The organism is Rhizobium sp. BK196 (assembly GCF_014193255.1).
Lineage (GTDB): Bacteria > Pseudomonadota > Alphaproteobacteria > Rhizobiales > Rhizobiaceae > Rhizobium.
The window spans coordinates 280,757-393,733 of record NZ_JACHZB010000003.1 but is presented as its reverse complement, the minus strand read 5'-3'; the positions used below and the strand labels follow the sequence as shown (position 1 = coordinate 393,733).

General features: G+C 59.8%; 109 protein-coding genes, 1 tRNA gene and 1 pseudogene (1 of these 111 running past the window's edge). 52 read left to right on the top strand and 59 right to left on the bottom strand.

What is annotated here, in order from left to right:
• From rplI to FHT78_RS13055, 5 genes are all read right to left on the bottom strand, one after another.
• Positions 1–360 carry the 5' portion of a 50S ribosomal protein L9 gene (gene rplI / locus FHT78_RS13075; protein WP_183744264.1) on the bottom strand. The gene continues 219 nt to the left of window position 1, outside the view, so the window shows 360 of its 579 coding nt (coding positions 1–360); its start codon is at positions 358–360; the stop codon falls past the left edge of the window.
• Between the two features lie 21 nt (positions 361–381).
• A complete protein-coding gene (locus FHT78_RS13070) occupies positions 382–1,362 on the bottom strand; it encodes a DUF2232 domain-containing protein (protein WP_183744261.1) in 981 nt (326 codons plus the stop codon).
• 141 nt (positions 1,363–1,503) lie between these two features.
• Entirely contained in the window at positions 1,504–1,752 is a 249-nt protein-coding gene (gene rpsR / locus FHT78_RS13065; RefSeq protein ID WP_007531286.1) for a 30S ribosomal protein S18, read from the bottom strand.
• A gap of 12 nt (positions 1,753–1,764) precedes the next feature.
• A complete protein-coding gene (rpsF, locus tag FHT78_RS13060) occupies positions 1,765–2,223 on the bottom strand; it encodes a 30S ribosomal protein S6 (protein ID WP_183744258.1) in 459 nt (152 codons plus the stop codon).
• 330 nt (positions 2,224–2,553) lie between these two features.
• On the bottom strand, positions 2,554–3,597 hold the full coding sequence (locus FHT78_RS13055) for an aldo/keto reductase (protein ID WP_183744256.1): 1,044 nt from the start codon (positions 3,595–3,597) through the stop codon (positions 2,554–2,556).
• Positions 3,598–3,803: 206 nt separating this feature from the next.
• On the opposite strand from FHT78_RS13055, the gene fabD reads away from it, so the two are divergent.
• From fabD to gmk, 7 genes are all read left to right on the top strand, one after another.
• Complete coding sequence (gene fabD, locus FHT78_RS13050) at positions 3,804–4,748, top strand: ACP S-malonyltransferase (protein ID WP_183744254.1); 945 nt, start codon at positions 3,804–3,806, stop codon at positions 4,746–4,748.
• Between the two features lie 29 nt (positions 4,749–4,777).
• Positions 4,778–5,515, top strand: coding sequence for a 3-oxoacyl-[acyl-carrier-protein] reductase (fabG, locus tag FHT78_RS13045; protein WP_183744252.1), 738 nt, complete (start codon positions 4,778–4,780; stop codon positions 5,513–5,515).
• Between the two features lie 286 nt (positions 5,516–5,801).
• On the top strand, positions 5,802–6,038 hold the full coding sequence (locus FHT78_RS13040; protein WP_003547058.1) for an acyl carrier protein: 237 nt from the start codon (positions 5,802–5,804) through the stop codon (positions 6,036–6,038).
• A 93-nt stretch (positions 6,039–6,131) separates the two neighbouring features.
• The gene (gene fabF, locus FHT78_RS13035) at positions 6,132–7,394 is read left to right on the top strand and encodes a beta-ketoacyl-ACP synthase II (RefSeq protein WP_183744250.1); all 1,263 of its coding nucleotides are present in this window, start codon (positions 6,132–6,134) and stop codon (positions 7,392–7,394) included.
• Positions 7,395–7,511: 117 nt separating this feature from the next.
• Complete coding sequence (mltG, locus tag FHT78_RS13030; protein ID WP_183744248.1) at positions 7,512–8,741, top strand: endolytic transglycosylase MltG; 1,230 nt, start codon at positions 7,512–7,514, stop codon at positions 8,739–8,741.
• Between the two features lie 15 nt (positions 8,742–8,756).
• Complete coding sequence (locus FHT78_RS13025) at positions 8,757–9,644, top strand: YicC/YloC family endoribonuclease (RefSeq protein ID WP_183744246.1); 888 nt, start codon at positions 8,757–8,759, stop codon at positions 9,642–9,644.
• 3 nt (positions 9,645–9,647) lie between these two features.
• Positions 9,648–10,310 carry a guanylate kinase gene (gene gmk, locus FHT78_RS13020; protein ID WP_183744243.1) on the top strand — a complete coding sequence of 221 codons (663 nt, stop codon included), beginning with the start codon at positions 9,648–9,650 and terminating at the stop codon, positions 10,308–10,310.
• 98 nt (positions 10,311–10,408) lie between these two features.
• Here the strand turns inward: gmk and rsmA are convergent, their stop codons facing one another.
• The 7 genes from rsmA to FHT78_RS12985 form a co-directional block, all read right to left on the bottom strand.
• Complete coding sequence (gene rsmA / locus FHT78_RS13015) at positions 10,409–11,236, bottom strand: 16S rRNA (adenine(1518)-N(6)/adenine(1519)-N(6))-dimethyltransferase RsmA (protein WP_183744240.1); 828 nt, start codon at positions 11,234–11,236, stop codon at positions 10,409–10,411.
• Positions 11,236–12,264, bottom strand: coding sequence for a 4-hydroxythreonine-4-phosphate dehydrogenase PdxA (gene pdxA, locus FHT78_RS13010; RefSeq protein ID WP_183744238.1), 1,029 nt, complete (start codon positions 12,262–12,264; stop codon positions 11,236–11,238). Before pdxA ends, rsmA begins: the two co-directional genes overlap by 1 nt.
• Positions 12,265–12,271: 7 nt before the next feature.
• A complete protein-coding gene (locus FHT78_RS13005; protein ID WP_183744235.1) occupies positions 12,272–13,213 on the bottom strand; it encodes a peptidylprolyl isomerase in 942 nt (313 codons plus the stop codon).
• 182 nt (positions 13,214–13,395) lie between these two features.
• Positions 13,396–15,750, bottom strand: a complete 2,355-nt coding sequence (locus tag FHT78_RS13000; protein ID WP_183744232.1) for an LPS-assembly protein LptD — start codon at positions 15,748–15,750, stop codon at positions 13,396–13,398.
• A complete protein-coding gene (gene lptG, locus FHT78_RS12995) occupies positions 15,750–16,838 on the bottom strand; it encodes an LPS export ABC transporter permease LptG (protein WP_183744229.1) in 1,089 nt (362 codons plus the stop codon). The genes FHT78_RS13000 and lptG overlap by 1 nt, the downstream gene beginning before the upstream one ends.
• Complete coding sequence (locus tag FHT78_RS12990) at positions 16,835–18,016, bottom strand: LptF/LptG family permease (protein ID WP_183744226.1); 1,182 nt, start codon at positions 18,014–18,016, stop codon at positions 16,835–16,837. The genes lptG and FHT78_RS12990 overlap by 4 nt, the downstream gene beginning before the upstream one ends.
• A 99-nt stretch (positions 18,017–18,115) precedes the next feature.
• Positions 18,116–18,889 carry a phosphatase PAP2 family protein gene (locus FHT78_RS12985; RefSeq protein WP_183744223.1) on the bottom strand — a complete coding sequence of 258 codons (774 nt, stop codon included), beginning with the start codon at positions 18,887–18,889 and terminating at the stop codon, positions 18,116–18,118.
• A 142-nt stretch (positions 18,890–19,031) separates the two neighbouring features.
• Here FHT78_RS12985 and FHT78_RS12980 point away from each other — a divergent pair, with 142 nt between their 5' ends.
• The gene (locus tag FHT78_RS12980) at positions 19,032–20,525 is read left to right on the top strand and encodes a leucyl aminopeptidase (RefSeq protein ID WP_183744220.1); all 1,494 of its coding nucleotides are present in this window, start codon (positions 19,032–19,034) and stop codon (positions 20,523–20,525) included.
• Positions 20,522–20,971, top strand: a complete 450-nt coding sequence (locus FHT78_RS12975; RefSeq protein ID WP_183744217.1) for a DNA polymerase III subunit chi — start codon at positions 20,522–20,524, stop codon at positions 20,969–20,971. The genes FHT78_RS12980 and FHT78_RS12975 overlap by 4 nt, the downstream gene beginning before the upstream one ends.
• Before the next feature lie 8 nt (positions 20,972–20,979).
• Here FHT78_RS12975 and FHT78_RS12970 read toward each other — a convergent pair whose 3' ends face one another.
• From FHT78_RS12970 to FHT78_RS12955, 4 genes are all read right to left on the bottom strand, one after another.
• Positions 20,980–21,531 carry a GrpB family protein gene (locus FHT78_RS12970; protein ID WP_183744214.1) on the bottom strand — a complete coding sequence of 184 codons (552 nt, stop codon included), beginning with the start codon at positions 21,529–21,531 and terminating at the stop codon, positions 20,980–20,982.
• 74 nt (positions 21,532–21,605) lie between these two features.
• Positions 21,606–22,532, bottom strand: coding sequence for a Gfo/Idh/MocA family oxidoreductase (locus tag FHT78_RS12965; RefSeq protein WP_183744211.1), 927 nt, complete (start codon positions 22,530–22,532; stop codon positions 21,606–21,608).
• A gap of 150 nt (positions 22,533–22,682) precedes the next feature.
• Entirely contained in the window at positions 22,683–24,569 is a 1,887-nt protein-coding gene (locus FHT78_RS12960; RefSeq protein ID WP_183744208.1) for an ABC-F family ATP-binding cassette domain-containing protein, read from the bottom strand.
• Positions 24,570–24,662: 93 nt separating this feature from the next.
• The gene (locus FHT78_RS12955; RefSeq protein WP_183744206.1) at positions 24,663–25,715 is read right to left on the bottom strand and encodes a GGDEF domain-containing protein; all 1,053 of its coding nucleotides are present in this window, start codon (positions 25,713–25,715) and stop codon (positions 24,663–24,665) included.
• Between the two features lie 264 nt (positions 25,716–25,979).
• Between FHT78_RS12955 and FHT78_RS12950 the strand changes: the two genes are divergently transcribed.
• Both FHT78_RS12950 and ndk read left to right on the top strand, forming a co-directional pair.
• Positions 25,980–26,669: a glutathione S-transferase family protein gene (locus tag FHT78_RS12950; RefSeq protein WP_183744203.1), complete on the top strand. Its 690-nt coding sequence runs from the start codon at positions 25,980–25,982 to the stop codon at positions 26,667–26,669.
• Between the two features lie 79 nt (positions 26,670–26,748).
• Positions 26,749–27,171, top strand: a complete 423-nt coding sequence (gene ndk / locus FHT78_RS12945; protein WP_007820064.1) for a nucleoside-diphosphate kinase — start codon at positions 26,749–26,751, stop codon at positions 27,169–27,171.
• A gap of 65 nt (positions 27,172–27,236) precedes the next feature.
• Here the strand turns inward: ndk and FHT78_RS12940 are convergent, their stop codons facing one another.
• The gene (locus FHT78_RS12940) at positions 27,237–27,743 is read right to left on the bottom strand and encodes a hypothetical protein (protein WP_183744200.1); all 507 of its coding nucleotides are present in this window, start codon (positions 27,741–27,743) and stop codon (positions 27,237–27,239) included.
• A complete protein-coding gene (locus tag FHT78_RS12935) occupies positions 27,740–28,288 on the bottom strand; it encodes a CGNR zinc finger domain-containing protein (protein ID WP_183744197.1) in 549 nt (182 codons plus the stop codon). The genes FHT78_RS12940 and FHT78_RS12935 overlap by 4 nt, the downstream gene beginning before the upstream one ends.
• Before the next feature lie 67 nt (positions 28,289–28,355).
• Here FHT78_RS12935 and FHT78_RS12930 point away from each other — a divergent pair, with 67 nt between their 5' ends.
• On the top strand, positions 28,356–29,252 hold the full coding sequence (locus tag FHT78_RS12930) for a branched-chain amino acid ABC transporter permease (RefSeq protein ID WP_183744194.1): 897 nt from the start codon (positions 28,356–28,358) through the stop codon (positions 29,250–29,252).
• On the opposite strand, the gene FHT78_RS12925 is transcribed toward FHT78_RS12930, so the two are convergent.
• From FHT78_RS12925 to FHT78_RS12905, 5 genes are all read right to left on the bottom strand, one after another.
• A complete protein-coding gene (locus FHT78_RS12925; protein ID WP_183744191.1) occupies positions 29,253–29,714 on the bottom strand; it encodes a molybdenum cofactor biosynthesis protein MoaE in 462 nt (153 codons plus the stop codon).
• A gap of 34 nt (positions 29,715–29,748) precedes the next feature.
• Complete coding sequence (gene moaD / locus FHT78_RS12920; RefSeq protein WP_183744188.1) at positions 29,749–30,003, bottom strand: molybdopterin converting factor subunit 1; 255 nt, start codon at positions 30,001–30,003, stop codon at positions 29,749–29,751.
• Entirely contained in the window at positions 30,000–30,590 is a 591-nt protein-coding gene (gene pgsA / locus FHT78_RS12915) for a CDP-diacylglycerol--glycerol-3-phosphate 3-phosphatidyltransferase (RefSeq protein WP_183744185.1), read from the bottom strand. The genes moaD and pgsA overlap by 4 nt, the downstream gene beginning before the upstream one ends.
• Before the next feature lie 109 nt (positions 30,591–30,699).
• Positions 30,700–32,742 carry an excinuclease ABC subunit UvrC gene (gene uvrC / locus FHT78_RS12910; protein WP_183744183.1) on the bottom strand — a complete coding sequence of 681 codons (2,043 nt, stop codon included), beginning with the start codon at positions 32,740–32,742 and terminating at the stop codon, positions 30,700–30,702.
• Positions 32,739–33,506 (bottom strand): SDR family oxidoreductase, encoded by a 768-nt coding sequence (locus FHT78_RS12905; RefSeq protein WP_183744180.1) that lies wholly within the window; start codon positions 33,504–33,506, stop codon positions 32,739–32,741. The genes uvrC and FHT78_RS12905 overlap by 4 nt, the downstream gene beginning before the upstream one ends.
• 363 nt (positions 33,507–33,869) lie before the next feature.
• On the opposite strand from FHT78_RS12905, the gene FHT78_RS12900 reads away from it, so the two are divergent.
• On the top strand, positions 33,870–34,502 hold the full coding sequence (locus FHT78_RS12900; RefSeq protein WP_183744177.1) for an outer membrane protein: 633 nt from the start codon (positions 33,870–33,872) through the stop codon (positions 34,500–34,502).
• Between the two features lie 65 nt (positions 34,503–34,567).
• On the opposite strand, the gene FHT78_RS12895 is transcribed toward FHT78_RS12900, so the two are convergent.
• Positions 34,568–35,164 carry a glutathione S-transferase gene (locus FHT78_RS12895; RefSeq protein ID WP_183744174.1) on the bottom strand — a complete coding sequence of 199 codons (597 nt, stop codon included), beginning with the start codon at positions 35,162–35,164 and terminating at the stop codon, positions 34,568–34,570.
• A gap of 57 nt (positions 35,165–35,221) precedes the next feature.
• Positions 35,222–36,091 carry a 23S rRNA (adenine(2030)-N(6))-methyltransferase RlmJ gene (locus tag FHT78_RS12890; RefSeq protein WP_183744171.1) on the bottom strand — a complete coding sequence of 290 codons (870 nt, stop codon included), beginning with the start codon at positions 36,089–36,091 and terminating at the stop codon, positions 35,222–35,224.
• A 17-nt stretch (positions 36,092–36,108) separates the two neighbouring features.
• Between FHT78_RS12890 and FHT78_RS12885 the strand changes: the two genes are divergently transcribed.
• Positions 36,109–38,310 carry a molybdopterin oxidoreductase family protein gene (locus FHT78_RS12885; protein ID WP_183744168.1) on the top strand — a complete coding sequence of 734 codons (2,202 nt, stop codon included), beginning with the start codon at positions 36,109–36,111 and terminating at the stop codon, positions 38,308–38,310.
• Positions 38,307–38,897: an NUDIX domain-containing protein gene (locus tag FHT78_RS12880; RefSeq protein ID WP_183744164.1), complete on the top strand. Its 591-nt coding sequence runs from the start codon at positions 38,307–38,309 to the stop codon at positions 38,895–38,897. The genes FHT78_RS12885 and FHT78_RS12880 overlap by 4 nt, the downstream gene beginning before the upstream one ends.
• A 46-nt stretch (positions 38,898–38,943) precedes the next feature.
• Here the strand turns inward: FHT78_RS12880 and FHT78_RS12875 are convergent, their stop codons facing one another.
• The 4 genes from FHT78_RS12875 to purM all read right to left on the bottom strand — a co-directional run bounded on the left by FHT78_RS12875 (position 38,944) and on the right by purM (position 43,014).
• Positions 38,944–40,242, bottom strand: coding sequence for an NAD(P)/FAD-dependent oxidoreductase (locus tag FHT78_RS12875; protein ID WP_183744161.1), 1,299 nt, complete (start codon positions 40,240–40,242; stop codon positions 38,944–38,946).
• Positions 40,243–40,246: 4 nt separating this feature from the next.
• Positions 40,247–40,867, bottom strand: coding sequence for a PadR family transcriptional regulator (locus FHT78_RS12870; RefSeq protein WP_183745331.1), 621 nt, complete (start codon positions 40,865–40,867; stop codon positions 40,247–40,249).
• 411 nt (positions 40,868–41,278) lie between these two features.
• Positions 41,279–41,944, bottom strand: a complete 666-nt coding sequence (gene purN, locus FHT78_RS12865) for a phosphoribosylglycinamide formyltransferase (RefSeq protein ID WP_183744158.1) — start codon at positions 41,942–41,944, stop codon at positions 41,279–41,281.
• Entirely contained in the window at positions 41,941–43,014 is a 1,074-nt protein-coding gene (purM, locus tag FHT78_RS12860) for a phosphoribosylformylglycinamidine cyclo-ligase (protein WP_183744155.1), read from the bottom strand. Before purM ends, purN begins: the two co-directional genes overlap by 4 nt.
• Before the next feature lie 245 nt (positions 43,015–43,259).
• Here purM and FHT78_RS12855 point away from each other — a divergent pair, with 245 nt between their 5' ends.
• From FHT78_RS12855 to ppx, 4 genes are all read left to right on the top strand, one after another.
• Complete coding sequence (locus tag FHT78_RS12855; RefSeq protein WP_183744152.1) at positions 43,260–44,384, top strand: AI-2E family transporter; 1,125 nt, start codon at positions 43,260–43,262, stop codon at positions 44,382–44,384.
• Positions 44,377–45,090, top strand: a complete 714-nt coding sequence (gene hdaA, locus FHT78_RS12850) for a DnaA regulatory inactivator HdaA (protein ID WP_183744149.1) — start codon at positions 44,377–44,379, stop codon at positions 45,088–45,090. Before FHT78_RS12855 ends, hdaA begins: the two co-directional genes overlap by 8 nt.
• A 64-nt stretch (positions 45,091–45,154) precedes the next feature.
• Positions 45,155–47,359 carry an RNA degradosome polyphosphate kinase gene (locus tag FHT78_RS12845; RefSeq protein ID WP_183744146.1) on the top strand — a complete coding sequence of 735 codons (2,205 nt, stop codon included), beginning with the start codon at positions 45,155–45,157 and terminating at the stop codon, positions 47,357–47,359.
• Positions 47,360–47,369: 10 nt separating this feature from the next.
• The gene (gene ppx / locus FHT78_RS12840; RefSeq protein WP_183744143.1) at positions 47,370–48,890 is read left to right on the top strand and encodes an exopolyphosphatase; all 1,521 of its coding nucleotides are present in this window, start codon (positions 47,370–47,372) and stop codon (positions 48,888–48,890) included.
• Positions 48,891–48,961: 71 nt separating this feature from the next.
• Here the strand turns inward: ppx and FHT78_RS12835 are convergent, their stop codons facing one another.
• The 4 genes from FHT78_RS12835 to FHT78_RS12820 form a co-directional block, all read right to left on the bottom strand.
• Positions 48,962–50,317, bottom strand: a complete 1,356-nt coding sequence (locus FHT78_RS12835) for an esterase-like activity of phytase family protein (protein WP_183744140.1) — start codon at positions 50,315–50,317, stop codon at positions 48,962–48,964.
• Between the two features lie 109 nt (positions 50,318–50,426).
• Positions 50,427–51,488, bottom strand: coding sequence for an adenylate/guanylate cyclase domain-containing protein (locus tag FHT78_RS12830; RefSeq protein ID WP_183744137.1), 1,062 nt, complete (start codon positions 51,486–51,488; stop codon positions 50,427–50,429).
• A gap of 72 nt (positions 51,489–51,560) precedes the next feature.
• A complete protein-coding gene (rnd, locus tag FHT78_RS12825; RefSeq protein WP_183744134.1) occupies positions 51,561–52,712 on the bottom strand; it encodes a ribonuclease D in 1,152 nt (383 codons plus the stop codon).
• Between the two features lie 162 nt (positions 52,713–52,874).
• Positions 52,875–54,266: a multicopper oxidase family protein gene (locus FHT78_RS12820; protein ID WP_183744131.1), complete on the bottom strand. Its 1,392-nt coding sequence runs from the start codon at positions 54,264–54,266 to the stop codon at positions 52,875–52,877.
• A 251-nt stretch (positions 54,267–54,517) separates the two neighbouring features.
• Here FHT78_RS12820 and aspS point away from each other — a divergent pair, with 251 nt between their 5' ends.
• The gene (aspS, locus tag FHT78_RS12815) at positions 54,518–56,308 is read left to right on the top strand and encodes an aspartate--tRNA ligase (protein WP_183744128.1); all 1,791 of its coding nucleotides are present in this window, start codon (positions 54,518–54,520) and stop codon (positions 56,306–56,308) included.
• A gap of 70 nt (positions 56,309–56,378) precedes the next feature.
• Here aspS and FHT78_RS12810 read toward each other — a convergent pair whose 3' ends face one another.
• Positions 56,379–57,569, bottom strand: coding sequence for a hypothetical protein (locus FHT78_RS12810; RefSeq protein ID WP_183744126.1), 1,191 nt, complete (start codon positions 57,567–57,569; stop codon positions 56,379–56,381).
• A 229-nt stretch (positions 57,570–57,798) separates the two neighbouring features.
• On the opposite strand from FHT78_RS12810, the gene parC reads away from it, so the two are divergent.
• Together parC and FHT78_RS12800 are read left to right on the top strand one after the other, a co-directional pair.
• A complete protein-coding gene (gene parC, locus FHT78_RS12805) occupies positions 57,799–60,054 on the top strand; it encodes a DNA topoisomerase IV subunit A (RefSeq protein ID WP_183744124.1) in 2,256 nt (751 codons plus the stop codon).
• Positions 60,055–60,235: 181 nt separating this feature from the next.
• A complete protein-coding gene (locus FHT78_RS12800) occupies positions 60,236–60,730 on the top strand; it encodes an SRPBCC domain-containing protein (RefSeq protein WP_183744121.1) in 495 nt (164 codons plus the stop codon).
• Here the strand turns inward: FHT78_RS12800 and FHT78_RS12795 are convergent.
• From FHT78_RS12795 to hemB, 6 genes are all read right to left on the bottom strand, one after another.
• A complete protein-coding gene (locus FHT78_RS12795) occupies positions 60,720–61,109 on the bottom strand; it encodes a type II toxin-antitoxin system death-on-curing family toxin (RefSeq protein ID WP_183744116.1) in 390 nt (129 codons plus the stop codon). The genes FHT78_RS12800 and FHT78_RS12795 overlap by 11 nt on opposite strands.
• The gene (locus tag FHT78_RS12790; protein WP_183744113.1) at positions 61,109–61,330 is read right to left on the bottom strand and encodes an AbrB/MazE/SpoVT family DNA-binding domain-containing protein; all 222 of its coding nucleotides are present in this window, start codon (positions 61,328–61,330) and stop codon (positions 61,109–61,111) included. The genes FHT78_RS12795 and FHT78_RS12790 overlap by 1 nt, the downstream gene beginning before the upstream one ends.
• Positions 61,331–61,387: 57 nt before the next feature.
• A complete protein-coding gene (locus FHT78_RS12785; protein WP_183744110.1) occupies positions 61,388–62,266 on the bottom strand; it encodes a DMT family transporter in 879 nt (292 codons plus the stop codon).
• Positions 62,266–63,042 carry an arginyltransferase gene (locus FHT78_RS12780; protein ID WP_183744107.1) on the bottom strand — a complete coding sequence of 259 codons (777 nt, stop codon included), beginning with the start codon at positions 63,040–63,042 and terminating at the stop codon, positions 62,266–62,268. The genes FHT78_RS12785 and FHT78_RS12780 overlap by 1 nt, the downstream gene beginning before the upstream one ends.
• A 180-nt stretch (positions 63,043–63,222) precedes the next feature.
• Positions 63,223–63,681: an RDD family protein gene (locus tag FHT78_RS12775; RefSeq protein ID WP_183744103.1), complete on the bottom strand. Its 459-nt coding sequence runs from the start codon at positions 63,679–63,681 to the stop codon at positions 63,223–63,225.
• Between the two features lie 73 nt (positions 63,682–63,754).
• A complete protein-coding gene (hemB, locus tag FHT78_RS12770) occupies positions 63,755–64,768 on the bottom strand; it encodes a porphobilinogen synthase (RefSeq protein ID WP_183744100.1) in 1,014 nt (337 codons plus the stop codon).
• Between the two features lie 134 nt (positions 64,769–64,902).
• On the opposite strand from hemB, the gene FHT78_RS12765 reads away from it, so the two are divergent.
• Complete coding sequence (locus tag FHT78_RS12765) at positions 64,903–65,340, top strand: DUF6163 family protein (RefSeq protein WP_183744097.1); 438 nt, start codon at positions 64,903–64,905, stop codon at positions 65,338–65,340.
• Positions 65,341–65,468: 128 nt separating this feature from the next.
• Entirely contained in the window at positions 65,469–65,981 is a 513-nt protein-coding gene (locus FHT78_RS12760) for a MarR family winged helix-turn-helix transcriptional regulator (RefSeq protein ID WP_112544669.1), read from the top strand.
• Positions 65,982–66,245: 264 nt separating this feature from the next.
• Here the strand turns inward: FHT78_RS12760 and FHT78_RS12755 are convergent, their stop codons facing one another.
• Positions 66,246–66,701 carry a hypothetical protein gene (locus FHT78_RS12755; RefSeq protein WP_183744094.1) on the bottom strand — a complete coding sequence of 152 codons (456 nt, stop codon included), beginning with the start codon at positions 66,699–66,701 and terminating at the stop codon, positions 66,246–66,248.
• Between the two features lie 14 nt (positions 66,702–66,715).
• The gene (locus tag FHT78_RS12750) at positions 66,716–68,377 is read right to left on the bottom strand and encodes a hypothetical protein (RefSeq protein ID WP_183744091.1); all 1,662 of its coding nucleotides are present in this window, start codon (positions 68,375–68,377) and stop codon (positions 66,716–66,718) included.
• Between the two features lie 475 nt (positions 68,378–68,852).
• Between FHT78_RS12750 and FHT78_RS12745 the strand changes: the two genes are divergently transcribed.
• The 5 genes from FHT78_RS12745 (at position 68,853) to FHT78_RS12725 (ending at position 73,966) form a co-directional block, all read left to right on the top strand.
• Positions 68,853–70,154 carry a L,D-transpeptidase family protein gene (locus FHT78_RS12745; RefSeq protein WP_183744089.1) on the top strand — a complete coding sequence of 434 codons (1,302 nt, stop codon included), beginning with the start codon at positions 68,853–68,855 and terminating at the stop codon, positions 70,152–70,154.
• Between the two features lie 182 nt (positions 70,155–70,336).
• Positions 70,337–71,635, top strand: a complete 1,299-nt coding sequence (gene glyA / locus FHT78_RS12740) for a serine hydroxymethyltransferase (protein ID WP_183744086.1) — start codon at positions 70,337–70,339, stop codon at positions 71,633–71,635.
• Between the two features lie 92 nt (positions 71,636–71,727).
• Positions 71,728–72,204, top strand: a complete 477-nt coding sequence (nrdR, locus tag FHT78_RS12735; protein WP_183744083.1) for a transcriptional regulator NrdR — start codon at positions 71,728–71,730, stop codon at positions 72,202–72,204.
• 2 nt (positions 72,205–72,206) lie between these two features.
• Complete coding sequence (ribD, locus tag FHT78_RS12730) at positions 72,207–73,346, top strand: bifunctional diaminohydroxyphosphoribosylaminopyrimidine deaminase/5-amino-6-(5-phosphoribosylamino)uracil reductase RibD (protein ID WP_183744080.1); 1,140 nt, start codon at positions 72,207–72,209, stop codon at positions 73,344–73,346.
• Positions 73,346–73,966, top strand: a complete 621-nt coding sequence (locus FHT78_RS12725; RefSeq protein WP_183744078.1) for a riboflavin synthase — start codon at positions 73,346–73,348, stop codon at positions 73,964–73,966. The genes ribD and FHT78_RS12725 overlap by 1 nt, the downstream gene beginning before the upstream one ends.
• On the opposite strand, the gene FHT78_RS12720 is transcribed toward FHT78_RS12725, so the two are convergent.
• The 3 genes from FHT78_RS12720 to FHT78_RS12710 form a co-directional block, all read right to left on the bottom strand.
• On the bottom strand, positions 73,947–74,462 hold the full coding sequence (locus tag FHT78_RS12720) for a GNAT family N-acetyltransferase (protein WP_183744075.1): 516 nt from the start codon (positions 74,460–74,462) through the stop codon (positions 73,947–73,949). The two genes, FHT78_RS12725 and FHT78_RS12720, sit on opposite strands and share 20 nt — an antisense overlap.
• Before the next feature lie 42 nt (positions 74,463–74,504).
• On the bottom strand, positions 74,505–74,999 hold the full coding sequence (locus FHT78_RS12715) for a cupin domain-containing protein (RefSeq protein WP_183744072.1): 495 nt from the start codon (positions 74,997–74,999) through the stop codon (positions 74,505–74,507).
• A gap of 124 nt (positions 75,000–75,123) precedes the next feature.
• Complete coding sequence (locus FHT78_RS12710; protein WP_183744070.1) at positions 75,124–75,480, bottom strand: hypothetical protein; 357 nt, start codon at positions 75,478–75,480, stop codon at positions 75,124–75,126.
• 346 nt (positions 75,481–75,826) lie between these two features.
• Between FHT78_RS12710 and ribH the strand changes: the two genes are divergently transcribed.
• The 3 genes from ribH (at position 75,827) to FHT78_RS12695 (ending at position 79,102) form a co-directional block, all read left to right on the top strand.
• Complete coding sequence (ribH, locus tag FHT78_RS12705) at positions 75,827–76,282, top strand: 6,7-dimethyl-8-ribityllumazine synthase (RefSeq protein WP_183744067.1); 456 nt, start codon at positions 75,827–75,829, stop codon at positions 76,280–76,282.
• A gap of 3 nt (positions 76,283–76,285) precedes the next feature.
• Positions 76,286–76,768 (top strand): transcription antitermination factor NusB, encoded by a 483-nt coding sequence (nusB, locus tag FHT78_RS12700; RefSeq protein WP_183744064.1) that lies wholly within the window; start codon positions 76,286–76,288, stop codon positions 76,766–76,768.
• A 195-nt stretch (positions 76,769–76,963) separates the two neighbouring features.
• On the top strand, positions 76,964–79,102 hold the full coding sequence (locus FHT78_RS12695) for a sodium-translocating pyrophosphatase (RefSeq protein WP_183744061.1): 2,139 nt from the start codon (positions 76,964–76,966) through the stop codon (positions 79,100–79,102).
• Positions 79,103–79,174: 72 nt separating this feature from the next.
• Here the strand turns inward: FHT78_RS12695 and FHT78_RS12690 are convergent, their stop codons facing one another.
• On the bottom strand, positions 79,175–79,708 hold the full coding sequence (locus tag FHT78_RS12690) for an outer membrane protein assembly factor BamE (protein WP_183744058.1): 534 nt from the start codon (positions 79,706–79,708) through the stop codon (positions 79,175–79,177).
• Between the two features lie 188 nt (positions 79,709–79,896).
• Here FHT78_RS12690 and FHT78_RS12685 point away from each other — a divergent pair.
• The 6 genes and pseudogenes from FHT78_RS12685 to FHT78_RS12660 all read left to right on the top strand — a co-directional run bounded on the left by FHT78_RS12685 (position 79,897) and on the right by FHT78_RS12660 (position 84,331).
• Positions 79,897–80,488 (top strand): annotated as a pseudogene (locus tag FHT78_RS12685) (ubiquinol-cytochrome C chaperone family protein).
• 11 nt (positions 80,489–80,499) lie between these two features.
• Positions 80,500–81,054, top strand: coding sequence for a DUF177 domain-containing protein (locus FHT78_RS12680; protein ID WP_183744052.1), 555 nt, complete (start codon positions 80,500–80,502; stop codon positions 81,052–81,054).
• A gap of 101 nt (positions 81,055–81,155) precedes the next feature.
• A complete protein-coding gene (gene plsX, locus FHT78_RS12675; RefSeq protein WP_183744049.1) occupies positions 81,156–82,202 on the top strand; it encodes a phosphate acyltransferase PlsX in 1,047 nt (348 codons plus the stop codon).
• Positions 82,203–82,222: 20 nt separating this feature from the next.
• On the top strand, positions 82,223–83,194 hold the full coding sequence (locus FHT78_RS12670; protein ID WP_183744046.1) for a beta-ketoacyl-ACP synthase III: 972 nt from the start codon (positions 82,223–82,225) through the stop codon (positions 83,192–83,194).
• A gap of 105 nt (positions 83,195–83,299) precedes the next feature.
• On the top strand, positions 83,300–83,638 hold the full coding sequence (locus tag FHT78_RS12665) for an integration host factor subunit alpha (RefSeq protein ID WP_112566104.1): 339 nt from the start codon (positions 83,300–83,302) through the stop codon (positions 83,636–83,638).
• A gap of 150 nt (positions 83,639–83,788) precedes the next feature.
• On the top strand, positions 83,789–84,331 hold the full coding sequence (locus FHT78_RS12660; protein WP_183744043.1) for a MerR family transcriptional regulator: 543 nt from the start codon (positions 83,789–83,791) through the stop codon (positions 84,329–84,331).
• Between the two features lie 96 nt (positions 84,332–84,427).
• On the opposite strand, the gene FHT78_RS12655 is transcribed toward FHT78_RS12660, so the two are convergent.
• Positions 84,428–84,769 (bottom strand): response regulator, encoded by a 342-nt coding sequence (locus FHT78_RS12655; RefSeq protein ID WP_183744040.1) that lies wholly within the window; start codon positions 84,767–84,769, stop codon positions 84,428–84,430.
• Positions 84,770–84,960: 191 nt separating this feature from the next.
• Here FHT78_RS12655 and FHT78_RS12650 point away from each other — a divergent pair, with 191 nt between their 5' ends.
• Entirely contained in the window at positions 84,961–86,598 is a 1,638-nt protein-coding gene (locus FHT78_RS12650; protein WP_183744037.1) for a response regulator, read from the top strand.
• A gap of 33 nt (positions 86,599–86,631) precedes the next feature.
• On the opposite strand, the gene FHT78_RS12645 is transcribed toward FHT78_RS12650, so the two are convergent.
• Positions 86,632–86,952 carry a DUF1236 domain-containing protein gene (locus FHT78_RS12645; protein WP_183744035.1) on the bottom strand — a complete coding sequence of 107 codons (321 nt, stop codon included), beginning with the start codon at positions 86,950–86,952 and terminating at the stop codon, positions 86,632–86,634.
• Between the two features lie 415 nt (positions 86,953–87,367).
• Here FHT78_RS12645 and bcsN point away from each other — a divergent pair, with 415 nt between their 5' ends.
• The 6 genes from bcsN to FHT78_RS12615 all read left to right on the top strand — a co-directional run bounded on the left by bcsN (position 87,368) and on the right by FHT78_RS12615 (position 97,365).
• Entirely contained in the window at positions 87,368–88,348 is a 981-nt protein-coding gene (gene bcsN, locus FHT78_RS12640; protein ID WP_183744032.1) for a cellulose biosynthesis protein BcsN, read from the top strand.
• Between the two features lie 54 nt (positions 88,349–88,402).
• On the top strand, positions 88,403–90,601 hold the full coding sequence (gene bcsA, locus FHT78_RS12635) for a UDP-forming cellulose synthase catalytic subunit (RefSeq protein ID WP_183744029.1): 2,199 nt from the start codon (positions 88,403–88,405) through the stop codon (positions 90,599–90,601).
• Entirely contained in the window at positions 90,598–93,084 is a 2,487-nt protein-coding gene (locus tag FHT78_RS12630) for a cellulose biosynthesis cyclic di-GMP-binding regulatory protein BcsB (RefSeq protein ID WP_183744026.1), read from the top strand. The genes bcsA and FHT78_RS12630 overlap by 4 nt, the downstream gene beginning before the upstream one ends.
• Positions 93,081–94,127, top strand: coding sequence for a glycosyl hydrolase family 8 (locus FHT78_RS12625; protein ID WP_183744024.1), 1,047 nt, complete (start codon positions 93,081–93,083; stop codon positions 94,125–94,127). The genes FHT78_RS12630 and FHT78_RS12625 overlap by 4 nt, the downstream gene beginning before the upstream one ends.
• A complete protein-coding gene (locus FHT78_RS12620) occupies positions 94,124–96,595 on the top strand; it encodes a cellulose synthase (RefSeq protein WP_183744021.1) in 2,472 nt (823 codons plus the stop codon). The genes FHT78_RS12625 and FHT78_RS12620 overlap by 4 nt, the downstream gene beginning before the upstream one ends.
• Before the next feature lie 101 nt (positions 96,596–96,696).
• The gene (locus tag FHT78_RS12615) at positions 96,697–97,365 is read left to right on the top strand and encodes an HAD-IA family hydrolase (RefSeq protein WP_183744019.1); all 669 of its coding nucleotides are present in this window, start codon (positions 96,697–96,699) and stop codon (positions 97,363–97,365) included.
• A 33-nt stretch (positions 97,366–97,398) separates the two neighbouring features.
• Here FHT78_RS12615 and FHT78_RS12610 read toward each other — a convergent pair whose 3' ends face one another.
• Positions 97,399–98,031 (bottom strand): outer membrane protein, encoded by a 633-nt coding sequence (locus tag FHT78_RS12610; RefSeq protein WP_183744017.1) that lies wholly within the window; start codon positions 98,029–98,031, stop codon positions 97,399–97,401.
• A gap of 205 nt (positions 98,032–98,236) precedes the next feature.
• Complete coding sequence (locus tag FHT78_RS12605) at positions 98,237–98,491, bottom strand: hypothetical protein (protein WP_246715298.1); 255 nt, start codon at positions 98,489–98,491, stop codon at positions 98,237–98,239.
• 79 nt (positions 98,492–98,570) lie between these two features.
• On the opposite strand from FHT78_RS12605, the gene FHT78_RS12600 reads away from it, so the two are divergent.
• Positions 98,571–98,837, top strand: coding sequence for a hypothetical protein (locus FHT78_RS12600; RefSeq protein WP_183744011.1), 267 nt, complete (start codon positions 98,571–98,573; stop codon positions 98,835–98,837).
• Positions 98,838–98,901: 64 nt separating this feature from the next.
• On the opposite strand, the gene FHT78_RS12595 is transcribed toward FHT78_RS12600, so the two are convergent.
• Complete coding sequence (locus tag FHT78_RS12595) at positions 98,902–100,875, bottom strand: protein-L-isoaspartate(D-aspartate) O-methyltransferase (protein WP_183744008.1); 1,974 nt, start codon at positions 100,873–100,875, stop codon at positions 98,902–98,904.
• 404 nt (positions 100,876–101,279) lie between these two features.
• On the opposite strand from FHT78_RS12595, the gene FHT78_RS12590 reads away from it, so the two are divergent.
• The 3 genes from FHT78_RS12590 to FHT78_RS12580 all read left to right on the top strand — a co-directional run bounded on the left by FHT78_RS12590 (position 101,280) and on the right by FHT78_RS12580 (position 102,555).
• Positions 101,280–101,744 carry a YbhB/YbcL family Raf kinase inhibitor-like protein gene (locus tag FHT78_RS12590; protein ID WP_183744005.1) on the top strand — a complete coding sequence of 155 codons (465 nt, stop codon included), beginning with the start codon at positions 101,280–101,282 and terminating at the stop codon, positions 101,742–101,744.
• A 97-nt stretch (positions 101,745–101,841) separates the two neighbouring features.
• A complete protein-coding gene (locus FHT78_RS12585) occupies positions 101,842–102,057 on the top strand; it encodes a hypothetical protein (RefSeq protein ID WP_223216504.1) in 216 nt (71 codons plus the stop codon).
• A 180-nt stretch (positions 102,058–102,237) separates the two neighbouring features.
• Positions 102,238–102,555 carry a hypothetical protein gene (locus FHT78_RS12580; RefSeq protein WP_183743999.1) on the top strand — a complete coding sequence of 106 codons (318 nt, stop codon included), beginning with the start codon at positions 102,238–102,240 and terminating at the stop codon, positions 102,553–102,555.
• Between the two features lie 171 nt (positions 102,556–102,726).
• Here FHT78_RS12580 and FHT78_RS12575 read toward each other — a convergent pair.
• A tRNA-Pro gene (locus tag FHT78_RS12575) sits at positions 102,727–102,803 on the bottom strand.
• Between the two features lie 502 nt (positions 102,804–103,305).
• Here FHT78_RS12575 and FHT78_RS12570 point away from each other — a divergent pair.
• Positions 103,306–103,539 carry a hypothetical protein gene (locus FHT78_RS12570; protein ID WP_183743997.1) on the top strand — a complete coding sequence of 78 codons (234 nt, stop codon included), beginning with the start codon at positions 103,306–103,308 and terminating at the stop codon, positions 103,537–103,539.
• 15 nt (positions 103,540–103,554) lie between these two features.
• Here FHT78_RS12570 and FHT78_RS12565 read toward each other — a convergent pair whose 3' ends face one another.
• Positions 103,555–103,788, bottom strand: a complete 234-nt coding sequence (locus tag FHT78_RS12565; RefSeq protein ID WP_183743994.1) for a DUF982 domain-containing protein — start codon at positions 103,786–103,788, stop codon at positions 103,555–103,557.
• 183 nt (positions 103,789–103,971) lie between these two features.
• On the opposite strand from FHT78_RS12565, the gene FHT78_RS12560 reads away from it, so the two are divergent.
• On the top strand, positions 103,972–104,184 hold the full coding sequence (locus FHT78_RS12560) for a hypothetical protein (protein ID WP_183743991.1): 213 nt from the start codon (positions 103,972–103,974) through the stop codon (positions 104,182–104,184).
• Positions 104,185–104,351: 167 nt separating this feature from the next.
• Here the strand turns inward: FHT78_RS12560 and FHT78_RS12555 are convergent, their stop codons facing one another.
• Genes FHT78_RS12555 through FHT78_RS12535 form a run of 5 tightly spaced genes read right to left on the bottom strand, consistent with a single transcriptional unit; the run spans position 104,352 to position 109,279 of the window.
• Positions 104,352–104,645, bottom strand: coding sequence for a helix-turn-helix domain-containing protein (locus FHT78_RS12555; protein WP_183743988.1), 294 nt, complete (start codon positions 104,643–104,645; stop codon positions 104,352–104,354).
• A complete protein-coding gene (locus tag FHT78_RS12550) occupies positions 104,642–105,916 on the bottom strand; it encodes an O-antigen ligase family protein (protein ID WP_183743985.1) in 1,275 nt (424 codons plus the stop codon). Before FHT78_RS12550 ends, FHT78_RS12555 begins: the two co-directional genes overlap by 4 nt.
• Positions 105,913–107,475, bottom strand: a complete 1,563-nt coding sequence (locus tag FHT78_RS12545; protein ID WP_183743981.1) for an undecaprenyl-phosphate glucose phosphotransferase — start codon at positions 107,473–107,475, stop codon at positions 105,913–105,915. Before FHT78_RS12545 ends, FHT78_RS12550 begins: the two co-directional genes overlap by 4 nt.
• Positions 107,476–107,530: 55 nt before the next feature.
• Positions 107,531–108,700 (bottom strand): glycosyltransferase, encoded by a 1,170-nt coding sequence (locus FHT78_RS12540; protein WP_183743969.1) that lies wholly within the window; start codon positions 108,698–108,700, stop codon positions 107,531–107,533.
• A gap of 3 nt (positions 108,701–108,703) precedes the next feature.
• Positions 108,704–109,279 (bottom strand): polysaccharide biosynthesis/export family protein, encoded by a 576-nt coding sequence (locus tag FHT78_RS12535; RefSeq protein WP_183743967.1) that lies wholly within the window; start codon positions 109,277–109,279, stop codon positions 108,704–108,706.
• 187 nt (positions 109,280–109,466) lie between these two features.
• Here FHT78_RS12535 and FHT78_RS12530 point away from each other — a divergent pair, with 187 nt between their 5' ends.
• Positions 109,467–111,632 carry a Wzz/FepE/Etk N-terminal domain-containing protein gene (locus FHT78_RS12530; RefSeq protein WP_183743965.1) on the top strand — a complete coding sequence of 722 codons (2,166 nt, stop codon included), beginning with the start codon at positions 109,467–109,469 and terminating at the stop codon, positions 111,630–111,632.
• Positions 111,633–111,697: 65 nt separating this feature from the next.
• On the opposite strand, the gene FHT78_RS12525 is transcribed toward FHT78_RS12530, so the two are convergent.
• Positions 111,698–112,933 (bottom strand): GNAT family N-acetyltransferase, encoded by a 1,236-nt coding sequence (locus FHT78_RS12525; RefSeq protein WP_183743963.1) that lies wholly within the window; start codon positions 112,931–112,933, stop codon positions 111,698–111,700.
• Between the last annotated feature and the right edge of the window lie 44 nt (positions 112,934–112,977).

The following is a 112,977-nucleotide window of genomic DNA, read 5'->3' as shown; positions in this document are numbered from 1 at the left end:
GATCGGCGTGTTGAGGTGAACCTGGTTCCGGGCGATGTTGAAGCCTTCGGCGGCCAGGATGTCGACGACGTCACGGGCAGCGACCGAGCCGTAGAGCTGGCCGGTTTCGCCGGCAGAGCGGACGACGATGAAGGACTTGCCGTCGAGAACGTCGGCGACCTTCTGGGCTTCGGTCTTGCGCTCGAGGTTGCGGGCTTCGAGCGTTGCGCGCTCGGCTTCGAAACGGGCCTTATTGGCAGCGTTGGCGCGCAGTGCCTTGCCGAGCGGCAGGAGGTAGTTGCGCGCAAAGCCGTCGCGAACCTTTACGGTTTCGCCCATCTGGCCGAGCTTGGAGATGCGTTCGAGGAGAATGACGTCCATGGTGTTTTTCCTTTCTTGTTCTCAGATTTCGGTATCGTTTTGTTTGGGGGCATGGGCATCCTTGGCCGGGGTCAGGGCGATCGCCTTGCGGGTATCGGCGAGACCAAGCACGAGGATGAAAAGAGCTGGCAGCATCATGGTGGACGCCAGGTAGCTCAGGATAAGGGCCGGCAAGCGCCAGTCCTTGCCGCGCGTGCGGAAATGCAGCGCGGCGAAGCCGGACATCAGGAAGCCGGCGCCGAAGGCTCCGACGACCGTGGCGCCGATCATCGCAGGAACTCCGCCTATGAAAGTGGCGGCAAGACCGGCGAGGAAGATGAAGATCGAATTGCGGTTCATGCGCAGCGACGAAGGGATATCCTCGCGCGGACGCAAGCTCCTGCCGGAAGCGGCAACGATGCGTGTTGCGATGTAATAGGCGGCAAACAGCATCACCACCCAGATGCCACCCTGCAGCGCGGGCAGCATGAGGACGACGAGCGACTTCGTCTGCGCAGTCGCGGCCGGATCGGGGACGAATGTCGGCTGCTGCTCCTGCAGCGAGGCCATCAGCACATCGACCATCTGGTCGGTGATTTCAGGCCCGTAGCCGATCATGATGCCGGTCACGATGACGGCGAAGGTGACGAGACCGCAGAGATGCAGCAGGATATCCGAAAGCGGATACCAGGCGAGCAGATTGTCGGGGCCGCCGAGTTCGGAGGCCGGGCGCGCAAGGTTCGCAAGGTGGCTCAGCCACCCCGCCGGCAGCAGCGTCACCAGCGTCATGACGAGCGCGAAGGACGGGGAAATAGCGATCGCGCCGAGCACAGCAGCGGTGACGACGGCGGAAATGGCGGCGAGATTGCCCCAGCCGAGGCCGACGAGCAGGATCGGAAGTGCTGAAGCGGCATAGAGCACGGCACTGAAAGACGGCTGCATGCTCGCGCCAAGCACCAGCAAGGCGGCGGTCAATCCGGCGAGTGCGCCGATCGCAAGCGTTTTCGGGTCAGGTCGTGTCACTTCGCTGTCCTGCTTAACAAGCAGTTAGAGGATTTCCCTGAAAGAGTTCGGGAGATGCCTCAACATGGGTTTTAAGGTTCCGATCCGCGCCCATCGCGGAAGGGGGAAGCCCCGGATCGAAATCCGGAGCTTCAAGCTTCATTAGGCGACGACGTACGGCAGCAGGCCGAGGAAGCGGGCGCGCTTGATCGCCTGGGCGAGTTCGCGCTGCTTCTTCTGGGAAACGGCCGTGATGCGGGACGGAACGATCTTGCCGCGCTCGGAAATGTAGCGCTGCAGCAGACGGACGTCCTTGTAGTCGATGCGCGGAGCGTTTGCACCGGAGAACGGGCAGGTCTTGCGACGACGATGGAACGGACGGCGGACCGGAGCGGAGGAAGATTCAGACATTCTTATTTCTCCTTATGCACGGTCTTCGCGGGGAGCGCGATCAGGACGCGGGCCACGCTGGAACTCGCCGTCACGGCGCGGCGGACGGTCGCCGAATTCGCGGCGCGGGCCACGGTCGCCGCCTTCACGCGGGCCGCGGTCGTCGCGGTCGCGCTTCTGCATCATGGCAGACGGGCCGTCTTCGTGCTTTTCGACAGCAATCGTCATGTAGCGAAGAACGTCTTCGCTGATGCGCATCTGACGTTCCATTTCCTGGATCGCAGCGGCCGGTGCATCAATGTCCATCAGGGCGTAGTGAGCCTTGCGGTTCTTCTTGATGCGGTAGGTGAGGGACTTGAGGCCCCAGTTTTCGATACGCCCGACTTTACCGCCGTTTGCTTCGATCACGCCCTTGTACTGTTCTACGAGGGCATCGACCTGCTGCGACGTGATATCCTGTCGGGCAAGGAATACATGTTCATAAAGAGCCATGACAGCTTTGCCTTTCTTGCGTTGATCAGAACCCGGCATTCGGCGGCTAAGCCTCAACGACTGCTCCTGAGAGGCGGCTAGCACCAAGCAAGAAAAGCGTTTCCGAGACGGTCGAGAGCGGAGACACGGGAGGCTGGAACGCTTCCGTTCCGAACGGTTTGCAAAATGCAAACCGGCCCTCCGTTCAGCCACCAGCCAGAAGACCGGGTTAACGAACAGGCGCGCTTATACGGGTTTTTGCGCGAAAGGCAAGCGCATATGGCCGAAAAGCCTGTCGTGTGCTTGCAAGCCAGAAGCGGCAGGACACAAAGCGCCCGCTTGATGAGGCCCTTAAAGCGGCATCGGATACTGCCGATGAACCTTCTCGATATCAGCAAGCACATCGCTGCTGAGCTCCACGTTCGCCGAGCCGATATCCGTCTTCAACTGCGCCATCGTGGTCGCGCCGATAATGACTGATGTCATGAAGCGGCGGGTTAGGCAGAAGGCGAGCGCCATCTGCGCCGGGTCGAGACCATGGCGGGCGGCGATACCGAAATATGCCTTCGTCGGCGCCTCCTGCAGCGGCTGCAAGCGGCCGCCAAGGTCGCCGTTGATCGCAGCGCGGCTGCCGACGGGCTTCTCGCCATTGACGTATTTACCGGTGAGAATGCCTGCCGCAAGGGGAGAGTAGGCGAGCAGGCCGACATCCTCGTGGTGCGAAAGTTCTGCCATGTCGAGATCGAAGTGGCGGTAGAGAAGATTGTATTCGTTCTGGACGCTGGCGACGCGCGGCAGGTTCAGCTGCTCGGACAGCGTCACATACTTCTGGATACCCCAGGTCGTTTCATTGGAGAGGCCGAAGGCACGGATCTTGCCTTCCTTTACCAGTTCGCCCGCCGTTTCCAGGATATCGGTCATGTTGGCGATGGCTTTGGCGCGATCCTGCTTGAAGGGATCGTAGTGCCAGCTCTGGCGGAAATGGAAATGGCCGCGGTTCGGCCAATGGATCTGGTAGAGGTCGATATAATCCGTCTTCAGCCGCTTCAGGCTGGCCTCGAGCGCAAGGCGGATATTCTTGGCATCGGCACCTTCGCCGTTGCGGATATAAGAGCGACCCGTGCCGGCAACCTTGGTGGCAAGGATGATATCCTTGCGCTTGCCGGTCTTTTCGAACCAGCTGCCGATATACTCTTCCGTGCGGCCCTGCGTTTCGGCAGAAACCGGCGTAGTCGGGTAAAGCTCGGCAGTATCGAAGAAATTGATACCTTCCCTTACGGCGTAGTCCATCTGTTCGTGGGCTTCCGCCTCGCTGTTCTGTGTGCCCCAGGTCATCGTGCCAAGGCAAATCTCGGAAACGGAAATATCTGTGCGGCCTAATTTATTGTATTTCATCGGAAACCTTGGACGTGGTCTGGGAAAGAAAGAGCTTGGGAAGAGCCGCGCAAATCTAGGCCGGATTTGCGCAAGCGCAAGGGGAAAAACCGGGTGTTCCCGCTGGGGCGAAAGGCTTTGGAGAGAATCTCCCGCCACTTGACTCTGAAAGAAAGAATGTCAATTGGAGGCGAAATGGCCCGATGGGCACTATCGAGGGACTGAATATGACCATTGCTTTCACTTTTCCCGGCCAGGGCAGCCAGGCCGTCGGCATGGGCAAGGATCTCGCAGAGAATTTTGCGGAGGCCCGCGCCGTTTTCGAAGAGGTCGATGAAGCGCTCGGTGAAAAGCTTTCGGATGTCATGTTCAACGGTCCCGAGGACAAGCTGACGCTGACGGCGAACGCCCAGCCGGCGCTGATGGCCGTTTCCATGGCCGTCATTCGCGTTCTGGAAGCCAAGGGCCTCGACCTGAAGTCCAAGGTTGCCTATGTCGCCGGTCATTCACTCGGCGAATATTCCGCCCTCTGTGCCGCCGGCACCTTCTCCATCGCCGACACAGCCCGTCTCCTGCGCATCCGCGGCAATGCCATGCAGGCCGCAGTTCCGGTCGGTGTCGGCGCCATGGCCGCCATTATCGGCCTCGAACATGCCGATGTGCAGGCGGTATGCGAAGAAGCTGCAGCCACCGGCTCCTGCCAGATCGCCAATGATAATGGCGGCGGCCAGCTCGTCATTTCAGGCGAGAAGTCGGCCGTCGAGAAGGCCGCTGGCCTTGCGACCGACAAGGGTGCTAAGCGTGCCATCCTGCTGCCGGTTTCCGCTCCCTTCCATTCAAAGCTGATGGCGCCGGCCGCGGACGCGATGCGCGAGGCACTCGCCGGCGTGAAGAAGGCCAATCCGGTCGTCCCCGTCATCGCCAATGTCCGCGCCGCACCCGTCACGGATGCCGAAGAAATCGCCAGGCTTCTCGTCGAACAGGTCATCGGACAGGTGCGCTGGCGCGAGACGGTGGAATGGTTTGCAGCAAATGGCGTGACCACGCTTTACGAACTCGGCGCCGGCAAGGTACTGACCGGTCTTGCACGCCGCATCGACAAGAATATCAATGGTATCGCGGTCAACGGTCCGGCCGATATCGACGCTGCCATTGCCGCTCTCACGGCCTGATTGCCCCACGTTATATAAGGAACGCTCTCATGTTCGATCTTTCCGGCCGCAAGGCTCTCGTCACCGGCGCATCGGGCGGTATCGGCGAGGAAATCGCCCACCTTCTCCACAAGCAGGGCGCCATCGTCGGCCTGCACGGCACCCGTGTCGAAAAGCTCGAAGCCCTGGCAAATGAGCTCGGCGACCGCGTGAAGATCTTCCCGGCGAACCTGTCGGATCGCGATGAGGTGAAGGCTCTCGGCCAGAAGGCGGAAGCCGATCTCGAAGGCGTCGATATCCTGGTCAACAACGCCGGCATCACCAAGGACGGTCTCTTCGTGCGCATGAGCGACGAGGACTGGGATGCCGTTCTCGAAGTGAACCTGACGGCGACCTTCCGCCTGACGCGAGAGCTCACCCATCCGATGATGCGCCGCCGTTATGGCCGCATCATCAACATCACCTCGATTGTCGGCGTGACCGGCAATCCGGGACAGGCCAACTACTGCGCCTCCAAGGCCGGCATGATCGGCTTCTCGAAATCGCTTGCGCAGGAAATCGCCACCCGCAACGTGACGGTCAACTGCATCGCTCCGGGCTTCATCGAAAGCGCCATGACCGGCAAGCTGAACGAAAAGCAGAAGGAAACGATCATGGGCGCGATCCCCATGAAGCGCATGGGCACCGGCGCCGAAGTGGCCTCTGCCGTCGTCTATCTGGCCTCCTCGGAAGCGGCCTATATGACGGGTCAGACCCTGCACGTAAACGGCGGCATGGCCATGATCTGAAACGATTAGCTGCCGCGGCCGCCAATTTCACTCAATAGCGTGTTGAGCAATCACGAACGGTTGATTTTCTGGCTTTGCGGCAGACTTAAAGCATGTTAAGCGGGCCATGACTGTCAACAGTCGTCCCGAAAAAAGCAGACGGACCGGCGGGCTTTTCGCAAGCCTGGGACTTCTCTAAAGCCGGGTAAACGAGTTTGCCGAGGATGTCTGAAAGCATCGCAGGCTGAAACAGGGTAGGGGTGTCAGAAGGACATTCCGATCAGGACATAAGGTCGAGGAAACCGACATGAGCGATATCGCAGAACGCGTAAAGAAAATTGTTATTGATCATCTTGGCGTCGATGCCGACAAGGTCGTCGAGAGCGCCAGCTTTATCGACGATCTGGGCGCCGACTCGCTCGACACGGTCGAACTGGTCATGGCTTTCGAAGAAGAATTCGGCGTTGAAATCCCCGACGATGCCGCTGACTCGATCCTGACGGTTGGCGATGCCGTGAAGTTCATTGAAAAGGCTCAGGCCTGATTCTGCGCATTCGAGAAAGGGCGGGCCAAGAGTCCGCCCTTTTCTTTTGAGCATGTTTCTCCATAAAACATAACAGACGGGGGAAAGCAGTCGATGAGAAGGGTCGTCATTACAGGTACCGGCATGGTATCGCCGTTGGGATGCGGAACGGAAATTACCTGGTCTCGGCTGCTTGCGGGAGCAAACGGCGCCCGCCTCGTGACTGAATTCGAGGTCGACGATCTCCCTGCCAAGATCGCTTGCCGCATCCCCGTCGGCGATGGTTCGGACGGCACCTTCAATCCGGACGACTGGATGGAGCCGAAGGAACAGCGCAAGGTAGATCCCTTCATCATCTATGGCATGGCCGCCGCCGATATGGCGCTCGAGGATGCCGACTGGCATCCCGAGACCGATGAGGATCAGATCGCGACAGGCGTTCTGATCGGCTCCGGCATTGGCGGTATCGAGGGCATTGTCGAGGCCGGCTATACGCTGCGCGACAAAGGCCCGCGCCGCATCTCTCCTTTCTTCATTCCCGGCCGCTTGATCAATCTCGTCTCCGGCCAGGTCTCCATTCGCCACAAGCTGCGCGGCCCGAACCATTCGGTCGTCACCGCCTGCTCCACCGGTGCGCACGCCATTGGCGATGCTGCCCGCCTCATCGCGCTCGGCGATGCCGATGTCATGGTTGCCGGCGGCACGGAATCCCCGGTCAGCCGCATTTCGCTCGCCGGCTTTGCCGCCTGCAAGGCGTTGTCGACGCAGCATAACGACGATCCTCAAAAGGCCTCGCGCCCTTATGACAGGGACCGAGATGGTTTCGTCATGGGCGAGGGCGCCGGCATCGTGGTTCTCGAAGAACTGGACCATGCGCTGGCACGCGGTGCGAAGATCTATGCGGAAGTGGTCGGTTACGGCCTCTCCGGCGACGCCTTCCACATCACCGCTCCGTCCGAAGACGGCGACGGCGCGTTCCGCTGCATGACCATGGCGCTGAAGCGCGCCGGCCTGACGTCTGCCGATGTCGACTACATCAACGCTCATGGCACGTCGACCATGGCCGACACGATCGAGCTCGGTGCCGTCGAGCGCCTCGTCGGCAATGCGGCGTCGAAGATTTCCATGTCGTCGACCAAATCCGCGACCGGTCACCTGCTGGGTGCTGCCGGCGCCATCGAGGCGATCTTCACGACCCTCGCGATCCGCGACAACGTCGCCCCTCCAACGCTCAATCTCGATAACCCTGAGCGGGAAACCGCAATCGATCTTGTTCCGCACAAGGCTCGTGAGCGAGAAATCAATGTGGCGCTATCCAACTCGTTCGGATTCGGCGGCACGAATGCATCGCTCGTGCTGCGCCGTTACGTCGCGTAACAGGCGGTTTCCGAGGGCGGGCGAACGTCAAACGGCGCCATGATGCGCGGCAGAACCTGTTTTTTGCCGCATTACTTCGCGAAATAGCGAAGCGGGCTTAGTTTTAAAGGATTGCCGGTGAGCGACACGACCAACCAGAGCAGCGATAACGGCCAGAACGGTCAGCCGGCGCAGAAGGGACCGATCATCCCGAAATCGCCGAGCGAAGCCCTGCGTCCGGAACGTGTTCCCGAGCCGCCGAAGCGCTCCAGGAATGCCCGCAGCCAGGTGGTCCTCTTCCTGAATTTCGTTATGACCATGGCGGTGGTCGTCTGCATCGCCGGTCTCATCGGCTTCTACTACGCTATCACCGCCTACCAAAACCCCGGCCCGCTGCAGACGAACACCAATTTCATCGTCCGCAATGGTGCAGGCCTTGCGGAAATAGCGACGAACCTCGAGCGCAATCTCATCATCTCGGATGCCCGCGTCTTCCGCTATCTGACCGCGACGCATCTGAGCGCAGGCGAAAGCCTCAAGGCAGGTGAATACGAGATCAAGGCGCATGCCTCCATGAACGAGATCATGGAACTCCTGAAATCCGGCAAGTCCATCCTCTATTCCGTCTCCTTCCCCGAAGGGCTGACGGTGCGGCAGATGTTCGACCGTTTGCTGGACGATCCGGTTCTTGAGGGCGACCTGCCGGCCGCTCTGCCAGCGGAAGGCAGCCTGCGGCCGGATACCTACAAGTTCTCGCGTGGCACCAAGCGGTCTGAGATCATCGACCAGATGGCTGCCGCCCAGCAGAAGCTGGTCGACCAGATCTGGGAACGGCGTGATCCTTCGCTGCTCTTGAAGAGCAAGGAAGAGTTCGTCACCCTCGCCTCAATCGTCGAGAAGGAGACGGGCGTGCCGGATGAGCGCGCTCATGTCGCCTCAGTCTTCCTGAACCGTCTCGGCAAAGGTATGCGCCTGCAGTCCGATCCGACCATCATCTACGGTCTCTTCGGCGGCGAGGGCAAACCAGCCGACCGGCCGATCTACCAGTCGGACCTGAAGAAAGAGACGCCCTTCAACACCTACGTCGTCAAGGGCCTGCCGCCCACGCCGATCGCCAATCCCGGCAAGGACGCGCTGGAAGCTGTCGCCAATCCCTGGAAGACGCAGGACCTCTATTTCGTCGCCGATGGCACCGGCGGCCACGTCTTTGCGGCAACGCTCGAGGAGCACAACGCTAACGTCAAGCGCTGGCGCAAGCTGGAAGCCGACAAGGGCGCGGATCCCGAAATTGCCGTCGACGGACAGCCGGAAGATCAGCCTGCGGACAATACATCCGCGGTTCCGCCGAAGAAAAAGAAGATCAACTGATATCGGAGGCCTTTGATGGCATTGCAGTCCATGACTGGTTTTGCGCGGCGCGAAGGAACGACCGGCCGCTGGCGCTGGGCATGGGAACTGCGTTCGGTCAACGGCAAGGGCCTCGATCTTCGCCTCCGTCTGCCACCCGGTCTGGAGCGCCTCGAAACGGATGTTCGCCGCATTGCCGGCGAGAATTTCAGTCGTGGCAATCTGCAGGCCACACTGGCGCTGACGACAGGCGAAAGCCAGCTTGAAGCTGTGCTCAATCAGGATGCCTTTGCTGCCGTCCTCACCATGCGCGACAAGCTGGAAGGTCTTATCGATCCGGCGCCGCTAAGGCTTGATACCCTGCTTTCCATCCGAGGCCTCGTCGACTTCCGCGAGACGCAGGACAGCGAAGAGACTGTCGCCGCGCGCGATGCCGATATCCTGTCGGGACTGACGGCGGCACTGTCCGATCTCAAGGCCATGCGTGAACAGGAGGGTGCCGCACTGGCGCGTGTGCTTCTCGGCCATGTTGCTGCGATCGAAGCTCTGACAGGTGCGATCGAGTCCGATCCCTCGCGCTCCCCGCAGGAGATTGCAGCGAAGCTCTCCGCGCAGGTCTCGCTCCTCATGGAAGGAGCCGGTGCGCTCGACCGTGATCGGCTGCACGCGGAAGCCGCACTGCTGGCCACCAAGGCGGATATGCGCGAAGAGATCGACCGGCTGAAGGCCCATGTCGCCGCCGCCCGCGATCTCGTGACAAAAGGTGGACCGGTTGGCCGAAAGCTCGATTTTCTTGCACAGGAATTTAACCGGGAATCGAATACAATCTGCTCGAAATCGAACGCTTCGGCCGTCACCGCAGCCGGCATCGAGCTGAAGGTGGTGATCGATCAGTTCCGTGAGCAGGTCCAGAATTTGGAGTAGGACATGAGCCCGGCGAAAATCTTGCCCGTCCAGATCGCCCGTCGCGGTCTGATGCTGGTTATCTCGTCGCCCTCTGGCGCCGGTAAATCCACCATCGCGCGTACGCTTTTGGAAACGGACAAACACATCGGCCTTTCCGTCAGCGTCACGACGCGCCAGCGCCGACCGAGCGAAGTGGAGGGCGTACACTATCATTTCAAGACGGTCCGGGAATTCGAGCGGCTGCGCGATTCCGATGCCCTGCTGGAATGGGCAGAGGTTCACGGCAATTTTTACGGCACACCTCGCGAACCGGTTGAGCAGGCCATGTCCGAAGGCCGCGACATGCTGTTCGATATCGACTGGCAGGGCGCCCAGCAATTGCAGCAAAAGATGCAGGCCGATGTGGTTTCGATCTTTGTTCTGCCGCCGACCATGACCGAGCTGCAGTCCCGTCTTCACCGCCGTGCCGAGGATTCTGAGGAAGTCATCCAGACGCGCCTCGCCAATTCCCGCGCCGAGATCGCGCACTGGCGCGAGTACGATTACGTCATCATCAATGATGACCTGAACGCCGCCTTTGATGCGGTGCAGTCGATCGTCAAGGCCGAGCGCCTGCGCCGCGACCGCCGCCACGGCATGTTCGATTTCGTCCGGGAATTGCTCGAAGAAACGCCGGTTCTTTAAAGCAATTCCAGCAAAAGCGTTCAGCGGTTTTGCGTGCGGAATTGCGTGGAAACAAAACGATAAAGCATTTCCGTGATTCGAAGAAAACGGAAATGCTTTTAGAGGCTGTTCGCCAGCCGGCAGAATTCCTCTACCGACAGGGTCTCCGCACGTCTGGCCGGATCAATGCCGGCTTTGACGAGCAGGTTCTCGCCGCCGATTGGCTTCAGGCTCTGGCGCAGCATCTTGCGGCGCTGGCCGAACGCAGCCTGCGTGACCCTTTCCAGATTGGCGACAGAGCAGGGGATCGGGGTTTCGTTCGGCGTCAGGTGGACTACTGTCGAGGTGACCTTCGGCGGCGGCGTGAAAGCCTGCGGCGAAATATCGAATGCCATGCGGGAATGTGTGCGCCATCCCGCCAGCACGCCGAGGCGGCCATAGTGATCGTCGTCTTCGGAGGCGACGATCCGCTCGCCGACTTCCTTCTGGAACATCAGCGTCAGCGATTGCCAGAAGGGCGGCCATGCCTTCGGCAGCAGCCAGTTCACGAGAAGCTGAGTGCCGACATTATAGGGCAGGTTGGCGATGATCTTGACGGGGCGGCCCGACGCCAGCGCCTCGAAATCGGTCTTCAGCGCATCGCCCTCGATGACGTCCAGCCGTCCGGGATAATGGTCGGCGATCTCGGCAAGAGCCGGCAGACAGCGTGCATCGCGTTCGACGGCGATGACCTTCCTCGCACCGAGGGCGAGGATCGCTCGCGTCAAGCCGCCGGGACCTGGACCGACTTCAAAGACCGTCACGTCGTCAAGCGCGCCGGCCGTGCGGGCAACCTTCTGCGTCAGGTTGAGATCGAGAAGGAAGTTCTGCCCGAGGGCCTTGCGCGCATCGAGCCCGTGACGCTGGATAACCTCGCGAAGCGGCGGCAGACCGTCGAGTGCAGCCATTAACGATGACTTTCCGCAGTCCGGCCAAGCTGCGCGCCGAGCTTCAGCGCGGCAACGAGGCTCGTCTCGCGGGCAAGTCCCTTGCCGGCAATGCCGAAGGCGGTGCCGTGATCGGGGGAGGTGCGTACGAAAGGAAGACCAAGCGTCACATTGACGGAATCGTCGAAGCCGAGCGCCTTGGCCGGGATCAGCGCCTGATCGTGATACATGCAGACGGCAACGTCATAACGGGCGCGCGCTTCGTCATGAAACATCGTATCGGCGGGAAGGGGACCGATCGCATCGATACCCTCGTCACGAAGGATCTGGACCGCCGGATGGATGATACTCTCGTCCTCCTCGCCGATCGCGCCGCCTTCGCCCGCATGCGGATTGAGCCCTGCAATGGCGAGCCGAGGAGAGGCGATCCCGAACCGCTGCTTCAGATCCCTGTCTGCGATCCGGCAGGTTTCGATGATCAGACCGAGCGTCAGCGCCTGCGGCACATCCTTGAGCGGAATGTGAATGGTGACGGGGATGGCGCGCAGCTTCGGTCCCGCGAGCATCATGACGGGCATGACAGTCTGACCGGTCGCATGCATTGCGAGGTCGGCCAGGAATTCCGTATGACCTGGAAACTTGAACCCCGCCTCGTAGAGCACCGACTTGGCGATCGGGTTGGTGACGACCGCAAGCGCTTCGCCTTGCATGACGAGCGCTACTGCCGCCTCGATTGAGGCGATCGTACCTTTTGCTGTCGCGATATGCGGCTCTCCTGCCGCAACATCGATGCCGGCCGGTATCGACATGATCGGCAGCGCGTCCGCAAATACACCGGGACTTTCGGCTGCATTGCCGATGGTGTGAAGGGGAATATCCAGGCCGAGCTTTCGTGCCCGCACAGCGAGCACATCGGGATCGCCGATCAGGAAGAATGGCGGCAGTCCAAGCTCGCGCCTGCGAAGCCAGGCCATCAGGGTGATATCTGGCCCAACGCCGGCCGGGTCGCCCTGGGTCAGTGCAAGCGGTCTCGAAAACGGTGTCCCCATGGAGAAATCAGCGATAGACGATCTGCGCACGCTTGCGCAGTTCATCCAGATATTTGGTGCTGTTTTCGTTTTCCGGCGCTGCCGATTTATTTGCCTTGTTCTTGTCCAGGTCCTCCTGACGGAACACCATTTCGGCCGCCTGGTCATCCGAGACCTGGCGCTGGCTGCAGATCGCAAGATACTCTACGCCCTTGTCGGTCACGCGCGTGGCCGTGGTATTGCCCTTGGCCCCTATGACCAGATCCTTCCAGTCCGCCGGAATTTCCGGGGCCAGCATGCGGCCGAGATCGCGGATCGAAACGTCCCGCATTGTGGCGGCGAAAGTCTTGGCCTGATCGCAGCCCGGATATTTGGAGCGCGATGCCTCAGCCTCGCTCTTGCGCTTGCCGGTGATCGCGTTGCGCTTGGATGCCGGAACAACGAAGATGACCTGCTGCAACATATATTCTGTCGTCACCGGCTTCTGCTTGTTGTTCTGCATCATGCGGTTGACCAGATCGTAATTCGATATTCGCGCGGTGGAACCGTAACGCGCATTGACGACACGCGGCCAGCTCATCTGCACGGCAATGAAGTTCTTGAAGTGGTCGACACCGACGCCGGCGCGATCGAGGATCTGTCCCATCTGCTCGACGGAAAGCTTGTTGCTGGCGGCAAACCGGGCGAAGGAGGCGTTGACGTCCTCCTGCGAGACCGACATACGCACGCGGGAAACCTCCTGCCGCTTCAGCGCCTCGTCGATAAGCTGCTCTTCGGCGGCTTTCGGATCACCCTTCTGGCGCTGCAGCCGCATGAAGGCCTGTCGCTTGGCGACATCCCCGCTCGTAATCGCGGTACCGTTTACCACGGCCTTGACCTCGCTCGCAGCGAAGACAGGGCTGCTGAAGGCGGCAAGCATGAAGGCTGCGCCTGCAACAAGCGTGGTTACGGTTTTCTTCGCGTCAATCATCTGTTGACCTCCCGATAGCGCCGCACGATCCAGCGCGCGGCGTTCCTTACCATAGACTGAGACGAGCGGAAATCGCATCTCCGCGATACCCCATGCCTCACATAACGACTGCTCGCAATGTCCTGCACAGGCTTACGGCGAAAGAATGGCCCGGCCGGAGATTTCCGGCCGTCCATTTGTCATCAGAGATTATTCGCGGCGTCACCCGTGCCCAGCCTGATGTCGCCGAGCGTGCGGAAGGTCAGGCGGGCAGCAATCGTCCAGTCGCTTGCCGTTTGGTCCGTCGTATCGCGGGCATCCGTATAGGCGATGGTGAAAATCGTGCACTCGTCTTCATAGGAAATGCCGAGCGTGCGCCTGGTGACGACACTATTGTTCAGATCCCAGGCAATGCCGCCGAAGATCGACCAATAGTCCTTGAACTTGATTCTGCTACTCGTCTGAATCTCGTCTTGGTCTTCGGCAAAGCCGTATTCCGGCTGGGCGGTAACGTGCGTATAGGTGACCTGGCCCGAGAAGGTATCGTTCTGATAGGCCGTGGTCAGATCGCCGCGATTGAAGGCGAAATCCTGTTCGTCCAGACGGTAGGAAGCCGCAACGGAAAGACCGAAAGGCATTTCGATACCGCCGAGGCCAACATAGTCGGATCGGTCGGTCTCAAGGCCCGAATCGGCGCCGACATTCACGAGGTCGTCGGTCGCAAACGAGTTCTGACCCGCGAGCTGATAGGACTGTCCGAAGATGCCGTGCAGCTTGTAGCCGCTGTCGAAGGTGCCGGTGTACTGGAAGCCAACGTTTGCGCGCGTCCCGCCTTCGATGCGGTCGTAGCCGGAGAACCGGTCGCGGTCGAAAAGGTTGGTCGCATCGAAAACGAAGCTCTGCGCATCTTCATTCGGCAGGCGACCGGCGAGCGGTTCATCCGGTCGCGCATAGATCTGGGCGATCGGCTCCAGAACATGCGTGCTATTGCTGGTCGTGAATAGGATCGGATAGCGCATTTCCAGCCCAGCCGTGACCATTCCGCGCGTTGCCGCACTATCGTCGAGATAGTTGCCGGCATACGGAACGCCGTTGGCGTTGACAGGACTGTCCATGTTGAGCGCGAAGGCATCGCCGCGCGCTGCGAGCAACGGTGTAATCACCAGGCCGGTCGGCGTCACGTAGGTGCGCTTCCACTGCACTTCCGTGGTCAAACGGGTCGTTTGACCCTCCAGGCCGCGGAAGCGGTCGAAACCTGCGACATTGTAAAAGTCGTCGTGGGTGCGCGAAATATTGGTGAGATTGACATCTGCAGAAAGCTCGCCGCCTGCAAGAGGCTGCGGCGCGACATAGTGATAGTCAAGCGTCGGGTAGACGATCGCCTGCTGCTTTTCCGCCGTGTCATGGCGGTCGGCATCCTGGACGTCGAAGTAGAAGGCGCGCAGGTCGAAGTAATTCCGCTTGCCAAGACCCGTGAGGTAAACGTTGTTCGCGTAGGGTGTCCCGGAATAACCCTGGATCTTGTAGGTGCGCGAGAAGTTGTTGTCGCTCTGCACCATCACATCCCAGCCGAATGTCCAGCGGGGATTGATCCTGAAGTTTGCTCTCGAGGCGACCATGCCGCGCTGTTCGACTTCGGCATCACTTGTGCCGGTGCTGAAGTTGCCGGGGTTCATCTGGTCGATGCCGGCAATGTGCATGGTCAGCGTGCCGTTTTCAAAGCGGCGGCGATATTCCCCTTCGAGCATGAAGCCCTGGGACGTATAGCCGGTGCCCGTAACGGTGAAATCCGAGCTTGGAGAAATGACGTAATAGTAGGGAACGGAAAGACCGTAGCCGAGATTTTGCGACACGCTCATCGACGGGAACAAAAAGCCCGACTTGCGCTTGACGGTATTGTCGGGGACCGTGATCCACGGAACGTAGGCGATCGGCTGGCCAAGCAGCTCGAAACGGGCGTGCTCCAGCCGGATCGTGTGTTTTTGGCCGTCTTGAATGACGCGTTGTGCCTTGACCTGCCAGAAGGGCGCGCGATCGGGTTTTTCGGCGCAAGGCAAACAGGCGGTATAGACCCCTTTGTTCAGAATCATCTGCGTGCCGCCGACCCTCTGGCCGGTCTCGGCAACGAGGCGAGTATTGTCGCTCGTCTCGATTCGCAGCGCGTTCATGAAGCCGTCTGCGAAATTGTCGGTCACATCGAGGCTGTCGGCATAAATACGGTTGCCGTCAGGAGTCGCCAGTTCGATGTTGCCGGTCGCCATCATGCGACCGGTCTTCTGGTTATAGTCGACCTTCTGGGCGACCATCCTGTAGCCGCCGTAATTGATCTGCACGCCGCCGATCACGGAGACGATCTCCTGGTCCTTGTCATAGACCAGTTCGTTTGCCGACAGCATCAGTTTTGCGTCCGGCGAGATATTCTGGCCGATCGCAGGCATGCCTGTAGTGTTCTCCTGGGCATACGCCAGAGGAGCGCTCTCAAAATAGGAACACAGAGCCGCACCTAGGAGCAGGGCAACCAACTGTTTACTAAAATTCTTGCGGTCGCCTACCGCCACTAGCCATCCTCCTGATGAAGCAGAATCGTTGCGCCTAAAGCGAGCGCCACGACCACGGGTATCCAAGTCGCCACAAACGGCGGCACGACACCGCTGCTTCCGAATGCTTTTACAAGCACGGTGACGACATAAAGCATGAAGCCTGAAAGGATTCCACCCAGAATCACAGAGCGTGATTGGTTGAACCGGCTAAATTTTAGAGACACTGTTGCAGCAATGAGAGTCATGGCCACCAAGAGCAGCGGCTGCGACAGCAGAGAGTTGAATTGAGTCTCAAGCGCCTTCGTGGAGATTCCGAAGGACTTGGCGGCAGCGATACGGTTGGAAAGGTCAAAGAAACCAATTGTTTCCGGCGCTGTCAGCCGCTCCTTGATGAAGTCTTGCTTCAGATTGGTACGAAGCTGTTCCGTAGCCTTACGCACTGGGATTTCCCCAGGCTTGCGTTCGACGACGTTGTTAAGCTGCCAGTAACCATCTTCCAATTTGGCCGATGAGGCATCCTGCCTCAGAATGACCTGACCGGCGGAATCGAAGTGGACAAGCACGGCGTCCATGAGCAACGTGCCGTTCTCCAGCACGGTCTTGGCGCCGATGATGACATCGTCCCGGCCACTGATCTGACGCAGCCACGGAACCTGCAGCGCCCGGATCATGGCATTGTCCTGACCGCGCCAGGCCGTTTCGAATTGCGTTGCCTGCCTCTGGCCCCAGGCGGCGAGCGGATTGAGCGCCACCACCGTCAGCACGCCGAGAATCAGAGACCCGGCGATAAAAGGCAGCATGAACTGCCAGACCGAGATGCCTGCGGCACGGGTGACAACGAGTTCATATTTCCGATTGAGGCCGATCAGCACGGTGATGCCGACGAACAGCGCCACGAAGGGAATGGTCTGCTGCAGGATCAATGGCAGGCGAACGGCGGTGAGAAGCACAGCGCCACCCAGTGTATAGCCGGGGAAATTGGAGATACGGCTTGCCGTCTCGCTGAAGTCGAGCAGAAAGGTGATAGCGCTCATGCCGATCAGGAACCACATGGTGGTCACGACATATCGGCGAAAAAAATACCGCGACAATGTCCCGAAAATCATCGTGCTGCGCCTCCGCCGCTCCGGTCCGTTGCGGCAAGGACTCGGTCCTGCGCGCGCTTCCAAACCGTTGAGGTTCGATTGCGGAGCGCAAGCGGCACGGAAAGCCGTTTATGCAGATTGAGGAAGATGATCGACGCGATGCCGGTGACGACAGGGATCGCGTAAAGGATGGGGATATAAATCGGATCGTTGTCGATCTGGTTGGCAACGTAAAATGCCGCCCAGCGCAATGTGAAAGCGAGGCCGAGTGCGCCGATCATCGGATGCATGCGCGCCTCGCGGTGTGAGCGTGCGTCACCTGCGATGGCAAGGGAAAAGAGTGCGAAAACGAAGGGAAGCGCCCAGTCCGTCAGGCGGCGATGCAGTTCGGCGGTATAGGTGCCGGGCTTGGCGATATAATCAGGATCTTTCGGATCGGGATGGAGCAGAAAGCCAAGATCGCGGTCGCTCGCGCGCAGCGTCGCCTGTCCGTTATTTTCCGTCATGTCGGAAAGGTCGAAGGAATAGGAATCGAACTTGATGACCGAGACGTTTCCATCGGGCGTTTTGCGATGGACTTCGCCGTCATGCATGATCAGCGACGTGCCGACGTCATCCACTGCGCCCTCACGAGCATAATAGATGAGCTCGTTATTCGGCTCGCGCTCGTCGGCGACGAAGAGGCCCTTCAGCATGCGACCGGCGAGCCGCTGCGAGATCTGCACATAGAGGCCTTCGTCGATCTTGCGGAAGGTCTTTTCCTCGATCACCGACGAAAGAAGGTCGGCATAGGTGGCGGCGATCATCTGCCGCACGACCGTCTTCGCACGCGGCTCGACGACATTGTCGACGAAGAACGAGAAAACGCTGACAAGGATCGCAAGCAGCAGGATCGGCCGAGCCAGGATGGTGCGACGGGCGCCGGCAGCATCGATCACGGTCAGTTCGGAATCGTTGTTCATCGTCGTCAGCGTCTGGGTAATGCCGATGACGAGTGCAAAGGGCAGCACGACAGGAATGATCGACGGCAGGATCAGCGTCGCAAGCATGGCGAAGGAGCCGATCGACTGGCCGCTGTCGGTCACCAGGTTGATGCGCTGCAGGACCTGGGTGGTCCAGATGATCGCGAGCACCGGGAGCAAGGCCACGAGAAACATCTGGCCAACACGCCGCAATATATATGTCTCGAGTAGTTTCATGCTCGCCCTTGAACGCGCCTGCAGGTCGATATGATCAGCAGGAGATTCCCTCTACGCTCTTTGTCTCGGTTTTGCGACAAGTCAGTGTCAAAAATTCATTCAAATTTCAGAATTTTTTTGTTGCCGTGGCGACTCAGCAAGTGCCATCAGCGCCGCGAATATGACGACCGAAGACAGCCATCCCAGCACAACGTCGGATAGATAATGTGCACCGAAGGAAAGCCGCATCGCGGGCGTCAGGATGGAGACGGCGGCAACGGGTCCAACAAGCGCATAGCGTAGCGACTTCGGAACGAAGATCAGCAGGCAGAACAGCCAGCCCGCGCTCGCCGCCTCTCCGGAAATGAAGGAGCAGTTGGAAACGCACTTGCCGGCCAATGAACCGGCCTCGGCGAAATGCAGCGTGCCGCCGAAGAGATCCGTCTGGATCGGCCGCGGCCGACCCCAATGTTCCTTGAGGATTACATTGACGAGAAGAACAGGACCGATCAGCAGCGTGCCGAGCGCAACCTTCAGATCGCGGGCGCGCGGCGCGTTGAATGTCGCGCCATGCTGCTGATAACATTGGGCGAGCTTCCACAACATGACCGCGGTCACGACATAGGGAACGTAGAAGAAGAGCGTGCGTAAGAGACCGAGGATCGCCTCGCTCCGATAGGGGAAGGAGCCGCAGATCTCAGTTGCCGCGGTCGACGCATCGCAGGCCGTCTGCACGAAAAAAAGCTGGGAGAAATAAATGTCTATCTCAGGAAAGGCGCGGAAGAGCGCAAGCAGTAGCCACCACATCCAGAAGAGCAGCACGAACACGCCGAATGCCGTTTGCGGCAGGCGAATTGCCGGACCCCGCCATCGATTTTTCAAAAAAACTGTCAACGCAAACATCTACGAAACTGACAAAAACTCTATTGGCCGGGCGGCCGCGCGGAACATAACAACAGTCGCCGGCCATTGACAGACCTGTCGAACGCGAAATTATCCCCCTGGCACGGATTTCATGAATCCCATCGGAGAAGACATGTCTGCAAAATTCGAAATTTCATTCTCAAAATCGGCAAAGCTCAGCGGCGGCCTTGCGATCCTTCTGAAGACATCCGGGGCCGACACCGCGGCTGGGGCCGACATTGCCGATCCGGCGGGGGTGATCGCCAAGGCGTCGAAGATTGCGCGCTTCTCGGCAAAGTCGTTGGCTGTTCTCGACCTGGTGGCGCCGGAAGGCGCGCCTGCGGAGCGCATCATCGTCCTTGGCCTCGGCAAGCCGGCAGACCTGACCGTCCACGACTGGCTGAAGGCCGGCGGCAGCGCTGCCTCGCGGATCAAGAATACTGAGAAAGCGACGATCTTCATCGATGCGCCGGGCGCAGATGTCAGCGCCAAGGCTGCGGCCGATTTCGCTCTCGGCATGCTGCTGCGCGCTTACAGCTTCGATACCTATAAGACGAAGAAGAATGACGACGAGGAGAAACAGGCGAAGTCGGTCAAGGTGACGATCGTCACGGCCGATGCGGCCGCTGCCAAGAAAGCCTTTGCCGATGCCGAAGCGGTTGCCGACGGCGTCAATCTCGCCCGTGATCTCGTCAACGAGCCGCCGAATGTGCTCGGCCCGGTGGAATTTGCCGCCAAGGCCAAAGAACTGGAAAAGCTGGGCGTTGAGGTGGAAATCCTCACCGAGCGCGAGATGCGACGCCTTGGCATGGGCGCGTTGCTCGGCGTTGCCCAAGGCTCCGTTCGTCCGCCGCGCCTTGCGGTTATGCAGTGGAAGGGTGGCAAGAGCAAGGACCGGCCCATCGCCTTCGTCGGCAAAGGTGTGGTCTTCGATACCGGCGGCATCTCGATCAAGCCGGCTGCCAACATGGAGGACATGAAGGGCGACATGGGCGGTGCGGCAGCCGTCACCGGCCTCATGCACACGCTCGCCGCGCGTAAGGCGGAGGTCAATGCCGTGGGTATCATCGGCCTTGTGGAAAACATGCCTGATGGCAACGCCCAGCGTCCGGGCGACATCGTCACCTCCATGTCCGGCCAGACGATCGAGATCATCAATACGGACGCGGAAGGCCGCCTCGTGCTCTGCGATGCGCTCTGGTATTGCAACGACCGCTTCAAGCCGCGGTTCATGATCAATCTTGCAACACTGACAGGCGCCATCATGGTCGCGCTCGGCAATAGTCATGCCGGTCTCTTCTCGAATGACGATCCCCTGTCTGCGCAGCTGACGACCGCCGGTCTCGTCACGAACGAGAAACTGTGGCGCATGCCGCTCGGCAAGGAATATGACAAGATGATCGACAGCAAGTTCGCCGACATGAAGAATACCGGCGGCCGCCTCGCCGGTTCCATCACTGCGGCCCATTTCCTCAAGCGCTTCGTGCAGGATACGCCCTGGGCGCATCTCGATATCGCTGGCACGGCCATGGGCTCGGTGCAGGACGAGATCAACCAATCTTGGGGCTCCGGTTTCGGCGTGCGCCTGCTCGATGAGCTGGTCCGCTCGAATTACGAAACACGATGACGGAAATCCTCTTCTACCACCTGACGGAATCGAAGCTGGAAGACGCGCTTCCGCCGTTGCTCGACAAGAGTATTGAGCGTGGCTGGCGCGTCGCCGTCCAGATGAAGGAGGCTGCGCGGCGCGATGCGCTGGATCAGCATCTGTGGACCTATCGAGAGGACAGCTTTCTGCCGCATGGCACGGATGAGGGAGATTTCGCAGCGGATCAGCCCGTTCTCCTGACGGTTTCGGCTGACAATGCCAATGCTGCGACCGTCCGCTTCATCGTCGATGGCGCCGAGCCGCCGACCGTCGCGGATTATGAGCGGATCGTCTTCATGTTCGACGGTTACGATCAGGAGCAGCTTGAAGGCGCGCGCGCCCAATGGAAGAAGCTGAAAGGCGAGGGGCACAGCCTCACCTATTGGCAGCAGACGCCGGAGGGACGGTGGGAGAAGAAGGCCTGACGGGAACGTCAGGCCAGACCGGCCTCGGCCAGAACCCTGTCGATGAAATCCTTCTTCGCGCCGGTATAGGCCGCACGACTCTCGGCATATTTTTCCGCGAGGCCGATCTTCAGTCCCTCATAGGCGATTGCAAGAGCCGGATCGTTTCGCAGCCTGTCGCGGAAAAAGATATCCCGCCTCCAGTTGAAGCCCTGATATTCAACGACATGAGCGAGATGCGTGCGCGTCTCCCCCATGACACCGCGGCCGAAGAGATGATCGTCGGGCACGATGTCGGCACCGGCATAGTCGTAGCCGATCGCCTCCATAGGCTTGATGCAGGCAAGTCCGTCATCAAGGCGGCGGACGCCGATCAGGATATCGATGATCGGTTTCGCCTTAATGCCTGGAATGGCGGTGCTACCGAAGTGCTGTATGTCGATTGCAAGAGGGCCAAGCGCGTTGCGGATCCTGGCCTCTTCCAGCAGATAGGCCTCCCGCCACTTGGCATTTGGGTTGGCGAGCCTCACCGCCAGATGTGGGACGCCCAATCCAAACGATTCATCCTGCTCCTGCTGCATGGAAAACGTCCCTCACGTTTCGTTTTCCTATTCTAGCATTCTGCAGGCACAATGGCATCTGCACGCAAGGCCGATCAGTCGTAGAACGCCTCGACGAATTTGCGCTTGCCGAGCATGAAGGCGTCGGCGACATGGCGCAGGGGCGCCAGATCGACATCCGACTTGCCGGCCTTGATGAGTTCGGCAAAGCGGCGATAAAGGGACGGATATTCGGCTTCCGGCGCAGAGAACTTCAGTTCGCCATCGACCGAGAGCTTCGAACCGCCTTCGGACAGAACCATCTGCCCGGCTGCCGTCTCAGCGATGATGTCCCAGCTCTGCTTGCCCGTCTGGCGCCAGTCGAATTCTGCGTGAACGGGAACGTAGTCGACATTGCGGAAATGCAGGTCGGCAGCAATTGGGGAGTCACGGTTTTCAGGGAACTCCAGCGTGCCGGCGCTGAGGAACATCGCCTTCGGCAGGATATGCGTGACGATCGAAAGCGCGTTGATACCCGGATCGAAAACGCCGAGACCGCCGGCCTGCCAGATCCATTCCTGGTTCGGATGCCAGTGGCGCACGTCTTCCTTCCAGATGACGTGCATGCTCTTCATTTCGGTCGAGGAAAGAAACGATTTGGCGGCTTCGACTGCTGCCGCATAACGCGAATGCCAGCTTGCAAACAGGGTCGCACCCTGCTTGTTGGCGAGATCTTCCAGATCTTCCACTTCGCTCAGCGTCGCACCCGGCGGTTTTTCAAGGAAAACGTGCTTGCCGGCGGCCAGCGCCTTGTAAGCCGCTTCATAGCGATACTGCGGCGGCATGCAGAGCGAAACGGCATCGATCGAAGGTTCGGCGTCGAGCATATCGTCGATCGACGTATAGGCGGTTACGCCATCGACTGTGCCGTGGCGGCTTGCCGTCGCCACCAGCTTAAAATCGGTATTGGCGGCGATGGAGGGAAGGTGCTGGTCGCGGACGATCTTGCCGACGCCGACGATGGCGAGGTTGATGGCTGACATTGTAAAGCTCGCGTTCGGTGTTTCGCTAAAAGTATGACTTATTGCGCGCCGTTTTATCAGAAAGCGGTCCGCGGGCAAGTCTGGTCTTTGGGAACAGACGACGCGATTTTTGAGCAATTGTCTAGCTCTTGAAGAGCGCGATGGTTCGCCTCAACTCGCCATGGCTCCTTCATATTCAGCGGAGAGTTCCAGCCATTGCTCTTCGGCGGCAGCGAGTTTGGCGGCTGCTTCGCCACGCTGCTTGGCTTTGTCAGCGGCTTTGGCGGGCGCCTTTTCATAGAGCGCAGGATCCGCAAGTTCCGCATCAAGTGCCTGAATCAGTTTCTCCAGCTTGCCCGTCAAGGATTCGATTTCATTGATCTTTTTCTTGAGAGGGGCGAGCGAGGCGCGCTTGTCGGCGTTCAGCTTGCGTTGATCGGCCTTCGATGCCTGGTCTTCAGACTGCTTCTGCTTTTCGTCGTCTTTTTTTTTGCCGGAAGCAACGATCAGGTCGCGATATTCATCCATATCGCCTTCGAAGCTCGTTACCGTACCATTGTTGACGAGCCAGAGGCGATCGACCGTCGCTTCGATCAGGTGCCGGTCGTGCGAAATCAGGATGACGGCACCGTCATAATCGTTCAGCGCCTCGATCAGGGCGCGGCGGCTGTCGATGTCGAGATGGTTCGTCGGCTCATCAAGGATCAAGAGGTTCGGTGCATGAAAGGCGGCAAGCCCCATCAGCAGGCGTGCCTTTTCGCCACCCGAGAGGTCTTTGGCCGCCGTCGCCATCTTTTCGGTCGCAAGGCCCATCTGCGCCACGCGGGAACGCACCTTGGCTTCCGACTCGGTCGGCATCAGCCGGCGCACATGCTCGACGGGTGTCTCGTTCGGCACGAGATCGTCGAGTTGATGCTGGGCGAAAAAGCCGATCTTCAGGCTGGGCGCCAGGCGCAGATCGCCGCTTTCCGGCGCCAGCCGCCCCGAAATGAACTTCGCGAAGGTCGATTTGCCGTTGCCGTTCGAGCCGAGCAGCGCGATGCGGTCGTCATTGTCGATGCGCAGATTGAGCCCCTTGAGGATCGGCTTGCCTGGCTCGTAGCCGACGGCGCCGCCGCTGATTGCGACGATCGGCGAGGCCGGCTGTTTTTCAGGCTCCGGGAAGGTGATCGGCTGAACGTGATCCTCGATCACGGCCGCGACCGTGCCCATACGCTCCAGCGCCTTGACGCGCGATTGGGCCTGCTTGGCCTTGGAGGCCTTGGCCTTGAAGCGGTCGATGAAGCTCTGCAGATGCTTGCGCGCCGCATCGTTCTTCGCTTTGGCCTTCATCTGCAGTTCGTCGGCTTCCGCTTTCTGCCGCTCGAACTGGTCGTAATTGCCGCGGTAGAAGGTGAGCTTCTTTTGATCAAGATGAACGATGGAATTGACTGCGTTGTTCAGCAGATCGCGATCATGGCTGATGATGATGACCGTGTGCGGATAGCGGCGGATATAATCCTCCAGCCACATCGTGCCTTCGAGGTCGAGATAGTTGGTCGGCTCGTCGAGCAAGAGCAGGTCCGGCTCGGTAAAGAGCACGGATGCGAGCGCCACGCGCATACGCCAGCCGCCCGAAAAGGAAGATGCGGGCCGGGCCTGCGCTTCCTGATTGAAGCCGAGGCCCGAGAGGATGCTGGCGGCGCGGGCTTCGGCCGAATGGGCGTCGATATCGACGAGGCGCATCTGGATTTCGGCGATACGATGCGGATCGGTTGCGGTTTCCGCCTCGGCAAGCAGCGCCGCGCGCTCCTTGTCGGCGGAAAGCACGATCGTGATCAGCGAATCCTCGGTGCCCGGCGCTTCCTGCTTCACCTGGCCCATGCGCGCATTCTTGGGGATCGATATTGTCCCGCTTTCGGCTCCCAGATCACCGGTTATAACGCGGAAGAGGGTGGATTTGCCGGCGCCGTTGCGTCCCACGAGCCCGGCCTTCGTGCCTGACGGCAGCGAGACGCTGGCATGGTCGAGAAGCAGACGACCGGCAATGCGGGCGGAAATATCTGATATCGTGATCATGCGCGCGGTTTTGGCCGAAAGCCGCCGCCAAGGCAAGATGGCTCAGCGGCGTGTTTGCCACTGTTTGCCATCAATAGCTCATAGCCGAAGGCCTCAGCGGCCGAAGGCTTGCACCGGCAAGCGCGGATTGGATTTGGCGGCAAGCAGCGCTACGCGGGCATTGGCCTGAAGCTGACCCGACGTGGCCGCATGGCCGCTCAGTGCCACGCCGACAGAAATCGTCAGGCCGCTTGCTTCAGATGTATCGGAGGCGGCGAAAACGAGATTGTCCTCGACGGAACTGCGCAGCCGCTCGGCGATCGCCAGCGCGTCCTGCATGCCGACATTGGCAAAGAGGAGGGCGAATTCGTCGCCTTCCAGGCGCGCAACGAAATCGTTCTTCTTCACCGTCTTGCGGAAGAGGCCGGCAAGCTTCTTCAGGAGCTTGTTGCCGGTCTGCGCGCCGTATCGGGCGGTAAGCTCCTTGAAATCATCGATGTCGATCATGATCAGCGCGCTGCCGGCCGCACCCTCTTCCTGATGGTACAGATCGTCGAGCGCACGATTGAGCCCGATACGGTTGGGCAGGCCGGTGATCTTGTCGGTGACAGCAGCCGCCTGCACGGCGGAAACGCCCCGCTCCAGCACCGTCAACCGCTCGATTTCCTCTTCCAGCCTCGTGCCGATCGTCCGGTCCGCTGCGAGAACGGCTGAAAGGGAAGCGGCGAGATACTCGACCTCCGCCATGAAATCGGCAAGGCTCTGCTGGTCCTGCTGGCCCGAGACGGATTTGAGGATTGTCTCGCAAGCGCGTGTGAATGCCTGGTGATGCAGGCGACCTTCGGCGAGCCGCTCCGCCGTCTCCTTAAGCACGCGGCTCGTTTCGTTGCGCGAGCGGTCGTCCGCCAGCCCATAATGGCCGACGAGCCTGTAGCGCAGGCCGAGCTCGTCCAGAGCTTCCTGATGCGGATGCGGGCCGAGGGCCGCTATATCCTGTGCCAGCCCGGCATTCAGGCCGATCAGTGCCTCATGGAACAGTTCATAGTTGCGTGGCAGGCCTGCCACGTTCAGCCGCATCATGTGCTGAGCGACTTTCTGCACGTCGGTTGCCGGCGCCGGCCGGGTCGCCTCGCGCGTATTCAATGCATTTGCAGCGGCAGTCGGCATGACGATCCCCTCATTGCCATTGGTTCTCTTGGGCCATCGACTCTTCTGCTTCCGCTATGCAGGCAAGCTTTTAAGAGACATTGAATTTGCAAGGTTTGCGGGGCGGGAAGCCGCAAAACCGGTTAATGCACCCTTGCCGCGTCCCGATCGGGAATGGCAGCATCCGTCTCAGCAGCAGACGCGATGGGCCCATGAAAATTCCTGATTTGATCGCACCGGCTTTCTGGCGTGGAATGAACCCGTTGCGATTGCGAAAGGATGGCCATGACCAGAGCTCTCTACTCCCTGTGCGGCGCCGACGAGCGTCACCTTTTTTCGCCGCATTGCTGGAAAGCGGTGATGGCGCTCGCCCATAAGGGGCTCGACTTCGAAGAGGTTCCGACGACCTACAGCCGCATTGTTGATATCGGCGGCGGCTTTTCCAAGACCGTGCCTGTCCTGGACGACAATGGCCGGCTGATATCGGACAGTTTCGAGATCGCTCTTTACCTGGAAGATACCTATCCGGACCGTCCGTCGCTGTTTGGTGGCGAGGGCGGCAAGGCCCTGTCGCGCATGGTCGAGGGTTATTCGCAGATGATCATCCATCCGGCGATCATGCGGATCGCGCTTCTCGATATTCATTCCATTCTCGATGAGGGCGACAAGGCCTATTTCCGTGCCAGCCGCGAAAGCCGTCTCGGCAAGCCGCTGGAGGATTTCGCCGCCGGACGTGAGGCGGAGAGGGAAGCCTTTGCCGCCAAGCTGGAGCCGATGCGCCACATGCTGCGCTTCCAGCCCTTCATCGGCGGCGAAAGCCCGCTTTTTGCAGACTACATCGTCTTTGGTGCCCTGCAATGGCTGCGCATCGCCGCCGGCCTCGCCATGCTGGCCCCGGATGACCCCGTCATGGCCTGGTTCGAACGCTGCCTCGATCTTCATGAAAGCCGGGGCCGGACTGTGACAGCAGCGTGAAATTGCCGGAGCCCCCTTGTTTTCGGGCGGTGAGGCGGGTAAAGACCGCCCACTTTTCCCTGAGTATGAGGATCCGAATATGGCGATTGAACGCACCTTCTCGATGATCAAGCCGGATGCAACGAAGCGCAACCTGACGGGCGCTATCACCAAGATGCTCGAAGATGCCGGCCTGCGCGTCGTCGCCTCCAAGCGCGTCTGGATGAGCAAGCGCGAAGCAGAAGGCTTCTACGCCGTTCACAAGGAACGTCCGTTCTTCGGCGAACTCGTCGAAGGCATGACCTCCGGCCCGACCATCGTTCAGGTTTTGGAAGGCGAAGGCGCCATCCTGAAGAACCGCGAAATCATGGGCGCAACCAACCCGGCAAACGCTGCCGAAGGCACGATCCGCAAGGTTCACGCTCTGTCGATCGGCGAAAACTCGGTTCATGGTTCCGACGCTCCGGAAACGGCTGCCCAGGAAATCAAGTACTGGTTCTCCGATACCGAGATCGTCGGCTGATCAGCGCGGATGCATTGAATTGACTGAGAAAAGCCGGGCTCGTCCCGGCTTTTTTGCTTTACGGCTCAGGCCGGACACTTGTCCGTATTGGAAAAATCCGTCGTCCCATCCGGCTTGAAAACCTCGGGGTTCTTCTCGTATAACGCGCCGACCACCAGCGGTTTACTCGGCAGCACCGTCTGGTCGAGATTGGATTTGAACTGTGCCTTCAGCTCCTGCAAGATCTTGCCATCCTTATCGACCAGCTTGACGGTCACTGAATAAGGCCGGTCCTTAACCACGCAGTGCAGGTTTTCGCTCTGGACCGAAATCTTGTCATCCATCGGAAAAACCTTCTGGTTCAGCACCAGCGGCGCACCGCCCTGCGGGTTTTCGAATTCGGCAACGATGGCGGAGCCATCGGGGATGGGGGCCGTCTTCTTCATTGTTAGCAGATAGGTGGCGCTGGCGTTTCGATAGTTGAAGACGAAGAGATGCCCCGTCACTTCCAGCATGCTTTCGGCCTGGCGCTGGCAGGCGGCAAGCAAGAGTGCCGCTGCCGCAAGAGCCGTGATGATTGAGCGCCGTTTCATGGCGTCTCCTCCTTCTTTTTCCTCCGGTAATGCCTGATCGCCTTGGCGCGGTTGCCGCAGACGGCCATATCGCACCAGGTGCGGCTTTTGTTCTTGCTGCGGTCGATGAACAGCCAGCCGCAATTGCCGCAGATCTTCATCCGCTCAGGATCGGGCATGGCGATCAGTCGCAGGACCGAATGCGCCGTCGCGGTATCGAGACCCTTCTCCGCTGCCCCGCGCAGCGTGCGCGCCAGCGCCTCCAGCAATTCGGCAAGCAGCCGGTCGTCATTTCCCTCAAGCACGCGCTGCCGGAAATATCTGTCCGTTGCCTCGCGCAGCTCGATGAAGTTCGCTCTATTCTGCGCTCCTACCGGCGCTATGTCGCCAAAAAGCGCCCGTTCGGCGCAGAATTCCTGCGCTGCCTCGGGGAAACGCTCCAGTTGTCCCTCAGCCTCGAAGCGATCGATACGGCGCGCCGTGTCGTGGCGAAGGATGACGCTGTTGGCGACATCGAGCGCCAGCGCGCCGCCCGAAAAGCGGTGAGGGGTCCAGGAAAAGCTCATGAGAAAAATATAACTGGTAAAACACATTTTGCCAGTTATTATTTTAAAGCGATCCGGAGTTTCGGGAATGGCCTATCTTCTGCAGCAACTGGCGAATGCGGTGCCGCTCGCGGCACTCTACGCCACGCTTGCCTTCGGTTATTCGATCGCCTTCGGTGTCACAAAGCGCGCCGACATCACCTATGGGGCGATCATCGCCTTTGCCGGTCAGATCCTGCTGCTCTTCACAGACATGGCCTACAATCGCCTGTGGCTGGTGCTGCCGGCGGCGATATCGATCGGCGTCTGCGCCTCGCTGATCTATTCAGTGGGGGCGGGGATCTGGATCGGCCGATCCATCATGCAGCCGCTCGTCAGCAAGTCGCCAAACACGGTCATGGTTGCGGCACTCGGCATGATGATCGTGCTGATGGAGACGGCGCGTCTTGCGGCCAATACCCGCGCTATCTGGCTGCCGCCGCTGCTGAACGATAACGTCACCTTCTGGAGCGACGGTGTTTTCCGGGTAACGCTCACCTATATCCAGCTTCTGGATACGGTCCTGATGTGCGCGATCATTGTAATAGGTACGTTGATTCTGAAGTGTACCGCCTGGGGCCGTCTATGGCGGGCCGTTATTGATGATCCGCTTGCTGCCGAACTCTGCGGCACCAGCGCCAGCCGTGTCTTCCTGGTGTCCTATGGGGCCGCAGCGCTGGTCGCCACCTGTTGCGGCATTCTTGCGACCTTCTATTATGGATCGATGGATTTCGGCGCAGGGCTGATGTTCGGCCTCAAGGTGCTGCTGATCGCAGCCGTCGGCGGCTATTCCGATCCGCTACGCTCGGCGGCCGGTGCGGCCGGCCTCGCACTGGTCGAGACGCTTTGGGGCGCCTACGGCTCCTTCATCTGGCGCGATCTCGCCATTTTCTCGCTGCTGGTACTCCTGCTGGTGATGAGTCGCCGCGAACGCGTCGTACTCTGATTATTTCCAGCGGTCTCGCGCCTTGTTGTCGGCGTCCCTTGCCGAGACCCATTCGCCCGAATGTCCATCCTTGCCGTGCTCCTTCTTCCAGAAGGGTGCAGATGTTTTCAGGAAATCCATGACGAAGCTCGCGCCGTCGAAGGCGGCCTGCCGGTGCGGTGCCGACGCGACGACCAGCACGATATTCTCGCCGGCCGCAATCTTGCCGAAGCGGTGGATGGCGGTGAGGCCGTTGAGCCCGAACCGCTCGATGGCAAGCTCCCCTATGCGGGTCATCTCCGCTTCGGCCATACCGGGATAGTGTTCGAGTTCGAGTGCGGAGAGTGTGCCGCCTTCATCGCGGCAGAGGCCGGAGAAGGTGACGACTGCGCCGATGCCGGGCTTGCCTTTGGAAAGCCGGTCGACTTCCGCCTGCAGGTCGAAATCCTCGCGCTGGACGCGGATGGTGGGAGTAATGGTCACAGCACGCTCCTCGGCCCCGGCGGCACGGCCGTTCTCACCCGCCCGTCATCGGCGGGAAAATACCGATCTCTTTCGCCCCGGCGATCGGCTCGTCATGCTCCACATGTTCCTGGTCGATCGCCACCCGGATTACATCAGGATATTGAAGAGCCATTTGATATTCTTCGCCCAAGCCTTTCAAATGATTCAGAAGATCCGCAACGCTGACGACGGAGGAAGGAAGTTCGATCTCCTCTTCTCCCTTGCCGATGCGTTCGCGCACCCAGGCGAAATAAATAAGCCGCGTCATTCTTCGTCATCCACGATATGTTTGAGCCCCGCCCGGAAATAGTCGTAGCCGGTATAGATGGTCAGCAGCGCGGCGATCCATAGAAGCCCGATGCCGGCCTGTGTCGTATAAGGGAAAATCTCGTCTCCGGCGGGGCCGGCCAGCAGGAAAGCGATAGCGACAAGCTGCAGAGTCGTTTTCCATTTGGCGATGCGGGTCACCGGCACGCTCACCTTCAACGCAGCCAGATATTCCCGCAGGCCCGAAACCAGGATTTCGCGGCAGAGAATGGTGATCGCCGCCCAGATCGACCAGCCGGCAATGGTCTGGTCGGCCGCGACCAGGAGAAGGATCGAGGCGACCAGCAGCTTGTCGGCGATCGGATCCAGCATGCGGCCGATATTCGATGTCTGGTTCCAGATGCGCGCGAGGTAACCGTCAAGGAAATCGGTGATCGAGGCGGTGATGAATATCCAGAGCGCCACCCAACGCGCGGTGTTGCTGATCGAAAGTTTGCCCTCGATGAAGAAGCAGAGAACGATCAGCGGCACAGCGAGGATGCGGCCGTATGTCAGGAGATTGGGAATGTTATACGCACGCGATGCCATGAGCGGTTCTCTTTGATAATGCGGCGGTAGATGACGGCTTTGGCCCTCGACCGTCAACATTCTTTCTGTTTTTTCGCTGCCTTTGCGTGGAATTTGCGACCGGCGCCGCTTATTTCGCGGCGTCGTCGTGAAAATGATTGTAGACCTGCTTTGCGACGGTCTCGGAAATTCCTTCCACCGCCATGAGATCGGAAAGGGCGGCGCGCGACACCGCCTTTGCAGTGCCGAAGTGTTGCAGCAGTGCCCTCTTGCGCGAAGGCCCGATGCCGCCGATCTCGTCGAGCGGGTTCTTGACCATCTCCTTCTTGCGCCTTGCACGGTGGGAACCGATTGCGAAACGGTGCGCCTCGTCGCGCATGCGCTGGATGAAGTAGAGTACCGGATCGCGCGGCGGCAGCGTGAAGCTTCCCTTGCCGGGGGCAAAGAAGCGCTCGCGTCCGGCTTCACGATCCACACCCTTGGCGACGCCGATGGCGATCACGCTGTCGGTAATGCCGAGCTCTTCGAGGATCGCGCGCACCGCCGTCATCTGCCCCTGACCGCCGTCGATGAGGATGACATCGGGCCAGGCGGGGAAGGGCAAGTCGGCCGCATCGGCTGCGGAAACCTGCGCGCTGCGATCGGGAATGCCCTCTTCCTTGAGCAGGCGGGAGAAGCGCCGCGTCATCACCTCCCGCATCATGCCGAAGTCGTCGCCGGGGGTGATCTCGGTCGATTTGATGTTGAACTTGCGATACTGGCTCTTCACGAAGCCTTCCGGTCCGGCGACCACCATGCCGCCGACCGCATTCGTTCCCATGATATGCGAGTTGTCGTAGATCTCGACGCGCTGCGGCACGTAGGGCAGCCCGAAGGTTTCCTTGAAGCCTTCCAGCAGCCGCGATTGCGAGGCCGTTTCGGCAAGCTTTCGCCCGTGCGCCTCGCGGGCATTGGCAATGACATGCTCGACGAGATCGCGCTTTTCGCCGCGCTGCGGAACGAGGATCGAGACCTTGTGCCCGGCCTTTTCGCTGAGTGCGGCGGCCAGCAATTCCAGTTCCTCCACTGTTTCCGACAGCATGATCTGCCGCGGCACCGGCTTGTCATCGTAGAACTGCGCGAGGAACGCGTTCAATACCTCGGCGCCTGACAGTTGCGGGTCGGCCTTCGGGAAATAGGCGCGGTTGCCCCAGTTCTGCCCGGTGCGGAAGAAGAACACCTGGATACAGGAAATCCCGCCTTCGTGATGGATGGCGAATACGTCAGCCTCCTCGACGCCGGCAGGATTGATGCCCTGGTGGCTCTGCACATGCGAGAGTGCTGCAAGACGGTCACGATAAATGGCAGCCCGCTCGAAATCGAGATCCTCGGCCGCGGCATTCATCGCCTCCGCTATATGCTCTTTCACCTTCTGGCTCTTGCCGGATAGGAAGTCCTTGGCTTCCTGCACCAGCTCCGCATAGCCCTCGTCGCTGACCTCACGGGTGCAGGGACCGGAACAGCGTTTGATCTGGTAAAGCAGACAGGGCCGGGTGCGCGTCTCGAAGACGCTGTCCGTACAGGTGCGGATCAGGAAGGCGCGCTGCAGTGAATTGATCGTGCGGCCGACGGCGCCTGCCGAGGCGAAGGGGCCGAAATAGTCGCCCTTGCGGGCGCGGGCGCCACGATGCTTAAAGATGGCGGGCGCGCGGTGATCGCCGGTTATCAGGATATAGGGAAACGACTTGTCATCACGCAGCAGCACGTTAAAGCGCGGCCGCAGGCGCTTGATCAGATTCGCTTCCAGCAGCAGGGCCTCGGTCTCCGTCCGCGTCGTGACGAATTCCATATTGGCAGTCTGGCGCACCATCTGGGCGATGCGGTTGGAATGCACGCGCCCCATCGCGTAGTTGCCGACGCGCTTCTTCAGGCTGCGGGCCTTGCCGACATAGAGTACGTCGCCCGCCTCGTTGAACATGCGGTAGACGCCGGGACTGTTCGGCAGGCGCTTGACGAATTCGGCGATCAGATCGGCGCCGAGAAGGCCGGTTTCGTTGATGCTGCCAGCATTCCAGTCGATCGACGCCGAAATCGGCGAGGCAGAGGCGTCGCCTTCCACCTCGATGATGTCGTCGTCGTTTTCATCGGTTTCGTCGTAAAGAACACCGCCATCGGGCAGCTTCTTGGCATTCATTCCTTGATCTCCAGCACGTCAGGCGTCTGCCATGCGAGATGCTGGCCGCCGTCGAGTGCAATCATCTGACCCGTGATCGAGGGGGTCTCGAACAGAAAACGAATCGTTCGGCCGAATTCCGCAAGCTCAGGTCCACGCTTCAAGATAAGGGCTGAAACCTGCGCTTGGAAGTCTTCCTGCAATTGCCGCTCGCTCGGTATCGACGGGCCGGGACCGATCGCATTGACGCGGATGCGCGGCGCGAGCGCCTGCGCCATGGTCTGCGTCGCCGTCCACAGCGCCGATTTCGACAGCGTATAGGAGTAGAAGCTTGGCCGCAGTGCCCAGACACGCTGATCGATAACGTTGACGATCAACCCCTCATGCGCCTCCGGCAGCTGCTCGGCGAATTTGGCAGCAAGGATCGACGGTGCGCGAACATGCAGGGCGAAGTGCTCGTCCCACACCTGCGCATCGAATTTGCGGAGCGAATCCTCAAGAAAAATCGATGCATTGTTGACGAGAAGATCGATCGGCCCGAGCGCCTCGCATGCCTTCTCGACAAGACCTGCGGTCTCACTGATTTGGGCAAGATCGGCCTGGATCGCAACCGCCCGGCGCCCTCTTTGCCGCAATTCCGCCGCAAACTCCTCGGCCTCGTCGAGCGAGCCATTCGCATGGATTGCGATCGAAAATCCATCAGCAACAAGGTCTTCGGCGATTGCCCGGCCTATTCTCTTGGCAGCACCCGTCACCAGCGCCGCGCGAAGTCTTTTCTTGGTCAAGATGCTGCCTTCTGGTCCTGCGAGTCCGTTCGCTGACTATATAAGGGCAGCCTTTGATTATATAAATAGGCGGAAACGATTGCCTGTGTGGACCGGATATTCTATGTATTATTTGCGGTCGCGATTTGTTAAAATAAGTATTGTAAGTTTAACTGTTTATTATCCTTAATAAACGGTATGTTGCAACCAAGCAACATCGAATTTCTGCCGCCGCGGAGCCACAATGATATCACAATTTGGCTCTTTCAAATCCGCATTTGCATTCCAATTTCACTCTCGATCCGGAAGGGACATTTAGTAATCCCCCGTGAATGCTTCGCCGAGTTTAAGTTGACGAGCGCGCGGGACTGAAAGGAGACAAGTATGCGTATACTCTTTGCTGGCCTCATGGCTTCCGCTCTTGCCGTTGGCGGTTTCTCGGTCGCACAGGCAGCCGACGCCGTGGATCAGGTTCCACAGGCTCCGGTCGCTGAGGAAACCCCGGCTCCGGTCAACAACTGGCAGGGCTTCTATCTCGGTGGTGCCGCCACCTACAACATGGGCAGCTTCGGTCACGATCGTGACACCTATGATTGGGGCGGCCAGCTCTTCACCGGCTACAATTTCCAGCAGGGCCAGATCGTTTACGGCGCTGAAGCCGATCTTGGTTATGGCAATGCAGACGTTACCGAAGGCGGCATCAAGAACAAGACCGGCTGGAACGGCTCCGTCCGCGGCCGCGTCGGCTACGATCTGAACCCCTTCCTGCTCTACGGTACCGCAGGTCTGGCGCTCGCCGACACCAAGGTCTCCGACGGCACGTCTTCCGACAGCAAGACCGCCTATGGTTACACGGTCGGCGCTGGTGTCGAAGCTTTCGTGACCAACAACGTCACGACGCGTCTTGAATACCGCTACACCGACTACCAGAGCAAGGATTACAACCTCGACTCCGGCAGTGTCTCGCGCGGGTTCGACGAAAACAGCGTCAAGGTCGGTATCGGCGTCAAGTTCTGATCCTGATTGCATATGACATAAAAAAGCCGGACCTTGTGCCCGGCTTTTTATTGTCTTCTTGCGTCTCAGGCCTGCGGCTTCAGTTGCTCGTAGCCGTCGAACTTTTTCTCGAATACTCTGAGCCAGCCGATCAGCTCGGCATGGTCTTCTTCCCACTGGCCCTTGAAGCGCAGGTCGAGGTAGCCGATCGTGGCGGCGAGTGCGAAATGCCCGCCATGCAGCCTCTTGCCGAGCTTAGGCGTATTGGCGGCCAGATAGTTCAGCGCGGTCTCGACCTTCTTCCACTGCCGGTCGATCCAGGGCTGATGCACCTTTTCTTCGTCCCGGAAGCGGCGCTCGTAGACGATCGCGAGCAGGCAGTCGCAGACGCCGTCGCACAGCGCTTCCAGCACTTCGGCATCGGTGCGCTTGCTCTTCTTGGAAGGATAGAGAGCGCCCTTCGTCTGCCGGTCGAAATAATGCATGATGGCAACGCTGTCGAAGATGGAAACGCCGCCATTCGTCAGCAGCGTCGGGATCTTGCCGAGTGGGTTGTTGTCCACGAGGATCGCCGGCCCCGCATTCGTATCGACCCGGATTTCCGTGATCTCCAGGCCGAGATGGTGGGCAGCCATGCTCACCTTGCTGGAGAAAGGGGAGGTCGGGGAGCAGAGAAGCTTCATGGGGCACCTTTTGGATATGCTGTTGGTGCCGGACTATTCCCGAGCACCGAGAGTCGGTCAATCGGCCTTGGCTGGCTTCGTTTCTGCGCGCAGCCAGAAGGCCCGTTGCGAGGCGAACCGGTCCTGCGCCAGATGGTCCTTCAGGGCCGGCAGCAGCTGATGCAGTTCGTCCTTCAGCGTAAAGGGCGGATTGACGATGATGAGACCTGAACCCGTCAGCCCCGTCGTCTCGCGGTCGCTGCGCACGGCAAGTTCGGCGCAGAGCATCTTCGGAATATCGGTTGCCTGCAGCGCCTCATGGAATTCCTTGATCGGTGCGCCTTTCTTCAACGGATACCAGAGGCAGTAGGTACCACCAGGAAAACGCCTGTAAGCCTTGGCGAGGCCATCCACCAGCCGTTCATATTCGCCGTCCTCTTCGAAAGGCGGATCGACGAGCACGATGCCACGCTTTTCCTTCGGCGGCAGATGCGCGCCGAGTGCCAGCCAGCCGTCGAGCTCGGTGATGCGCGCATGATGGTCGCCTTCGAAGACGCGATGCAGGCGGACAAAATCCTCCGGATGCAGTTCCATCGCCGAAAGCCGGTCCTGCGGGCGGAAGAGCATGCGGGCTAATTTGGGCGAGCCGGGATAGAAGCGCAAGCCGCCCTGCGGGTTCAGTTCGCGGATGGGTGAGATATAGGGCTCCAGCAGTTCGGAAACCTGTTGTCCGAGATCGGTGTCGAGCAGTTTGCCGATGCCGTCTTGCCATTCCCCGGTCTTCTGGGCTTCCTCGGAGGAAAGATCGTAGAGGCCGATGCCGGCATGCGTGTCGAGCACGCGGAAACCGGCGTCCTTCTTCTGCATATAACGGATCAGCCGCGCCAGCACCGCATGCTTCAGGACATCGGCGAAATTGCCTGCATGATAGATGTGGCGATAGTTCATTTTCGCTGATGCCTGTTATGAATTCGGATCATTGGGCGTTTTTGTGCCTTTTGAGCGGTCGAGCCTTGGCATATAGAAATCGCATGAACATTGCGACCCCCATCCACGCCAAATCCCGGATCGGCCATACGGCCTGCCCACATGACTGTCCCTCCACCTGCGCGCTGGAGGTGGATATTACGGAAGACGGCCGCATCGGCCGTATCAGGGGTGCGAACGACCATTCCTACACGTCGGGCGTCATCTGCGCCAAGGTCGCCCGCTATGCCGAGCGCCTCTATCATCCGGACCGTCTCATGCACCCGCTGCGCCGCACCGGCGCCAAGGGGGCAGGGCAGTGGCAGCAGATTTCGTGGGATGACGCGCTGGACGAGATTGCCGAAGCCTTCGTGAAGGCCGAGGCCAAGGATGGCAGTGAGGCCATCTGGCCTTATTTCTACGCTGGCACCATGGGCTGGGTGCAGCGCGACTCGATCGAGCGCCTGCGCCATGCCAAGCGTTATTCGGGCTTCTTCTCCTCGATCTGCACCAATCCTGCCTGGACCGGCTTCACCATGGCAACCGGCATGCTGCGCGGGCCCGATCCGCGCGAGATGGCGCGCACAGACTGCGTTGTCATCTGGGGCACCAATGCGGTCGCCACGCAGGTCAATGTGATGACCCACGCGATCAAGTCGCGCAAGGAACGCGGCGCCAAGATCGTCGTCGTCGACATCTACGACAATCCGACGATGAAACAGGCCGACATGGCGCTCATCGTCAAGCCCGGCACCGATGCGGCCCTTGCCTGCGCCGTCATGCATATCGCCTTCCGCGACGGTTATGCCGACCGCGACTACATGGCGAAATATGCCGACGACCCCGCCGGTCTCGAAGCGCATCTGAAGGCAAAGACGCCGGAATGGGCCGCCGCAATCACCGGCCTTTCGGTCGAGGAGATCGAAGCCTTCGGCAAACTCGTCGGCACGACGAAAAAGACATTCTTCCGCCTCGGCTACGGCTTCACCCGCCAGCGCAATGGCGCGGTCGCAATGCATGCGGCGGCTTCGGTCGCCACCGTGCTCGGCTCCTGGCAATATGAGGGCGGCGGTGCCTTCCATTCCAACAGCGATATCTTCCGCATGAACAATGCGGAGCTGACCGGCAAGTCGATGAAGGATGATGGCATCCGCATGATCGACCAGTCGCAGATCGGCCGAGCGCTGACCGGCGATGCCGTGGCGTTGCGCGATCGCGGCCCTGTTACGGCCATGCTGATCCAGAACACCAATCCGGTGAATATCGCCCCGGAACAGAGGCTGGTGAAACAAGGCTTTGCGCGAGACGACCTCTTCGTTGCCGTGCATGAACAGTTCATGACCGAGACGGCCGAAATGGCCGATATCGTCATTCCCGCCACCATGTTCGTCGAGCACGAGGATATCTATCGCGCCGGCGGCCAGAACCACATTCTGCTTGGCCCCAAGCTCGTCGAGCCGCCGGAGACCGTACGCACCAACCTCTTCGTCATCGAGGAACTGGCAAAACGCCTCGGTGTCTCCGACCGCCCCGGCTTCGGCTTCACGGCCCGCGAAATGGTCGATCGCGTTCTGGCGGCGAGCAATCTGCCGGACTACGACCATTTCCTCGAGCACAAATGGTTCGACCGCCAGCCGGCTTTTGAGGACGCGCACTATCTCAATGGTTTCGCCCATGCCGACGGCAAGTTCCACTTTCGGCCGGACTGGATAAACGGCGCCTCACCGAACAAACCGCCAGCTTCCGTCGGCACGCTCGGCCCCTATGCCGAACTGCCGCCATTCCCGGATCAGGTCGACGTCATCGAACTTGCCGACCCTGAACATCCGTTCCGCCTGGCGACTTCGCCGGCGCGTAACTTCCTGAATTCGAGCTTCACGGAAACCAGAACTTCGCGCCAAAAGGAAGGCCGTCCGGAAGTGATGATCAACCCTGTTGATGCCGAGGCCAATGGCGTCGGCGATGGCGATCTCGTCCGCATCGGCAATGTACGCGGTGACCTGCGCATCCACGCCCGCGTGACGATCGAGGTCAAGCCAGGCGTTCTGATTGCCGAAGGTCTCTGGCCCAACAAGGCGCATGTTGACGGCGAAGGCATCAACGTACTCACCGGCGCCGATCCCGTGGCGCCCTATGGCGGCGCCGCCGTCCATGACAATAAGGTCTGGCTCCGCAAGGATGCCGCCAAGGAAGCCTTATGACGCAATCGAAAGCAAAAGTGGAAATCGTCGGCAAGGCAACCCTGTCCGACGGATGGACGAAGCTGGTCGGTTATCAGCTCGATTATACCGACCGAAAGGGCGAGACCCATCGCCTGCCACGCGAGGTCTACCACCGCACCCCGGCCGCCTGCATCCTGCTTTACGATCCCAAGCGCGATGTCGTCGTACTGGTGAAGCAGTTCCGCCTGCCGGTGTATCTGAACGGCGACCCCGCCTGGATGATCGAAGTCCCGGCTGGCCTGCTCGACGGCGACGAACCCGAAGCCGCCATCCGTCGCGAGGCGATGGAGGAAACGGGTTATACGGTCCGCGACGTCCGTTTCCTCTTCAAGTCCTATACGGCGCCCGGCTCCATTACCGAAGTCGTACATTTCTTTGCCGCAACGATCGACGCCGACGATCGCATATCCGACGGCGGCGGCCTTGCAGAAGAGCACGAGGATATCGAGGTGCTGGAAGTCCCGCTGCAGGAAGCCTTCGTGATGGTCGAAAGGGGAGAGATCATCGATCTCAAGACGATCACGCTGCTGCAGTGGGTATTGTTGAACAAAGGCGAAGTTCGATAACGGGCAAGCCGATCGATGGGGCGGATCGAGATGATCCGCGACAAGGTCAGTTTTCCCCGCGAACGCGCATCATTTGCCGAAAGGTGCGCCGCCTAAGCGCAGGTATTGCGTTGACGGTGCGCATGACGCCACGCGCGACACCGAGCTGAAGCCTGCCGATAATCGGCCGATGAGCCAGATCGCCGGCATCCATCTGCTTTTTCGATTCTCGGACAGCTTCGGTACTATAGCGAAGCATCTCGATCTCGTAGGCTCGTATGGCTTCGAGGAGCGACTTTCGTCCCTGGTCAGCTTCGATCAGCATGCGTCCAAGCAGAGCGGCATCGCGAAGCGCCGTATTGGCACCTGCGCCTCGCCCGGGTGTCATCGTGTGGACGGCGTCGCCGACCAGGGTGACATTTGAACTCGTCCAGGGCCTCAGCGGTACCGAGGTCCTCATCTTCACATCATGGATCGTCGCGGGTTCCGTCATACGGATGATCGTCCGCAAGTGCGGATGCCAGTCCCAAGCGATCTCCAAGCCAAGCTCTCGCAATTGTTCGCCGCTCAGGCCGGCGGGATCCTGCGGGAAGTTCTGCCGAGCGCCCCATATGCCCCAGCCGATACTATCTTCGTCGAGGGCTTCGACGAAATCCGGCCAACGGGCAGCAAAGCCAGGGTCGTTTCTGCTATGGGCGAACTCGAGCGAGTGAATGATGGCGCCAAAGCCCATCGGCGCCATAATCAGCGACATGCCCTTGAACATTTTGTCCGACAGCAGAGCCTTCGTTTCGGCCGTCATGGGAATTTTACCCCCGAGCGACACGATCCCCGTGTCTTCGAGGCGCGCTTCCGGCAGACGTTGCTTACGCAAAGTCGAACTCGTGCCGTCCGCCCCCACAAGGACATCACCTGTCGCGAGGCTTCCATCCTGAAAACGAGCAGTGACTGATCCGTCGGCGTTATTTGTGTAGGCTTGAAACGTCTTCTCGAAGAATACCTCTGCTTCAAGTCCCCTGAGCAGAACCCGCCTCAGCGTCTTTCGAATGACGTTCCGTTCGCCATCCAGAGCATTCGGGCCTGCATCTTCGATATCGAAGCTCAGCACTTCGCCAAGCTGTTCGGTCAGCATGTTGAAATAGCGCGGTGACCTGGCGCAGGTGGCGACATAGAGGTCGTAGAGTTCGTCGGGGACACAGGCTTTCAGCGCGCGGCTTCCAGCTGGGCTGATTCCGACGCGATACCCGCCGATGTCGGCGTTCGGCGCGCGGTCGCGCTCATACACCGCAACGCTGATGCCGGCCCCCTTGAGCAGATGAGCGAGCGCCAGACCGCCAGTCCCGGCGCCGATAATCAAAACCTTCATGGTTCTAGTCCTGGTCGAGTTTAGGTTCGATGGTGAATTGGGTGGCGATCTGCCTCAGCCACTCTTCCGTCCAGGTGATGCGCTGGGCGCGCAGGTTCGCGACAACGCTGGTGACCCAGGACAATTCGGTTGCGTGAAGCGCTCGGAGATATTCCATCTCGAGCAGGAAGAGCCTTGGGACGGCCTGCGCTTCGTGCAGAGTCTCGTCGATCCGGCGAAGCTCCGCCTCCATGGCTTTTGCTCTGAGCTCAAGCTGGCTTGCCACATCATCAGGCGAAAGCAGCGGAAGAAACGATATGGCTGCGGGGAATTCCGGATATTCCCGCGTTGGGGTCGACAATATGGCCCGCATCCAGTCCAGCGCGACGTCGCGGCCTTTCCTGGTTATCTCGTACACCGTCCGCTCGGGACGCTTGTCATCCCGGATTGTTTTCCGTGGGGTGATCAAAGCCTCGCGTTCAAGCCGCTGGATCGTCTGATAAAGGCTCGCCCTCTGCGTGACATTGATCACCTCGTCCTTGCCCCGCTCCTTGATGAGCTGCTGCATTCGGTAAGGGTGCAGCGGCTCTTCCATGAGCATTGCAAGGACGGCGAGAGCGATTGGAGAGCGTTTGATCGATGTCATAGTCATATTATTACTAGTAAGATTATAACTAGTCAATACGATGGCCGCCTCCGGCTCCGACGCAAATACTGGGCAGGATCGGTGACCACAAATCTGTCGGCGAGGCAGATGGGCGAAGGTTCTGTGCGGATTGAGAACGGCTAGGTTGTCGGAAATGGTGGGGAGCGTCTCCCGCTGCCGGAGCGATGGCCACGTCGAACGCCGTCCGTTCTGCCGGGCGATGTGCATCGAATCCGCGCCACCTGCGGCGGCGGCCAGTTCGTCTATAGCCATGCACGCTGCATCCGCTTCAGACCCTTGTGGCTGAAGGCAGAGCACTTCCGTTTCTCTTCGAACGACGGAACTGCCCTGGCTACGGGTTTTCACGCAATTGCGGACGCAAAACCGCTTAGCGCTTTTGCTGGAATTGCTTCAGTCGCCGATCAACGAAATAAGCTGGGATTTCGGGGCGGTGGCGGAAGCTGTCGCCCCGACCGCTTTACCGCCTTCCATCTTCACCTTGCCTTCCGCAAAGAGACGGAGAGCTTGCGGATAAAGCTGGTGCTCGATGGCCAGCACACGTCCTGCCAGCGCATCGGCGGTGTCGCCTGAAAGCACAGGCACGGCGGCCTGGCCGATAACAGGGCCTTCATCCATGCCTTCGGTGACGAAATGAACCGTGCAGCCGGCGATCCGCATGCCGGCGTCGATCGCCCGCTGATGCGTGTGCAGCCCTGGAAAGAGCGGCAGCAGGGAAGGGTGGATGTTGAGGATCCGGCCTTCATGGCGCTGGATGAAGGCGCCCGAGAGCAGCCGCATATAGCCCGCAAGGCAGATAATATCAGGCGAAAGCTCATCAAGCGCGGCAAGGATCGCCGCCTCGTGAGCGTCCTTGCTGACATAGTCTTTGCGCACGAACGCGAAAGTCGGAATGCCCTCGGCCGCCGCCTTGGCAAGCCCGCCTGCATCGGCCTTGTCGGAAATCACGCCGACGATCTCGGCCGGATAATCCTCAGCCTTTGCCGCCTGCACCAACGCCATCATGTTGGAGCCGCCGCCGGAAATGAAGACGACAGTGCGTTTACGCGGCGAATTCATAGAGCAAGCGTGCCCTTGTAGATAACGCCGGCATCGCCCTCGGCGCGGGCGACCATGCGGCCGAGCGTCACGACCTTCTCACCTTCGGCTTCAAGCGCTTGGGAGACTGCTGCGACATTCTCCTCGGCGACGACGACAATCATGCCGATGCCGCAGTTGAAGGTGCGCAGCATTTCCTTGGCTTCGACGCCGCCCGTCTTGGCAAGCCACGAGAAAACGGCTGGCGCCTCGACGGCGGCAAGATCGATCTCGGCGGCGAGATGCTTGGGCAGTACCCGCGGAATATTTTCAGGGAAACCGCCGCCGGTGATATGGGCGAGCGCCTTCAGCGCGCTCGTCTCGCGGATCGCCTTCAGAAGCGGTTTCACATAGATACGTGTTGGCGTCAGCAGCGCCTCGCCGAGCTTCTTGCCCTCGGCAAAGGGTGCCGGCGCATCCCAGTCGAGGCCGGAAAGCGAGACGATCTTGCGCACCAACGAGAAGCCGTTGGAGTGGACGCCGGACGAGGAGAGGCCGAGAATGACATCGCCTTCGGCAATATCGCCCGATGGCAGCAGCTTGCCACGTTCGGCTGCACCCACCGCAAAACCGGCGAGATCGTAATCGCCAGAGGAATACATGCCTGGCATTTCCGCGGTTTCACCGCCGATCAGCGCGCAACCCGCCTCGCGGCAGCCTGCAGCGATACCGCCGACGATCGCTGCACCCTGATCCGGATCGAGCTTGCCGGTCGCGAAATAGTCGAGGAAGAACAGGGGCTCTGCGCCCTGGACCACCAGGTCGTTGACGCACATGGCGACGAGGTCGATGCCAACGGTGTCATGATAGTCGGCATCGATCGCGATCTTCAGCTTGGTGCCGACGCCATCATTGGCGGCGACGAGCACGGGATCCGTGAAGCCGGCGGCCTTGAGATCGAAGAGGCCGCCGAAGCCGCCGATCTCGCCGTCGGCACCCGGACGGCGCGTCGAGCGCACGACCGGCTTGATCTTCTCCACCATCAGGTTACCGGCATCGATGTCGACGCCTGCATCGCTATAGGTCAGGCCGTTTTTTCCAGACTGGCTCATGCTGATCTCCGGAGGATTTAAAGCTGCGGACAAGGGACCGCGTCACATGCCGGTCGCAATTGCATGAGAGTGCGCTTTATGCAAGCGTTGCAAGGGAAAAGCCCCCATTTTCCAGCTAATCCCTGTGCGCTTTCCGGATTCGGTGCAACTGGGTTGACCATCTTTGCGCCTCCATCCTATGTGCTGGAGCGGCCAGGGTCGTTCTAAAGCGGCGTGGGCAGGGGCGAGCGATCAGCGGGGAAGCGATGCTACAACAGGTCAGCGGAACGATTTTGAAGCGCCAGGTCATCTTCTGGGCGACGGTTCTGCTCGTCTTCGTCGCTTTCCTTTACATCTTCAGTTCAATCCTGCTGCCCTTCATTGCCGGCATGACGATCGCCTATTTTCTCGATCCGGTGGCCGACAGGCTGGAGCGGCTGGGCTTGAGCCGCCTGATGGCGACCATCGTCATCCTGGTGGCCTTCGTCATCGTCTTCGCCCTGGCGCTGGTGATCCTGATCCCAGTTCTCATCAACCAGTTCAACGATTTTGCCCAGCGCGTGCCGGGCTATATTACCCTGCTGCAGCAATTCATCGCCGACTACCAGGATTCCGTGCTGCCTGGCTGGATCAAAAGCCAGCTCGGCACCATCAAGAGTAATTTCTCCAGCATCCTGTCGGAAGGCATGGGTTTCCTGACGGGGCTCTTTGCCCAGATCTGGAACTCCGGCAAGGCGATTGTCGACGTCATCTCGCTGCTCGTCATCACCCCGGTTGTCGCCTTCTATATTCTGCTCGACTGGGACCGCATGGTTGCCAAGGTCGATCAGTGGGTGCCGCGCGATTACGTGGACGACGTCCGCCAGATTGCCAGAGAGATGGATCAGGCAATTGCCGGCTTTATCAGAGGGCAGGGTTCGCTTTGCCTCATCCTCGGCATTTATTATGCTGTTGGCCTCTCGATCGTAGGCCTGAATTTCGGCCTGCTCATCGGGCTTTTCGCCGGCATGATCAGCTTCATCCCCTATGTCGGCTCGATGGTCGGGCTTGTGCTTGCAATCGGTGTGGCGATCGTCCAGTTCTGGCCCGATTATATATGGATCGTCACTGTTCTTGCCGTCTTCTTCAGCGGCCAGTTTCTCGAAGGCAACATCCTGCAGCCGAAGCTCGTTGGCTCCAGCGTCGGCCTGCATCCCGTCTGGCTGATGTTCGCGCTCTTTGCCTTCGGCGCACTCTTTGGTTTCGTCGGTCTGCTGATCGCGGTGCCGGCCGCTGCTGCGGTCGGCGTCCTTGTCCGCTTCGCGCTTTCGCGCTACCTTCAGAGCGATCTCTACTATGGCGGGTCGCCGGGCGGCCGGGCCGGGAAGACGAAATCTGTTTCCGATGAATGACGTGAAGAACGCTGATCCGAAGCGCAAGGCCGGAGAACAGCTTCCCCTGGCCTTTTCGCATGACGCCGCGACCGGGCGCGATGACCTCCTGGTCTCGGAGCGGCTGGCCGCTGCCGTTTCGATCGTCGATGCCTGGCCGAGCTGGCCGTCGCCGGTCGTCATCCTTGCCGGTCCCGTTGGATCCGGCAAATCGCATCTCGCGGGCATCTGGAAGGAATTGAGCGGAGCGAAGGTCATCCATCCCCTCGCCGGTTCCGATGCTGCGATTACGGCTGCGAATGGTCCCGTCCTTTTTGAAGATGTGGACCGCGCGGGCTTCGATGACGTCAAGCTCTTTCATGTCATCAACAGCGTGCGGGAAAATGGCACCAGCCTGCTGATGACGAGCCGTCTCTGGCCCATGTCCTGGCCGGTCACGCTCCCTGATCTGCGTTCGCGCCTGAAGGCCGCGACGATCGTCGAGATCGGCGAACCCGATGAGGGATTGCTGTCGCAGGTCATCGTCAAGCTCTTTGCCGACCGGCAGCTTTATATAGATGACAAACTCGTCCTTTATATCGTTAATCGCATGGAACGGTCGCTGAGCGCCGCCCAGACGATTGTCGAAAGGCTCGATCGGCTGGCGCTTTCCAGAAGTACAGGGATTACCCGTTCGCTTGCCGCCGAAGTATTGAATGAATTGGGCAATTCCGGCTCGGGCGATTGACTGTCACAGTTCCGTCGTGAAACTGATATATTCGCCGAGCGGGTAAAAGCAGGGTGAGTGGACCATGGATAGTGCTTATCAGGAACATCAGGAAGCCACCCCGGACAACAATGTCGATCTGCCGCCGCTGGAGCAGCTGCTGTCGAGCCCTGAGCGTTTCATAAACCGTGAATTCTCCTGGCTGCAATTCAATCGCCGTGTCCTTGAGGAGACGCTGAACACCGAGCATCCGCTCTTGGAGCGCGTGCGCTTCCTGTCGATCTCGGCTGCCAACCTCGACGAATTCTTCATGGTGCGTGTCGCCGGCCTCGAAGGCCAGGTGCGCCAAAGCATCGTGATCAAGAGCCCGGATGGCCGCACACCCGCCGAACAGCTCGATTCGATCCTGAGCGAGATCGATCATCTGCAGATGGAACAGCAGGCGTCGCTTGCCGTCCTGCAGCAGTACCTCGCCAAGGAAGACATCCTGATCGTGCGTCCGGGTGCGCTGAGCGATGCCGATCGCCAATGGCTGGCAAACGAGTTCGAGCAGGCGATCTTCCCTGTGCTGACGCCGCTGTCCATCGATCCTGCCCATCCGTTCCCGTTCATTCCGAACCTCGGTTTCTCCATTGGCCTGCAGCTCGTTAGCCGCAATGGCCGCGAGCCGATGACGGCCTTGCTGCGCCTGCCGCCGGCGCTCGACCGCTTCATTCGCCTGCCTGACGACCGCAATACGATCCGTTACATCACTCTGGAAGACGTCGCCAACATCTTCATTCACCGGCTTTATCCCGGCTACGAGGTGCAGGGTTCAGGCACCTTCCGTGTCATCAGAGACAGCGATATCGAAGTCGAGGAAGAGGCCGAGGATCTCGTGCGCTTCTTCGAAACCGCGCTGAAGCGGCGGCGCCGCGGCAAGGTTATCCGTATCGAGACGGATTCCGAAATGCCGGTTTCGCTGCGCCAATTTGTGGTCCAGGCACTCAGCATTCCGGACAATCGCGTTGCGGTTTTGCCAGGCCTTCTGGCGCTCAACACGCTCTCCGAAATTACCAAGGCGCCGCGCGACGACCTGCGCTTTCCGCCCTACAATGCGCGATTTCCGGAACGTGTCCGTGAACACGCCGGTGATTGCTTCGCCGCCATCAGAGAAAAGGACATGGTGGTCCACCACCCTTACGAGTCTTTCGACGTGGTGGTGCAGTTCCTTCTCCAGGCTGCGCACGATCCTGATGTTCTGGCGATAAAGCAGACGCTCTACCGTACATCGAACGACAGCCCGATCGTACGTGCTCTGGTCGATGCCGCCGAGGCCGGCAAGTCGGTGACGGCGCTGGTCGAGCTCAAGGCCCGCTTCGACGAAGAAGCCAATATCCGCTGGGCGCGCGATCTGGAACGCGCCGGCGTGCAGGTCGTCTTCGGTTTCATCGAGCTCAAGACCCACGCCAAGATGTCGCTCGTCGTCCGTCGTGAGGAAGGCAAGCTGCGCACCTACTGCCATCTCGGCACCGGCAACTACCATCCGATCACAGCGAAGATCTATACGGACCTGTCCTTCTTCACCTGCAACCCTGTGATCGCCCACGACATGGCGAACATCTTCAACTTCATCACAGGTTACGGTGAGCCGGAAGAAGGGATGCAGCTTGCCGTTTCGCCGTACACACTGCGCCCCCGCATCCTTCGCCACATCAACGAAGAGATCGAGCATGCCCGCGCAGGCCGCCCGGCGGCGATCTGGATGAAGATGAACTCGCTGGTCGACCCCGACATCATCGACGCGCTCTATACGGCGAGCCGTGCCGGCGTCGAGATCGATCTCGTCGTGCGTGGCATCTGCTGCCTGCGTCCGCAGGTGCCGGGCCTGTCCGATAATATCCGCGTCAAATCGATCGTCGGCCGTTTCCTCGAACACAGCCGCATCTTCTGCTTCGGCAATGGTTATGGCTTGCCGTCCGACAAGGCCCTTGTCTATATCGGCTCGGCCGACATGATGCCGAGAAACCTCGATCGCCGCGTCGAAACGCTCGTTCCGCTGACAAATCCGACCGTTCACGAGCAGGTTTTGTCACAGATTATGCTCGGCAACGTGATTGACAATCAACAAAGCTACGAGATATTGCCCGATGGTACGTCACGGCGCATGGAAGTGCGTAAGGGCGAGGAACCGTTTAATGCGCAGCATTATTTCATGACCAATCCCAGCCTGTCGGGCCGCGGTGAAGCTCTGAAATCGAGTGCGCCGAAGCTGATCGCCGGTCTGCTTGCCGGCCGGAACAACAAGTAAACTGGACCTAATGGTTGAATCTGAAGCCCAGGGGCGACTTCCGGGTATCGCCCCGGTCTCCGTTGTCGATATCGGATCGAATTCCATCCGTCTGGTCGTCTACGAAGGCTTGTCGCGTTCGCCCACCATCCTCTTCAACGAAAAGGTTCTCTGCGGCCTCGGCAAGGGCATAGCCCTGACCGGCAAGATGGATGAGGAAAGCGTCGCACGCGCGCTTCAGGCCCTTCATCGCTTCAAGGCGCTCTCCGATCAGGCGCGCGCCGCCACCATGTATGTGCTGGCGACGGCGGCCGCGCGTGAGGCAAGCAACGGCCCCGATTTCATCCATCAGGCCGAGACGATCCTGCAGCGCCATGTCCGCATACTCTCGGGCGAGGAAGAGGCGCGCTTCGCATCGCTCGGCATCATCAGCGGCTTTTACAATCCTGATGGCATCGCCGGCGATCTTGGCGGTGGTTCTCTGGAACTGATCGATATCAGGGGCAAGGATGTCAGTGGCGGTATTACCCTGCCGCTCGGCGGTCTGCGTCTCTCCGAATATGCTGGCGGCTCGCTCGCCAAAGCGCGTGCCTTTGCCCGCAAGCAGGTCAAGACCGCCAAGCTTCTCTCCAGGGGGCAGGGGCGCACCTTCTACGCCGTCGGCGGCACCTGGCGAAACATTGCCAAGCTGCACATGGAGATCACCCGTTATCCACTGCACATGATGCAGGGTTACGAGGTGTCTCTCGAAGGCATGATGCAGTTCCTCGATCAGGTCGTTACGGCCAAGGATTCCAAAGAGCCGGCTCTGCAGGCGGTATCCAAGCACCGTCGTTCTCTGCTGCCCTTTGGTGCTATCGCCATGAAGGAAGTGCTGAACGCCATGAAGCCTTCAGTGATTTCTTTTTCCGCCCAGGGTGTGCGCGAAGGTTATCTCTACTCGCTGCTGTCTGAATCCGAGCGCCGGTCGGACCCGCTGCTTGCCGCTGCTGGCGAACTTGCCATCCTGCGAGCCCGTTCGCCGGAACACGCGCGCGAGTTGGCCGATTGGACCGGCCGAATGATGCCCTTCTTCGGCATTCAGGAAACCGACGAGGAAAGCCGTTATCGTCAGGCAGCCTGCCTGCTGGCCGATATCAGTTGGCGCGCCCATCCCGACTATCGCGGTGCCCAGGCGCTGAACGTCATTGCTCACTCGTCCTTCGTCGGCATCAGCCACCCCGGCCGTGCCTTCATTGCCCTGACCAATTACTACCGCTTCGAAGGCCTGCACGACGACGGCTCCACGGCGCCGCTCTCTTCGATCGCCGGTCCGCAATTCGTCGATCGCGCCAAGCTGCTCGGCGGCATACTGCGCGTCGTCTACCTGTTCTCGGCCTCCATGCCGGGGATCGTGCGCAACCTGACTTTCCGCAAGTCCGCGTCCCCCGATCTCGATCTGGAATTCGTCGTGCCGCACGAATATCACGACTTCGCCGGCGAGCGGCTGGATGGCCGCCTCCAGCAATTGTCGCGGCTTACGAACAAGCGGTTGGCATTCCGCTTCGAATAGACGACTCAATAGGATCAAACAACAAGGGCGGCGCTCTCGCACCGCCCTCTCGATCTCACACCAAGCCCGAATTACTTCGCGTTCAGGAACTCGCCGACTTCGAGGATGCTGAACTCGTTATTGTCGGCCTTGTCGACAGCACGGCCGGCCGAGAAAGGCAGGTTGTTGTCATTGCCGACGATGATGTGGGTCGCGTCGACGCGGTCGACGTTTTCGATCGTCACGAAGGGCATGTTGTAGACGCCGGGGATATCGCCGGCTTTCTTCTTGTTATCAGGATCCTGGATGTTCAGAAGATCGATATAGCCGATCTTGCGGACAGCCTTGCCGACGTTGGCATCGTTGAACTCGATCTTGTAAACGCGCTTCAGCTCGGCCGGAGCTTCGAAGCAGTCCCGCTTCGGCTGCTTGGGGTCGGCGCAAGCCTTGTCCTTCGTGCCGGCGCCATTGTCGCGCTCGATGACGAGAGCGGTGGTCTCGTCAAGCATGTTGAAGTCGCCAATCGAAGCGCCCTTGTCTTCGAACGGATAGAGCCAGCTGCGGCCGGTCCACTTCTTGGAAGCGACGTCGAATTCGATGACGCGGATGGCGGTGTGGCCGTCAACCGTTTCTATCTGACCATCATTGTAGATCGCGCCTTCCAGCAGCCCGTAGAGCTTTGAGCCGTCCTTCGACATGGCGAGGCCCTCGAAGCCGCCGGAGCGCTTCAGATTGAAGGCCGGCATCTTGGCGGCAGGGTTGGCTGGCAGCTGGATCAGCGGGTTGTCAGGGGACAGGACCGGCTTGCCGTCGAGTGTCGTCGGGATGACGTCCGTCAGGCGGCCTTCGGTGTCGATTTTCAGGAGGTAAGGACCGAATTCGTCGCCGAGCCAGAAGCCGTCGGCAACCGGCTGCACGGATTCGATGTCGAAGTCGGCGCCGGTGAGATAACGGGTGTCGGAGGCTTCCGTAACGATCGGGAACGGAGCGATCTTGTTCGGGTCGGACAGGAAGAGGTTCCTGACGACGTCAACCTTGTTGGCGTTCCAGTCGAACTTCAGCTGATGCAGGAACAGCATGGAGTCGGACGAGGTGAACTTCGAGCCGAAGCCGTTGTCGGAGAGCGTCCAGAAGGTGCCGTCGGGCATGGTCTTGATGCCGGAAAAACCCTGGATCGGCTGGCCGTCGAGCGGCAGCTTAAGGTCGGTGACGCGGGCGCCATCCTTGCCGTCGATGGTGCCGAGCTGCTCAGTGCGCTTGCGGTCAGGGGTCGTGAACTTGCCCGAGGTCTTGAGAAAAGCCGGCGCATCGGCCGGAGCCGGGGTCAACGTGTTGGCAGGCAGAATGGCCTGGCCGGCGAGCTTCGCCGGGAAGAGCTGCTGGTCGGCGGAGACGGAGCCTGCGACGAGCATGAAAATGGATACGGAAGCGAAAAGAACGTTCTTCATGATGTCCCCATAGAACGGAGTGCAAAAGCGCCATCCGCTTAGCAGGGCATTCATGTCGGCACATTGACGATTGGGTGAAGCTTTGGTGACGGGTGGATAAAGCCTCGTTTCAACCGCGCCTGAGAGTCGCTGGTTGATTGAGGACAGTCACGGCGCGTGAAGAAAGTGCGATGACATCGAGCCCCTGGCCACGGCCGCGCACGGCGTGATTGCCAAGATTTTCGCCGATAATCTCCTCCGGCAGCGTGATGCGCTGGGCAAGCTCGGCGGACATCAGCACCGGCCGGTTGAGTGTCCGGCAGAGCGACTCCAGCCGCGAGGTAGTGTTCACCGTATCGCCGAAGAAGCTGATCTTGTGATGGTCTACGCCGACCTCGGCCGTAATGACGCTGCCTCCGTGAAGGGCGGCCCTGAGCTTCGGCACATGGCCGTAGCTTTTCTTCCAGCTCGCGGCATTGGCGTCGATATCGGCGAGGATATCGAAGAGGCAGCGTACGCAGCGCGCATCTTTGACGCCGCGCGCCAGAGGCCATGTGATGATCGCCGCATCGCCGACATAGTCGTTGATCAGGCCCTTGTGACGCCGTACCGGCTCTGCGAAGGCGGCAAACAGCGAACTCAGAAGCTGCTGTGCACGCAGGTCACCATGCTTTTCGGCAAAGGCGGTAGATTCGGCGAGATCGATGAACAGAAAGACCCGCTCTTCTTTGATCGGGTTTCGATAGCGGCTGATCAGCATGCTGATGAAAACTTCGCGCCCCAGCAGTTCGCGCACCCTGAGCAGGAAGATCAACGTAGCGCAGACCGCGAGTGCATAGAGAAAGACGTCGAACGGCATGATCAGCACGTCGATCATCTTCGGTGGCGTCAGAGCGCCCAGCAGCGCGAGGAGGAAGCCGGCTGCCGCAAAGCCGATGCTCATCAGGATTTCGTAGATGACGAGCTCGGAGATGATAAAGAGCAGGGTTGGTAGTTTCTGAATGCGCCGGTAGAGGCTGCGCAGAAATACCTTCCGCTCGAAGGCGAGGATCGGCATGCCAATGAAGAGCGCGAAGATCGCGCCGATGACCGGCGTTTGGCCGGCAAAGAAGTATAGGTCGTAGACCACGCCGCTGAGTGCCAGGACGAGCGCAATCAGGATCCAGTTCTGCGTCGGGGATATCTCTCTCATGCCGCCCTTTCGCCGAAGCACTTCATTCGGCTATTGTTTCCTGCGTTTGGCGGTGGTCAAGCGATTTTGAATTTACTCAGGTAGAACGACTGTCTCGACCTTGCGGCCGGCGAAGCGCAAGGCGATCTCGCCGCGGATGAGCTGCAGCGCCGGCTCGCCGAAAAGATCGCGCCGCCAGCCATGCATGGCCGCGACATCGGCCGTTTCGCCCTCAGCCGCTATCCTGTCCAGGTCGTCGCTATTGGCGATCACCTTGGGCGCCACGCCGTGCTTTTCGGAAATCAGCTTGAGCAACACCTTCAGAAGCTCGACGGCTGCTGCCGCACCTTCCGGCGGCTGCGCCTGGCGCGGCACATGCGGCATTTCGGAGCGTGGCAGCGCAAGCGCAGTATTGACCGCTTCGAGCACCGCGGCCCCCGTGGCCGAGCGCTCCCAGCCCTTCGGAATCGTGCGCAGGCGGCCGAGAGCTTCGGCGTCCTTCGGCTGCTGCTGCGCGATTTCGTAGATCGCGTCGTCCTTCAGCACGCGCGACCGCGGCACGTTACGCGACCGCGCCTCGCGCTCGCGCCAGGCGGCGACATATTTCAGAATGGCCAGTTCCTGCGGCTTGCGCAGGCGCAGCTTCAGCCGCTGCCAGGCGTCATCGGGATGGATATCGTAAGTCTCGCGCGATTCCAGAATGTCCATTTCCTCGCGCAGCCAGGAAGCGCGGCCTTCGCGCTCCAGTTCGGCCTTCAGGTAGAGATAGGCGTCGCGCAGATGCGTGACGTCGGCCAGCGCATATTCAAGCTGCTTGTCGGACAGCGGCCGTCGGCTCCAGTCAGTAAAGCGCGAGGACTTGTCGATATGAACATTCTTGGTGCGGCTGATGAGCTGGTCGTAGGAAACACTGTCGCCAAAGCCGCAGACCATGGCGGCGACCTGTGTATCAAAGATAGGGTGAGGGATCAGGTTGCCACGATTGAAAATGATTTCAATATCCTGCCGCGCCGCATGAAATACCTTCAGCACGTTTGGATTGGCCATCAACTCGAAGAAGGGCGAAAGATCGATGCCTTTCGCCAGAGGATCGACCAGCACCTCGACCGTCGGGCTCGCCATCTGGATCAGGCACAGTTCAGGCCAGAATGTCGTCTCACGCAGAAATTCGGTATCGATGGTAATGAAATCGGACTTGGCCAGCTCTTTGCAGGCGGCCGCCAGATCGGCGGTGGTTTCGATCATATCAATTCATTCACAAGGAAGAGGTCAGTTGAACCTTCCTTCCCCTTTCGAAGAGATATGTCAATACGGGGAGCGGGCTTCACCTTCGCGAAGTCTTATTCGCCGGGATATAGGCGATATTTTCTGCCGTTGAGTCACCAGGACGACAACCGAGGCATAATATCAAACCACGCGAAGATAGCTTGTCATGCCCGTCTTCTGATGCTCGATGATATGGCAATGCAGCACCCAGTCGCCGGGGCTGTCTGCGACAAAAGCAAGCTGCACCTTCTCATCCGGCTGCACGAGGTAGGTATCGGAGATGAGTGGTATCACCTCGCGCGTCGAGGATGAGATGACGGTAAAGCTCATGCCGTGCAGGTGGATCGGGTGAGTGTGCGGCGTGACATTTTCCAGATTGAAGATGTAGCTCTTGCCAAGCTTCAGCTCGGCGAGCGGCGCGGTCGGATCGGACGTGTCGCCCGGCCACGGGACCTTGTTGATGGCCCAGAAGCTGTAGCCGAGCGTGCCGCAAATACTGTCGACGGCGGCGTTCTCTGCGGTTGCGGACAGCACGAGCGGAATCGTTTCCGCCGAAGAGAGATCGGCCTTCGGCACCGGATTTTCTGCGAGCGCGCCGAGATCGCCGATATCGCGCTTCAACGATTGCCCGGTGGCGCGCAGTCTCGCGATCACCTTGGGTGTCGTGCCGCGAATATCTTCCAGCGCTGCAACCGTACCTTCGCTGTCGGGCATGCGAACGGCAAGGTCGAGCCGTTGCCCCGGTCCGACCTGCAGCAGGTCTAGCAGGAAACGCTTCGGCACCGTATTGCCATCGATGGCAATGACCGTCGCATCGGCACCTTCCATCTTCAGCGAGAAGATGCGGGTCACGTCGGTGACGGCGATACGCAGGCGGATCAGCCCGCCGGCGGGCGCATCATATGTTGGCTCCTGATGCCAGTTTGCGGTGCGGATCGTGCCATAAGTGCCGGCCTTGGCTGCATCGCGCGGGCGGAAGGGCGCGATGAACTGTCCGTCACCGCCGAGCCGCCAGTCGCGCAAGTTGAGCACGACTTCCGCGTCGAAGGCAGGATCGGACGGATCTTCCACCACGAGCACGCCCGTCATGCCATGACCCATCTGGGTCAGTGTGTTGCAGTGGGGATGATACCAGAAGGTGCCGGCATCCGGCGGTGTGAAGAGATAGTCGAAATTGTCCCCCGTATAGACATAGGGCTGCGTGATGAAGGGCACGCCGTCCATCTTGTTGTCGATACGCAGCCCATGCCAATGGATCGTCGTCGGCTCGTCGAGGTTGTTGCTCAGCCGCGCGGCGTAGGGTTTCCCCCGCGACATCCTGAGAACGGGCGGCAAGCCCTCGTCACCCCATGTCATGATGTCTCGCGTCGGTGAACCATCGATGATTTGCGCTTCGGTCTTTCGCGCCGTCAGCACACGCGGCTCGGGTGCGGCTTCCGCCAGCCCGAACCGTCCCGCAATGGCCATGCCCGCACCATAGGCGCCGGCGACGGCGGAAGCCTTGATGAGGTTGCGGCGTGTGAGCAGGGGCATCGGAAACTCCGTCTTTGACGATGCTTCCTTTTAAAGTTGACTGCCGCCTTCATCAATATGCTGGCTTCGGCCAAACTGCCGCAGCGCGAGCACCGCAACTCCCTCGGAAACGCTGACGTAAACGGCTCGTTTGCCCCGCCAAGCCTTGACAAATCAGAGCGTCCATGCGCTTGTCCGCCCGATTTTCTTGTCGGCGCTGCAGGTCTGCGGACCATGCCGCCGTCTTAAGCCAAATACCAGGAATTGAGATCATGCACCGCTACCGCAGCCACACATGCGCCGCTCTTCGTAAATCGGACGTCGGCTCGACTGTCCGTATTTCCGGCTGGGTCCATCGTGTCCGAGATCATGGCGGCGTGCTGTTCATCGACCTTCGCGATCATTACGGCACGACGCAGATCGTTGCCGACCCGGATTCGCCTGCCTTCAAGCAGGCGGAAACCGTTCGCGGCGAATGGGTCATCCGCGTCGACGGCCTCGTCAAGGCCCGTACCGAAGATACCGTCAACAAGAACATGCCGACCGGCGAGATCGAACTCTACGCGCAGGAGATCGAAGTGCTCTCTGCTGCCAAGGAGCTGCCGCTGCCGGTCTTCGGCGAGCCGGACTATCCGGAAGACGTTCGCCTGAAATACCGCTTCCTCGACCTGCGCCGCGAGACGCTGCACAAGAACATCGTCAAGCGCACGCAGGTGATCTCCGCCATGCGCCGTGAAATGGGCAATGTCGGCTTCACCGAATATACGACGCCGATCCTAACCGCCTCCTCGCCGGAAGGCGCGCGCGACTTCCTCGTGCCGAGCCGCATCCATCCCGGCACCTTTTACGCACTTCCGCAGGCCCCTCAGCAGTACAAGCAGCTCTTGATGGTTGCAGGTTTCGACCGTTACTTCCAGATCGCGCCCTGCTTCCGCGACGAAGACCCGCGCGCCGACCGCCTGCCGGGCGAATTCTACCAGCTCGACCTCGAAATGAGCTTCGTGACCCAGGAAGACGTCTGGAACACGATGGGTCCGCTAATGACCAAGATCTTCGAGGAGTTCGCCGAAGGCAAGCCGGTCACCAAGGAATGGCCGCGTATCCCTTATGACGAAGCGATCCGCAAATACGGCTCCGACAAGCCGGACCTGCGCAACCCGATCGTCATGGAAGCGGTGACCGACCATTTCGCCGGCTCCGGCTTCAAGGTCTTCGCCAATATGATCGCCTCTAACCCGAAGGTTCAGGTCTGGGCGATCCCGGCCAAGACCGGCGGCTCCAGAGCCTTCTGCGACCGCATGAACGCCTGGGCGCAGTCGACCGGCCAGCCGGGCCTCGGCTACATCTTCTGGCGCAAGGAAGGCGAAAAGCTCGAGGGCGCAGGTCCGCTTGCCAAGAACATTGGCGAGGAGCGCACCGACGCGATCCGCACGCAGCTCGGCCTCGGTGACGGCGACGCCTGCTTCTTCGTCGCCGGTGACCCCGCCAAGTTCTACAAGTTTGCCGGCGAAGCCCGCACCAAGGCGGGTGAGGAACTGAACCTTGTCGACCGCGACCGCTTCGAACTGTGCTGGATCGTCGACTTCCCGTTCTTCGAATGGAACGAAGAAGAAAAGAAGGTCGATTTCGCCCATAATCCGTTCTCGATGCCGCAGGGCGGCCTCGATGCACTGACCAACCAGGACCCGTTGACGATTAAGGCGTTCCAATACGACGCCGTCTGCAACGGCTTCGAAATCGCGTCGGGTTCGATCCGTAACCAGTCACCGGAAACCATGGTCGCCGCCTTCGAAAAGGTGGGCTTGAGCCAGCAGGATGTCGAGGATCGTTTCGGCGGCCTCTATCGCGCCTTCCAGTACGGCGCGCCTCCGCATGGTGGTGCTGCTTTCGGTATCGACCGCATCGTCATGCTGCTCGTCGGCGCCAAGAACCTGCGCGAAATCTCGCTCTTCCCGATGAACCAGCAGGCTCAGGACCTCTTGATGGGCGCGCCGACCCCGGCAACGCCCACCCAGCTCCGCGAACTGGCGATCCGCCCGATCCCGCCGCAAAAGAAAGACTGAGACGCAAGCTCTTCAACAAAAAAGCCTGGCGAGATCATCGCCGGGATTTTTTGTTGGGCCCAGAACAGGCTCAGTCGTTCGCCGAAACCTTCACGCCGAGCATCTGCGGCACTGTGTTCGGCGCACCCATGGCGGCACCGATGATCATTGGGAAGGCGACCGGCTTATCAGGCGTGGCCTTCACGGTGAGGCTCTTCGGATTGTCGAGGAAGGTGCTGACCGCAGCCGAGATGGCATTCTGCAGTTCCGGAATGTTGAGCTGCGCGAGCATGATCGGCGTCATGGCCTTCAGCGAATTCGCCATCTGCTGTCCGGAGACGTTCTGCTTCGAGCCAGCATATTCCAGTGCACGCTTGGTGATCGATGCATCCTCAAAGCGGATCTGCGCGGCTTCGAAGTTAAGTTGCTGGGCAAGGCCGAGCATGGCGAAACCAAACGCCTGCTGCGCTTCTTCCTTGTTCGGGTTGGCTTCCGACTGGGTAATCGCGTCCTGCATCGACTTGATGAAGGCCAGCGTGTAGCCGGAGATTTTGAAGCCGAAATTCAGCTTGCCAATATTGGTAAAGTCGAAGGAAATCTCGGAAAGATCGACTGTGCCGGGCTCAAGATCCCAACCACCCTTCATGGAAATGTCGCCTTGGATATGCTGAAGCGCCAGTTTCTCGATCGCTTCATTGCTTTCCGGAGTATCACCCGCCTGACTGAGATCGGCCTTCAAGCTCTTGAACGCCCCGTCGAAATCGAAGCCGGACGCATCTTCGCGCAGCGTGGCGTTCATGTCGCTTTCGAGGACGGAGAACGTTTCCATACCATCTTTGGTCACCTTGATCGCACCGGTATGGGCGCTCTCGGCGAACAACATGGCATCGATGCTGTCGCCCGGTTGTGCGGGAACGGAAATGCCGCCGAGCGTCAGGTCCGAGGCGCTGATGGTTACGCCGTCCTTGGATGAGTTGATATCCGGAAATGCGGCCTCTTCAATATAATAGCTGCCGCCGTCCTGCTCCTCGACCCCGGAGAGGGTGACCTCGCCGATGGAGACAGCTTCGCCGCCCGCCGGCTTGAAGCTGACGTTCTTGAGTGTGACGGTCGTGCCGTCGATATCAACGCTATCGGCAGCGACGACCATCCCGCCCTGCTGGCTGTAGGCGGCATTGATCTTCTTCAGGAGGTCCTGTCCGTCGAGCGCGAAAGCGGAGCCGGCGAACGAAAGAATGGCTGCGCTCGAAAGCATCAGCCGCGTTGTGCGGTAAAAGGTCATGAGAAAGTCCCCTGGATGGCAAGTGCCGTTGACTATTGCAATGAAGCTACTGCGGAACGGTCCGCCTTTATATTTGCAGACCTCTAAATTTCTGTTGAGAGGATCGGCAAACGAAGTCCAAATTCAGGTGATACTTTTTCCGTCTTTCGTGTCGGCACGAAGACGTCATCCACAGCCGGAACGCCCGGATTCCTTGCCCCACAGGCACTTCTGAGCTAGTCAGGATTCCATGGGACAAGAGATTTTACCGCCTTCCGGCGGAGACGGCGACAATATTCATCCGGTCGACCTGAAGGCGGCGCTCGAAGAGCGCTACCTTCGCTATGCGCTGTCGACTATCATGCACCGCGCACTGCCTGACGTGCGCGATGGTTTGAAACCGGTCCATCGCCGTATCGTCTATGCGATGAACGATATGGGCCTGCGGCCGAATGCGGCCTTCCGGAAATGCGCCAAGATCGTCGGCGAGGTGATGGGTAATTATCATCCGCATGGCGACCAGTCGATCTATGACGCGTTGGCACGCCTCGCGCAGGATTTCTCGCAGCGCTACACGCTGGTGAACGGGCAGGGCAATTTCGGCAATATCGACGGCGACAGTCCCGCCGCCATGCGATACACCGAATCGAAGATGACCGCGGTTTCCGAGCTGCTACTCGAAGGTATCGACCAGGATGCCGTCGATTTCCGCGACACCTACGACGAATCCAATTCCGAGCCGGTCGTTCTTCCCGGCGCCTTCCCGAACCTTCTGGCGAACGGTTCCTCGGGCATTGCAGTCGGCATGGCGACGTCCATTCCCTCGCACAATGTGCACGAGGTCTGCGACGCCGCGCTGCATCTGATCAAACATCCCGATGCTACCGTCGAGAAGCTCGTCGAGTTCATTCCCGGCCCGGATTTTCCGACGGGCGGCATCATCATCGATAACAAAGAAAGCATCATCGAAAGCTACCGCACCGGCCGCGGCGGTTTTCGCGTGCGTGCGAAATGGGAGACGGAAGATCTCGGCCGCGGCGGCTACCAGATCATCGTTACCGAGATCCCCTTCCAGGTGCAGAAGTCGCGCCTGATCGAAAAGATCGCCGAACTCCTGATCGCCCGCAAGCTGCCGCTGCTGGAAGACATCAGGGACGAGTCGGCCGAGGATATCCGAATCGTCCTGGTGCCGAAGAGCCGCACCGTCGATCCAACCATCCTCATGGAATCGATGTTCAAGCTGACGGAGCTCGAAAGCCGTTTCCCGCTGAACATGAACGTCCTGTCTATGGGCGTCATACCCCGCGTCATGGCGCTGAACGAGGTGCTGAAGGAATGGCTGGCGCACCGCCGCGAAGTCCTGCAGCGCCGCTCGCGCTTCCGTCTGGCGGCCATCGAGAGGCGCCTGGAAATCCTCGGCGGTTTGCTGATCGCCTACCTGAACATCGATGAGGTGATCCGCATCATCCGCGAAGAGGACGAGCCGAAGCCGGTCATGATGGCGCGCTGGGATCTGACTGACATTCAGGTCGAGGCGATCCTCAACATGCGGCTGCGCGCTCTGCGCAAGCTCGAAGAATTCGAGATCCGTAAGGAACACGACGAACTCACCAAGGAAAAGGCCGATATCGAAGCGCTGCTCGCCTCCGACGAGAAACAGTGGCAGACGGTTGCCTGGGAAATCGGCGAGGTGAAGAAGAAATTCGCCAAAGCCACCGAGGTCGGCCGTCGCCGCACGCAGTTCGCCGAAGCCCCCGAGGCCGACGAGGAAGCCATCCAGCACGCGATGATCGAGAAAGAGCCGATCACCGTCGTCGTCTCCGAAAAGGGCTGGATCCGAGCTCTCAAGGGCCACATTTCCGATACGTCGACACTGGCCTTCAAGGAAGGCGACGGTCTGAAGGTCGCCTTCCCGGCGCAGACGACCGACAAGATCCTGATTGTCACGACCGGCGGCAAGGTCTTCACGCTCGGTGGCGACAAGCTGCCCGGCGGCCGCGGCCACGGCGAGCCGCTGCGCATCATGATCGACATGGAAAACGATCAGGACGTGCTGACCGCCTTCGTCCACGATGCGGCGCGCAAGATGCTGATCGTCTCGACTGTCGGCAACGGTTTCGTGGTGCCGGAAGCGGAAATGGTCGCCAATACCCGCAAGGGCAAGCAGATCATGAATGTCTCCATGCCCGACGAGACCAAGCTTCTCGTGCCTGTGTCCGGCGATCACATCGCCGTTGTCGGCGAGAACCGCAAGATGCTGGTCTTCCCGCTCAGCCAAGTGCCGGAAATGACGCGCGGCAAGGGCGTGCGCCTGCAGCGCTACAAGGATGGCGGCATTTCCGACGTTCGCTGCTTTGCCATCACCGATGGCTTGAGCTGGGAAGACAGTGCCGGCCGTACTTTCACGAAGAACAAGGACGAGCTTGCCGAATGGCTGGCCGACCGCGCCACCGCCGGCCGCACGGTGCCGAAGGGCTTCCCGCGCAGCGGCAAATTCGCCGGCTGATCCGGGAATTTTGAAGCTCCGCCCTTGGCGGGCGGAGCAATTCCTCTATCTCTGTCCTGTCACCAAAAAGAAGGGCAATGTCGTTCCGCGGGCGGGCGGGATGGCCGTCAGCCGTGCGCTTGAGAGCGCGCGCGAACAATGGAGGCCCCGACAACGGAGGCCCGCCAACGGAGGAATGCCGATGCCCGCCAATACCATCAAGCTGCATGTCGCCCACAGCTACAGGGCGCCGCCCGCTACGATTTACGATGCGTGGCTCAATCCCGAAATCGCCCGCCGCTTTTTATTCGCAACCGATGACGGCCATGTCGTCCGCGCCGATGTCGATCCGCGCGTCGGCGGCCGCTTCATCATCGTTGACCGCCGCCCGACCGGCGACGCCTTTCATCACGGCGTATTCCTGGAATTGAAACGCCCCAGACGCATTGTCTTTTGCTTTTCGGTCGAGGAGCACGACCACAATTGCGATCGCGTCGAAATCGATATCGAACCGCTTGGCAGCGGCAGCCGCCTGACCCTCACGCACGAAATGTGCGCGGAATGGGCGGAATACGAGGAAAAGACCCGTCAGGGCTGGACGCATATCGTCGAAGGGCTGGATCGGGAACTGGAACTCTCCGCAAGTTCGAAACGGTCGAATCCCGAAGCAGGCCAGTCCGCCGGCGCTATGGCGTAAGCGGGATCGTGTGATCACGCAGGAAGCGCGTCGCGCCGTCCTCGTCGATTTCTCCTGCCGCGACACCCATAACGAAGGTATAGAGGCGGGCGTCTGTCGTTTCTATCGAATAGCCATGCCGAAGCAGGAAGACACCGCAGCTAACGATGGCTATCCGCTTGTTGCCGTCAAGAAAGGCGTGATTGCGCGCAAGGCCGAAGAGATATGCGGCAGCAAGTTCAATGATGTCGTCGCAGCCATAGTTTGCCTTGTTGACTGGACGTCCCAATGCAGATTCCAGTGAACCTTCGTCCCGAAGGCCAGCGAGTCCGCCAAACCGGTCGATTTGCATCGCATGCAGTTGCTCGACCAGCCGCCGGCTTAGAAATTTGAACGCCATTATTCCGCAAGCTTCTTGAGTGCGACCTTATACTTATCCATGAAGAAACGGGCTGCATCCAGTTCTTCGGAGATATCGTCCTCAACAGGCTGCATATAAAAACGCCCGTCCTCGGCGTGAAGCTCAAGGGAGTCCCCAGCTTTCAGGCCAAAACGGTCCAACACTTCCTTCGGAATAATCACGCCTTCAGAATTGCCGATCTTGCGAATGGTGACGTTCATCAGCGCCTCCTGTGATAACAAGGTTATAACAGAAAATAGGTCATCATCACTCGCCGATCAAGCGGGCTGAACGCTCTTGCCTTTCGCTATCCAGATGGAATGGCTGGCGATTGCCGCAACCAGTATCGCACCGCCGACGAGTGTCATGGTGGCTGGCGTTTCGGCAAAGATCATCCAGATCCAGATCGGCGCAAGCATCGTCTCCAGCAGGTAGAACATGCCGACCTCGGGCGCAGAGAGATAACGCGGTCCCGTCGCCAGGCACCAGAAGGCGACCGGCATCACGATGGCGCCGTTGAAGACGATCCAGCCGGGGTGAGCGATTGACAATGCCGAAGGGAGGACCTGCACCAGGCCGAGTGCCGCCGGCAGGATTGCGGCAAGCAGCGGCACGAAACCCATTTCCCGGCGCGAGGCGCGCCCGACTGTGATGGCGGCAGCAAGTACCAGCGCGCTCAAAAGCGCCATGGCGTCGCCGAAGACATGGCCGCTCGAAAGTCCCTCGCGTACGATCAGTCCGACGCCGAAGATCATGAACAGCATGGCGATCAGCGTCGCCGGCTGCGGCTTCTCCTTGAGAAACAGCCAGGACAGCAGCGCCCCGAACATCGGGTTGAAGGCGACGATGAAGACAACATTGGCGGTGGCCGTGTTGAAGACTGCCAATACGAAGGTGACGGAAGAAAGCCCGTAAAGCAGCCCGGCCAGCAGGCCAGGACGACCTGGAACGAGCAGCGGCCACCTGCCGGAGAAAAGGCGCATCGCAATCAGGATGACGAGCGTGGCAAGAACCGCCGCCACGCTTCGCACACTGAGGATCGACCAGATATCGCCGTCAGCAAGGCGAACGAGCGGAATATCCATGGAAAGTGCCAATCCGCCGATCGCCGTCAGCAGCAGGCCCTTCCGGTGATCGGAAAGGTGGGGAAGGGGCATCAGTCCTGCGGATCGTCCTCGAGAGAAGAGGGATCGAAACGTTCCCAACCGCGCGGCGTCAGATGTTCCTGTGGCTGAAAGCGTGTCTTGTAATCCATCTTCCGCGATCCTTGAACCCAGTAGCCGAGATAGACATGCGGCAGGCCGAGCGCTCTTGTGCGGCGCACATGATCGAGGATCATGAAAGTGCCGAGCGAGCGCCGATCGAGATCAGGATTGAAGTAGGAATAGACCATGGAGAGACCGTCGCTCATCGTATCGGTCAGTGCGGCGGCGAGCAACTCGCCCTTCGGCCGCGTTTCCAGCCCGGAGCCTTCCTCGCGCCGGCGGTATTCGATGATTTTGGTGTTCACATGCGTGTCTTCCACCATGATCGCATAATCGAGCACGGTCATATCGGACATGCCGCCCTGTTGGTGGCGATAATCGAGGTAACGTCGGAAGAGAGAATATTGCTCGCTAGACGGCTGAGCCGGAAATTCCGTGGCGATGATATCGGAATTGTTCGTCAGCACCCGCTTCATCGATTTGGTGGGTTCGAACTCCTGCGCCAGGATGCGCACGGAGACACAAGCGCGGCAAGCCTCGCAGGCAGGTCGGTAGGCAATGTTCTGCGAACGGCGAAAGCCGCCCTGGGTCAGGATGTCGTTCATCTCCGCCGCACGCGGGCCGACGAGATGGGTGAAGACCTTACGCTCCATCTCATGCGGCAGATACGGACAGGTAGCCGGAGCCGTCAGATAAAACTGCGGGGATGGCGTGGTCTGCGTATTCATCTCTCGCGGAGATTTCCTTTCAAGCGCGTGTCAATTCAGACAGCATGACGCAAGAATAAAAAACGTCAACCGCGCGACATTCAGTGCCGCGCAATCGAATATTCGATTTCTTGGATATGGCGCTCTTTTGTGGCCGTCAAAGGGCCGGTGGAGACTTTATTTCGCCTCCGCCGGGATGGATCAGTTGGTGCGAACCGTCGCCGTGCCGACGAGGAAATCATGCAGCAGGCGCGAGCGCTCCGTAAATAAGCCAACCAGAAGAATCAGCGGTGTCAGTACCGAATTCAGGATCCAGAACAGCGCCAGATGCGCAATCGCCAGGATGAAGTCCATTGGCCTTCCATCAACGCGCACGATCGCGATACCCATCGCGCGCATGCCCAGCGAAGCCTGTGCAGGGCCGCCGACGGTCATGCCGAAATAAAGACCTGCGACGATGACAAAGAGGGCCGGATAAAGAATGAAGCCGAGCCCCAGCGTGACGATCCCCAGGAAGAACACAACGATCGCCGCCGGAATGCAGAGCAGGGCCACGATGATGTAGTCGAGGATGAAGGCGAAGACGCGACGGCTGAGTACACCGCTATAGGCGCGCCAGTCCTCCGGTGCGGCATAGACCGGGTTGGGATTGTAGCTCATCCATATCTCCCTTCGAAAGACGATGCCGCTGATATGGTATCGTCAGGGGGAAATACAATAATTCGCCCGAAAATCACCTTTTTGCGAGGATTTTCGCCACTTCCGGCGCAAAATAGGTGAGGACGCCGTCGCAGCCGGCGCGTTTGAAGGCAAGCAGCGTTTCCATCATGACCCGCTCGCCGTCGATCCAGCCATTCATCGCCGCAGCCTTGATCTGCGAATATTCGCCGGAGACCTGATAGGCGAAAGTCGGCAGGCCGAAGGCCTCCTTCACTCGCCAGCAGATGTCGATATAGGCAAGCCCCGGCTTCACCATCAGCATGTCGGCGCCTTCGTCGACATCGAGGGCGGCATCGCGGATCGCTTCCGTGCCGTTTGCCGGATTGATGTAATAGCTGTTCTTGTCGCCCTTCAGCAGGCCCTTGGTATTGATCGCCTCGCGATAGGGCCCGTAGAAGCCGGAAGAAAACTTCGTTGCGTAGGACATGATGCCGACATTCTGATGCCCGGCGGCATCGAGCCCACGGCGGATCGCGCCGATGCGCCCGTCCATCATTTCCGAGGGGGCGATGATGTCGGCGCCGGCATCGGCTTGCAGGATCGCCGCCTTGACCACCTGGTCGACCGTCTCGTCATTGACGATCTCGCCATCGCGCAGGATGCCGTCATGCCCGTGGCTGGTGAAGGGGTCGAGCGCCACATCGGTAATAATGCCGATATTGGGCACTGCCTTTTTGATGGCAGCCGTCGTCTGATTGATGAGGTTATTGGCGACGAGGCTGTTCGAGCCTGTCTCGTCGCGCAATTCCATCTCTATATCGGGGAAGGTAGCAAGGGCAGGGATACCGAGATCGGCCGCTTCCTTCGCCGCCTCGACCGCCTTGTCGACGCTCATCCGGTTGACGCCGGGCATGGCCGCGATCGGATCGACGATGCCGGTTCCCGGAACGATGAAGATTGGCCAGATCAGATCGTCGACCGTCAGGCGATTTTCCTGCACAAGCCGGCGCGTCCAGTCGGCCTTGCGGTTGCGCCGCATGCGGCGGTGACCGGTGATTTCATCGACGAGATGCGTCTTGTCCTGCATGATATCTGTCCCTGGGCCATTCCATTTATCGAAGCGGTCATTATCATGCGCCCCGGAAAATCCAAACCGGACGATTGGCCGCGGCGGATGAAAGCCGAATAACTGAAGCCGCAACTCGAGTGTGATGTCCCGCCATGGAAACCGATTCTCCGACGATACCGAAACGGACGCTGACGGATATCCTCTTCATCTTCTTCCTGCGGCTCGTTGCCGTCTCCTGCTTCTGGTTCGGCCTGCAATATTGGGCGATGCTCGTCGGCTACTCGCTTGTCGGCGCCGGCCGCTTCGATCTGTTGAGCCTGCCATGGAAGGTCGCAAGCACCTCGCTTGCCGTTCTTTTCCCGGTCGCCTCGCTCGGCCTCTGGCTCACGGTCTCCTGGGGGCCGGTCATCTGGGTGCTGGCCGCCGGCGGCCAAATCCTCATGTACGGCCTGCTTCCGCAGATCTTCGGCCCCAACCACCTGATCATCCTGCTCCATGTGATCGTCGCCGTCATCTACTGGATTTTCAGGCTTTCCCTGTGGCTGGAGCGACGCCGGCAGCGCCGTCAGGTAAGCGTTGATTTACCCTGATACATCAAGGGGATTTCGTAAGCCTCTGTTAAGCCTGCGGTTTAAGTCGAATTTTATATGTATTCGATAGGGTCTCACTCAAGGCGGGAAGAAAACGACACCGCCAAACAAAACAGTGAGGCAGTCAAATGAACACGAAAATCAAGCCGCAGGCGGCATCGACTTTCCATGCACACGAACAGGGCATCCGTGATCTTTACATGGAATCCCTTCATCTTGTCGAACGTCTTCACCGTCGTCTGCTCGACGTCATCAAGGACGAGTTCGACCGTCAGGGCCGCAGTGACGTCAACGCCATCCAGGCGCTGCTCCTCTTCAACATCGGCAACTCCGAACTGACCGCCGGCGAGCTGCGCTCCCGCGGCTACTATCTCGGCTCGAACGTTTCCTACAACGTCAAGAAGCTGGTCGACCTCGGCTTCATCAACCACCAGCGCTCGCGCATCGACCGCCGCTCGGTCCGTATCAGCCTGACCGAAACCGGCCAGGACATCGCCGAAACGGTGGCCCGGCTCTACGAACGCCACATCGCCTCGATCGACAAGGTTGGTGGCATCGGCACGGATGAGTTTACGCAGATGAACAAGCTGCTTCAGCGTCTTGACCGTTTCTGGAACGATCAGATTTTGTATAGATTGTAATGGTTTAATCGAGTGGCAATGCTTGCTTGGCAGTGGGACTAAAGCGCGCGGCAGGCATCAAATAGTACCAAGAAGCACGCGATCGCAGCTAGCTGCGTTACAATTGCGTGCCAGTAAACCGACCTCCATCGGCACTTAGAGCGCGCGCGGCTTTCCCTCCGCGACGCGCTTTTCTGCTGCTGTACCCCGATCACTTTCTGACACGGCCACGCGCCGCTCTGTCCCCTTTTGAGCGCCGCCGTTGGCAACGCGCGCCTCGGACGCTTAGAGATCGTACCGGCTGACGATTTCCTCAGCCAGACGCCGATGCTCTTCGGTTGATTGGTAGAAATGGATTTCGGTCTGAAAGGCGGGCCACTGGCCCGCTTGTCGTATCAGAAATACTACTTCGGCCTCGACCGTCTCGATTTCTCGCTCGTTCCGGCCCTCAGCGTCTACATGTTCCCAAACATCCAACACCGCATATGCACCGTGATGACGCCAAGCGTATCCGTAATAGCCATGACTTCCGGCGGCTTTCCAACCGTAGGAGAGCCGCTGCCGCATGCTCCTCTTGGTGATCCCGACGTAGATCGGCTTATTGTCGATACTGGCGATATAAAGCTTCGGTTGCAGGGATTTAGCTATTCCGGAAAAGCGAGAGGAGCCCTGCAAACATTGGACGGTGAACGCTTCCGGCGTATAGGCTAGCTCGTATCGTTCAGGCCCGGCTATATTCATATAAGTCGCCGTAGTTAGAGGAGTGGGCGGTCGTTCGGACCTTTCATCTTGGACCACCAAGGTAGGATCTGGGTGACATCTATGGGGAACGGCTTGCGCGTAAGCACTACGCCGCAATCCCTCGTTAGCTCAGACAACCCGTAACCTTCGTATTTTTCTGTAACGGCATGGCCTAAAACCTCCATAAAGCCGTCTGTTTCTGTCTGAGCGAAACTGTCGTTCAGTTCTTGTATCGACGCAAAAACAACCAACCGCATATCTGCTTCGATAATATCGGGATCGGAAGCAGCTAGCTGCCTAGCCCGTTCAAGCGCTGATCGTCGAAGTTTGGTGGCCATCTGCATCCAGCTGTCCATCGTAAGGACGATTCCGTATGCGGTGGCAGATACTGTGTTGGCGGAGTAGACTCCCTGACGCGCGTGCGAGAAAAACCGCCATAGCTGAAAGATTCCTTTGACGACCTGCTCGAATCCTTGCTTCGCCGCAATCGCCGGATTATCCGAAAATTGGGCTTCGAAGGTGAGCTTGGTTGCCTTGCATTCGATCGCTATCGTGATCTGATCGCCGTCTCTGATAAGGCAGTCCGGGGGATCTACAAACGTCGCCTTACTCCGTCCGTATGGCTTGCCTTTCAGAGCCTGAAAGCGCGAATGGTAAGCTTCTACAAGCTTTCTCACGTAGTCCTCAAAACGGGCGTTGGCCTCAGTCATCAAGCGAGTTGGGCCTCGCTTGATGTCGTAGTAGAGCCCGGCGGTAGCCCGGTTCATGATAAGTGGCGGCAAAGGCGCAGTGTAAATTAAACTTCGGTGGCTAACGCGGATGATCGGATGTTGGCGTAAAACGCTTGGCATATATGCCGTTCGCATTGGCGTCCCGAGACTTCTCACCGAATCTGCGTTCATCTTAGTCGCCTTCGCGCGAGCCTCGATAAGCCCGATACTGTGTAAAGCAAGCGTTCTTGCCATATCGTCCTGCGACAAACCAAGCGCGGAGGTATCAGGTTCAGTGAGCCAAGGCTTTTCTAGGAGGAGTCCGAACAGGGCAACGCTTAAGTACAAGAAATTCGAAACTGAGATGCCGTTCTTCTCTTCGAAAAACTCTCCGCACTCGCCCTGCCCATAGACATAGGCGTAGCGGTAAAGCTGCTCGGTGTTGTATCCGCGCTGCCATGCAAATTGCCTCTGGCCAATCCGATACATTTCCTCCCAGATGTTGTCGGCTGTTCCCGTCATCCCGTACTCGCCGTTTTCCAACTCCCGCAGCAAGTTGACCAATACGCCGAGCGACTCAAACCGAGTGAGGTTCGTATATTTATAGCGGCCGGTACGTGGTCGATCCTTTGGAGTCGAAAGAAGTGACGTAACGATTGTTTCAAGCTCCCATGGGTGGATGGCGTACTCGTCGAACCTTCGCTTTCCGATCACTGCTTCCTTGGGGAACGTTATGTATCTGGCAGCGAGCTTGGCTTTTCCAGACTGGAGCGCGTTCACGGCCCATATGAGTGTCAGCGCGTTTACGTCATTCGACCGCTCCAGCCACTCGCGATAGCGATTCCGGACAATTCTGAGTTTGAAGCGGGAGGTCGAATGTTCCATGCCAGACGAATACCAGAAGTGGTAGCCGAGATTCGAGAGGCAGGCCGCCGTTATCCCATGAGTAATTCCGTAGGTCGCCATTGGGGCCTTGGCCGAGCAGCCACTTCTGGAACGATCAGATCCTGTACCGCCTCTGGGTCCGAGACTTCAGGGTTGACGAAAATCCACGCCTCGCTTTCACCGCTCGCCTCTGCGTGGCATCTTTGCAACGCAAGCCAGCCAACCACAAAGCCCGGTATTCAAGCCGTTTTTTAGTCGTTATTAACCGGCACGGTTTACCCGTTATATGGTTCGGTGCATGCGGTTTCCGGCAACCGGCAGTCTGTCTTCCGGCCCGGCAACACGAATTGGCCATATTGATGTGACAGCGGAATATTCGATAGCCGGCGTCCTCGATGGACCATTGGCGCCATCCAGGTTGCTCGCGATCTTGTGATGGGACTGGCGGAATTTCCAGGTGCGCCGGAAGAACGAACAGATAGGGATCTGCGTTAAAGCGCAGGATATCGCAAAGGGCCGCGGCTTCCTCCACCGTGGCATTGAGTGGTTGGGACGAATGTCTAAAAAGAACGGAATTGAAGCTCTCTCGCGCCGCGCCTTTCTGGCGTCGGCGGCAACGGTCGGTGCCGGCGCGCTTGCCGCACCCGCATTCGCGCAATCGGCGCTCGATGGGCTCCTGAATGCCCCGAAACGCGGCAACTGGGATGACCAGTTCGACGCCAAGGCTGCCTCGCGCACTGCGACTGCCGTTCTCTCCAATACGCCGATCCTCAGCCCGCAATCAGTGCCGAGCACCCAGCAGGCGATCATGCAATATCAGCAGATCGCGTCCGCCGGCGGCTGGCCGGAGGTCAATCCGGGTGACCAGCGCCTGCAGCTCGGTGTCAGTTCCCCCACCGTCCAGGCGCTGCGCCAGCGTCTGGCGATCACCGGCGACCTGCCGCGTGAGGCGGGCCTCTCCAACGCCTTCGATTCCTATGTCGACGGCGCCGTCAAGCGTTTCCAGGCCCGTCACGGCCTGCCGGCCGATGGTGTGCTCGGCGAATTCACGCTGAAAGCGATGAACATCCCGGCCGATGTGCGCCTGCAGCAGCTGAACACCAACCTGATCCGCATTCAGACTTTCCCGGAAGACATGGGCCGCCGTCACCTGATGGTCAACATTCCGGCCGCCTATGTGGAAGCCGTTGAAGATGGCAGCGTTGCGACCCGCCATACCGCGGTCGTCGGCCGCCTCAGCCGCCCGACGCATATCGTCAACTCCAAGGTCTATGAAGTCATCCTGAACCCGTATTGGACGGCGCCGCGCTCGATCGTCGAGAAGGACATCATGCCGCTGATGCGCAAGGATCCGACCTATCTCGAAAAGAACGCAATCCGCCTGATCGACGGCAAGGGCAACGAAGTCGCCCCTGAGACAGTAGACTGGAACGGCGAGGCGCCGAACCTGATGTTCCGTCAGGATCCGGGCAAGATCAACGCCATGGCCTCCACGAAGATCAACTTCTACAACAAGAACGGCGAGTACATGCACGACACGCCGCAGCAGGGCCTGTTCAACAAGCTCATGCGCTTCGAATCTTCAGGCTGCGTGCGCGTCCAGAATGTCCGCGACCTGTCGACATGGCTGCTGCGCGAGACCCCTGGCTGGAGTCGTCAGCAGATGGAGCAGGTGATCGCAAGCGGCGTCAACACGCCGATCAAGCTTGCCGTCGAAGTTCCCGTTTATTTCGTTTATATCTCGGCCTGGGGCATGCCTGACGGCGTCGTCCAGTTCCGCGACGACATCTACCAGATGGACGGCAATGCCGAACTGGCGCTCGACACCACCGCAGGCATGGAGCAGCCGGTACAATAAGTCCGGCGTATGGAGTTCACGCAAAGCCGCGCCATGTGCGCGGCTTTTTTCATTGCCGCAAGGCGATATCAGACGCAAACTGTTCGGCCCGCGCGCTTAGCCCAGCAAATGTCGTTCTTCGTATTGCCCTCGCATCGGTGGAAGGCTAATACCTTGCCGCATCCCAGTGAAGGAGCCAGCCCATGACCAATGCTTCCACCGAATCCTTCTTCAATCGCTCGCTTGCGGACGTCGATCCGGAAATCTTTGGCGCGATCGGAAAGGAACTCGGTCGTCAACGGCATGAGATCGAACTGATCGCATCCGAGAACATCGTTTCCCGCGCCGTTCTGGAAGCCCAGGGCTCCATCATGACAAACAAATATGCCGAGGGCTATCCCGGCAAGCGCTACTACGGTGGCTGCCAGTTCGTCGATATCGCCGAGGAACTCGCCATCGAGCGCGCCAAGAAGCTCTTCGGCGTCAACTTCGCCAACGTTCAGCCGAATTCCGGTTCGCAGATGAACCAGGCCGTGTTTCTTGCGCTGCTGCAGCCGGGCGACACCTTCATGGGTCTCGACCTGAATTCCGGCGGTCACTTGACGCACGGTTCGCCGGTCAACATGTCCGGCAAATGGTTCAACGTCGTGTCCTACGGCGTGCGCGAGGGCGATAACCTGCTCGATATGGACGACGTCGAGCGTAAGGCCAAAGAACACAAGCCGAAACTGATCATCGCCGGCGGCACGGCCTATTCCCGTATCTGGGACTGGAAGCGTTTCCGCGAGATCGCTGACTCGGTCGGCGCCTACCTGATGGTCGACATGGCCCACATCGCCGGTCTCGTCGCTGGTGGCGTGCATCCGTCGCCGTTCCCGCACTGCCATGTTGCGACGACCACGACCCACAAGTCGCTCCGCGGTCCGCGCGGCGGCGTTATCCTGACGAATGACGAGGATCTGGCCAAGAAGTTCAACTCGGCCGTCTTCCCTGGTCTCCAGGGTGGTCCGCTGATGCACATCATCGCCGCCAAGGCCGTTGCCTTCGGGGAAGCCCTGCAGCCCTCCTTCAAGGAATATGCCGCCCAGGTCGTCAAGAACGCCAAGGCGCTGGCCGAAACACTTGTCGCCGGCGGCCTCGACGTCGTCTCCGGCGGTACGGACAACCACCTGATGCTGGTCGACCTGCGCAAGAAGAATGCCACCGGCAAGCGCGCAGAAGCCGCGCTCGGCCGCGCCTACATCACCTGCAACAAGAACGGAATCCCGTTCGATCCTGAAAAGCCCTTCGTCACCTCGGGCGTGCGCCTTGGCGCCCCGGCCGGCACGACACGCGGCTTCAAGGAAGCGGAATTCCGCGAAATCGGTAACCTCATCGTCGAGGTTCTCGATGGCTTGAAGGTTGCTAATTCCGATGAGGGCAATGCTGCCGTCGAAGCTGCCGTCCGCGGCAAGGTGGTGAATCTGACCGACCGCTTCCCCATGTATGATTACATGGGCTAGAGCGCACAAAGGTCGCTCTAACTCTTTAAGTCGACGCATCAGGCTTTCCGAAAATCGGTTCCGATTTTCGGGCCGATGCTGAAGGAGAAGGCATGCGCTGCCCCTATTGCGGTTCGGAAGATACGCAGGTCAAGGATTCACGCCCGGCGGAGGATAACACCTCCATCCGCCGGCGCCGCATCTGTCCTGATTGCGGCGGTCGCTTTACGACCTTCGAGCGCGTGCAGCTGCGCGAACTGATGGTCACGAAGAAGACCGGCAGAAAGGTTCCCTTCGACCGCGATAAGCTGGTCAGGTCCTTCGATGTGGCATTGCGCAAGCGGCCCGTCGATCGCGACCGTATCGAGCGCGCTGTCTCCGGTATCGTGCGGCGACTGGAGAGTTCGGGCGAGACGGAAATCTCCTCCGAACAGATCGGCCTGCAGGTTCTGGAAGCATTAAAGGGCCTCGATGATGTCGGCTTCGTGCGCTACGCGTCGGTCTATCGTGATTTTTCGCATGCCGAGGATTTCGAAAAACTGATCGCCGAGCTCAACGCCAAAATCGCCGGCGATCCGCTGGACGTATGACCATGGGCGAGGGGATCGCGCGGCCTGAGGACGAACGCTTCATGGCAGCCGCGATCCGCCTGTCGCGATGGCACACGGGCCAGACGTCCACCAATCCATCCGTCGGCTGTGTCATCGTTCGCGATGGCGTGATCGTCGGTCGGGCCGTGACGGCACACGGCGGTCGCCCGCATGCCGAGCCGCAGGCGCTCGCCGAAGCCGGTGAACTTGCCCGCGGTGCAACCGCCTATGTCACGCTCGAACCCTGCTCGCATCACGGCAAGACACCGCCTTGCGCCGAAGCCCTGATCGCCTACGGCGTCGGGCGCGTCGTCATTAGCGTGACCGATCCCGATATCAGGGTATCCGGCCGCGGCATTTCCATGCTGCGCGATGCCGGCATCGAAGTCACGACAGGCGTGCTGGAGGAACAAGGAAGGCAATCGCTCGCTGGATACCTCACCCGCCAGACGAAGAACCGCCCCTATGTGACTCTCAAGCTTGCCGTTTCCGCCGATGGCATGATCGGCCGCAAGGGAGTAGGGCAGGTGGCGATAACTGGTCCGGAAGCCCGCGCCCAGGTCCAGGCGCTGCGGGCCGAAACCGATGCCATCCTTGTCGGCATCGGCACGGCGATATCAGACGATCCGCTGCTGACGGTGCGGACACCGGGTCTCGAGGTGCAATCGCCTGTTCGCATCGTGCTCGATCCGATGCTGGCGCTACCGCTGACGAGCAAGCTCGTCGAGACGGCGCGGGAAGTGCCCGTTATTGTGGTGGCAAGTGAAGATGGATCGCCGTTGGGGACAGAGGGGGGTAACACACCCACCGAACCCGCCGCGATCGACTCCCGCCACGCCGCTCTCGAAGCCGCCGGCGTCGAAGTCCTCTACTGCAATCCCTATCATCCTGAAGTCCTGCTGCTGGCGCTTGCCACACGCGGCATCTCTTCACTCCTCGTCGAAGGCGGTGCGAAAACCGCGAAACTTTTCCTCGAAGCCGGCCTCGTCGATCGCATCCAGCTTTATCAGGGCCCTGTCGTCATCGGTGACGGTGGTATTGAATCCCCGCTGCAGCCAACCGACATACCATCCGGTTTCGCCCACAGGGGCACTTACATATTTGGCGCGGATCGCCTGGACGAATACGAAAGAGAGAATTGATGTTTACCGGAATTATCACTGATATCGGCACGATCGAATCCGTTGCGCCTTTGAAAGAAGGCATCAAGCTTCGCGTCACGACGAATTACGACCCGGCGACCATCGATATGGGCGCTTCCATCTCTCATTCCGGCATCTGCCTGACCGTGACCGGCTTGCCGCAGGAGGGCAGCAACGGCCGCTGGTTTGAGGTGGAGGCATGGGAGGAGGCTCTACGCCTCACCACTATTTCCACCTGGGAGGCGGGCAGCCATATCAATCTCGAACGTTCGCTGAAAATCGGTGACGAGCTTGGCGGCCATATCGTCTCCGGCCATGTCGATGGCAAGGCCGAGATCCTGTCTGTGACGGAAGAAGGCGATGCCACTCGTTTCCGCCTGCGCGCACCAGCTCATCTCGCGAAGTTCGTGGCACCTAAGGGTTCGATTGCGCTCGACGGCACGTCGCTAACCGTCAACGCCGTCGATGGCACGGATTTCGACGTGCTCTTGATCCGCCACACGCTGGAGGTCACGACCTGGGGCGAACGCAAGGCCGGCGACTTCGTCAACTTCGAGGTCGACACGATGGCGCGGTATGCCGCCCGCCTCGCGGAGTTTCCTAGCGCGAAAACTGAATGATCGGGCCGTTATAGTCAGTTCGCGCCGTTTCTCGGAAGCCAAGCTTTTCGGCGAGCTTCAGTGACGGCGCATTGTCCGGGCTGATGATGCAAGTCATTGGCCGTCCTGGAAACTGCGTTTCACCCCAGCCGATGATCGCCTTCAGGGCTTCTGTGGCGTAACCTTTGCCGTGGGTGGAAGGCAGCAAGGCCCAGCCTACCTCCATCGTGCCTTCGATCGACGGCTCCATGTCACGCTTGGCTTCGAGGAAACCTGCTTCGCCGATGAAACGGCCGCTTTCTTTTTCTTCGAGCGCGAAGAACCCGAAGCCCACGTGATGCCACATGCCGGCAATCCGCAGCAGCCGTGCCCAACTCTGCTCACGGGTGGAGGGCACGCCTGTGATGAAGCGCACGACATTCTCGTCACGCCAGAGCTCGAAATGCGCGTCGAAATCGTCGCGCCGATGTGCGCGCAGAATGAGCCGCCGGGTTTCCAGTGTCGGAATATCGATCATGAAAATCTGCTCTGAAATGGAGTTGCGATGACGGAGCGGATATCAGAGGCCCGGTTCGCCATCCCAGTAATCGAGCGTGTTCTCGCCTCGGCCGATATGGCCGAAGGAACTGCCGTCGCGGTTGGTCTTGGCGAGAAACTTGCCGGAATCGGGATATTCGCAGATCTCGGTCTTCGCCTTGGTCGATAGGCCCAGATAGATCAGCGGCGTCGATCCGGTATTGATGATCTGATGAGCTGTTTCCGCCCCGCCCGAAGGGGCACCCAGCACGTCGCCCTTCTTGATCGGATAGCGATGGTTGCCGAACCGATATTCGCCCGTACCCTCTATGATATAGAAGAGCTCGTCTTCCACATGATGGTTGTGAAAAGGGCAGCCGGATTTGCCTGGTGGTACTTCGCTGTAGCTGATGCCGAGATTGGAAAGTCCAAGGTCTTTTCCGAAAGACGTATCGTGGCTTTCGAAGAACGTTCCCTTCGTCCAGTGTTCAAGGGAGAGATCGGCCGTGTTGATGACCGGCTTAACATTTGTCGGCATAGAGTTCTTCGTTTTGACGAGAAGACACTCTTATCCGGCGGAAAATGCAACAGTGATTTCGAGAAAAGTCGGGTATGGGCGGCGAGGAATCAGCCGTCCATACCCGCCTTCCAAGTCGGCGGCCTCAGCGAACGTAGAACGTAATGCTGCCATCGGCTGCCTGTTCGGCATTCACGACATTGCGGATATTGACGCCTTCATTGTTGAGCTTGTGTGCCAGCGACCTGTTGGCGTCGATGGAGGCCTGGATGGCATGTACGGCGCTTTGCGGGCGCTGGAGGACGGAGCGCGGACCGGTGTTTTCGTCGTCGAGATTGTGCCAGTCATAGACGGGCCGGACGTCTAAGTCGCCCTGGAAGGTGCGAAGCGTCTGCTCGATACCCTGTGCGGTATTCATGCCAAGACTTTCGGCCCGGCTGACGCCGGCAAATGCAAGGGAGGAGAAAGCGGCGGCAAAAGCGATTTTGGAAACGCGGTTCATAAGTGTATCCTTTCGTCTGCTGTGACGGTCGGCTGTCGTTGCAGGGGATCGTTGGCGTTACGACTGAGATTTGGCGCTGCAGCATCATCGTTTCAATGGCATAAGCCACTGAAAACAAATTACAAATTATTCACGAAGGCCGCCTTTGATTCGCCGTTTTCACGTCACTCGGCTAAGCATGTTTTTTGCGCCGTTGCTCTTGGCAAAACCGGACTCCGCTATCTCATTGCAGATATTTTATCTTTCCTCTTGGGGCGCCGCCCGAATTTGCTTGCCATTCGCTCGAAGGCATGTTTTGACCGCGGCCTGCCCGAGTGGAAAACGCCCCTCCAACCGAAGGTGAACCATGCCGAAAGAGACCGCTCCCCATATTTTGATCGTCGAAGCGCGCTTCTATGACGACATGGCCGATGCTCTTCTGGAAGGCGCGACCTTCGCGCTGAAAGAAGCGGGTGCTACGTATGACGTCGTTACCGTGCCCGGTGCGCTGGAAATTCCGGCGACGATTGCCATGGCGCTCGATGGCGCGGATAATGATGGCACGCAGTATGACGGTTTTGTCGCGCTCGGCATGGTCATCCGCGGCGAGACCTATCATTTCGACATCGTGTCGAACGAGTCCTCGCGCGCTCTGATGGATCTCGCCGTCAGCGAGTCACTTGCCATCGGCAACGGCATCCTGACGGTCGAGAACGATGAACAGGCATGGGCGCGCGCGCGCCGTTCGGACAAGGACAAGGGCGGTTTCGCCGCCCGTGCAGCTCTCACCATGATCGAGCTGAAGAAGAAGCTGGGTGCATAAAGAATGACTGACGAAAATACCGAACGACTGGTCAAGGCTGCCAACCAGCGGGGCGCTGCACGCCTCGCGGCTGTGCAGGCGCTCTATCAGATGGATATCGGCGGCACCGGCGTTCTGGAAATCGTAGCGGAATACGAGGCGCATCGCCTCGGCCAGGAACTTGACGGCGAAACCTATCTGAAGGCCGATGCCGGCTGGTTCCGCTCGATCGTCTCGGGCGTCGTGCGCGACCAGCTCCGCCTCGACCCGCTGATCGCCTCTGCCCTGCAGGACGACTGGGCCTTGTCGCGTCTCGATAGCACCGTACGCGCCATCCTGCGCGCCGGCGTTTTCGAACTCGTCGACCGCAAGGACGTGCCGGTCGCCGTCATCGTTACCGAATATGTCGAGATCGCTCGTGCCTTCTTCGACGACGATGAGCCCAAGCTCGTCAACGCCGTTCTGGACCGCATCGCCAAGCAAGTGCGCGGCGACCAGAAGAAGTAGGCACTTAGCCCCCAAACAATCCCTCCCGTTCTTTCTGCGGTACTGCAAGGCTTTTGAAGTTTTGCAGTCTTGACGCGACGTTATCGACCACGCAATCTCCGCTCGCCTGTTGAGCGTTTCTGTGGAGAGGAGTCGATTCAACGGCATTCGTCGCCGGAGAAGGAGTGAGTTCCGGCTTATGGGAGGAAAGAGCGAATGACCATTCTTTTATTGGTAATCGCATGTGGCCTGCTCTCGGTGGTCTATGCCATCTGGGCAACCCGGTCGGTGCTTGCAGCCGATCAGGGCAACAGCCGCATGCAGGAGATCGCGGGCTATATCCGCGAGGGCGCCCAGGCCTATCTGACGCGTCAGTATAGAACCATTGCCATCGTAGGCATTGTTGTTTTCATTGCAGCATGGCTGCTTCTTTCCGCCACGGCCGCGATCGGGTTCCTGATCGGCGCCGTCCTCTCAGGTGCTGCCGGCTTCATCGGTATGCACGTCTCCGTCCGCGCCAATGTGCGCACCGCCCAGGCAGCATCCGCCAGCCTCAAGGCCGGCCTGGATATTGCCTTCAAGTCGGGCGCGATCACCGGCATGCTGGTTGCCGGTCTCGCGCTGCTCGGCGTCTCCATCTATTATTACGTGCTGACGATAGTGCTCGGACACGAGCCCGGCTCGCGTGAGGTCATCGACTCCCTCGTGGCGCTCGGCTTCGGCGCATCGCTGATCTCGATCTTCGCCCGTCTCGGCGGCGGCATCTTTACGAAGGGTGCCGATGTCGGCGGCGACCTCGTCGGCAAGGTAGAGGCCGGCATTCCGGAAGACGACCCGCGCAACCCGGCAACCATTGCCGACAACGTCGGCGACAATGTCGGCGATTGCGCCGGCATGGCAGCCGACCTCTTCGAAACCTACGCGGTGTCCGTGGTCGCAACGATGGTTCTGGCGGCAATCTTCTTTGCCGGCGCACCCGTTCTGCAGTCTGCGATGATCTATCCGCTGGCAATCTGCGGCGCCTGCATCATTACCTCGATCGTCGGCACCTTCTTCGTCAAGCTCGGCCCGAACGGCTCGATCATGGGCGCCCTCTACAAGGGCCTCATCGTGACAGGCCTTCTGTCGATCGTCGGTCTCGGTGCCGCGACTTCGCTGACGGTTGGCTGGGGTTCGCTCGGGCAGGTCGCCGGCTTTGAGGTAACGGGCACGAAGCTCTTCGTATGCGGTCTCGTCGGTCTGGTCGTCACCGCGCTGATCGTCGTCATCACGGAATATTATACCGGCACAGGCAAACGCCCGGTCGTCTCGATCGCTCAAGCATCGGTAACCGGCCATGGCACCAACGTCATCCAGGGCCTCGCAGTATCCCTGGAATCGACGGCGCTGCCGGCAATCGTTATCGTCGGTGGCATTCTTGCGACCTATCAGCTCGGCGGCCTCTTCGGCACCGGCATCGCGGTCACCGCCATGCTCGGCCTTGCCGGCATGATCGTTGCGCTCGATGCTTTCGGCCCGGTCACCGACAATGCCGGCGGCATCGCCGAAATGTCCCACCTGCCGCCGGAAGTGCGCAAGTCCACCGACGCGCTCGATGCCGTCGGCAACACGACGAAGGCCGTCACCAAGGGTTATGCGATCGGTTCGGCCGGCCTCGGCGCTCTGGTGCTCTTTGCGGCCTATGCGAACGACCTGCAATATTTTGCCGCGCATCCGGATCAATATCCGTATTTCCAGAATATCGGCTCGATCTCCTTCGATCTGTCCAACCCCTATGTCGTCGCCGGTCTGCTGTTCGGCGGCCTTATTCCCTATCTTTTCGGCGGCATCGCCATGACCGCTGTCGGCCGTGCCGCCGGCGCGATCGTCGAGGAAGTGCGTAAGCAGTTCCGTGAAAAGCCGGGCATCATGCAGGGCACGGAAAAGCCGGATTATGGCCGCGCCGTCGATCTTCTGACCAAGGCCGCGATCCGCGAAATGATCATTCCGTCGCTGCTGCCGGTGCTGGCGCCCGTTATCGTCTATTTCGGCGTACTTATCATCTCCGGCTCCAAGGCGTCGGCCTTTGCAGCACTTGGCGCATCGCTGCTTGGCGTCATCATCAACGGCCTCTTCGTCGCAATTTCGATGACCTCGGGTGGCGGTGCATGGGACAATGCCAAGAAGAGCTTCGAAGACGGCTTTGTCGACAAGGATGGTGTCCGCCATATGAAGGGCTCGGATGCTCACAAGGCATCGGTGACCGGTGATACCGTCGGCGACCCCTACAAGGATACGGCCGGACCCGCGGTCAACCCGGCGATCAAGATCACCAACATCGTGGCATTGCTGCTGCTGGCGATTCTCGCGCATTAAGATGCGCTAGCCAACGATACGAGAAACCCGCCGGATCGCTCCGGCGGGTTTTTCTGTATGGGACAGCTTGCCTTAACGCAGGCTGGACGGGTTCTGCGGCGTGCCGCCGGCACCGCCACCGAACAGGCTGCGGGCCGCATTCGCCGCGCTGCCGCCGGACAGCATCTGCTGCAGGAAGGTGAGTTCGCGGCCGCCGGTCGGCGTAACGCGCGAAATCGTGTCGAATACCTTGCCGTCCTGGAGGGTATAATTGGCGCGGCGCGTCACGACGCCATCCTTGTCGAAATAGATGGCGAGAATGCTCTGGTCGGTGACGCGCAGCTTCTGGTAGGCCATCGAGCGCTGGCGGCGCTGCGAGATGTAATAGAAGACTTCGCCGTCGAAGGTTGCCGTCGTGGACGGTGTGCCGAGCGACAGCAGCACCTGCTCGCGGCTGGAACCCTCGGGCACCAGCGCCAGCGACTGTTGGTCGACGATATAACCGCCGTTCAGCACGGTGCTCGTCTGGCAGCCTGAAAGGGCAGTGGTGGAGGCGATTATGATGGCAATGGCCGCATTGCTGAAGAATTTCATGTCTGACTTGAAATACCGTTTCTTCAACGACATCTACTCCCTTGAGTATCGATAGCAGCCATTCCAAATACTGCGTGCTTCCTCCTGCAAAACCATTGTGGCCATTCCGGGGTCGAATTCTCCCGATCCGCCTCGTTGTGCACCGGAGCGCACCTGTCCCGAAACCGGCCACGAACAGCATTGCAATTCGCGCCTGCTTCGGTAAACCAGCTTTCGAAATCATGCAACAAGGCCCGGTGCCGCTTGGCGCTAAGAATGTGGCATTTCCGGAAAAAACAAATGATCTTCGGGCTCTTCGGTAAGAGAAACAGCAACCAGACCATCGTCGAGCGGCAATATGCGGCTCTTACGGCCGCTGCCCGCATGCCGGAGCTCTACGAGCGCCTTGACGTGCCCGATACCGTCATGGGCCGCTTCGAGATGCTGTCGATAGCCATGATCCTATTTTTCCGCCGCACCCGCACGTCCGGGACGAGCGGCCAGGAGATCGCCCAGGAGATCGTTGACGCCTTTTTTGAGGATATCGATTATTCGATTCGCGAACTCGGCATCGGCGACAACAGCGTGCCGAAGCGCATGAAGAAGCTGGCTGGGATGTTTTACGGCCGGCTGGAAGCCTATTCGAAGGCGCTGGATGCCGGTGACGTTGCCGCCCTTTCCGCGGCCCTTCAGCGCAATATTTATCCCGAAGCCGCCGAGCCTGCAGATATGAGCGGCCTGGCGCACTGGATGATGGCGGCGGAATCCCATCTTTCGGCCATTCCCGAAGAGACGATCGCCACCGGTTCGGCGACGATTCCCGAGGTCGCCTGAGGAGAAGAATCATGAAGAAAGATCTGAGCGAGATTCCCTTTTCCTATCCCATCAAAGTTGGCCATATTTCCGCCAATCCCGTGGAAGTGCGCGTAGCCGCGGACAAGGAAGAGCTGAAGGCGCTGGCCGAAAGCTGGAACGTCGTGTCGGTGGGCAATCTCCATGCCGATCTGCAGATCAACAGGTGGAAGCGCGACGGCATACGCGTCAAAGGGCGCGTGCAGGCGAAGATCGTCCAGGCCTGTGTCGTCACGCTCGAGCCGGTCGAATCCGACATCGATGAGACATTCGAGCAGATCTTCGTGCCGGAAAATTCCAAGCTCGCCCGTCATCCTGCCAATGATGCCGGCGAAATGGTGCTCGATCCTGATGGTCCCGACCTGCCGGAGACCTTTACCGGCGATACGATCGATGCCGGCGAGATCGTCGCAGAATTCGCAGCACTTGCCATCGATCCTTATCCGCGCAAGGAAGGTGCAGAGTTCGCGGCCCATATCGAGGATACGGGCGAAAATGACCGGAAGCCCTCTGCATTCGCCGTGCTCAAGGACTGGAAAAAGGACTGAAGCATCTCCGGCATTTGCCACAATTCAGTTGTAAGCGACGCCAAAACCGGTATTTTGGCCGAAATTTCGTCCTTGAGGCGAAAGAGAAGGATCAGGGACGCGTGATCAGAATATCTCTCGACCTCATGGGTGGCGACTTTGGTCCCCAGGTTGTCATCCCCGGTGCTGCCAAGGCGCTGGACAGGCACCCGGATATTTCCTTCGTCTTTTACGGCATCAAGGAACAGTGCGACCCGGTTCTGGCGAAGTTTCCCAAGCTCAGGGAAAAGTCGACCTTTCACGATTGCGAACTTGCCGTCAGCATGGAAGAGAAGCCGAGCCAGGCGCTGCGCCGCGGCCGCTATGTCTCTACCATGTGGCGCACGATCGAAGCGGTGAAGTCGGGCGAGGCCGATGTTGCCGTTTCCGCCGGCAACACCGGCGCGCTCATGGCAATGGCCAAGTTCTGTCTGCGCACGATGGCCAATATCGAACGCCCGGCGATCGCCGCCATCTGGCCGACGATGAAGGGCGAAAGCATCGTGCTCGATGTCGGCGCCACGATCGGCGCCGATTCGCAGCAGCTGATGGATTTTGCTCTCATGGGCGGCGCCATGGCGCGCGCGCTCTTCGAGCTGGAGCGTCCGACCGTCGGTCTGCTGAACGTTGGCGTCGAGGAAATCAAAGGCCAGGAAGAGGTCAAGGAGGCCGGTCGCCTGCTGCGCGAGGCCAATCTCGATTCGCTCGAATATTCCGGCTTCGTCGAAGGCGACGATCTCGGCAAGGGTACGGTCGATGTGGTGGTGACGGAAGGCTTTTCCGGCAATATCGCGCTGAAGGCGGCCGAAGGCACGGCCCGGCAGATCGCGGCCTATCTGCGCGCCGCCATGTCGCGCACTCTGCTTGCCCGAATCGGCTACCTCTTCGCCAAGAGCGCCTTCGACATGCTGCGTGAGAAGCTCGATCCGAGCAAGGTCAATGGCGGCGTATTCCTCGGCCTGAATGGCATCGTCATCAAGAGCCACGGCGGGGCGAATGCCGAAGGCATAGCCGCGGCCATCGAAGTCGGTTATGACATGTCCAAGAATGGCCTGACCCAGAAAATAGAAAACGATCTTAAAAAATATCATGCCAAGCGGCTGCCCCCTTTGGGGCCCGAGGCCGCGTGAGCGACGGGGTTCAAAGCAATATGATCCGATCAGTGGTTCGTGGTTTCGGGGCTGCGCTGCCGAAACGCGTGATGACCAACCGTGAAATGGAAGGTGTCGTCGACACGTCGGACGAATGGATCGTCCAGCGTACCGGTATCCGGCAGCGCTACATAGCCGGCGATGGCGAAACGACGGCGTCGCTAGGCGAAGCGGCAGCGCGTGCGGCGCTCGCAAATGGTGGCCTGACGCCCGACGATATCGACGTCATAATCTGTGCCACCTCCACGCCTGACAACACCTTCCCAGCGACGGCAGTCAACATCCAGAATCGCCTCGGCATGGCGCATGGCTTCGCCTTTGACGTTCAGGCCGTCTGCACCGGCTTCGTCTACGCTGTGACGACGGCGGACGCCTATATCCGTGGCGGACTTGCCAAGCGTGTGCTCGTCATTGGTGCCGAGACCTTCTCCCGCATCCTTGACTGGAATGATCGCACCACATGCGTGCTTTTCGGCGACGGCGCCGGCGCGGTCGTACTGGAAGCGGCCGAAGGCGAGGGGACGGCGGCAGACCGTGGCGTGCTGACCGCGCATTTGCGCTCCGACGGCTCGCACAAGGAAAAACTCTACGTCGACGGCGGTCCGTCCTCGACGGGTACGGTCGGCAAACTGCGCATGGAAGGCCGCGAGGTCTTCAAATATGCCGTGGGCATGATTACCGACGTCATCCAGGCCGCTTTCGATTCGACCGGAACGACCTCTGAGGATCTCGACTGGCTGGTCCCTCACCAGGCCAATCGCCGCATCATCGACGGTTCGGCCAAGAAGCTGAACATTGCCCCGGAAAAGGTGGTCGTCACCGTGGACCTGCACGGCAATACGTCCGCTGCCTCCATTCCGCTGGCACTTGCGACGGCAGCAGGCGACGGACGCATCAAGAAGGGCGACCTCGTGATGCTGGAAGCCATGGGTGGCGGCTTCACCTGGGGCGCGGTTTTGCTGCGCTGGTAGGCGCAAATCCTAAAAAACTGGCGGCGAACAAGAGCTTGACCGTGAGGCACAAGACAAATAATCTTTGCCCACTTTCACAAAATATTTCTATTGGGCGGGGAAACCATGACCGGAAAGACAGTGACGCGAGCAGACCTGGCGGAATCCGTTTTTCGAAAGGTCGGTCTCTCCCGGACCGAATCTGCTGAACTGGTCGAAACGGTTATCGACGAGATTTGCAACGCGATCGTGCGTGGCGAAACCGTCAAACTTTCCTCCTTCGCGACCTTCCAGGTGCGTGACAAGAACGAGCGTATCGGCCGCAATCCGAAGACCGGTGAAGAAGTTCCGATCTCGCCCCGCCGCGTCATGACCTTTAAAGCATCGAATGTGCTCAAGACGCGCATTCTCAAGTCTCATATTGCCCGGAAGGGCAAAACTAAGCCGCAAAATCCGGCTGCCTGATCATCTTTCTCTCCGCTGGACGGAAAAGTTTTTTGCCGCATAGCTACTCTGGCTGTGCGGAACGCGAAGACGTGACTTGAATTCGTGGCTCCAAACCGTTGAAATATGGTGAGTCGCCGTTTGGATCGATCCGCGAGGTCGCGTAGCAGTATGACGTTGGACAAGAGCCCGGATGCGTTTCGCACCATCAGCGAAGTTGCTGATGATCTCGACCTGCCGCAGCATGTGCTGCGTTTTTGGGAAACCCGCTTTCCGCAGATAAAGCCGATGAAGCGTGGTGGGGGCCGGCGTTATTACCGGCCGGAGGATGTCGACCTTTTAAAAGGCATCCGCCATCTACTCTACGATCACGGTTATACGATCAAGGGCGTACAGAAGCTCTTGAAGACAAACGGCAACAAGTTTGTCGTCGCGGTTGGTCACGGTGATCTTGCAAGCGTCGAAGCACTCTCGGCCAGCGTGAACGACACCGTCGCGGGTGAACCGCGCATCGCCATGGCGGAGGAGGACCAGATCGTTGGCCGCGCCAAGCCCCCGATCACGCGCCGCTTCTTCAATTTCGTCAGCGGTGAGGACGATCAGCCGGAAATCTCGGTCGGCAAGTCGAGTGTCGGCAAAGAGGATCGAGCGCTTCTCCAGGAAGCACTCTACGATCTCCTGGAATGCAAGCGTCTGCTCGATCAGGTGCGCTAAATACGTCGCGCAAACGTGCGTAGCGGTTGTAGTGACGACATACGTGAGACAAGAATTTAAAGCGCGGCGGACGAATCTGAAAGGTCGCGATTCACCTCAGACCTGCATGCCTTTCAGCGCTTTTTCGAGATCGGAGAGCTGGAACGGTTTTCTGAGGACAGGCTGGCTGGAACTGCTGCCTTCCGGCGCGCTGCCATATCCCGTCGCAAAGACATAGGGTTTGCCGAGCGCCTCGAGAAGCTTTGCGACCGGCAACGAGCTCTTTCCAGCCAACGATACGTCGAGGATAGCCGCGTCGAACTCCTTGTTCCGGGCCGCATCGAGTGCCTGCTCCAGATCCGGAACGCTGGCACTGACGCGGTAGCCGAGATCCTCGAGCATTTCCTCGAGCAGCATGGCGATCAGTGCATCGTCTTCGACGACGAATATATCCTTCATAGTTCCGTCCGCCCTTTACCCTCGCGTGGACCCGCGTCAGGCCCTTTGCTCGGCATTACGGCTTATCTGTCGCGAGCCGGCTACTCGTCAAGGCTGGAACGCCGCAATGCGAAAACGGCATATTGCCCGGCCGGTTTCGATGTGCAAAAGCTTGAGGCCCGTTTTCGTAACGGAAGGGAAGAGGCTGGGAAATGGATTTGTTGAGCGCCACGGACTGGCTGCGTCATAGGCCGGTTTTGACCTATCCGCTCGCTGTCGCCGCCGTTGCGCTCACCTTCCTGCTGCGTGTTGCGGCCGGCGATTATCTCTCCGGCTTTCCCTTTCTGAGCTTCTTGCCCGCAGTGCTGATCGCAAGCTTCATCGGCGGTGCCGGGCCAGGGGCGGCCGCCGCCATCTTGTCGGGCTTTGTCGTCCAGCAGTTCTTCGTCGAGCCGCACGACATCTTCTGGCCCGTCACCTTCGGCCAATGGATCGGCCTTTCGACCTTCGTCGTCAATGCATTCATCATCGTCGGTCTGATGCAGGCGATCATCGTCTCGCACGGCCGGCAATCGCATCTGCGCGAAGCGCTCAACGATTTCAACAGGAAGCTAGAGGAGACTGTCGCTGAGCGCACCGACGAACTCAAGCGGGAGATGGAAGAGCATGCCGCCGCCCAGGCCCAGGTGCGCCAGTTGCAGAAGATGGAAACCATCGGCCAGTTGACTGGCGGCGTCGCTCACGACTTCAACAACATGCTGGCGATCATCATCGGCAGCCTCGATCTTGCCCAGAGGCGGCTGAACGGCAGGGAGGATCCACGCCTCCTGAACTCGATCCAGAGCGCCAGGGACGGAGCGCAGCGAGCTGCGGTGTTGACTGCGCGCCTGCTCGCCTTTTCACGCCAGCAGCCACTGTCACCGGAAATCATAGATGCAAACAAGCTGGTCGGCGGCATGTCGGAACTGCTGCGCCGGACGCTGGGCGAGCAGATCAGGATCGAAACGGTTCTGGCCGGCGGCCTGTGGCCGACCTTCGCCGATTTGAGCCAGCTTGAAAACGCCATCCTCAACCTCTCTGTCAACGCGCGCGACGCCATGCCCGATGGCGGGCATCTGACCATCGAGACGGCCAATACCGAACTGGACGACCGTTACGCGCGCATGCACCAGGAAGTGGAGGCCGGCCAATATGTGATGATCAGCATCACGGATACCGGCATCGGCATGTCGCCCGAGGTTCTGGAACGCGCTTTCGATCCTTTTTATACTACGAAAGGTCCCGGCAAGGGCACGGGCCTCGGCCTCAGCCAGGTCTATGGCTACGTCAAGCAGAGCAGGGGACACATCAAGATCTACTCCGAGATCGACCGCGGAACGACGGTCAAAATCTATCTCCCGCGCCGTGTCGGTTCCGGCGACGCACGTTTTACGGAGCCGTCCATGAGGCCGATCCCGCAGGGCAGCGTCGATGATACCATCCTCGTGGTGGAGGATGACCAGAGTGTACGGGAAATGACGGCCGAGAGCCTGCGTGAACTCGGCTACAGCGTGCTGCAGGCCGGAGGCGGTCCCGAAGCGCTGGATGTTATGCAGAGAGAACGCGTGGATCTCATCTTCACCGATATCGTTATGCCGCAGATGAACGGCCGCCAGCTTGCTGATGCCGTCATGGAGAAGTGGCCGGAAATACGGATACTCTACACGACCGGCTATACCCGCAATGCCATCGTTCACAATGGCGTACTGGACCACGGCGTCTCGCTCCTTGCCAAACCCTTCAGCCTGGAGCAGCTCGCTCATAAGGTTCGCGAGGTGCTGAACAGCAAGCCTCCCGCGGGACAGGCGTGAGGCCTGGCAAGACCTCATCATCCTGTCGAAAGCCTATTCGAGAACCTGAATGATGCGGTGTGTCTGTGGCTCGACGATCACGCGGCGCTCGTTGATGACGGTATAGCCATAGCCGTCCGCGTTGGGGACGCTATGGATTTCCACGGTGTCGGGAAGAGTTGCGCCGACAGTGATGTCGCCGTCATAGACGACGGAAGGCGCGCTCTGCTCCATCACATAGGTGCGTACTTCCCCCGGAAGCACGACGGTCGAAGCGGTCGGCGCCGGATCGGTTACGATGACGCTGCTCTGCGCGAAGGCGGCAGAGCTGACGGTCAGCATGAGGGCGGCCGTGGCCAGCATGGTCTTGCGCATGGATATTCTCCTCTTCCTACCCAGCCACCGGGAAAACGCCAGCCATGCTTCATGGTTCCGCCGGCAAAGCGCAGGCGGTCGGTCGGAATCGGTTTGATTGGTCGTTGAGTTCGACCCTGCCGTCCCGGAGACGGCGCCTCGCATCCCATATCTTTGAGATGAAGGCGGAGAACGAGTCGAGCGAGGTTGAGAGCCTCCGGGGCGTCCTTTGCCAGCTGTCGATTATTTTTTTGTTGCGCCCTCAAAGGTGGAGCGTGCGCTCGCTTTACCCGGTGCAACTGTGGGCGAGATATTGACCATTTGTTAACCATGGGCATCGTTTATGCCTATGAATGAGATAGGGGTTGTTGATTCGGAAATTCGTCGCGCTTTGTCCCTCAGACAAAGATTAATAAACGGTAGCAACGGCCAGGATATGCATTTTCCGAAGACGATATCGGTGGTGGCCATTTCGGCCATGATAGCCGGCTGCACGTCGACAGGTGAAGTGCGCCAGCCGGCCGGACCTGAGAGCGTAGAGCCCGAAAAGGCCCTTGTGCTGCCACCTCCGGGCGGTCCGTCGATCGTCAGCGTCATTGAGCGAAAGCGCGGAAACGGCGTGGAACAGACGATATCGCTGTTTACCTCCTCATCGGTCCCCGGCCAGAATTTCCTCAAAGCGCAGTTCCTCGGCGCGTCCGGCGTCAATTCGGGCGCCAGCAGCGATTCCTACAGGATGATCCGGCAAGGGGATATCGCCCGGGAGATGGCGCGCGCGGTTCCCGGCGTTCCAATGGCGACCTCAGCCACCTTCCTGCAGAACAGTTACGGTCCCTTCGGCTATGCGTCGGGCCGCAGCCGCGCCGGCGATACCTGCATTTACGCCTGGCAGCAGATCCGCTCCAGCCAGTCCGCGCACACGCAGGCGCGCAATTTCGGCATGATCCAGATCCGCCTGCGCCTTTGCGATGCCCGCGCCGCCGAGCGCCAGCTTCTCGGTATTGTCTACGGGTACACCGTCACCGGCACTTTCGACGGTGATATCTGGAACCCCTATGGCGCACCGCCGCCGGCCAATCCAGCGCTTGGCCAGACCGGCGCGCCGATCTATCCGGATGAGGGCGGTTATCGCCCGAATACCATGCCGATCGGTTACGAACCCGCTCCGGCGGTACGCCAGCCGAGGACCGTGGCCGTGCGCCGGGTGCGGACGCAGCCGTCATATGCCGCACCGGTCCTGCAGCCGCCCGTCGGCCCTCGCGTGCCGTTGCCGAATGACGACATACAGACGAATGCGATAGAGCCGCCGGCAGAAACGCCAGCGCCGATCCAACAACCGGCAAGGCCGATCGGTGTGACCGTGCCTTCGCCTGATTGCATAGGGGACGCGGCCATGACGGCCGCCTGCCAGAAATAGCAAATATCCCAATGCACGGATGCGCAGCGGTTGAGCCATTTCGAAGGGACGTTCATGCGTAAGGCTGGCAGTGTTCTCATATGGGCTGTGGTGTCGCTTTGTGTGATCGCCCTGATCACGCTGCCCGTCAATCTGCAGACCCAACTCATCGCCAGCATCACCGTCGTCACGATCATGGCGCTCATCAAGGTGCTGAAGGGCGAGGGCACATGGCGTCTCGTGGCGCTCGCCTTCGGTACGTCCATCGTGCTGCGCTACGTCTACTGGCGCACGACCAATACGCTGCCGCCGGTTAACCAGCTTGCAAACTTCATTCCTGGCCTGCTGCTCTATCTCGCTGAAATGTATAGCGTGATGATGCTGGCGCTGTCGCTCTTCATTGTCGCGACCCCGCTGCCGCCGCGCCCCTCGCGCGCCGGCAAGCTCGAGCGCTTCCCGCATGTTGATGTCTTCGTGCCGTCCTACAACGAAGATGCCGGCCTGCTTGCCAATACGCTCGCCGCGGCCAAGGCGATGGATTATCCGGCCGACAAGCTGCACGTCTGGCTGCTGGACGACGGCGGTACATTGCAGAAGCGCAATTCCGGCAAGCTGATCGAAGCGCAGGCCGCCGCCGCCCGCCATGCCGAGCTGAAGCAGCTCTGCGTCGATCTCGATGTCAACTACCTGACGCGCGATCGCAACGAACATGCCAAGGCAGGCAATCTCAACAACGGCATGCAGCATTCGAGGGGCGAATTGATCGCCGTTTTCGACGCTGACCATGCGCCGGCGCGCGACTTTCTTCTGGAGACGGTCGGCTATTTCGACGACGACCCGAAGCTTTTCCTCGTCCAGACGCCGCACTTCTTCATCAATCCGGATCCGCTGGAACGCAACCTGCGCACCTTCGACAAGATGCCGAGCGAGAACGAAATGTTCTACGGCATCATCCAGCGCGGTCTCGACAAATGGAATGCCGCCTTCTTTTGCGGCTCGGCGGCGGTGCTGAGCCGCCGCGCACTGCAATCCACCAACGGTTTCAGCGGTGTCAGCATCACCGAGGATTGCGAGACCGCGCTCGCCCTTCACGGCGCCGGCTGGAACAGCATCTATCTCGACAAGCCGCTGATCGCGGGCCTGCAGCCTGCAACCTTCGCAAGTTTCATCGGCCAGCGCAGCCGCTGGGCGCAGGGTATGATGCAGATTCTGCGCTTTCGCTTTCCGCTGCTCAAACGCGGCCTCACGCTGCCGCAGCGCCTCTGCTACATGTCCTCGTCGCTGTTCTGGTTGTTTCCGTTCCCGCGCACGATCTTCCTCTTCGCGCCGCTCTTCTATCTCTTTTTCGATCTGCAGATATTCACGGCCTCCGGCGGCGAGTTCCTGGCCTATACGCTTGCCTATATGATCGTGAACCTGATGATGCAGAACTATCTCTATGGATCGTTCCGCTGGCCTTGGATTTCCGAACTTTATGAATATGTGCAGACGGTGCACCTGTTGCCGGCTGTCATCTCGGTCATGCTCAATCCGCGCAAGCCGACCTTCAAGGTCACCGCCAAGGATGAATCCATTTCAGTCAGCCGCCTGTCGGAAATCAGCAGACCTTTCTTTGTGATCTTCGCAGTGCAGATCATCGCCGTCGCGATCACCATCTACAAGATCTATGCCGAACCCTATAAGGCGGACGTCACCCTAGTTGTCGGCGGCTGGAACGTCATTAACCTCATCCTTGCCGGTTGTGCGCTCGGCGTCGTCTCCGAGCGCGGGGAGAGGGCGTCCTCCCGGCGCGTGCGCGTCAACCGCCGTTGCGAATTCTGCATCGGCGATCAGTGGTACACGGCCTCTATCGAGGATGTCTCCGTCCACGGCGCGCGTTTGCACGTCTTCAGCAAGCATTTCGATGCGGTGCAAGTCGGCGCGCTCGGGGAAATCCGCTTCCGGCCCTATAGCGGCGCCGATCTCGAAACTCTGCCGCTTATCGTCCGCAACATCGAACCATCGGGCGATATTACCAATGTTGGCTGCCAGTATCAGCCGAAAAGCGCGCTCGATCACCGTCTCATCGCCGACCTGATCTTCGCCAATTCCGATCAGTGGAGCCAGTTCCAGGCTTCGCGCCGCCGCAATCCCGGTCTCATCAAGGGCACCGTCTGGTTCCTCGGCCTATCGCTCTATCAGACGAGCCGTGGCCTGGTTTATTTCTTCCGCAGCATGCGGCCGGAGCGCGAGGCGCATCGACAGCAGCAGGCCGCAAAGGCGAACGCCGGATGAGAAAGCTCTTCGTCGCTTCCCTTCTTCTGGTCGGCACATCCGTTTTTGCTTATGCGCAGATCAGCCCTTTCGACATGTCCGGCGAACGTCCGGCGGGTGCGCCGGTTGCTCCGCGCCTGAGACTGCCCGTCCAGCCCGCGCCGGCTCCTGTTCCCGTCGTGCCGCAGACGGTTGCCCCGCAGCCGATGCCGCCTCCCGCGCCTGCAGCGCCGCCGGTCAGCGCCATTCCTCCAACATCTGCACCGGCGCCGGCAACGCCTTCTGCCCCGGCACAGGCCCAGCCACAGCAGGCCGCGCAGCCTGCCGTCCGTTCCGTCGCGGTCGCTCCGCAGATCGGTGATTTCAGGCGCTATATCGTGCCCTTCTCCGAACTAGGCCTCGGTGGTGAATATGACCGTAGGTCATGGTCGATCTATCTGACGACGGAGCAGGCGGCGGCGAAGGCACGGTTCACTTTCACCTATCAGAACGCCGTCGTCGTCGCTCCCGAAGTGTCGCAGCTGACCGTGTTCATCAACAACCGTGCAATCGGCCAGCAGCAGGTCGGTTCACCCGACAGCCCGTCGGCGGTCAGCTTCGACGTTCCTCCGGGTCTCCTGCAACCCGGTGCTAACCTCATCACCTTCGAAGCCAATCAGCGCCACCGCACTGATTGCAGCATCGACTCCACCTATGAGCTATGGTCGAACATCGATCCGGCCGGCACCTATCTGAGCTTTGCCGGCCGCGATGCCGGCCAGCTTTCCGGCACGGATGCGATCCGCGCCATCGGCGTCGACGGCACCGGCAAGACGGAATTCGATCTGGTCGTTCCGGCGATGGAACAACCTGGCACCACTAAGCCGCTTCTGCGTCTGGCGCAGGGCCTGTCACTCTTGAGCGGCATGCCGAACCAGGTTTTTGCCTTCGGGACCGGCTCCCTGCCGGCAGGTGGTCCCGGCAAGATGGCGGTACTCGTCGGTACCGCGGCCGAGCTGCGGCCGATCTTCCCGAGCCTTCCTCAGGGGGCTGAAAGCGCACCACTTGCCGCCTTTGTCACTGACCCGCGCAGTGGTTCGCCCGTCCTTTTGATTAGCGGTCCGTCCTGGCAGGCGGTTTCGACAGCGATCGATACTATCGTGTCTCCGACCGATCGTGCCCCTGAAATACGCCGCGACGTGCTGACCACGCAGCGCTGGACGGCGCCTGACGCGCCGCTTCTCTTCGGCGATACGCGCATCCCGCTTTCGCAACTCGGCATACGCACCGTCGATTTCTCAGGTCGCCGCTTTCGCACAGGCTTCAATGTCGCCGTGCCGGCCGATTTCTATGCCAATGCCTATGGCGAGGCGAAAGTCTTGCTCGATGCCGCCTATTCCAGCAAAGTGCTTCCCGGCAGCCACATCGACGTCTATGTGAATGGCAACATCGCCTCCACAGTGCCGATCGCCACGACCAACGGCGGTATTTTTCGCCAGCTTCCGATCCGCGTGACCATGCGGCACTTCAAGCCGGGCCTGAATTCGATCGCCATCGAGGCAGTCCTGATGACTGAGGACGATGCGGCCTGCGCCCCCGGGGCAACGGCGTCGCAGGCGCCACGTTTTGCACTTTTTGACACGTCCGAATTTCACATGCCCGATTTCGCCCGTGTCGGGCAGCGACCAAACCTCGCGGCCATGGCCGGTACATCCTACCCTTACGGACGCAGTCCAGATCCGACACCGCTGTTCATCGACCGTACCGATGCCGATACACTTTCGGCCACCGCGACCCTGCTTGGCCAATTAGCGATTGCGGCCGGCCATCCGATCGCAATCGATACCGTCGCCTCGCCGAGCGTGATCGGCGATCGCAGTGCGATTTTTATCGGCTCGATTTCGCAGATGCCGGCAACGGCGCTCACCCAGGTCAATGTCGCAACTGCCAGCCAGGCTTCCTGGCGTCCGGTGACGGATTCGCAGCCGACAGAGATCGACAACGGCAAGGCACTGGAAGAATGGCGCTCGCGCATCAGCGGGGGCGCGCTGCAAAGCCGCATCGCGGCGTTCCGCGAATGGCTGCGCCGAAACTTCGATATTACCGGCGCCTCGCTGCAATTCGTTCCCAATGCCGAGCAGGTCTTCACGCCTTCGAATGTGACCTCTCTGATGGTCGCCCAGGGCAAGAGCCCGGATGGTGGTGGCACATGGACCGTCGTGACCGCGCCTTCGGCCAAGGATTTGCGCGAGGGACTAAGTTCCCTGGCCTCCCAGGCGAACTGGCCGCAGATTGCGGGTCATGTCACCACCTATTCCAGCCGTACCGGCAAGATCGAGAGTGTGCCGGTCACGCGCTTCGATTTCGTACCCACCGCCGGCTTATCGATCGCCAACTATCGCCTGATCGCCGCCAACTGGCTGTCGACGAATATCCTCTCCTATTCCTTCCTTTTGGTCGCGCTGTCGCTGCTCATCGGTCTGGCTACGTCCAGAATGCTCTCAAGGCTTGGCAGGTCGAAATGAAGGCCTGGATCGCCGCAGTGCTGGCAGGCACGATGATGCTTTCGTTTGCCGGTAAGCCTGCCTCTGCCCAGCAGCCGCGGATCAGCGGCGAGGCGTGGGCCGCCTATAAGGCAAAGTTTCTCGATCCGAGCGGCCGCATCATCGATAACGGCAACGGCAATATCAGCCATAGTGAGGGCCAGGGCTACGGCCTGCTGCTTGCCTATCTCGCCGCAAGGCCGGCGGATTTTGAGCAGATCTGGTATTTTACCCGCACCGAACTGTTGCTGCGCAATGACGGCCTTGCCGTGTGGAAATGGGATCCCTCCGCCACCCCGCATGTAACCGATACGAACAATGCATCTGATGGCGATATATTGATTGCCTATGCGCTTGCGCTGGCGGGATCCGCCTGGAACCGCGCCGACTATATCACCGCGGCCACCCGCATGGCGCAGTCGACACTCTCGGAAACTGTGGCCAGTTTCGGCGGCCGCACCCTGTTGATGCCCGGTACGGAAGGCTTCTCCGGCGCGGATCGCGACGATGGCCCCGTTATCAACCCGTCCTACTGGGTCTATGAAGCGCTACCCGTCATGGCAGCACTTGCACCGTCCGATCTGTGGCAGAAACTGACGGACGATGGCCACTCGCTGCTCAAAGCCATGCAGTTTGGTCCGCGCAAGCTGCCCGCCGAATGGGTGAGTCTGAAGCGTCAGCCGCAACCGGCCTGGGGTTTCGAAGCCGAGTTCGGCTACAACGCGATCCGCATCCCGCTCTATCTGGTGCGGGGCGGCGTGACCGACAGGGCGCTGCTGACGCGTCTCAAGGAAGGCATGACCGCAAACGGCGTAACCGCCACTATCGATCTGACTACCGGGCGGTCGAAGACGGAGCTTTCCGACCCTGGTTATGAAATTGTTAACCACGTTGTGGCCTGTGTATTAGACGGAACGAAGCTTCCAGCCGAAGCGCTGCAATTTGCGCCTGTCTATTATTATCCATCAACGCTTCAGCTTCTGGGGCTGGCTTATGTCGGGGAGAAGCATCCAGAGTGCCTGTGAAATCTTCTTTCGTGGCGATCACGGCAGCAGTCCTGGTGGCGACCCTCATCGCCGGACTGAAGGACCGCGAGGCATTGCAGCAACGTTTCGGCTTCGGTGGCGGGACCCCCGAACTCATGATGATGGGCCGCATCAAGGGGCCGGATAGCACGTCCAGTCAGTCGATCGATGTGCAGACCGTGGCGGAACGAATTCAGGCCGCGACACAGGATGATACCGCCGATCAGCCCCGGAACCCGGCCCAGACGGATCTGCCCCAGACAAGCCAAGCTCAGACGAGCCAACCCCAGACAGGCCAAGCTGAGAAAACCGCTCCGTCTCAGCAGTTGGCCCCGGTTCCGGTCGTCCCGCTGACCGTGCCACCCGCGGCCCCTGCCGGTGTCGCCACAGCGCCGGCCAATCCGGCCCCGGCAGGCATGGCAGCAAGCCAGCAGCCGGTTGTCGATGTAAGCGCCCTTCGTTATTTCGCAAGCCGCGGCGACAAGGTTCGTCTGCAGGCGGAAATCTCCCGCCTTCAGGCGCTCTACCCGAATTGGGTGCCGCCCGCCGATCCGCTCGCCATTCCACAAAACGGCGACCGGCAACTCGAAAATATGTGGCAGCTTTATTCGGAGGGGCGTTATGCCGAACTGCGCAAGGCGATCGCCGATCGTCAGGCGGCCGAAAACTGGCAACCGCCAGCCGATCTGCTCGACCGACTGGACGTTGCCGAGTCCCGGACTCGGCTGGTCAATGCCTCCGATCTCAAGCAGTATGCGACGGTCATAGACATCGCAGCCGAGACGCCGAGCCTGCTGACCTGCGCTGAGATAGATGTGCTCTGGCGCGTCGCAGAGGCATTCATTGAGACGAACAGGCAGCAGCGCGGGCAGGATGCCTATACCTACATCCTGAAGAACTGCACCGAGCCGGCCGAACGCGTGGCGACGATCCAGAAGGCTGCCGCTCTTCTGCCCTACGGACCGATGCAGGCGCTGCTTTCTCTCGAAAGACCTGCAGATGCCAACGGTGTCAGAGAATTCGACAGCCTTCGCGATGATCTTGCCCGCCGCTTTGTTGCCGATGGCAACGACGATGCCAAGCTCGATGTCGCTTCCGAGTATATCTCCCGTGTCGAGAGGCTTGCCGAAGAGCAGGGGCTGCCCTCCGACGCCTTGCTGCTCGGCTGGTATCAGCTTCGCCGGAACAACGAGGCGGATGCCGAGAAGTGGTTCCGCATCGCCCACGCCAAACAGGATTCCGCTGTTGCCTCGCAGGGCCTGGCGCTGGCGCTGATTGCCCGCAAGTCGCCGCAGGAAGCGGAGGATGTCATGTATAAATGGCGTGACGATTCCAAGGAAGCGACCGCCACCTATCTTGCCGCGACCGCCAATCTGATGGCCTTGCAGCCGCCGGCCGATCTGAGCGAGGAGGTGCTCGGCCGCATCGCCGCCACCATCATCCAGCAGAAATACGTGCCGACGGCCCAGCAGTTCGGCTGGTATGCCCGTTCGTTGAACCAGTTCCAAACGGCCGCCCGCTGGTTCGAGACGGGATTGCGCTGGAATCCGGATGACGAACCCTCAGCCTATGGCCTTGCCGTCACCCGCCAGCAGTTGAACGACCATGCCGGCGTTGCCGAGATCCAGCGTCTCTGGGCCGGTCGTTCGGTCCGCATTGCCACATTGAACGATAAGTCTGCCGGCTCCCGAACCAACGCTCCATTGCCGGCCCCCGGCTCTGCGTCCGAGTCGCAGCCGGTAGTTCAGCCCGCAGCACCGCAAGTCCAATCAGCGCCGACCGAACGCAGCGCGGCCTTCCAGCCGGAGCCTCAGTCCCCGGCGCAATTTCAATCCCAGCAGTCGCAAGTGCAGCCCCAGCCCATTGCGCCGGCCCAGTCCGTTGTGCCAGGAAGGCCCGCGCGGGTCATGCAGGCGGTCGCGGTCGAGCGCGGTCCGCGCCAGATTCGCGGCTGCTCCACCACAATAGATCCCGCCCGCCTCAGCCCCGGCGATGCGCTGACACGCGGCTGGTGCCTGATGGACATCAACAGGCCTATGGAAGCGGTGAAGGCTTTCGAGGCGGCGCTCGCAAGTCCTGTGCGCAAGGAGCGTGAGGATGCCGCCTACGGTCAGAGCCTCGCCTATCTGCGCGCCGGCCTTTCCAATAGGGCAGCGGTCGCGGCTACCAAGGCGCCGCAAAACCGCGACCGCGCCTCCGAACTGCAGGTGGCGATCCTTGCCGATCGCGCGCTCGCCGCCTTCGAAGGCGGCCGATATCGCGAAACGCTCATTTATCTCGACCAGCGCGCCCAGCTGCAGCAGGAGCGCGTCGATCTCATGGTGCTGCGTGGCTACAGCTACATGAATCTGAAGATGTATGGCGACGCTACGCGCGTTTTCGAGGCTGCCGCGGCTACCGGCAATCGTGATGCCACACGCGGCCTCGCGGATGTGAAGAACATTACCCACCCCGAGGTCAATGACTAAGCGCGTCGCGATCTTCGCGACATGCTTTAGATTGACGTCGCCCCTACGCTCGGCTAGTCGCGGAAGGCCTGACAGCTTTCCGCTTCGCAAGGAACCTTCCTTTGTCCGCTTCTCATCGCGTTCTCGATAAGACCTACGATGCTTTCCTCTTCGATATGGACGGCACCGTGCTGAACTCCATCGCCGTCGTCGAGCGCGTCTGGAGCGAATGGGCGCTTCGCCATGGTTTCGAGCCTGAGGTTCTTCTGAAGACCATCCATGGCGTTCGTGCATCCGACTCCATCCGCCAGCTCAGCCTTCCCGGCGTCGATCCGATTGCGGAGGCAAAGCTGCTTCTGAAGGAGGAGATGGAGGATTTCGAGGGCATCGCCGAAATCCCGGGTTCCATCCGCTTTCTGAATGCGCTGCCCCTGGACCGCTGGGGGATTGTCACCTCCGCGCCGATCGAACTGGCCCTCCGCCGCATGGCCGCCGCACGCATTCCCATGCCTAAGATGATTGTCAGCGGTGAAGAAGTCTCGTCAGGCAAGCCGAGCCCGGAATGTTATTTGCTTGGCGCAAGCCGCCTTGGCGTCGATCCCGCTCGCTGCCTGGTGTTCGAGGATGCGGTTGCGGGCATTCTCGCTGGCGAGGGTGCCGGAGCCGATGTCACTGTCATCACCGAAACCCATACAACGCCCTTCGAGACGCCGCATTTCACGATCGCCAACTATGCCGCCTGGAAGCCGCTTGTGACGGCGGATGGCAAGCTCGCGCTGTCCGCCGCTTAGTCTGGCAGCCCGAATAGTCTAAGGCAGAAGGCTTCAGAATTTATAGCCCACGCCGATCATTACCACATGCTGGTCGATGTCGCCGTCGAGTCCGAGCAGATCGGCGCTGCCGTAATCATTGTAGCGATATTCCAGCCGGCCGAAGACATTATTGGTGAAGGCGTAGTCGACTCCCGCGCCAATCGTCCAGCCCGATAGCGTATCCCTGTCGTCGCCGGCGGGACCGTCGATATGCACCTGTGCACCCGTCCAGCCGGCCGCGCCATAGATCAAAGCGCGATCGATCGCATAGCCGAGCCGGGCGCGGACGGAGCCGGCAGTTTCGAGGCCGACTTCAAACGGGCCGACATCGGACTTGTCCCAGTTATAGGAAATGTCGCCTTCGATGCCGAAGACGAAATTATTGTCGAGCTGCCAGTTATAGCCGACGAAGCCGGTGATCAGGCCACCATTCATGTCTTCGGAAAAGACGTCGAAATCGCCATTGGCCCAGGTCGGCCCGCCGCCCAGACCGGCATAGAAACCCCTCCACGTGAAGACCGGCGCGATCTCGGCTGCCGGTGCGGCCGGTATCTCATCGATGGCATCAGCCGCCATGGCCGAGCCGGCGACGAGGCCGCTGACGAGGAAGCTGGCGACGGCGGTGGATACGAAGTGACATTTCATGATTTCCCCCTTCCGGAAAATCCGGCTGAAAACTCGTTTGAGATCCGACTGCCTCGGACAAAGACCGCATGGCGCATCGCGGCCGCGGGTAAGCCACCCGCAAAATCATGGGTTTCTAACGCGGTTTTTGGGTAATGGTTCCGAGGAAGGGGACGGCCCGACTGGATGGATCCGATCTGCTTGGCAGGACAGAAGCCGGCAAGCCCTAGAACTTGATGCGATTGCCCTTGTTGTCGATCATCTGCAGCACGTTGCCGTCCGTCTTGATCGAAATGCAGTCAGTCTGCTTATTGGGGAAAAGAACGCAGATCTGACCGTCAGAAATTTTGTAGCCGTTCTTATTGCCTTGACGGTACTCATAGCCGTTCGATGCCTTCCGCAGGTCGCTGGCACCCTTCAGAAGCTGACGAATTTCGTTTTCCTTGGCGTTCCGGAACCGGACGTTTTCTGCCAATGCCATATGCGAGGAGGCCAGCGTCGCGATCACGCCGATGAGAAGTGTGCGGCTGGGCAGCATGTGATAAACTCCGGCAGCTGGTATGCAAGCAATTGAAGAGAATGAAATGATCAGGGTCGTCCTTGCCTTAGCTTTAGCAATGCCCGCCGGTAATGCAATGGCTGTCGATCCCAGAAATCCGCGTGTCAGCGAGCAAAACTACCAGGATTGCCGCCGCTTTCCCGAGCGTTGCGCCGGTGACGACCGCAACCGCAATCGCCGAGATTACTACCGCGACAACACCCGCCAAGGCTCGGGCAAGTACATCTACCGCGGCGAGCGCCGCATATGGACGGATGAATCACGCTGAGGACCCGTCGCACGCTCTGCAAGGCAATCGATCGTGACTCGCATCTGCTTGCCATTACCACTCCTCAAAGGCCGAAAGGAAAGGTTTCCTGACCGCCTCCCGCTGCTTGCTGCTGGTAGAGCGGCGTCAACGCATGTGTTTCGTCGAACCACACGAAAGCGTCGTATTGCTGGGGCAGGGAGGTCAGCATGTAGTGGCTCATCCGTTCGGTTTCCGGCCTGTAGATGACACCTATAAAACGTTGAAGCCGTTGGTCTATGAGCTCGGCATGCAGATCCTGGTTGCGCTCGAAATCGAGGAGGAACCATTTCTTTCCGGCTTGATGACACAGATGCTCGTAACTTTCTGCAAGAGCCGGATTGATCCTCTTCTTCTCAGCCTGCCCGTCCCAGTCGCTTGCCGCTAGAACTTCGCCGGAATGCGTCCCGCAGCCGATGAGGCTGGTCATGCCGTCGAAACGCTGTCGGCAGAGCTGGCCGAGATTGAGTTCATCACGAGCGGCGGCCATCTCGGCAAAGCGTGCGTCACCGATGTGGGAATTATGCGCCCATACGATCATTTTAGCGGCCGGCCCGTGGAAATCTAGGAGATGTTCGACCGTTTCGGCCATATAGCTGTCACGCAGATTCCAGGCTTTCGAGCCGCCGTAGTACATGATGCGATAATATCGCTCTGCCGCTGCCAGGAGCCTCGCCGACTGTGTGGCGTCAAGAAAGCCATCGTCACTGCCATCATTCTCGCTGAAAGATCGAGCCAAGAGCTCCTGGCATTGTTGCGATACGGCGTCCTCACAGGATTTATAGGCGTCGCTGAGGATCGCGCGCCCATAGGTCGCAGGGTTGTTTTGCCAGGGGCTGAGGCAGCCGTAGCGTTCGCGGGCGACCACGGCAGCGTCAGGGCTGACGCGCTCGAGATAATCGATCACCATGCGAATGGACCCTGCCATGTTGTAGAGGTCGAGCCCGTAGAAACGGATGGGACCCATGCGCGAGGCCTGGCGCCTGATATTTTCCGCACGCATCCACCGGATGAACTCGATAAATTCCTCATTGTGCCACATCCAGACGGGAAAACGCTCGAAGGGGTGGGCTTGCGAAAGGCTTCGGCCGGCGATCAACCGATCGATGGCGGCTGCATCGGGCCAGTCGGCTTCGACCGCGATCAGATTGAAGCCGTGGCGCTCGATCAAATACCGGCTGATGGCGGCGCGTGCGCGGTAGAATTCGGCCGTGCCGTGGGTGGATTCACCGAGAAGAACGATCCGGCTGTCGGCAAAGCGATCGAACAGATGTGTGAAGCTTTCGTCGTCGACAGACGAAAATGTCTCGGCCGCGTCCGAGATCATTTGCGCGGGTGTTCTTTCGGGTTGGGCGGCAGAGGTGTAGAGCGGATGCGTTGCGGTCCAGGCATCCTCACCGATCAACGGAACGAAGAATACGCCGCCGAGATCTTCCTCTTCGAACGCGTCCGCACCGGTGCGGATGATGCGCTTGAGACGCTGTCCGTCGTCGTGGCCGACGGGGATGATCAATCGTCCCCCAAGATCGAGCTGTTCTTTCAGAGAGGGCGGTACTTCCGGTGCACCGGCCGAGACGATGATGGCGTCGAAAGGAGCGGCCTTGGCCCACCCCTTGCTGCCGTCGCCGATGCGGACGTCGATATTGCTGTAACCGAGCCGGCCAAAGCGTTCGCGTGCTTGCTGTGCCAGCGCTCCATGGCGTTCGACCGTGTAGACATGTCTTGCTATGCGGCTGACGACTGCGGCCGCATAGCCGGAGCCGGTGCCGACTTCGAGCACCTTGTCCCCGGCTTCGAGATCGGCCTTCTCGATCATCAGCGCTACAATGAAAGGCTGCGAGATCGTTTGGCCCTGGCCGATGGAAAGCGGCGCGTCCTCATAGGCGAATTCTTCGAAGCCCGGATCGACGAACATCTCGCGCGGTACGGTGCGCATTGCGCGGGCGACGGTTTTGTCCTGAATGCCGCGGCGGACAATGTGCTGCTCCACCATGCGGTCGCGATTGCGGATTAGGTTCATGAGAGACCTCTCTTGCCGGGCAAGTCTGCATGGGATCGTCAGATGCCGCAGCTGCAATCCGACACGAAGCTTCGACCATCTAGGCACGAATGATCACCCAAGCACGAGAAGAACGATCTTTCCGCGAGCATATGGTTCTTGTCGATCGCCTCGATTTCAGGACTTCGTGACCGCCGACGCGATGAATGCCGACCGCATCGCATTTTTCCTTTGATGTCGCGGGCAAAGGCAACCTTCTCGTCATTCGAACAACAGCTGCCGGAAAAGGTTCCCTATTCGTCGAGCAAACGCGGTGAAGGCGGGAACTTTGGCGCTTAGGCCACGTTGGGACGCGCATGTAGCGATCCTCGGATTATCGTCCGGTGAACAGGCATTGCCGGTTCCGGCAGCAGAAGGAGGTCTTCGTGTCATTCACACTCAAGAGTTCCGCTTTCGCGGACGGCTCCGCAATTCCAAGCAAGTACACGCGGCTCGGCGAAAACATCGCGCCGCGCCTTGAATGGGCCGGAGCGCCGGACGCGACACGGAGCTTTGCTCTCATCGTCGAAGACCCGGATGCGCCAAACGGAATCTTCAGTCATTGGGGCGTCTTCAATATACCGGGTGATCGCAATGCATTGCCGGAAAGCAGCGACACGGCACCGAACGGAGGGCTGCGTTTCTGCGACAATGATTTTGGCAATGGCCGCTATGACGGCCCGCAGCCGCCCAAAGGCCACGGCATACATCACTATCACTTCAAGTTGGCGGCACTCGACGTCCCGGCTCTGTCAATGCCGGCATCGGCCGGCATCCAGGCTATGTGGCGAGAGGCACAGAAGCATATGATCGCTGAGGCCTCGCTCACCGGCACCTTTGAACAAAGGTAATCGGCAGCCGGGGTCCATCTTGCTCGGTGATAGCCGTGCGGAGGATATGTTGACTATTTATAAGCACTTCCAAGAAGGTCAGGAAAAGCAGGGCGACATGGTTGTCAAGCTCTATCATTCCGGCGACGAGATACGCGGATTCGTGCGCAAGGTGACCGGCCAGGGTAAGGACGACAGTGTATTTCCGGGCGAGGAGATGGAACCGGCAGCCGCGCTTCAGATTGCCCGCAGCCATTTGCACGGAGCCAGCGAAATCCTCATCGAACTGTGCGAAGGCGTCGAATGGGATGCGCGCTGGGGTACGCTGCACTAGGCGCATTCGCGATGCCCAACCGCGTGCATCCTCCGGACGTTCTTCCGCCGAGATCGCCGAGTACCCGGGAGACTCGGATTGCACACATCGGTCACTTCAGACCTTGGTCCGTGTCGAAAGCTTGGCGACTGTGGTATTCGGCCGCCACAGGGATGGCTGAAGAAACCGAGGGGAAAAAAGATGCAGGCATCGATCATCGCTGAACTGCAGACGGCTCGAAGCAATCTTGCAACGCTTGGAGCACCCGACCGCCGTGTTCTCGTGGCGCGCATCCAAAACTACCTGCAGGAATACCGGGAAGATATTCTCGGTCATGTGCCTGCAGACCGATGCGTGTGGATCGAGCGACTTATCGGATCCCTTTCGATCAAGGCTCCACAGATCGCCTCGTTGGACAACGAGGAATTCCATTCGGTTCTTTCCGAATTCGAAAAACTCCTCGTCATACTCGAAGACCTGACATCCTCCTGGGACGGGTTGCCCCACACCGTCCACTGAATCCCGCTCTCTTACGCGCTGCTTGAACGGCGAACATCGCCGGCTGCTAGGGCACAAGGAAGAGCCGGGCTCAATTCGCCAGTCATGCCTAGACGGCAAGGGCCGCCACCTAAGCCTCGGTTGGCTGTCAAGCTATGGTGGTTATTTGGACTGAGATTTCAAGGGATTAAATGGTCGGGGCGACTGGACTTGAACCAGCGACCCCTTGACCCCCAGTCAAGTGCGCTACCGGGCTGCGCTACGCCCCGACCTGCCGAAACGGCTTGCTTCTGTTAGACTCTTCGGTTTTTGGACGCAAGGGAAAAATGTCGCCATGATCATAAAACGGAACTTGTCCAGGAGGATGTCTGCAGCGAGGCTTTTTCCTGCCCCTTTAGTGCGGTTTGATATTATCGTACCCCACTGACGACCGTCGGAAAAGTCTGCGGCAATAGTCTGCCTACGCCGGAACAGCATGGAAATCCTTCCACTCGCGAGCAATTCGCGTCAGGTCAGGTTTACGCAGATTGCATAGATTTTCAGTTGTAGTTTTTAAGGTGATAAATTTATGGTGCAATATTTCTATAGAATTTCCACCCGATGCCTCTGTTTATAAGAGGTGATTTATTTGCACTAACTTGAGATATACACGTGATTAAAGCTTGTGCCTGCGGTGTCGTCGGTTTTGAGTTCTTGAAATTAAAATTTATTCGCAATTTTGCTGCCGGGCGTATAAGGAAGAGAAATCGTGAAAAGCATAGTTTCGGGCTCATGACGATTGACAATAACGGACAGGACTGCCGGCAGACGCTTGCCGCTGCATTTAAAGCTCTTTCCGACGAGGCCGTCAAAGCCGGCTGGCCGGAAGGGGAGGTTGCCCTTGCGCTGGCGGATCTTGCCGAAGAGCATGTGGCCGCGATCGGCGCCAAGGTAATCGTTGAAGGCTTCAACCAGTCGCAGCTTTATCCGGCGAGCGGCCGGCTGAAATTCCGAGGCGAATTCTGATCAGTCCGTCGATCCTCATAGCAGCAGCCCGGCTGCCCTAGCAGCCGTCATGAAAGACGCCCGTGCCGCGGGAGGACTTCTCAGCCCATCCATTGCATCGAGACAGTGCTGGAAGCCACTCTGGTATTCACGTCTGCGCTTGGCCGGCCAGCGCCTAAGATATTCGACAGCTTCCCAGGCAGTTGAAACGATGAAGCTGCTGCTTGGAGATTTGACCCTCACGGGCGAGGGAAAGCGTTTTTCGCTCACGGCTCTGTCATTCCAGATGGAATTTCGAACGGCCTGCAACGCACGAGACAAGAGATTGTTCCCGATTCTGATTTGCGTAGTTGCTAAAGTTTTGTGCCACGCGCATAATATGGACAAGGCTGGCAGGGAGGGCGTCGGCTACGCAGAATGATGCGTTATGCCCTTCGAGGGAAATGCGGCGCGATGTTGAAATCGTCAGTTCATCCCCAGGATTTACCGCTCTTTTCGGAAGATATCGACCTGCTGTCCCAGGTCCTGACTCAGGTTTGCGATGAGAGCGGCATCGCTCCGCGCACGCCAGAAGCCGATAGGATCGGCGCGGCCCTCATCCAGCTTTACAAGCAAGGCGTGAAGGATAGCGGCAAGCTGACCACTCTCGCCAAGACCTATCTCTAAAGCTTCCCAGTTAGAATACTTAAGCTGTGCAGAAAAGGTGCTGAGCTCAGTTCTGCTCGATCGACACATCGTCCTTGCCGAAGTTCATCTCGATGCCCCGAGGCTTGCTCTCCTCGTGATAGATGTAGGCACCAAGCCGACGACCGCGGCGACGGCGCTTGGTTGCGTCAGTCGTCGTTGGCTGCGTTGAGGTTTTCGGGCCGGATGCCGTCATCGGTGGAACTGCGGGTGCGCAGACGTATGCCAGGGCCGCCCTCATCCTGATTGCCACTGGCGATGAAGATGATGCCGTAGGCCTCCAGCGTGTTGCGCACATCGATCATGGCGCGGGTCTCGCCCGCCCATTCGCCGTTTTCCAGCGCAGTAACCGTTTCAACGGAAAGTCCTGCATGAGCCGCGAGGTCCTCGATGCTCATGCCGATCATGGCGCGCGCGCCGCGTATCTGTGCTCCTGTAATCATGCCGGAAATCTAGCGCCTTTGCCGAACTTCTCAAGTGTTTGTGAACGGCTCGAGCGCTTATGACGAGCTTCCAGTGCGGCACAGCCCCAGACTATGCCGAACAACAGGTAAACGTGGCGCCAGTGGTCGATGTCGATGACGTTTCCGATCGCCGCGTGGCCTAGAACTGAGATCCATGCGACCATGAGGAAAGGCTGCCATGGCCGGTCGAGTAATATGCTGCGGAAGCCGAGAGTGAGCGTCCAGCACAGCAGGCCGACATAGCTGACGAAACCCAGCCAGCCATAAGTGGTCAGCGACTTCAGCCAGATATTGTGCTCGTCCTCCGGAAACATAGTGCCGAAGACAAGCGGCCCGATACCGAGTGGCCGTTCCATCATCATCTGGAAGCCGATGCGGTGGCGGTCAAAACGGCCGAGGTGCTCACCATCATATTGCTGCACGAGCTGCGCGCGCGCAGAGAAAAGCTCGCTGACCTTAGGAACCTGCAGAGCAATCAGTAGCGAGGCCGCCATCAGGATGATGGCGCCAAGTGACAGGATCAGCACTCTGAGCCGGAAGGCGCCGCTGCGCTCCTTCAGCAGCATGATGAAGATCAGTATCAACACGGTGACGGCGAAAAGACCCCAGGCCGCACGCGAGAAGGAGAGGAAGATGCCGAGCGCCAGGATGAGCAGCGCTCCGGCCTTGAACGGCGATGTTCTGAGATTCCCGGCGAGAATGCTGTGGACGAGGTAAAGCGCCGGCGGCACGAGAAAGGGACCGAAAACGTTCGGATCCTGAAAGGCGCCCTTGGCGCGGTCGTAAAGTGTGAAAACTTGCGACCCCGGAAAGGCGTGGAAATAGCCGAGAATGCCGAGCAGAGAAGTGATAACAGCCGCAAAGCTCCAGGCATTGAAGATCAGCGGCAGCCGCTTGTGGCTGTCCTCGATGATCGCGGCATAGAAGATCGAGGTCAGCGCAAGGAAGGTGGAGACGGCAACATACATCGGGCCGGTCGCCAGGTCCCGCATCTGGGTGAGCGATAACATGCCGCCAATATTGAAGGTGAGCAGCAGCGCCAGAAGCGGAGCGGTGGTGCGGGAGATCTTCAGGCCGAGAATGAACCAGAGACCGATCAGCCCCGCCATCCAGAGCTCGTAGGGCGCCGGCTCGTCAATGACGAAGCCCGAGAGAACGACACCGAAGGCGACCGCTGCCGAACCGATGAGCCGCAGCGTCAGCCTTTGCGGCTGCGCCACGCGCGCAGGGGAGGCGTCGATCGCGCTCAATAGGCGTTTTCCGTGTTGAGCAGCCGGACGGGTGTCAGGAACAGGATCTTGAGGTCGAACCAGAGCGACCAGTTTTCGATGTAATAGAGGTCGTAGGCCGTGCGGAACTTGATTTTGTCGTCATTGTCCACTTCGCCACGCCAGCCATTGATCTGAGCCCAGCCGGTAACGCCGGGCTTGACGCGGTGGCGCGCAAAATAGCCATCGACGATATCGGCGAAAGCGCGGTCGTGCGCCTGGGCAAGCACGGCGTGTGGACGCGGGCCTACCAGCGAAAGTTCGCCTTTCAGTACGTTGAAAAGCTGCGGCAGTTCGTCGATCGAGGTCTTACGGATGAAGCGGCCGACACGGGTGACGCGTGGATCGCCCTTGGTGACGGCGGCCTTTGCCGTCGGATCGCCCATGTTGGCGTACATTGAGCGGAACTTGAAGACATTGATGACTTCATTGTTGAAGCCATGGCGCTTCTGCATGAAGAAAACAGGTCCTTCCGAAGTCGCCTTCACTGCAATCGCTGTCGCCACCATGATGGGCCAGAGCAAGCAGAGCGCGACGATGGTGAAGAAGATATCGAAAGCGCGTTTGGCGACGGAATCCCAGTCGCGGATTGGCTTCTTGAAGATGTCGAGCATCGGCACCGCGCCGACATGAGAATAGGCGCGCGGGCGGAAACGCAGTCGATTGGCATGTGCGGCGAGGCGAATGTCGACCGGTAGCACCCAGAGTTTTTTCAAAAGTCCGAAGATACGCGCCTCGGCAGACAGCGGCAGCGCGATGATCAGCATGTCGATCCGGGTTATGCGAACGAATTCCACGAGTTCGCTGACCGTGCCGAGCTTCGGATAGCCCGCGACCATGATCGGCGAGCGCTTTTCGCCGCGGTCGTCGAAGATACCGCAGATGCGGATGTCGTTATCCGCCTGCTGCTCCAGCATACGGATCAGTTCCTTGGCCGGCTCGCCGCCGCCGACAATGACGGCGCGGCGCTCCATGATGCCGTTGCGCGCCCAGCGGCGAACGCCCTGCGCCACGAGGAAGCGGTCGATTACGAGGAAGAGCGCGCCTGCAACAAACCAGATGGCGTAGGATTGCGCGGTCGCGGCGCTGACACCGCGCAGGAGCGAGAAAGCACCTGTTGTCAGCACGAAGACGATGGCGAATGCTGCGAAGGCACGCGGCAGATACCGCACGCGGGCTCTGAGAGCCGGAATGGAATAGGTATCTGCAAGCTGAAGCGCTACCACGGTCAATGCCGAAACGATCGCCGCCATGACGGCCCGCATCAGGATGCTGTCGCTGCCGTCGCCAGGTGCGAAATAGAAGGCGGCAAGGCCGATGACGAGCTGTGTCAGGAATTCCAGCAACCGCAACTGGCCGATGATGATGACAGGCGAATAGGTTCCGTCACGAAACTGCTCGGCGATCTGGCGGGCATAGGGATTGATACCAGGCGTCTCGCCGGCTGCATGCGTGGAGGCACCGCTGCGCGTCTCTGTATCAGAGACCTGCTTGCGCAGGGCTTCCACGTCGAACTGTCCGCTCTTTTCCAGCTTGTTCATGGGGCTTCATCGCTCGTTGATGTGAGCGGGATAACAGAAAGCCCCTAAGAAACATTTACGAGGCGGCCGGGATCGCCTGTGCCGCAGCGGGATTGACGAGTTCGCCGTAGAGTTTCAGCACTTCGCCTGCCATGACCGACGCGGAAAAGATCGATTTGACCGCATCAGGAGAGGGCATGACCTTTTCGTGCCAGCCGGGCACCGTAAGCGCTTCCGCCATCACCCGCGCCAGATCATCGGAATCTCCCGGTGTCACCAGTGCGGGACTGTCCGCCCCGAGCACCTCCGGAATGCCGCCAACGCGCGAGGCGATGACGGTCTTTCCGGCGCCGAGCCCTTCCAGCACGATATAGGGCATGGCTTCGGCGCGGGAGGGAACGACGAGGTTCTGCGCCATGGAGAAGGCATCCTTCACGCGCATGGCCGGCAGCATGCCGATCCGTTTGCCGAGACCGCGCTCCACCATCATCTCGCGATAGCGGTCGCGTTCGGGTCCGTCACCGATCATCAGTGCCGAAAGCGGCCGACCGAGCAGGCGCTCGGTCTTGGCGAACGCATCGATGAAGATATCGGGACCCTTCAGGTCGCGCAGCATGCCGACATAGATGAAATGCACGGCATCGGAGCGGGTCGGAATATCGGAAAAATCCCGCGCCCCGATGCCGTTATAGATCAGCCGGTTCGTGACCCGGGGCCGGCCCACCTTGGTCGCATAGGTTTGTCGCTCGTATTCACAGATGAAGACCAGCGCATCGGTAAAATATTCCTGCAGCCGCTCCATGCGCAGCACGAACTGGCCGAGCATGGAGGCGCGGGAATAATGCAGGCTTCCGCCATGGGCGGTATAGAGGCGGGCTACGCGATACCTGTTGACCCGCAGGGCTGAGCCGGCAAGCCGCGCAAGCACACCGCCCTTGGCGCCGTGCCCATGCAGCACATCCGGCCGCAAGCTCCTGATTTCCTTGAATGTATTCCAGAGTACTTTGGCATCAGCCGGACTGATGGAGCGCCGGATCGGAATGCGCGTCAGTCCGAGTGAAAGAAAAGGACGGATATCGTCGAAGAGACGATCTTCATATTCGCCGCCGGTCGAGCTGTCGCAGATGATGCCGATTTCGTGGCCCGCCCGGCTGTGCTCCTCCACCAGGTCGCGAACATGGCGGAAAATTCCGCCGACCGGCGACCGGAAGCAGTGAAGAATGCGGAGGGGCCTCTGCTCTGCCATCGGCTAGAAGAGCCGTTCACGAACATAGATCGTGTCACCGGCGATGATCGGGCCGGAAATATTGACGCGGCCGGTCAGCACCTGTCCGTTGATCTTGCGCGTGACGTCGACCATGCTCTGGTTGGCGCGGCTGGTGAAGCCGCCGGCAACTGCGATGGCGTTCTGCACGGTCATGCCGGGGACATAGGCATATTGGCCGGGCTGGCCGACCTCGCCCATGATGTAGACGGAGCGATAGCGGTCGACATCGATCGTGACATCGGGATCCCGAAGATACCCTTGCTGCAGCTTCTGCGCGATCTGGCCGGAAAGCTGCTGCAAGGTGCGGCCGCGGGCAGGGACCTGGCCGATAAGGGGGAATGCGATATAGCCCGCCTGATCCACCGTATAGGTATTGGTCAGCGTCGGCTGGTCGAAGACGGTGATGCGCAGGCGGTCGCCACTATCGAGCGAATAGGGCTGGATCGTCGCCTGGTTGAAGGCCTTCGGTGCTGGCCGATAGGTGGTGCAGCCGCCCAATGCAGCCATCATGGCGGCGAGGCTCATAGCCATTAAGGTCTTGGGCTGGACGAAGGGCATCCGCTTGCTCACAGGAAGATAATTCGGTCGAGCCGTTATCGATCTATTAGGGTTAATGCCCGGTAAAAATCAGCCGATTTCCGCAAATCCTTTTGTCAAATGCACCTCGTTTGCGAGGGAATTGCCATTAACCGTTGAGTTACCATGGTCGTTTACGCTTGCGGCAGTTCGTATTGGAGTAACAAGTATGTCCCGCGTAGCGAGTGATCAGGATGTGGACATCGACCTCGGCCAGCTTGCGCGCGCGGTCTGGGCCCGCCGACTGAGAATATTGACGATCACCGCATTGGGTGCGGCTGTCGCTTTTGCCGGCGCCAAGATAGTTTCGCCGCAATATCGCAGCGAGACGCGCCTCCTCATCGAGCCGCGCGCTCCCGCATTCGCCAGTACACAAACGAACGACGCCAGTGCCGGACCACTGCTCGACGAGTTGAATATCTCGAGCCAGGTGCAGATCCTGCAGTCGGCGGACCTCATCAAGCAGGTCATCAACAATCTGAAGCTCTATAATCTGCCAGAATTCGATGCGGCTGCGAATGGGTCCGCGCTCGGTGATATTCTCGTGGCGCTGCACCTGAAGAAAAACCCACTGGAAAATCCGCCGGAAGAGCGTGTCATCGACGCCTTCACTCAGCGCCTGCAAGTCTATCAAGTGCCGGGCTCGCGCGTCATCGGTATCACCTTTACTTCCAAGGATCCGAAGCTCGCCGCCAGCATTCCGAACGCCATGGCGCAGGTCTATCTGGCAATCCAGAGCGGCGCCAAACTCGCTTCCAACACGGAGGCCACCCGCTGGCTCGAGCCGGAGATCGAAAGCCTGCGCCAGAAGGTGAGCGAGGCCGAGAAGAAGGTCGCCGATTACCGCACCACCCATGGTCTGCTGCAGACCAACGGCACCACGACCTTTACGGCCCAGCAGCTCAACGATATCTCCGTCGAGCTGACCCGCGTGCGCACCGACAGGGCGAATGCCGAGGCGAGGGCGCAGGCCGTGCGCAATGCGCTGTCCTCAGGCGAAGCCTCCGATACGCTTGGTGATATCATGTCGTCGCAGTCGATCCAGCGGCTGAAGGCAACCGAATCCGGCCTGCAGTCGCAGATATCGGACCTGCAGACGAGCCTGCTCAACAATCATCCGCGGCTGAAGAGCCTGCGTGCCCAGCTTGCCGATATACGTACGCAGATCCGCCAGGAAACACAGAAGATTCTCGCCAGCATCGAGAACGAAACGAAGGTCGCCGATCTGCGCGCCAAGGAGCTGGAGCAGCAGTCCGATATGCTGCAAGCCAACAGCGCCAGGGCGGGCGAGGACGCAGTGGGTCTCAACGCGCTGGAGCGGGAGGCGAATGCGCAGCGCCAGCTGCTCGAAACTTACCTCGTTCGTTACCGCGAGGCTGCTTCCCGTGCCGATCGCAATTCCAGCCCGGCGGACGCGCGCATTGTTTCGAAGGCGATCGAGCAGGTCGATCCTTATTTCCCGAAAGTCGTGCCGATCGTCGTGGTCGCTGCCGTCGCGACGCTCATCATGAGCGCGATCGTCATCATGCTCTCCGAACTCTTCAGCGGTCGTGCGCTGCGCCCTGTCGGGGCCACCAATGTCGAGGCCACGAATATAGAGGAGATGGTCGAGGAGGAAGGGCAGGGCGAAGCAGCGCCCGCTCTCGCTTCGAAACTCGCCAAGCCGAGCATGCTGACTGCCGTCGTGGATGATGAGGAGGAGCCGAAAGCCGCGCCGATAGAGGAGACGCCTGCTGACGACAACGACTTCTCCGTTTCGTCCGTCGCGAGTTATCTGACCGATTGCCGCGCTCCGCTTGCCGTTTCAATATCTCCAAGCGGTGACAATGGCTCAGCCGCAACCGTTGCCCTGGCGCGTGTGCTCGCCGATACCGGACGCCGCGTGATCCTGATCGACATGACCGGCAGCGGTTATCCGAGCGAACTGATGGCGGAGAATCCCGAAGCGCTGGGCGTTACCGATCTTCTCTGCGGCGAGGCAGCCTTCGGCGAGACGATCCATGGCGACCGGATGTCCGATGCGCATCTGATCCCGCAAGGTGTGAGCGATGTGCGCCAGGCCATGCGGGGCGTCGACAGGCTTTCGCTGCTGCTCGATGCGCTGACTTCGGCCTATGATATTGTCATTGTCGAATGCGGTGCGGCCGATGTCGCCGGGGTTTCGCGGCTGACGCGCAGCAAGGAAATCGAGATCGTCCTGTCGCTCCCCGAAATCGATGAGGCTGCTTTCGTTGGTCTGATGCAGGATTTCCAGAGCGCCGGCTACGAACGCGTCGTCCTGATGTCGGGCGGCGAGGAGGCTGTCATGCGCAGCCCCGCACGTCACGCCGCCTGATCTTTAAATCTTTGTTTTACGCATGTCATTGTCGCAAAACCGCTGCACACTTTTGCGTGACATGCTTACCCGACCTTCGCCCGGATGTTCTGGGCGAATTTGTAAAGACCGGGGCGGGCCTTGATGAAGGCCTTGCCACGGGTGATCGCCCGGTGCACCGTGCCGGCTGCGATGCCGATGCCGGAGATCGGCAGAACCATATCGTAATGGTCGGTTTCGACCGGTGCCCAGGAGCGCTTATAGGTCTGATCGCCTAGGCCGAAATCGAAGAGTGCCACTCCCTTGCCGTGCAGGCTCGATATCATTTGCCAGAAGAGGAATTCGCCGGGGCTCATATCGACAGCCAGATCCTCGTCGATCGCGCCGAACTGGCAGATGACGTGGTCGCCCTTGCGGGAAATTCCCGACAGCGCGGCAATGCGTCCCTCATAATCGCCCTTCAGGCGCAGGGCGCGCATCTGCAGGCCGAAATCGCCGCCGTTCCGCTTGTCGAGCAGGCCGTGTAGGAAGGCCTTGGTTTGCGTATCGGCAAAGACGTCCGGCAGACCGAGGGAAGCGAAGCGGGCGCTCTTCAGGCGGAAGAACGTGTCGAGCAGTTCGTGTTGCTCCGAGGACGCTTCCGGCACGACATAGTCGAAGCCGCCAACCGCCTCCAGCCGCCGGCTCTGCGCGCGGAATTTCTTACGCCGGCTCTTGGCGTTCAACTGTTGCAGCGTCTTGTCGAACGTATCGAGGAGCGGCAGCTGATAGGCGTGGTTCTGGTTCTGCACCGTCGGCAGGCCGGCAAGGATGTTGCGGCGGCTACGCCATTCCAGCGGAATATTCTGTAAAAGAAGCAGGTCGGCCTTGCCGGCGAGTGCGGTACGAAGACGAGCGGCAAGCTGGTGCCCGTCCAGCGAGCCGCTGTCTTCGACAAAGTCTTGTGAGAAGAGGCCGGTGTTGATGTTGCTGTGATCGGCGCCGATGAATTTGGCGATCCGCATGCCGTGGAAGCTTACGATCTCTACCGGCAGAATGAAGGCGGTATCGCCGCCGCACCTGCCGCGCAGGATGGCGAGCGGCCGGCGGAAGGCTGTCACCCAAGCCGTGCACCAGTCGTAGCTCTGATGCAACGAGGAAATATTGTCGCGTTCCAGCATGCGCCATTCTGCCTCGAGAGGCTCCATCGCATCGAAAAGCTCGATCTCGAGTTCGGCCATGGCGAGTTTCACGCTCAGCTGTCGCAGCCGCGAAATGTCGGCTTCGGCTTGCGCTGCAGCGTTGAACGATTGCTCAGGAATATCGTGCCTCTGCGTCTGCACGGAGCTTCTCCAGTCAGGAAGTTTCTGAAGGGGAAGCTAGAGCG

Bases quoted from the DNA above. Each gene is read 5' to 3' on its own strand.
- rpsR (WP_007531286.1), bottom strand. From the start codon at position 1,752: ATGTCTGAATCTTCCTCCGCTCCGGTCCGCCGTCCGTTCCATCGTCGT.
- rpsF (WP_183744258.1), bottom strand. From the start codon at position 2,223: ATGGCTCTTTATGAACATGTATTCCTTGCCCGACAGGATATCACGTCG.
- FHT78_RS13055 (WP_183744256.1), bottom strand. From the start codon at position 3,597: ATGAAATACAATAAATTAGGCCGCACAGATATTTCCGTTTCCGAGATT.
- fabD (WP_183744254.1), top strand. From the start codon at position 3,804: ATGACCATTGCTTTCACTTTTCCCGGCCAGGGCAGCCAGGCCGTCGGC.
- fabG (WP_183744252.1), top strand. From the start codon at position 4,778: ATGTTCGATCTTTCCGGCCGCAAGGCTCTCGTCACCGGCGCATCGGGC.
- FHT78_RS13040 (WP_003547058.1), top strand. From the start codon at position 5,802: ATGAGCGATATCGCAGAACGCGTAAAGAAAATTGTTATTGATCATCTT.
- fabF (WP_183744250.1), top strand. From the start codon at position 6,132: ATGAGAAGGGTCGTCATTACAGGTACCGGCATGGTATCGCCGTTGGGA.
- FHT78_RS13025 (WP_183744246.1), top strand. From the start codon at position 8,757: ATGGCATTGCAGTCCATGACTGGTTTTGCGCGGCGCGAAGGAACGACC.
- gmk (WP_183744243.1), top strand. From the start codon at position 9,648: ATGAGCCCGGCGAAAATCTTGCCCGTCCAGATCGCCCGTCGCGGTCTG.
- rsmA (WP_183744240.1), bottom strand. From the start codon at position 11,236: ATGGCTGCACTCGACGGTCTGCCGCCGCTTCGCGAGGTTATCCAGCGT.
- pdxA (WP_183744238.1), bottom strand. From the start codon at position 12,264: ATGGGGACACCGTTTTCGAGACCGCTTGCACTGACCCAGGGCGACCCG.
- FHT78_RS13005 (WP_183744235.1), bottom strand. From the start codon at position 13,213: ATGATTGACGCGAAGAAAACCGTAACCACGCTTGTTGCAGGCGCAGCC.
- lptG (WP_183744229.1), bottom strand. From the start codon at position 16,838: ATGATTTTCGGGACATTGTCGCGGTATTTTTTTCGCCGATATGTCGTG.
- FHT78_RS12990 (WP_183744226.1), bottom strand. From the start codon at position 18,016: ATGAAACTACTCGAGACATATATATTGCGGCGTGTTGGCCAGATGTTT.
- FHT78_RS12980 (WP_183744220.1), top strand. From the start codon at position 19,032: ATGTCTGCAAAATTCGAAATTTCATTCTCAAAATCGGCAAAGCTCAGC.
- FHT78_RS12975 (WP_183744217.1), top strand. From the start codon at position 20,522: ATGACGGAAATCCTCTTCTACCACCTGACGGAATCGAAGCTGGAAGAC.
- FHT78_RS12970 (WP_183744214.1), bottom strand. From the start codon at position 21,531: ATGCAGCAGGAGCAGGATGAATCGTTTGGATTGGGCGTCCCACATCTG.
- FHT78_RS12965 (WP_183744211.1), bottom strand. From the start codon at position 22,532: ATGTCAGCCATCAACCTCGCCATCGTCGGCGTCGGCAAGATCGTCCGC.
- FHT78_RS12960 (WP_183744208.1), bottom strand. From the start codon at position 24,569: ATGATCACGATATCAGATATTTCCGCCCGCATTGCCGGTCGTCTGCTT.
- FHT78_RS12955 (WP_183744206.1), bottom strand. From the start codon at position 25,715: ATGCCGACTGCCGCTGCAAATGCATTGAATACGCGCGAGGCGACCCGG.
- FHT78_RS12950 (WP_183744203.1), top strand. From the start codon at position 25,980: ATGACCAGAGCTCTCTACTCCCTGTGCGGCGCCGACGAGCGTCACCTT.
- ndk (WP_007820064.1), top strand. From the start codon at position 26,749: ATGGCGATTGAACGCACCTTCTCGATGATCAAGCCGGATGCAACGAAG.
- FHT78_RS12940 (WP_183744200.1), bottom strand. From the start codon at position 27,743: ATGAAACGGCGCTCAATCATCACGGCTCTTGCGGCAGCGGCACTCTTG.
- FHT78_RS12935 (WP_183744197.1), bottom strand. From the start codon at position 28,288: ATGAGCTTTTCCTGGACCCCTCACCGCTTTTCGGGCGGCGCGCTGGCG.
- FHT78_RS12930 (WP_183744194.1), top strand. From the start codon at position 28,356: ATGGCCTATCTTCTGCAGCAACTGGCGAATGCGGTGCCGCTCGCGGCA.
- moaD (WP_183744188.1), bottom strand. From the start codon at position 30,003: ATGACGCGGCTTATTTATTTCGCCTGGGTGCGCGAACGCATCGGCAAG.
- pgsA (WP_183744185.1), bottom strand. From the start codon at position 30,590: ATGGCATCGCGTGCGTATAACATTCCCAATCTCCTGACATACGGCCGC.
- uvrC (WP_183744183.1), bottom strand. From the start codon at position 32,742: ATGAATGCCAAGAAGCTGCCCGATGGCGGTGTTCTTTACGACGAAACC.
- FHT78_RS12900 (WP_183744177.1), top strand. From the start codon at position 33,870: ATGCGTATACTCTTTGCTGGCCTCATGGCTTCCGCTCTTGCCGTTGGC.
- FHT78_RS12895 (WP_183744174.1), bottom strand. From the start codon at position 35,164: ATGAAGCTTCTCTGCTCCCCGACCTCCCCTTTCTCCAGCAAGGTGAGC.
- FHT78_RS12890 (WP_183744171.1), bottom strand. From the start codon at position 36,091: ATGAACTATCGCCACATCTATCATGCAGGCAATTTCGCCGATGTCCTG.
- FHT78_RS12885 (WP_183744168.1), top strand. From the start codon at position 36,109: ATGAATTCGGATCATTGGGCGTTTTTGTGCCTTTTGAGCGGTCGAGCC.
- FHT78_RS12880 (WP_183744164.1), top strand. From the start codon at position 38,307: ATGACGCAATCGAAAGCAAAAGTGGAAATCGTCGGCAAGGCAACCCTG.
- FHT78_RS12875 (WP_183744161.1), bottom strand. From the start codon at position 40,242: ATGAAGGTTTTGATTATCGGCGCCGGGACTGGCGGTCTGGCGCTCGCT.
- FHT78_RS12870 (WP_183745331.1), bottom strand. From the start codon at position 40,867: ATGACATCGATCAAACGCTCTCCAATCGCTCTCGCCGTCCTTGCAATG.
- purN (WP_183744158.1), bottom strand. From the start codon at position 41,944: ATGAATTCGCCGCGTAAACGCACTGTCGTCTTCATTTCCGGCGGCGGC.
- purM (WP_183744155.1), bottom strand. From the start codon at position 43,014: ATGAGCCAGTCTGGAAAAAACGGCCTGACCTATAGCGATGCAGGCGTC.
- FHT78_RS12855 (WP_183744152.1), top strand. From the start codon at position 43,260: ATGCTACAACAGGTCAGCGGAACGATTTTGAAGCGCCAGGTCATCTTC.
- hdaA (WP_183744149.1), top strand. From the start codon at position 44,377: ATGAATGACGTGAAGAACGCTGATCCGAAGCGCAAGGCCGGAGAACAG.
- FHT78_RS12845 (WP_183744146.1), top strand. From the start codon at position 45,155: ATGGATAGTGCTTATCAGGAACATCAGGAAGCCACCCCGGACAACAAT.
- ppx (WP_183744143.1), top strand. From the start codon at position 47,370: ATGGTTGAATCTGAAGCCCAGGGGCGACTTCCGGGTATCGCCCCGGTC.
- FHT78_RS12835 (WP_183744140.1), bottom strand. From the start codon at position 50,317: ATGAAGAACGTTCTTTTCGCTTCCGTATCCATTTTCATGCTCGTCGCA.
- FHT78_RS12830 (WP_183744137.1), bottom strand. From the start codon at position 51,488: ATGAGAGAGATATCCCCGACGCAGAACTGGATCCTGATTGCGCTCGTC.
- rnd (WP_183744134.1), bottom strand. From the start codon at position 52,712: ATGATCGAAACCACCGCCGATCTGGCGGCCGCCTGCAAAGAGCTGGCC.
- FHT78_RS12820 (WP_183744131.1), bottom strand. From the start codon at position 54,266: ATGCCCCTGCTCACACGCCGCAACCTCATCAAGGCTTCCGCCGTCGCC.
- aspS (WP_183744128.1), top strand. From the start codon at position 54,518: ATGCACCGCTACCGCAGCCACACATGCGCCGCTCTTCGTAAATCGGAC.
- FHT78_RS12810 (WP_183744126.1), bottom strand. From the start codon at position 57,569: ATGACCTTTTACCGCACAACGCGGCTGATGCTTTCGAGCGCAGCCATT.
- parC (WP_183744124.1), top strand. From the start codon at position 57,799: ATGGGACAAGAGATTTTACCGCCTTCCGGCGGAGACGGCGACAATATT.
- FHT78_RS12800 (WP_183744121.1), top strand. From the start codon at position 60,236: ATGCCCGCCAATACCATCAAGCTGCATGTCGCCCACAGCTACAGGGCG.
- FHT78_RS12795 (WP_183744116.1), bottom strand. From the start codon at position 61,109: ATGGCGTTCAAATTTCTAAGCCGGCGGCTGGTCGAGCAACTGCATGCG.
- FHT78_RS12790 (WP_183744113.1), bottom strand. From the start codon at position 61,330: ATGAACGTCACCATTCGCAAGATCGGCAATTCTGAAGGCGTGATTATT.
- FHT78_RS12785 (WP_183744110.1), bottom strand. From the start codon at position 62,266: ATGCCCCTTCCCCACCTTTCCGATCACCGGAAGGGCCTGCTGCTGACG.
- FHT78_RS12780 (WP_183744107.1), bottom strand. From the start codon at position 63,042: ATGAATACGCAGACCACGCCATCCCCGCAGTTTTATCTGACGGCTCCG.
- FHT78_RS12775 (WP_183744103.1), bottom strand. From the start codon at position 63,681: ATGAGCTACAATCCCAACCCGGTCTATGCCGCACCGGAGGACTGGCGC.
- hemB (WP_183744100.1), bottom strand. From the start codon at position 64,768: ATGCAGGACAAGACGCATCTCGTCGATGAAATCACCGGTCACCGCCGC.
- FHT78_RS12765 (WP_183744097.1), top strand. From the start codon at position 64,903: ATGGAAACCGATTCTCCGACGATACCGAAACGGACGCTGACGGATATC.
- FHT78_RS12760 (WP_112544669.1), top strand. From the start codon at position 65,469: ATGAACACGAAAATCAAGCCGCAGGCGGCATCGACTTTCCATGCACAC.
- FHT78_RS12755 (WP_183744094.1), bottom strand. From the start codon at position 66,701: ATGAATATAGCCGGGCCTGAACGATACGAGCTAGCCTATACGCCGGAA.
- FHT78_RS12750 (WP_183744091.1), bottom strand. From the start codon at position 68,377: ATGGCGACCTACGGAATTACTCATGGGATAACGGCGGCCTGCCTCTCG.
- FHT78_RS12745 (WP_183744089.1), top strand. From the start codon at position 68,853: ATGTCTAAAAAGAACGGAATTGAAGCTCTCTCGCGCCGCGCCTTTCTG.
- glyA (WP_183744086.1), top strand. From the start codon at position 70,337: ATGACCAATGCTTCCACCGAATCCTTCTTCAATCGCTCGCTTGCGGAC.
- nrdR (WP_183744083.1), top strand. From the start codon at position 71,728: ATGCGCTGCCCCTATTGCGGTTCGGAAGATACGCAGGTCAAGGATTCA.
- ribD (WP_183744080.1), top strand. From the start codon at position 72,207: ATGGGCGAGGGGATCGCGCGGCCTGAGGACGAACGCTTCATGGCAGCC.
- FHT78_RS12725 (WP_183744078.1), top strand. From the start codon at position 73,346: ATGTTTACCGGAATTATCACTGATATCGGCACGATCGAATCCGTTGCG.
- FHT78_RS12720 (WP_183744075.1), bottom strand. From the start codon at position 74,462: ATGATCGATATTCCGACACTGGAAACCCGGCGGCTCATTCTGCGCGCA.
- FHT78_RS12715 (WP_183744072.1), bottom strand. From the start codon at position 74,999: ATGCCGACAAATGTTAAGCCGGTCATCAACACGGCCGATCTCTCCCTT.
- FHT78_RS12710 (WP_183744070.1), bottom strand. From the start codon at position 75,480: ATGAACCGCGTTTCCAAAATCGCTTTTGCCGCCGCTTTCTCCTCCCTT.
- ribH (WP_183744067.1), top strand. From the start codon at position 75,827: ATGCCGAAAGAGACCGCTCCCCATATTTTGATCGTCGAAGCGCGCTTC.
- nusB (WP_183744064.1), top strand. From the start codon at position 76,286: ATGACTGACGAAAATACCGAACGACTGGTCAAGGCTGCCAACCAGCGG.
- FHT78_RS12695 (WP_183744061.1), top strand. From the start codon at position 76,964: ATGACCATTCTTTTATTGGTAATCGCATGTGGCCTGCTCTCGGTGGTC.
- FHT78_RS12690 (WP_183744058.1), bottom strand. From the start codon at position 79,708: ATGTCGTTGAAGAAACGGTATTTCAAGTCAGACATGAAATTCTTCAGC.
- FHT78_RS12680 (WP_183744052.1), top strand. From the start codon at position 80,500: ATGAAGAAAGATCTGAGCGAGATTCCCTTTTCCTATCCCATCAAAGTT.
- FHT78_RS12670 (WP_183744046.1), top strand. From the start codon at position 82,223: ATGATCCGATCAGTGGTTCGTGGTTTCGGGGCTGCGCTGCCGAAACGC.
- FHT78_RS12665 (WP_112566104.1), top strand. From the start codon at position 83,300: ATGACCGGAAAGACAGTGACGCGAGCAGACCTGGCGGAATCCGTTTTT.
- FHT78_RS12660 (WP_183744043.1), top strand. From the start codon at position 83,789: ATGACGTTGGACAAGAGCCCGGATGCGTTTCGCACCATCAGCGAAGTT.
- FHT78_RS12655 (WP_183744040.1), bottom strand. From the start codon at position 84,769: ATGAAGGATATATTCGTCGTCGAAGACGATGCACTGATCGCCATGCTG.
- FHT78_RS12650 (WP_183744037.1), top strand. From the start codon at position 84,961: ATGGATTTGTTGAGCGCCACGGACTGGCTGCGTCATAGGCCGGTTTTG.
- FHT78_RS12645 (WP_183744035.1), bottom strand. From the start codon at position 86,952: ATGCGCAAGACCATGCTGGCCACGGCCGCCCTCATGCTGACCGTCAGC.
- bcsN (WP_183744032.1), top strand. From the start codon at position 87,368: ATGCATTTTCCGAAGACGATATCGGTGGTGGCCATTTCGGCCATGATA.
- bcsA (WP_183744029.1), top strand. From the start codon at position 88,403: ATGCGTAAGGCTGGCAGTGTTCTCATATGGGCTGTGGTGTCGCTTTGT.
- FHT78_RS12630 (WP_183744026.1), top strand. From the start codon at position 90,598: ATGAGAAAGCTCTTCGTCGCTTCCCTTCTTCTGGTCGGCACATCCGTT.
- FHT78_RS12625 (WP_183744024.1), top strand. From the start codon at position 93,081: ATGAAGGCCTGGATCGCCGCAGTGCTGGCAGGCACGATGATGCTTTCG.
- FHT78_RS12610 (WP_183744017.1), bottom strand. From the start codon at position 98,031: ATGAAATGTCACTTCGTATCCACCGCCGTCGCCAGCTTCCTCGTCAGC.
- FHT78_RS12605 (WP_246715298.1), bottom strand. From the start codon at position 98,491: ATGGCATTGGCAGAAAACGTCCGGTTCCGGAACGCCAAGGAAAACGAA.
- FHT78_RS12600 (WP_183744011.1), top strand. From the start codon at position 98,571: ATGCAAGCAATTGAAGAGAATGAAATGATCAGGGTCGTCCTTGCCTTA.
- FHT78_RS12595 (WP_183744008.1), bottom strand. From the start codon at position 100,875: ATGAACCTAATCCGCAATCGCGACCGCATGGTGGAGCAGCACATTGTC.
- FHT78_RS12585 (WP_223216504.1), top strand. From the start codon at position 101,842: ATGGTTGTCAAGCTCTATCATTCCGGCGACGAGATACGCGGATTCGTG.
- FHT78_RS12580 (WP_183743999.1), top strand. From the start codon at position 102,238: ATGCAGGCATCGATCATCGCTGAACTGCAGACGGCTCGAAGCAATCTT.
- FHT78_RS12570 (WP_183743997.1), top strand. From the start codon at position 103,306: ATGACGATTGACAATAACGGACAGGACTGCCGGCAGACGCTTGCCGCT.
- FHT78_RS12560 (WP_183743991.1), top strand. From the start codon at position 103,972: ATGTTGAAATCGTCAGTTCATCCCCAGGATTTACCGCTCTTTTCGGAA.
- FHT78_RS12555 (WP_183743988.1), bottom strand. From the start codon at position 104,645: ATGATTACAGGAGCACAGATACGCGGCGCGCGCGCCATGATCGGCATG.
- FHT78_RS12545 (WP_183743981.1), bottom strand. From the start codon at position 107,475: ATGAACAAGCTGGAAAAGAGCGGACAGTTCGACGTGGAAGCCCTGCGC.
- FHT78_RS12540 (WP_183743969.1), bottom strand. From the start codon at position 108,700: ATGGCAGAGCAGAGGCCCCTCCGCATTCTTCACTGCTTCCGGTCGCCG.
- FHT78_RS12535 (WP_183743967.1), bottom strand. From the start codon at position 109,279: ATGCCCTTCGTCCAGCCCAAGACCTTAATGGCTATGAGCCTCGCCGCC.
- FHT78_RS12530 (WP_183743965.1), top strand. From the start codon at position 109,467: ATGTCCCGCGTAGCGAGTGATCAGGATGTGGACATCGACCTCGGCCAG.